The sequence below is a fragment of the uncultured Nocardioides sp. genome (genome assembly GCF_947489365.1).
In the GTDB taxonomy this organism is placed as follows: Bacteria; Actinomycetota; Actinomycetes; order Propionibacteriales; family Nocardioidaceae; genus Nocardioides.
In genome coordinates, this window is record NZ_CANLDB010000006.1 from 1 (window position 1) to 115,343 (window position 115,343).

The 115,343-nt window shown below is 74.4% G+C and carries 99 protein-coding genes, 1 pseudogene and 1 riboswitch (1 of these 101 running past the window's edge); of the genes and pseudogenes, 34 read left to right on the plus strand and 66 right to left on the minus strand.

Annotation, left to right across the window (positions count from 1 at the left end):
- Positions 1-604 precede the first annotated feature (604 nt).
- The 3 genes from Q0858_RS15985 to purF all read right to left on the minus strand — a co-directional run bounded on the left by Q0858_RS15985 (position 605) and on the right by purF (position 3,635).
- On the minus strand, positions 605-784 hold the full coding sequence (locus Q0858_RS15985; RefSeq protein WP_299056467.1) for a DUF3073 domain-containing protein: 180 nt from the start codon (positions 782-784) through the stop codon (positions 605-607).
- A 165-nt stretch (positions 785-949) separates the two neighbouring features.
- Positions 950-2,059, minus strand: coding sequence for a phosphoribosylformylglycinamidine cyclo-ligase (gene purM, locus Q0858_RS15990; protein WP_299056470.1), 1,110 nt, complete (start codon positions 2,057-2,059; stop codon positions 950-952).
- A gap of 10 nt (positions 2,060-2,069) precedes the next feature.
- Complete coding sequence (gene purF, locus Q0858_RS15995) at positions 2,070-3,635, minus strand: amidophosphoribosyltransferase (protein ID WP_299056472.1); 1,566 nt, start codon at positions 3,633-3,635, stop codon at positions 2,070-2,072.
- A gap of 104 nt (positions 3,636-3,739) precedes the next feature.
- Between purF and Q0858_RS16000 the strand changes: the two genes are divergently transcribed.
- The gene (locus Q0858_RS16000; protein WP_299056474.1) at positions 3,740-5,542 is read left to right on the plus strand and encodes a GAF domain-containing sensor histidine kinase; all 1,803 of its coding nucleotides are present in this window, start codon (positions 3,740-3,742) and stop codon (positions 5,540-5,542) included.
- Between the two features lie 19 nt (positions 5,543-5,561).
- Here Q0858_RS16000 and Q0858_RS16005 read toward each other — a convergent pair whose 3' ends face one another.
- Both Q0858_RS16005 and Q0858_RS16010 read right to left on the minus strand, forming a co-directional pair.
- Entirely contained in the window at positions 5,562-6,920 is a 1,359-nt protein-coding gene (locus tag Q0858_RS16005; RefSeq protein WP_299056476.1) for a dipeptidase, read from the minus strand.
- A gap of 56 nt (positions 6,921-6,976) precedes the next feature.
- Positions 6,977-7,360, minus strand: coding sequence for a sterol carrier family protein (locus tag Q0858_RS16010; RefSeq protein WP_299056477.1), 384 nt, complete (start codon positions 7,358-7,360; stop codon positions 6,977-6,979).
- Between the two features lie 32 nt (positions 7,361-7,392).
- Between Q0858_RS16010 and Q0858_RS16015 the strand changes: the two genes are divergently transcribed.
- Positions 7,393-8,250, plus strand: a complete 858-nt coding sequence (locus tag Q0858_RS16015; protein ID WP_299056479.1) for a DNA-formamidopyrimidine glycosylase family protein — start codon at positions 7,393-7,395, stop codon at positions 8,248-8,250.
- Here the strand turns inward: Q0858_RS16015 and Q0858_RS16020 are convergent.
- Together Q0858_RS16020 and Q0858_RS16025 are read right to left on the minus strand one after the other, a co-directional pair.
- Positions 8,247-9,275: a TerC family protein gene (locus Q0858_RS16020; RefSeq protein WP_299056481.1), complete on the minus strand. Its 1,029-nt coding sequence runs from the start codon at positions 9,273-9,275 to the stop codon at positions 8,247-8,249. The genes Q0858_RS16015 and Q0858_RS16020 overlap by 4 nt on opposite strands.
- Before the next feature lie 163 nt (positions 9,276-9,438).
- Positions 9,439-10,401, minus strand: coding sequence for a YafY family protein (locus Q0858_RS16025; protein WP_299056483.1), 963 nt, complete (start codon positions 10,399-10,401; stop codon positions 9,439-9,441).
- Positions 10,402-10,463: 62 nt separating this feature from the next.
- Between Q0858_RS16025 and Q0858_RS16030 the strand changes: the two genes are divergently transcribed.
- Entirely contained in the window at positions 10,464-11,489 is a 1,026-nt protein-coding gene (locus Q0858_RS16030) for an ATP-binding cassette domain-containing protein (RefSeq protein WP_299056485.1), read from the plus strand.
- The gene (locus Q0858_RS16035) at positions 11,486-12,307 is read left to right on the plus strand and encodes an ABC transporter permease (RefSeq protein WP_299056487.1); all 822 of its coding nucleotides are present in this window, start codon (positions 11,486-11,488) and stop codon (positions 12,305-12,307) included. The genes Q0858_RS16030 and Q0858_RS16035 overlap by 4 nt, the downstream gene beginning before the upstream one ends.
- A gap of 120 nt (positions 12,308-12,427) precedes the next feature.
- On the opposite strand, the gene Q0858_RS16040 is transcribed toward Q0858_RS16035, so the two are convergent.
- From Q0858_RS16040 to Q0858_RS16060, 5 genes are all read right to left on the minus strand, one after another.
- Positions 12,428-12,793 (minus strand): hypothetical protein, encoded by a 366-nt coding sequence (locus tag Q0858_RS16040; protein WP_299056490.1) that lies wholly within the window; start codon positions 12,791-12,793, stop codon positions 12,428-12,430.
- Complete coding sequence (locus tag Q0858_RS16045; protein ID WP_299056492.1) at positions 12,790-13,530, minus strand: alpha/beta hydrolase; 741 nt, start codon at positions 13,528-13,530, stop codon at positions 12,790-12,792. The genes Q0858_RS16040 and Q0858_RS16045 overlap by 4 nt, the downstream gene beginning before the upstream one ends.
- A 139-nt stretch (positions 13,531-13,669) precedes the next feature.
- Positions 13,670-15,136, minus strand: a complete 1,467-nt coding sequence (locus Q0858_RS16050; RefSeq protein ID WP_299056495.1) for a M1 family metallopeptidase — start codon at positions 15,134-15,136, stop codon at positions 13,670-13,672.
- Positions 15,137-15,216: 80 nt separating this feature from the next.
- Positions 15,217-15,624, minus strand: a complete 408-nt coding sequence (gene arfB / locus Q0858_RS16055; RefSeq protein WP_366916019.1) for an alternative ribosome rescue aminoacyl-tRNA hydrolase ArfB — start codon at positions 15,622-15,624, stop codon at positions 15,217-15,219.
- A 29-nt stretch (positions 15,625-15,653) separates the two neighbouring features.
- On the minus strand, positions 15,654-16,442 hold the full coding sequence (locus Q0858_RS16060) for a hypothetical protein (RefSeq protein ID WP_299056500.1): 789 nt from the start codon (positions 16,440-16,442) through the stop codon (positions 15,654-15,656).
- A gap of 83 nt (positions 16,443-16,525) precedes the next feature.
- On the opposite strand from Q0858_RS16060, the gene Q0858_RS16065 reads away from it, so the two are divergent.
- Positions 16,526-17,404 (plus strand): A/G-specific adenine glycosylase, encoded by an 879-nt coding sequence (locus Q0858_RS16065; protein ID WP_299056503.1) that lies wholly within the window; start codon positions 16,526-16,528, stop codon positions 17,402-17,404.
- A gap of 180 nt (positions 17,405-17,584) precedes the next feature.
- On the opposite strand, the gene Q0858_RS16070 is transcribed toward Q0858_RS16065, so the two are convergent.
- The 8 genes from Q0858_RS16070 to Q0858_RS16105 form a co-directional block, all read right to left on the minus strand.
- Positions 17,585-20,170, minus strand: coding sequence for an ATP-dependent Clp protease ATP-binding subunit (locus Q0858_RS16070; protein WP_299056505.1), 2,586 nt, complete (start codon positions 20,168-20,170; stop codon positions 17,585-17,587).
- Between the two features lie 194 nt (positions 20,171-20,364).
- On the minus strand, positions 20,365-20,706 hold the full coding sequence (locus tag Q0858_RS16075) for an Lsr2 family protein (RefSeq protein WP_299056507.1): 342 nt from the start codon (positions 20,704-20,706) through the stop codon (positions 20,365-20,367).
- A 168-nt stretch (positions 20,707-20,874) separates the two neighbouring features.
- Positions 20,875-21,687, minus strand: a complete 813-nt coding sequence (locus Q0858_RS16080) for a type III pantothenate kinase (RefSeq protein ID WP_299056509.1) — start codon at positions 21,685-21,687, stop codon at positions 20,875-20,877.
- Positions 21,684-22,643: a carboxylating nicotinate-nucleotide diphosphorylase gene (gene nadC, locus Q0858_RS16085; protein ID WP_299056512.1), complete on the minus strand. Its 960-nt coding sequence runs from the start codon at positions 22,641-22,643 to the stop codon at positions 21,684-21,686. Before nadC ends, Q0858_RS16080 begins: the two co-directional genes overlap by 4 nt.
- Before the next feature lie 5 nt (positions 22,644-22,648).
- Positions 22,649-24,409 carry an L-aspartate oxidase gene (locus Q0858_RS16090; protein ID WP_299056514.1) on the minus strand — a complete coding sequence of 587 codons (1,761 nt, stop codon included), beginning with the start codon at positions 24,407-24,409 and terminating at the stop codon, positions 22,649-22,651.
- Positions 24,410-24,419: 10 nt separating this feature from the next.
- Positions 24,420-24,851, minus strand: coding sequence for an aspartate 1-decarboxylase (gene panD / locus Q0858_RS16095; RefSeq protein ID WP_299056517.1), 432 nt, complete (start codon positions 24,849-24,851; stop codon positions 24,420-24,422).
- Positions 24,851-25,789: a pantoate--beta-alanine ligase gene (panC, locus tag Q0858_RS16100; RefSeq protein ID WP_299056519.1), complete on the minus strand. Its 939-nt coding sequence runs from the start codon at positions 25,787-25,789 to the stop codon at positions 24,851-24,853. The genes panD and panC overlap by 1 nt, the downstream gene beginning before the upstream one ends.
- Positions 25,786-26,727: a Rossmann-like and DUF2520 domain-containing protein gene (locus tag Q0858_RS16105; RefSeq protein WP_299056521.1), complete on the minus strand. Its 942-nt coding sequence runs from the start codon at positions 26,725-26,727 to the stop codon at positions 25,786-25,788. Before Q0858_RS16105 ends, panC begins: the two co-directional genes overlap by 4 nt.
- Positions 26,728-26,895: 168 nt before the next feature.
- Here Q0858_RS16105 and Q0858_RS16110 point away from each other — a divergent pair, with 168 nt between their 5' ends.
- Positions 26,896-27,645, plus strand: a complete 750-nt coding sequence (locus Q0858_RS16110) for a hypothetical protein (RefSeq protein ID WP_299056524.1) — start codon at positions 26,896-26,898, stop codon at positions 27,643-27,645.
- A 20-nt stretch (positions 27,646-27,665) separates the two neighbouring features.
- Positions 27,666-28,778, plus strand: a complete 1,113-nt coding sequence (locus Q0858_RS16115; protein ID WP_299056526.1) for a glycosyltransferase — start codon at positions 27,666-27,668, stop codon at positions 28,776-28,778.
- Positions 28,779-28,979: 201 nt separating this feature from the next.
- Here the strand turns inward: Q0858_RS16115 and Q0858_RS16120 are convergent, their stop codons facing one another.
- From Q0858_RS16120 to dacB, 12 genes are all read right to left on the minus strand, one after another.
- On the minus strand, positions 28,980-30,071 hold the full coding sequence (locus tag Q0858_RS16120; RefSeq protein WP_299056529.1) for a GNAT family N-acetyltransferase: 1,092 nt from the start codon (positions 30,069-30,071) through the stop codon (positions 28,980-28,982).
- Positions 30,072-30,115: 44 nt separating this feature from the next.
- Positions 30,116-30,820 carry a hypothetical protein gene (locus Q0858_RS16125; protein ID WP_299056532.1) on the minus strand — a complete coding sequence of 235 codons (705 nt, stop codon included), beginning with the start codon at positions 30,818-30,820 and terminating at the stop codon, positions 30,116-30,118.
- A gap of 9 nt (positions 30,821-30,829) precedes the next feature.
- Positions 30,830-31,285, minus strand: coding sequence for a DUF3180 domain-containing protein (locus Q0858_RS16130; protein ID WP_299056534.1), 456 nt, complete (start codon positions 31,283-31,285; stop codon positions 30,830-30,832).
- Positions 31,286-31,356: 71 nt separating this feature from the next.
- Positions 31,357-31,926: a 2-amino-4-hydroxy-6-hydroxymethyldihydropteridine diphosphokinase gene (gene folK / locus Q0858_RS16135; RefSeq protein WP_299056537.1), complete on the minus strand. Its 570-nt coding sequence runs from the start codon at positions 31,924-31,926 to the stop codon at positions 31,357-31,359.
- The gene (folB, locus tag Q0858_RS16140; protein WP_366916018.1) at positions 31,923-32,339 is read right to left on the minus strand and encodes a dihydroneopterin aldolase; all 417 of its coding nucleotides are present in this window, start codon (positions 32,337-32,339) and stop codon (positions 31,923-31,925) included. Before folB ends, folK begins: the two co-directional genes overlap by 4 nt.
- A gap of 8 nt (positions 32,340-32,347) precedes the next feature.
- Complete coding sequence (gene folP / locus Q0858_RS16145) at positions 32,348-33,190, minus strand: dihydropteroate synthase (RefSeq protein WP_299057038.1); 843 nt, start codon at positions 33,188-33,190, stop codon at positions 32,348-32,350.
- A gap of 38 nt (positions 33,191-33,228) precedes the next feature.
- Complete coding sequence (gene folE, locus Q0858_RS16150; protein WP_299056540.1) at positions 33,229-33,843, minus strand: GTP cyclohydrolase I FolE; 615 nt, start codon at positions 33,841-33,843, stop codon at positions 33,229-33,231.
- A 7-nt stretch (positions 33,844-33,850) separates the two neighbouring features.
- The gene (gene ftsH / locus Q0858_RS16155) at positions 33,851-35,914 is read right to left on the minus strand and encodes an ATP-dependent zinc metalloprotease FtsH (protein WP_299056542.1); all 2,064 of its coding nucleotides are present in this window, start codon (positions 35,912-35,914) and stop codon (positions 33,851-33,853) included.
- A gap of 160 nt (positions 35,915-36,074) precedes the next feature.
- The gene (hpt, locus tag Q0858_RS16160; RefSeq protein ID WP_299056545.1) at positions 36,075-36,629 is read right to left on the minus strand and encodes a hypoxanthine phosphoribosyltransferase; all 555 of its coding nucleotides are present in this window, start codon (positions 36,627-36,629) and stop codon (positions 36,075-36,077) included.
- Between the two features lie 11 nt (positions 36,630-36,640).
- Positions 36,641-37,693 (minus strand): tRNA lysidine(34) synthetase TilS, encoded by a 1,053-nt coding sequence (tilS, locus tag Q0858_RS16165; RefSeq protein ID WP_299056548.1) that lies wholly within the window; start codon positions 37,691-37,693, stop codon positions 36,641-36,643.
- Between the two features lie 10 nt (positions 37,694-37,703).
- Positions 37,704-38,765 (minus strand): zinc-dependent metalloprotease, encoded by a 1,062-nt coding sequence (locus tag Q0858_RS16170; protein ID WP_299056550.1) that lies wholly within the window; start codon positions 38,763-38,765, stop codon positions 37,704-37,706.
- Between the two features lie 923 nt (positions 38,766-39,688).
- The gene (dacB, locus tag Q0858_RS16175; protein ID WP_299056552.1) at positions 39,689-41,164 is read right to left on the minus strand and encodes a D-alanyl-D-alanine carboxypeptidase/D-alanyl-D-alanine-endopeptidase; all 1,476 of its coding nucleotides are present in this window, start codon (positions 41,162-41,164) and stop codon (positions 39,689-39,691) included.
- 122 nt (positions 41,165-41,286) lie between these two features.
- Between dacB and Q0858_RS16180 the strand changes: the two genes are divergently transcribed.
- On the plus strand, positions 41,287-41,790 hold the full coding sequence (locus tag Q0858_RS16180; protein ID WP_299057040.1) for an inorganic diphosphatase: 504 nt from the start codon (positions 41,287-41,289) through the stop codon (positions 41,788-41,790).
- 12 nt (positions 41,791-41,802) lie between these two features.
- On the opposite strand, the gene Q0858_RS16185 is transcribed toward Q0858_RS16180, so the two are convergent.
- The 6 genes from Q0858_RS16185 to Q0858_RS16210 form a co-directional block, all read right to left on the minus strand.
- Positions 41,803-42,477, minus strand: coding sequence for a methyltransferase domain-containing protein (locus tag Q0858_RS16185; protein ID WP_299056554.1), 675 nt, complete (start codon positions 42,475-42,477; stop codon positions 41,803-41,805).
- Positions 42,478-42,493: 16 nt separating this feature from the next.
- Positions 42,494-44,533, minus strand: a complete 2,040-nt coding sequence (locus Q0858_RS16190) for an acyl-CoA dehydrogenase (protein ID WP_299056557.1) — start codon at positions 44,531-44,533, stop codon at positions 42,494-42,496.
- Positions 44,534-44,633: 100 nt separating this feature from the next.
- Complete coding sequence (locus Q0858_RS16195) at positions 44,634-45,704, minus strand: phosphatase PAP2 family protein (protein WP_299056560.1); 1,071 nt, start codon at positions 45,702-45,704, stop codon at positions 44,634-44,636.
- A gap of 55 nt (positions 45,705-45,759) precedes the next feature.
- Complete coding sequence (locus Q0858_RS16200; RefSeq protein WP_299056563.1) at positions 45,760-46,788, minus strand: ABC transporter ATP-binding protein; 1,029 nt, start codon at positions 46,786-46,788, stop codon at positions 45,760-45,762.
- A 1-nt stretch (position 46,789) separates the two neighbouring features.
- Positions 46,790-48,448, minus strand: coding sequence for an ABC transporter permease subunit (locus Q0858_RS16205; RefSeq protein ID WP_299056566.1), 1,659 nt, complete (start codon positions 48,446-48,448; stop codon positions 46,790-46,792).
- A 10-nt stretch (positions 48,449-48,458) separates the two neighbouring features.
- Positions 48,459-49,541, minus strand: a complete 1,083-nt coding sequence (locus Q0858_RS16210; RefSeq protein WP_299056567.1) for a thiamine ABC transporter substrate-binding protein — start codon at positions 49,539-49,541, stop codon at positions 48,459-48,461.
- A riboswitch (TPP riboswitch) is annotated at positions 49,533-49,640 on the minus strand. Its footprint overlaps the gene before it by 9 nt.
- Positions 49,641-50,414: 774 nt before the next feature.
- Between Q0858_RS16210 and Q0858_RS16215 the strand changes: the two genes are divergently transcribed.
- The 3 genes from Q0858_RS16215 (at position 50,415) to Q0858_RS16225 (ending at position 52,793) form a co-directional block, all read left to right on the plus strand.
- Complete coding sequence (locus tag Q0858_RS16215; RefSeq protein WP_299056570.1) at positions 50,415-51,359, plus strand: alpha/beta hydrolase; 945 nt, start codon at positions 50,415-50,417, stop codon at positions 51,357-51,359.
- On the plus strand, positions 51,356-51,850 hold the full coding sequence (locus Q0858_RS16220; RefSeq protein WP_299056573.1) for a GNAT family N-acetyltransferase: 495 nt from the start codon (positions 51,356-51,358) through the stop codon (positions 51,848-51,850). The genes Q0858_RS16215 and Q0858_RS16220 overlap by 4 nt, the downstream gene beginning before the upstream one ends.
- 73 nt (positions 51,851-51,923) lie before the next feature.
- Complete coding sequence (locus Q0858_RS16225) at positions 51,924-52,793, plus strand: hypothetical protein (RefSeq protein WP_299056577.1); 870 nt, start codon at positions 51,924-51,926, stop codon at positions 52,791-52,793.
- A gap of 43 nt (positions 52,794-52,836) precedes the next feature.
- Here Q0858_RS16225 and Q0858_RS16230 read toward each other — a convergent pair whose 3' ends face one another.
- The 3 genes from Q0858_RS16230 to Q0858_RS16240 all read right to left on the minus strand — a co-directional run bounded on the left by Q0858_RS16230 (position 52,837) and on the right by Q0858_RS16240 (position 56,789).
- On the minus strand, positions 52,837-54,681 hold the full coding sequence (locus tag Q0858_RS16230; RefSeq protein ID WP_299056580.1) for a GAF domain-containing SpoIIE family protein phosphatase: 1,845 nt from the start codon (positions 54,679-54,681) through the stop codon (positions 52,837-52,839).
- A gap of 73 nt (positions 54,682-54,754) precedes the next feature.
- Entirely contained in the window at positions 54,755-56,260 is a 1,506-nt protein-coding gene (locus Q0858_RS16235) for a fused MFS/spermidine synthase (RefSeq protein WP_299056582.1), read from the minus strand.
- Positions 56,261-56,432: 172 nt separating this feature from the next.
- Positions 56,433-56,789 (minus strand): nuclear transport factor 2 family protein, encoded by a 357-nt coding sequence (locus Q0858_RS16240; RefSeq protein ID WP_299056585.1) that lies wholly within the window; start codon positions 56,787-56,789, stop codon positions 56,433-56,435.
- A 109-nt stretch (positions 56,790-56,898) separates the two neighbouring features.
- Here Q0858_RS16240 and Q0858_RS16245 point away from each other — a divergent pair, with 109 nt between their 5' ends.
- Positions 56,899-57,798: a LysR family transcriptional regulator gene (locus tag Q0858_RS16245; RefSeq protein ID WP_299056587.1), complete on the plus strand. Its 900-nt coding sequence runs from the start codon at positions 56,899-56,901 to the stop codon at positions 57,796-57,798.
- A 199-nt stretch (positions 57,799-57,997) separates the two neighbouring features.
- Here the strand turns inward: Q0858_RS16245 and Q0858_RS16250 are convergent, their stop codons facing one another.
- Together Q0858_RS16250 and Q0858_RS16255 are read right to left on the minus strand one after the other, a co-directional pair.
- Positions 57,998-59,047 (minus strand): alcohol dehydrogenase catalytic domain-containing protein, encoded by a 1,050-nt coding sequence (locus Q0858_RS16250; RefSeq protein ID WP_299056590.1) that lies wholly within the window; start codon positions 59,045-59,047, stop codon positions 57,998-58,000.
- Positions 59,047-59,520, minus strand: a complete 474-nt coding sequence (locus Q0858_RS16255; RefSeq protein ID WP_299056593.1) for a MarR family transcriptional regulator — start codon at positions 59,518-59,520, stop codon at positions 59,047-59,049. The genes Q0858_RS16250 and Q0858_RS16255 overlap by 1 nt, the downstream gene beginning before the upstream one ends.
- A gap of 78 nt (positions 59,521-59,598) precedes the next feature.
- Here Q0858_RS16255 and Q0858_RS16260 point away from each other — a divergent pair, with 78 nt between their 5' ends.
- Both Q0858_RS16260 and Q0858_RS16265 read left to right on the plus strand, forming a co-directional pair.
- Positions 59,599-60,453, plus strand: a complete 855-nt coding sequence (locus Q0858_RS16260; protein ID WP_299056596.1) for a class III extradiol ring-cleavage dioxygenase — start codon at positions 59,599-59,601, stop codon at positions 60,451-60,453.
- A gap of 34 nt (positions 60,454-60,487) precedes the next feature.
- Positions 60,488-61,546, plus strand: coding sequence for a zinc-binding dehydrogenase (locus Q0858_RS16265; protein ID WP_299056598.1), 1,059 nt, complete (start codon positions 60,488-60,490; stop codon positions 61,544-61,546).
- A 13-nt stretch (positions 61,547-61,559) separates the two neighbouring features.
- On the opposite strand, the gene Q0858_RS16270 is transcribed toward Q0858_RS16265, so the two are convergent.
- From Q0858_RS16270 to Q0858_RS16290, 5 genes are all read right to left on the minus strand, one after another.
- Positions 61,560-61,916 carry a hypothetical protein gene (locus tag Q0858_RS16270; RefSeq protein ID WP_299056600.1) on the minus strand — a complete coding sequence of 119 codons (357 nt, stop codon included), beginning with the start codon at positions 61,914-61,916 and terminating at the stop codon, positions 61,560-61,562.
- Between the two features lie 86 nt (positions 61,917-62,002).
- Positions 62,003-62,740, minus strand: coding sequence for an ethanolamine ammonia-lyase subunit EutC (eutC, locus tag Q0858_RS16275; RefSeq protein WP_299056602.1), 738 nt, complete (start codon positions 62,738-62,740; stop codon positions 62,003-62,005).
- Positions 62,737-64,155 (minus strand): ethanolamine ammonia-lyase subunit EutB, encoded by a 1,419-nt coding sequence (locus tag Q0858_RS16280; RefSeq protein ID WP_299056604.1) that lies wholly within the window; start codon positions 64,153-64,155, stop codon positions 62,737-62,739. Before Q0858_RS16280 ends, eutC begins: the two co-directional genes overlap by 4 nt.
- 40 nt (positions 64,156-64,195) lie before the next feature.
- The gene (gene eat, locus Q0858_RS16285; RefSeq protein WP_299056606.1) at positions 64,196-65,644 is read right to left on the minus strand and encodes an ethanolamine permease; all 1,449 of its coding nucleotides are present in this window, start codon (positions 65,642-65,644) and stop codon (positions 64,196-64,198) included.
- A gap of 111 nt (positions 65,645-65,755) precedes the next feature.
- The gene (locus tag Q0858_RS16290; RefSeq protein ID WP_299056608.1) at positions 65,756-66,793 is read right to left on the minus strand and encodes a glycosyl hydrolase family 18 protein; all 1,038 of its coding nucleotides are present in this window, start codon (positions 66,791-66,793) and stop codon (positions 65,756-65,758) included.
- Positions 66,794-66,899: 106 nt separating this feature from the next.
- On the opposite strand from Q0858_RS16290, the gene Q0858_RS16295 reads away from it, so the two are divergent.
- A complete protein-coding gene (locus Q0858_RS16295) occupies positions 66,900-67,961 on the plus strand; it encodes an FAD-dependent oxidoreductase (RefSeq protein ID WP_299056610.1) in 1,062 nt (353 codons plus the stop codon).
- Here the strand turns inward: Q0858_RS16295 and nhaA are convergent.
- Positions 67,927-69,180 carry a Na+/H+ antiporter NhaA gene (gene nhaA / locus Q0858_RS16300; RefSeq protein ID WP_299056612.1) on the minus strand — a complete coding sequence of 418 codons (1,254 nt, stop codon included), beginning with the start codon at positions 69,178-69,180 and terminating at the stop codon, positions 67,927-67,929. The two genes, Q0858_RS16295 and nhaA, sit on opposite strands and share 35 nt — an antisense overlap.
- A 196-nt stretch (positions 69,181-69,376) precedes the next feature.
- On the opposite strand from nhaA, the gene Q0858_RS16305 reads away from it, so the two are divergent.
- The 3 genes from Q0858_RS16305 to Q0858_RS16315 all read left to right on the plus strand — a co-directional run bounded on the left by Q0858_RS16305 (position 69,377) and on the right by Q0858_RS16315 (position 70,106).
- Positions 69,377-69,601 (plus strand): hypothetical protein, encoded by a 225-nt coding sequence (locus Q0858_RS16305; protein WP_299056615.1) that lies wholly within the window; start codon positions 69,377-69,379, stop codon positions 69,599-69,601.
- A gap of 67 nt (positions 69,602-69,668) precedes the next feature.
- Entirely contained in the window at positions 69,669-69,863 is a 195-nt protein-coding gene (locus Q0858_RS16310) for a tautomerase family protein (RefSeq protein WP_299056618.1), read from the plus strand.
- Between the two features lie 12 nt (positions 69,864-69,875).
- Positions 69,876-70,106 carry a tautomerase family protein gene (locus tag Q0858_RS16315; RefSeq protein WP_299057042.1) on the plus strand — a complete coding sequence of 77 codons (231 nt, stop codon included), beginning with the start codon at positions 69,876-69,878 and terminating at the stop codon, positions 70,104-70,106.
- A 345-nt stretch (positions 70,107-70,451) separates the two neighbouring features.
- Here Q0858_RS16315 and Q0858_RS16320 read toward each other — a convergent pair whose 3' ends face one another.
- From Q0858_RS16320 to Q0858_RS16335, 4 genes are all read right to left on the minus strand, one after another.
- Positions 70,452-71,486, minus strand: a complete 1,035-nt coding sequence (locus Q0858_RS16320; protein WP_366916020.1) for a zinc-binding dehydrogenase — start codon at positions 71,484-71,486, stop codon at positions 70,452-70,454.
- A gap of 29 nt (positions 71,487-71,515) precedes the next feature.
- Positions 71,516-73,060, minus strand: coding sequence for an NAD(P)/FAD-dependent oxidoreductase (locus Q0858_RS16325; RefSeq protein WP_299056622.1), 1,545 nt, complete (start codon positions 73,058-73,060; stop codon positions 71,516-71,518).
- A gap of 81 nt (positions 73,061-73,141) precedes the next feature.
- Positions 73,142-83,410: a calcium-binding protein gene (locus Q0858_RS16330; protein ID WP_299056624.1), complete on the minus strand. Its 10,269-nt coding sequence runs from the start codon at positions 83,408-83,410 to the stop codon at positions 73,142-73,144.
- A 65-nt stretch (positions 83,411-83,475) separates the two neighbouring features.
- A complete protein-coding gene (locus Q0858_RS16335) occupies positions 83,476-85,662 on the minus strand; it encodes a hypothetical protein (protein WP_299056625.1) in 2,187 nt (728 codons plus the stop codon).
- A gap of 256 nt (positions 85,663-85,918) precedes the next feature.
- Here Q0858_RS16335 and Q0858_RS16340 point away from each other — a divergent pair, with 256 nt between their 5' ends.
- From Q0858_RS16340 to Q0858_RS16365, 7 genes and pseudogenes are all read left to right on the plus strand, one after another.
- Positions 85,919-86,932 (plus strand): AraC family transcriptional regulator, encoded by a 1,014-nt coding sequence (locus Q0858_RS16340; protein ID WP_299056627.1) that lies wholly within the window; start codon positions 85,919-85,921, stop codon positions 86,930-86,932.
- Positions 86,933-87,157: 225 nt separating this feature from the next.
- Positions 87,158-87,553: pseudogene (locus tag Q0858_RS21545) on the plus strand (AraC family transcriptional regulator); the annotation flags it as partial.
- A 56-nt stretch (positions 87,554-87,609) separates the two neighbouring features.
- On the plus strand, positions 87,610-88,128 hold the full coding sequence (locus Q0858_RS16345; RefSeq protein WP_299056628.1) for a helix-turn-helix transcriptional regulator: 519 nt from the start codon (positions 87,610-87,612) through the stop codon (positions 88,126-88,128).
- Positions 88,129-88,209: 81 nt separating this feature from the next.
- Complete coding sequence (locus tag Q0858_RS16350) at positions 88,210-88,863, plus strand: TetR/AcrR family transcriptional regulator (RefSeq protein WP_299056629.1); 654 nt, start codon at positions 88,210-88,212, stop codon at positions 88,861-88,863.
- Positions 88,860-90,536: an MFS transporter gene (locus Q0858_RS16355; RefSeq protein WP_299056631.1), complete on the plus strand. Its 1,677-nt coding sequence runs from the start codon at positions 88,860-88,862 to the stop codon at positions 90,534-90,536. The genes Q0858_RS16350 and Q0858_RS16355 overlap by 4 nt, the downstream gene beginning before the upstream one ends.
- Positions 90,533-90,829, plus strand: a complete 297-nt coding sequence (locus Q0858_RS16360; RefSeq protein WP_299056633.1) for a Dabb family protein — start codon at positions 90,533-90,535, stop codon at positions 90,827-90,829. Before Q0858_RS16355 ends, Q0858_RS16360 begins: the two co-directional genes overlap by 4 nt.
- Positions 90,830-91,070: 241 nt before the next feature.
- Positions 91,071-92,171 carry an NAD(P)-dependent alcohol dehydrogenase gene (locus Q0858_RS16365; protein WP_299056635.1) on the plus strand — a complete coding sequence of 367 codons (1,101 nt, stop codon included), beginning with the start codon at positions 91,071-91,073 and terminating at the stop codon, positions 92,169-92,171.
- Positions 92,172-92,174: 3 nt separating this feature from the next.
- On the opposite strand, the gene Q0858_RS16370 is transcribed toward Q0858_RS16365, so the two are convergent.
- Complete coding sequence (locus Q0858_RS16370) at positions 92,175-93,626, minus strand: amidase family protein (RefSeq protein ID WP_299056637.1); 1,452 nt, start codon at positions 93,624-93,626, stop codon at positions 92,175-92,177.
- A 102-nt stretch (positions 93,627-93,728) separates the two neighbouring features.
- Here Q0858_RS16370 and Q0858_RS16375 point away from each other — a divergent pair, with 102 nt between their 5' ends.
- Positions 93,729-95,915 carry a molybdopterin-dependent oxidoreductase gene (locus tag Q0858_RS16375; protein ID WP_299056639.1) on the plus strand — a complete coding sequence of 729 codons (2,187 nt, stop codon included), beginning with the start codon at positions 93,729-93,731 and terminating at the stop codon, positions 95,913-95,915.
- 49 nt (positions 95,916-95,964) lie between these two features.
- Here the strand turns inward: Q0858_RS16375 and Q0858_RS16380 are convergent, their stop codons facing one another.
- Complete coding sequence (locus Q0858_RS16380; protein WP_299056641.1) at positions 95,965-96,960, minus strand: helix-turn-helix domain-containing protein; 996 nt, start codon at positions 96,958-96,960, stop codon at positions 95,965-95,967.
- Between the two features lie 129 nt (positions 96,961-97,089).
- Here Q0858_RS16380 and Q0858_RS16385 point away from each other — a divergent pair, with 129 nt between their 5' ends.
- Both Q0858_RS16385 and Q0858_RS16390 read left to right on the plus strand, forming a co-directional pair.
- A complete protein-coding gene (locus Q0858_RS16385; protein WP_299056644.1) occupies positions 97,090-98,799 on the plus strand; it encodes an AMP-binding protein in 1,710 nt (569 codons plus the stop codon).
- On the plus strand, positions 98,796-99,245 hold the full coding sequence (locus Q0858_RS16390; protein WP_299056646.1) for a YdeI/OmpD-associated family protein: 450 nt from the start codon (positions 98,796-98,798) through the stop codon (positions 99,243-99,245). Before Q0858_RS16385 ends, Q0858_RS16390 begins: the two co-directional genes overlap by 4 nt.
- On the opposite strand, the gene Q0858_RS16395 is transcribed toward Q0858_RS16390, so the two are convergent.
- Together Q0858_RS16395 and Q0858_RS16400 are read right to left on the minus strand one after the other, a co-directional pair.
- The gene (locus Q0858_RS16395) at positions 99,242-100,489 is read right to left on the minus strand and encodes an FAD-dependent oxidoreductase (protein WP_299056647.1); all 1,248 of its coding nucleotides are present in this window, start codon (positions 100,487-100,489) and stop codon (positions 99,242-99,244) included. The genes Q0858_RS16390 and Q0858_RS16395 overlap by 4 nt on opposite strands.
- A 1-nt stretch (position 100,490) precedes the next feature.
- Positions 100,491-101,078: a peroxidase-related enzyme gene (locus Q0858_RS16400; protein ID WP_299056648.1), complete on the minus strand. Its 588-nt coding sequence runs from the start codon at positions 101,076-101,078 to the stop codon at positions 100,491-100,493.
- A 169-nt stretch (positions 101,079-101,247) separates the two neighbouring features.
- Here Q0858_RS16400 and Q0858_RS16405 point away from each other — a divergent pair, with 169 nt between their 5' ends.
- The gene (locus Q0858_RS16405; RefSeq protein ID WP_299056650.1) at positions 101,248-102,006 is read left to right on the plus strand and encodes an SDR family oxidoreductase; all 759 of its coding nucleotides are present in this window, start codon (positions 101,248-101,250) and stop codon (positions 102,004-102,006) included.
- A gap of 11 nt (positions 102,007-102,017) precedes the next feature.
- Here the strand turns inward: Q0858_RS16405 and Q0858_RS16410 are convergent, their stop codons facing one another.
- The gene (locus Q0858_RS16410) at positions 102,018-102,428 is read right to left on the minus strand and encodes a nitroreductase/quinone reductase family protein (protein WP_299056651.1); all 411 of its coding nucleotides are present in this window, start codon (positions 102,426-102,428) and stop codon (positions 102,018-102,020) included.
- Positions 102,429-102,612: 184 nt separating this feature from the next.
- Between Q0858_RS16410 and Q0858_RS16415 the strand changes: the two genes are divergently transcribed.
- On the plus strand, positions 102,613-103,986 hold the full coding sequence (locus tag Q0858_RS16415) for an MFS transporter (RefSeq protein ID WP_299056652.1): 1,374 nt from the start codon (positions 102,613-102,615) through the stop codon (positions 103,984-103,986).
- Here Q0858_RS16415 and Q0858_RS16420 read toward each other — a convergent pair.
- Entirely contained in the window at positions 103,964-104,641 is a 678-nt protein-coding gene (locus tag Q0858_RS16420) for a VTT domain-containing protein (RefSeq protein ID WP_299056653.1), read from the minus strand. The genes Q0858_RS16415 and Q0858_RS16420 overlap by 23 nt on opposite strands.
- Positions 104,642-104,787: 146 nt before the next feature.
- Here Q0858_RS16420 and Q0858_RS16425 point away from each other — a divergent pair, with 146 nt between their 5' ends.
- Entirely contained in the window at positions 104,788-105,558 is a 771-nt protein-coding gene (locus Q0858_RS16425; RefSeq protein ID WP_299056655.1) for a hotdog domain-containing protein, read from the plus strand.
- A gap of 161 nt (positions 105,559-105,719) precedes the next feature.
- Here Q0858_RS16425 and Q0858_RS16430 read toward each other — a convergent pair whose 3' ends face one another.
- Together Q0858_RS16430 and Q0858_RS16435 are read right to left on the minus strand one after the other, a co-directional pair.
- The gene (locus Q0858_RS16430; protein WP_299056657.1) at positions 105,720-106,472 is read right to left on the minus strand and encodes a SurA N-terminal domain-containing protein; all 753 of its coding nucleotides are present in this window, start codon (positions 106,470-106,472) and stop codon (positions 105,720-105,722) included.
- Between the two features lie 35 nt (positions 106,473-106,507).
- Positions 106,508-106,954, minus strand: coding sequence for a MarR family winged helix-turn-helix transcriptional regulator (locus tag Q0858_RS16435; RefSeq protein WP_299056659.1), 447 nt, complete (start codon positions 106,952-106,954; stop codon positions 106,508-106,510).
- A gap of 69 nt (positions 106,955-107,023) precedes the next feature.
- Here Q0858_RS16435 and Q0858_RS16440 point away from each other — a divergent pair, with 69 nt between their 5' ends.
- Positions 107,024-107,389, plus strand: coding sequence for a VOC family protein (locus tag Q0858_RS16440; RefSeq protein WP_299056660.1), 366 nt, complete (start codon positions 107,024-107,026; stop codon positions 107,387-107,389).
- Positions 107,390-107,416: 27 nt separating this feature from the next.
- Here Q0858_RS16440 and Q0858_RS16445 read toward each other — a convergent pair whose 3' ends face one another.
- The 5 genes from Q0858_RS16445 to Q0858_RS16465 all read right to left on the minus strand — a co-directional run bounded on the left by Q0858_RS16445 (position 107,417) and on the right by Q0858_RS16465 (position 113,173).
- Positions 107,417-107,740, minus strand: coding sequence for a putative quinol monooxygenase (locus Q0858_RS16445; RefSeq protein ID WP_299056662.1), 324 nt, complete (start codon positions 107,738-107,740; stop codon positions 107,417-107,419).
- Between the two features lie 10 nt (positions 107,741-107,750).
- Positions 107,751-108,236 carry an SRPBCC family protein gene (locus Q0858_RS16450; protein WP_299056665.1) on the minus strand — a complete coding sequence of 162 codons (486 nt, stop codon included), beginning with the start codon at positions 108,234-108,236 and terminating at the stop codon, positions 107,751-107,753.
- Between the two features lie 53 nt (positions 108,237-108,289).
- Positions 108,290-110,407 (minus strand): galactose oxidase-like domain-containing protein, encoded by a 2,118-nt coding sequence (locus Q0858_RS16455; protein ID WP_299056667.1) that lies wholly within the window; start codon positions 110,405-110,407, stop codon positions 108,290-108,292.
- 93 nt (positions 110,408-110,500) lie between these two features.
- Positions 110,501-112,180: an AMP-binding protein gene (locus Q0858_RS16460; protein WP_299056669.1), complete on the minus strand. Its 1,680-nt coding sequence runs from the start codon at positions 112,178-112,180 to the stop codon at positions 110,501-110,503.
- A gap of 27 nt (positions 112,181-112,207) precedes the next feature.
- Positions 112,208-113,173: a cyclase family protein gene (locus tag Q0858_RS16465; RefSeq protein WP_299056672.1), complete on the minus strand. Its 966-nt coding sequence runs from the start codon at positions 113,171-113,173 to the stop codon at positions 112,208-112,210.
- 176 nt (positions 113,174-113,349) lie between these two features.
- Between Q0858_RS16465 and Q0858_RS16470 the strand changes: the two genes are divergently transcribed.
- Together Q0858_RS16470 and Q0858_RS16475 are read left to right on the plus strand one after the other, a co-directional pair.
- Positions 113,350-114,267 carry a TetR family transcriptional regulator gene (locus tag Q0858_RS16470; protein ID WP_299056675.1) on the plus strand — a complete coding sequence of 306 codons (918 nt, stop codon included), beginning with the start codon at positions 113,350-113,352 and terminating at the stop codon, positions 114,265-114,267.
- Positions 114,264-115,343: the 5' portion of an ABC-F family ATP-binding cassette domain-containing protein gene (locus Q0858_RS16475; protein ID WP_299056677.1), read on the plus strand. The gene runs 576 nt beyond the window's last position; only the first 1,080 of its 1,656 coding nucleotides appear in the window; its start codon is at positions 114,264-114,266; its stop codon lies off the right edge, out of view. The genes Q0858_RS16470 and Q0858_RS16475 overlap by 4 nt, the downstream gene beginning before the upstream one ends.

Below are 115,343 nucleotides of genomic sequence, written 5' to 3' on the forward strand. Positions count from 1 at the left end.
CGACCACCGGGGAGCCGTGGTCTCGACGACGCGCAGGCGCTGGCGCGCCTGTGCTGCTCGACCAGCTGAGGCCCGAGCCCGTCGTACACCTCACCGGATCTCGTGGCTCGGCCGCGGGCGGCCTCGCACCTCGATCTCCGGTGGGTGACCCACGGTCGTCGAGCGTCGTCGGGACCCGGTGACCCACGGTGGTCGAGCAGCACGCGAGCCCTGAGCGAGCGCGCGTCGTCGAGACCCGGTCGGACTTCTCCGCTTCGGTCTCGACAGCCTCGACCACCGGGGAGCCGTGGTCTCGACGACGCGCAGGCGCTGGCGCGCCTGTGCTGCTCGACCAGCTGAGGCCCGAGGCCGTCGTACACCTCACCGGATCTCGTGGCTCGGCCGCGGGCGGCCTCGCACCTCGATCTCCGGTGGGTGACCCACGGTCGTCGAGCGTCGTCGGGACCCGGTGACTGTCGCGACGAGCCCGACCACCCGGGATCGATGGTCTCGACGACGCGCAGGCGCTGGCGCGCCTGTGCTGCTCGACCAACTGAGGCCCGAGGCCGTCGCACGCCCTACCGGATCCGCACCCCGATCCCCGGAGGGAGGAGGTGCGGCAGGGTCACTCCCGGCGGTCGGACCAGTCGTCGCCGTCGTCGACGGGTGACTCGTCCCTGACGCTGACGTCGTCTTCCCCGCCGTGCAACTCGCGCGCCAACGCGCCGAAGTCCGTCTCGTGCGTACGGTACTTCAGGTCGCGTGCGACCTTCGTCTGCTTCGCCTTAGCTCGGCCGCGCCCCATAGGGTCGACCCCCTCGCACGTTGGCCGGGCATGGAGGCCCGGACTGTCCGGTCTGTGTCGTGACGCCCACGCTACCTGTTCGGCGAAGGATCTCGCACAGCGGCTCGGAGGTTTCGGGTGTCGTCTTCGCCTCAGTGCCCGGCCGGGCGCCGCGACAGTCCTGTCTCAGTCCCCGGGGTGCGATCCCACCAGGTGGACGGCGCCGCCGGCGATCTCGCCCGCCCCGTCGGCCGGGTGTGCTGCGGCGCGGACCTCGCCCGCGACCCAGGCGGGGACGTCGGCGGCCGCGAGGACCTCGAGGGCGCGGTCGGCGTCCGCGGCGTCCACGACGGCGACCATGCCGACGCCCTGGTTGAGGGTCTGCTCGACGTCCTCGAGGCGTACGCCGCCCAGCTCGCGCACCACGTCGAAGACGGGCGGCGGCGACCACGTGCCGCGGTCCAGGACGGCCTCGAGCTCGGCCGGCAGCACTCGCTGCAGGTTCGCGGCGAGCCCGCCGCCGGTGACGTGGGCCATCGCGTGGGTGCGGGTCTCGGCGGCCAGCTGCAGGCACGGCTTGGTGTAGATCCGGGTCGGGGTCAGCAGGGTCTCCCCCACCGCCTCGCCGAGCTCGTCGACGTGGCGGTCGAGACCCCAGCCCGCGTTCGCGAGGACGTGCCGCACCAGCGAGTAGCCGTTGGAGTGCAGGCCGCTGGAGGCCATCGCGACGACGACGTCACCCGCCCGGACCCGGCCGGGGCCGAGGAGCCGGTCCGCCTCGACGACGCCCGTCGCCGCGCCCGCGACGTCGTACTCGTCGGGCTCCATCAGGCCGGGGTGCTCCGCGGTCTCGCCGCCGACCAGCGCACAGCCGGCCTCGACGCACGCCTCGGCGATGCCCTTGACGATCGCCGCGACCCGCTCGGGCACGACGCGACCGGTGGCGATGTAGTCGGTCATGAACAACGGCTCGGCGCCGCAGACCACCAGGTCGTCGACGACCATGCCGACGAGGTCGAAGCCGATGGTGTCGTGGCGGTCCATCGCCTGGGCGATCGCGACCTTCGTCCCGACGCCGTCGGTCGACGTCGCCAGCAGCGGCCGGCGGTACGACAGCAGCGCGGAGGCGTCGAAGAGCCCCGCGAAGCCGCCGAGGCCACCGATCACCTCGGGGCGCCGGGCCTTCTCGACCCACCCCTTCATCAGGGCGACGGCCTTGTCGGCCGAGTCGATCGAGACGCCCGCGGCGGCGTACGTCGCGGAGTCGGTCGCGGGCCCGGTCGGGCTGTCGGTCACAGGTGGCTCCTCAGGGACGGCGGAGGGAGTCGGGGGCGCCGCCGCCGGCCGCGGAGGCGGCGAGGCCGTCCGGGGAGCGCGGGCCGGTCTCGAGCAGGTCCTTGCCGAGGTGCTCGGGCTCGGGCAGCGGGACGGGGTAGACGCCGTCGAAGCAGGCCCGGCACAGGTGGTCGTTCGGCACCGAGGTGGCGTCGACGAGGTCCTCGAGGTCGATGAAGCCGAGCGAGTCGGCGTCGATGGAGGTGCGGATCTCCTCGATCGTCAGCCCGGTCGCGATCAGCTCGGCCCGGGTCGCGAAGTCGATGCCGTAGAAGCAGGGCCACTTCACCGGGGGCGAGGAGATCCGGACGTGCACCTCGCGGGCCCCGGCCTCGCGCAGCATCCGCACGAGCGCGCGCTGGGTGTTGCCGCGCACGATCGAGTCGTCGACGACGACGAGGCGCTTGCCCTCGATGACGTCGCGCAGCGGGTTGAGCTTGAGGCGGATGCCGAGCTGGCGGATCGTCTGGCTCGGCTGGATGAAGGTGCGGCCGACGTAGGAGTTCTTGACCAGCCCCATGCCGTACGGGATGCCGGAGGCCTCGGCGTACCCGATGGCCGCGGGGGTGCCGGACTCCGGGACGGGGATGACGAGGTCGGCCTCGGCGGGGAACGCCTTCGCGAGCCGGCGTCCGATCTCGACGCGCACGCTGTGGACCCGCTGCCCGACCATCCGGGTGTCGGGGCGTGCGAGGTAGACGAACTCGAAGAGGCAGTGCTTCGGCGCAGCCTCGGCGAAGCGGTGGGAGCGCAGCCCGTCGACGTCGACGGCGACCATCTCGCCGGGCTCGACCTCGCGGATGAACGACGCCCCGACGATGTCGAGCGCCGCGGTCTCGGAGGCGATCACCCAGCCGCGCTCCAGCCGGCCGAGGACCAGCGGGCGGATGCCCTGGGGGTCGCGGGCGGCGTACAGGGTGTCCTCGGTCATCCAGACGAACGAGAAGGCGCCCTTGACCTGCGGGAGGATCTCGGCGGCCCGCTCCTCGACGGTGCGGCCGGGGTGGTCGGCGAGCAGCGCGGTCACGACGCTGGTGTCGTTCGTGGCCGTGGGGCCGCGGTCGACCCGCAGGTCGAGCTCGCCGTCCAGCAGGCTGCGGTCGGCCACCATCTGCACCAGCTCGGCGGTGTTCGTCAGGTTGCCGTTGTGGGCGAGGGCGATCGAGCCGTCCTCGGTGGGGTGGAACGTCGGCTGCGCGTTCAGCCACGTGCTGGCCCCGGTGGTGGAGTAGCGCGAGTGGCCGACGGCGACGTGACCCTTCAGCGCCTCGAGGGTGGCCTCGTCGAACACCTGCGAGACCAGGCCCATGTCCTTGTAGACCAGGATCTGGCGGCCGTTGCTGACCGCGATCCCGGCGGACTCCTGCCCGCGGTGCTGCAGGGCGTAGAGGCCGTAGTAGGTCAGCTTCGCGACGTCCTCCCCGGGAGCCCAGACGCCGAAGACCCCGCAGGCGTCCTGCGGGCCCAGGTCGTGGGGGTCCAGGTCGTGGTTGAGACGGCCGTCGCCGCCCTTGCGCACGCTGCTGGAGGAGGGCACGCGGCCAGTCTAGGGCCGGGGGTGACCCTTGGACGTCCACCCCGGGGTACCCCCCGTTGCACGTACCATCGGCCGGAAGTCTCATGGGGCAGGGGGTGTCCGGCGTGGATCAGTCGTCGTCCGACGTCACGACGTACCGCATCCATCGTGTGATGGCGGAGGCGTGGTCGCACACGGCCCTGAAGGACAGCCTGCAGGTCGTGGCCGACGGCGTCGTGGAGGTCGTCGGGTTCGGGGTCGCCGCGGTCAGCGTGCTGCACGACACCGGCGAGCTCGAGGTCGTCGCGCTCGCCGGGGACGACGACGCCCGTGACGAGCTGCTCGGCACCTTCAGCCCCCTCGCGGGGCTGATGGAGGAGCTCACCGTCGCCGAGCACTGGGGCCCGCGGCTGCGGTTCGTGCCCCACGAGCTGCTGGGCGAGAACGTCAGCACCATCGGGTGGGTCCCGGACTACGAGCCGGTCGACTCCCCCGACGCCTGGCACCCGATGGACCTGCTGATCGCGCTCATCACCGACGACGCGGGCCAGATCCGCGGGTCGATGTCCGTGGACCTGCCGGACGACGGGATGCGACCCGGCCCGGAGCGTCGCCGCCAGCTCGAGCTGTACGCCGAGCAGGCCGCCCGCGCGATCCTCACCGCCGTCGAGCGCGCCCGCCTCGGCGAGCGCGTGCGCCTCGCGGACACCGCCCGCAAGGTGGTGCGCGAGGCCGCCGCCGAGCTGAGCAGCGGGGCGCTCCTCGACGCGGCGCGCCAGGCCGTCGTCGACGGCTTCGACATCCAGGGCCTGTGGCTGCGGACGTTCGAGGAGCCGGCGGGCGAGCAGGGTCGGGTCCACTCCAGTGACGGCCTGGAGGTCGTCATCCCGCCGGTGATGGTCGCGATGGGCGAGCGGATCGCCCGGGCCTGCTGGGAGCACCAGCGGGGCCTCGTCGTCTCGACCCGGCGGGAGGACTGGCTGCTGGGCTCCGAGGACCACCAGCAGATCTGCGACTTCCTCACCTCCGTCGACGTCACCTCCACGCTGATCGTGCCGCTGGGCGCCGGGCAGGAGTGCCTGGGCGTGCTCGCGCTGACCCGCGACGACACCGACCCGGACTGGAGCGACGCCGAGATCACCGCGGCGCTCGAGATCGGCCACGACCTCGGGCGTGCGCTGCTCACCGCCCGGCTCTTCGAGCGCGAGCGCCGCCTCGTCGACGAGCTGCAGGCGCTGGACGCCTACAAGAGCCGCCTCATCGCCACCGTCTCCCACGAGCTGAAGACCCCGCTCAGCACCGTGATCGGGCACGTCGAGATCCTCGAGATGGACCCCGAGCTCACCACCCGCGGCCGGACGTCGGTCGGCGCCATCGGGCGCGGCGCGCACCGACTGCACAACCTGGTGAACAGCCTGCTGATGCTGGCGAAGGTCGGCGACCCGCACAACGTCATGGAGCCCGTGCCCGTCGACCTGGGCCGGGCGCTCAAGGAGGTCGCGGAGCTCCTCGCGATGCAGGCCGAGTCCCGGGGTCTGCGGCTCGACCTCGTGACGCAGCAGGAGGCCGTGGTCGCCCACGGCGACCCCTACGAGCTCGACCAGCTCGTGACGAACCTGGCCAGCAACGCGGTGAAGTACAGCGTCGACGGCGGGCGCGTCGAGCTCGGGGTCGAGGCCCACCCGGGCGCCGGCGTGCTGGAGCTGTGGGTCACCGACGAGGGCCTGGGCATCTCGGAGTCCGACCAGGAGCAGCTCTTCTCCGAGTTCTTCCGCTCCACCAACCCCCAGGCGCTGAAGCAGCCGGGGACCGGCCTGGGACTGACGATCGTCGCCCGCATCGTCGAGCGCCACCACGGCCGGATCGAGGTCACCTCCGCGCTGGGGGTGGGCACGACCTTCCGGGTCACGCTGCCGCTGGCCCCGTAGGCGGGTCGTCGCCAGCCCGTCAGCGCTGGGCCAGGCGGTCCAGCAGCAGCGCCTCGGCCAGCACGACGCGCTCGAAGTCGGCGAGGTGCAGGCCCTCGTTGGCGCCGTGGGCGCGGGTGTCGGGGTCCTCGACGCCCGTGACCAGCACGGAGGCGGCCGGGAAGGCCTCGAGGAACTCGGCGATGAACGGGATCGACCCGCCGACGCCGAGGTCCACCGGGCGGACGCCGTCCCACGCGTCGGCGAAGGCGTCGCGGGCGACGTCGTACGCCGGACCGGTGGCGTCGATCGCGGTCGCCTCGCCGCCGTCGAGGAAGGTGACCTCGACCTGTGCACCCCAGGGGGCGTGCGCGAGCAGGTGGGTGCGCAGCGCCTCGGTGGCGGACGCGACCGTGTCGCCGGGGGCGATCCGCATCGACAGGGTGGCCCGGGCGCTGGGGACGAGCGTGTTGGAGGCACCCTCCGCGCGGGGCGCGTCGAGGCCGATGACGCTGAGCGCGGGCTTGGTCCACAGCCGCGCCACGGCGCTGCCGGTGCCGACGAACGACACGCCGTCGGCGAGCCCGGACTCGGCGCGCAGGCGGTCCTCGGGGTAGTCGACGTCCGCGGCGGGACCGGAGACGAGCCCGGCGACGGCGAGGTCGCCCGCGTCGTCGTGGAGCGAGGCGACGAGGCGCGACAGCGCGATGAGCGCGTCGGGCACGAGCCCGCCCCACATGCCGGAGTGGACGCCGTGGGTCAGGGTGGTGACCTCGACGGAGACCCTCACCAGTCCGCGCAGGCTGGTCGTCAGCGCGGGGACGCCGACGTCCCAGTTGGTGGAGTCGGCGATGACGATGACGTCGGCGGCCAGGGTGTCGCGGTGCTCGGCGAGCAGCATCGGCAGCGTCGTGGAGCCGACCTCCTCCTCGCCCTCGACGAAGACGGTGACGCCGACGCCGAGCTCGTCGCCGAGGAGCCGCAGGGCGCCGAGGTGGGCGACGACGCCGGCCTTGTCGTCGGCCGCGCCGCGCCCGAACAGCCGCGGGCCGGCCGGGGAGTCGCGCTCGGTCGGCTCGAACGGCGGGGAGTCCCACAGGGCGTGGTCACCCTCGGGCTGGACGTCGTGGTGGGCGTAGAGCAGCACCGTCGGCGCGCCCTCGGGGGCGTGGATCCGGGCGATCACCGCGGGGGCGCCGCCCTCGGCGGCGGCGATCGAGACGTCGTCGACGCCCTCGGCGCGGAGCAGGTCCGCGACGGCCTCGGCGCTGCGTCGTACCTCACCCGCGCGGGCCGGGTCGGCGCTGACGGACTCGATGCGGACCAGGTCCTCCAGGTCGGCGCGCAGGCGCGGGAGGTGGTCGGCGAGACGGGTGCGGAGGTCGTCGACGGTAGGCATGTCTCCGAGGCTATGCCGAGGGTCGGACGCGGTGCGTTCGGGCCGACTCGGCGCTCTCAGGGCGTGCGTTCGGGCCGACTCGGCGTCAGCGGGAGGTACGGCGCCAGGTCGGTCCGCTCCCCCGACGCGGCGATGCGGTGGGTGGCGGTCGCGTCGGCCCAGGTCAGGCGCCCGCGGGCGAGGGCGATCCAGGTGGCCGCGTCGGTCTCGACGACGGCGCGGGGCGTGCCGCGGGTGTGCCGGCCGCCGGCCACGGCCTGGACCGCGCCGTACGGCGGCACGCGGACCTCGACGCTGTAGCCGGGCGCGACCTCGGCGAGCTCCTCGAGGTAGTGCTTGACCAGCAGCTTGAGGCTGGCGCGGGCCGGCTCCCCGGCGTCGAGGTCGGCCAGGGCGGCGGCGAGGGCCTCGGGCTCGGGACGGCGACGACGCGGCGGCATGGCCTCATCCTCTCGCGGGCACCATGGAGGTCGTGCCCGAGGGAGACAGCGTCTACAAGAACGCGCGGAAGCTCGACCGCGTGCTCGCCGGGCGCGTCCTGGAGCGGGGCGACCTGCGGGTGCCGCAGCTCGCGACGACCTCGCTCGCGGGCCGGACCGTGCTCGGCCACGACTCGCACGGCAAGCACCTCCTCACGCGCTTCTCCGGCGGGCTGACGCTGCACAGCCACCAGAAGATGGAGGGGACCTGGAAGACGACCGGGCCCGGCAAGCGGCTGCCGCGCCACTTCATGGACGACGTGCGGGTGCTGCTCGCCGCGGAGGGCGCGGGGACGGCGTACGGGCTGCGGCTCGCGGTCGTCGAGCTGGTCGAGACGGCGAAGGAGCACGAGGTGGTCGGTTACCTCGGCCCCGACCCGCTGCGGGAGGACTGGGACGCCGCCACCGCGGTCGCGAACTTCCGCGCCCAGCCGCAGCGGCAGCTCGCCCCGGCGATGCTCGACCAGCGGATCATGGCCGGCCTCGGCAACCTCTGGGCCAACGAGCTGGCCTTCCTGCTCGGCCACTCCCCGTGGACGCCGGTGGCCGACGTGGACGTCGACCGGATGGTCGCGCTGGCCGCGAAGGCGCTGCGGCACTCCGCGCTGGTCAAGGACGCCTACCAGGTGACGACGGGCGTGAACCGGCCCGGTCAGTCGCACTGGGTGATCGGACGGGGCGGCAAGCCGTGCCGCCGCTGCGGCACGGAGGTCAGGCAGGTCCAGGCCCTGGTGAACTCCCCCGACCACCGGCGGACGTCGTGGTGCCCGCACTGCCAGCCCGGCCCGGGGCCCGAGACGCGCGCGGAGGGCGGGAGCGTGCCGCTCCCGCCCTCCGACGCCCGCGCCTAGGTCCCGGCCGTCTCCAGCGGACACCGCCGGAACGCGGTGGTCACCTCGGCGTCCTCCTCGGCCGTCGCGACCCGGAACGGCGGGTCCTCGGGCTCGGGGGCCGCGACGCGGGCCTGGCCGCGGGTCCGCCACATGCTGGCGCCGATCGCGACGGCGAGGACGGTGGCGATCACCGCGAGCGAGATCGTCGTGGGGACCTTGTAGAGGTCGACCTGGAGGGCCATCTTGATCGCGACCCAGATCAGCACCACCGCGAGCCCGAGCTTGAGGTAGATGAAGCGGTGCATGAGGTCGGCGAGCAGGAAGTACATCGCCCGCAGGCCGAGCAGCGCGAAGGCGTTGGCGGTGAACACCAGGAACGGCTCGGAGGTCACCGCGAAGATCGCGGGGATCGAGTCGACCGCGAAGACCACGTCGGTCACCTCGACCAGCACGAGGACCAGCAGCAGCGGCGTCGCCAGGAGGGCACCGCGACGGCGGACGAGGAAGCGCTGGCCGTGGTAGGTGTCCGTCATCGGCACGGCGCGGCGGAACCAGCGCACGACCTTCGAGGTCGACGGGTCCATGTGGTCGTTGCGCGTGCGGATCATCTGCACGCCCGTGAACGCCAGGAACGCGGCGAAGACGTAGAGCACCGCGCTGAACAGGTCGATCACCGCGGACCCGGCGGCGATGAACCCGCCGCGGAGCACGAGCGCGCCGACGACGCCGAGGAACAGCACCCGGTGCTGCAGCTCCCGCGGGACGGCGAAGAACGTGAAGATGATCGCCCAGACGAAGACGTTGTCGACGGCAAGCGACTTCTCGATCAGGTAGCCGGCGAAGTACTGCTGGCCGAGCTCCGCGCCGTACGCGAACCAGATCCAGGCGCCGAACCCGACGCCGATGGCGACCCAGACCGCGGACCACGCGGCGGCCTCGCGGACGCCGATGACGTGGGCGCGACGGTGGGCGAACAGGTCGACGGCGAGCATCGCGACGATGCCGCCGAGGACGGCGAACCAGAGCCACAAGGGCACGTCCATGGGAACCTCCCGGTCGGTGATGACCGGAGGTCTCCCCCGGCTGCCCGAGCGACGGGCGGCCCGGCCACACCGGGCGCCGTGGGGCGCCGTACTGACGACGTGGCCGTGGGTGGGGTACTCCCCTCCACTGCCCCTCCAGGATGCCGAAGAGGTGGTGGACGCTTCAAGCAGATGTGGCGGAGGCCATGCGGTCCGCCGTACGACGCAGCGCCGGGGCGAGCTCGCCGGCGTCCTCGACCACGTAGTCGGCGTCGAGGGCGGCGAGCAGCATCGCCGGCCACGCGGGCCAGTCGCTGGCGATCACCAGGCGGCACTCGCCCTCGCCCAACGGCTCCACCTCGGCCTCGCCCCACACCATGCGCCGGACGTCCTCGGCGGGAGCGGCGACGCGGGCACGGACGGCGTACCGCATCGGCATGCGGCTGATGCCCTGACGCACGAAGGTGGTGGCGTCCTCGGCGGGCAGCTCCCGGGGCGCGAACCTCGCCCCGGTGGGGGCCGGCTCGCTGATCCGGTCGACGCGGAAGGAGCGCCAGTCGCGGCGGTCGCGGTCCCAGGCGACGAGGTACCAGCGGCGGCCCAGGGTGACGAGCCGGTGGGGCTCGGCGCGCCGACGGCTGGGCTCGTCGGCGCCGCGGGCGGTGTAGGCGAAGGTGAGCGTCTCGCCGTCGCGGGCGGCCTGCGCGAGCGTGGTGAGGACGGCCGCGTCGAGCACCGGGCCGGTGCCCGGTCCGGGCGCGGGGTCGGTCGCCGCCGCCAGCGCGTCGAGGCGGCGCCGCAGCCGGGGCGGCATCATCGCGACCACCTTGCTCAGCGCCTGGACCGACGTCTCCTCCAGCCCGCGGACCGCCCCCGCGGCCGACGTCCGCAGGCCCACCGCGATCGCCACGGCCTCCTCGTCCTCGAGCAGCAGCGGCGGCATCGACCCGCTGCCCGCCCGGAGCTGGTAGCCGCCGGCCACCCCGCGGGCAGCGTCGACGTCGTACCCGAGGTCGCGCAGGCGCTCGACGTCGCGGCGCAGCGTGCGGGGGCTGACCTCGAGACGCTCGGACAGCTCGGCGCCCGGCCAGTAGCGGTGGGTCTGCAGCAGGGAGAGCAGACGGAGCATCCGGGCGCTGGTCGACATGGTCCGAGATTACGTCCGAAAGAGGTCAGAAGCTGACCGCTTGTCTTCCTAGCGTGGTCGTCATGACGACGACACCAGTGATCCAGACCAGAGGCCTGACGAAGACCTTCCGGGCGGGCAGACGCACCGTCGAGGCCGTCCGCGGGCTCGACCTGAGCATCGCGCAGGGCGAGCTCGTCGCGCTCCTCGGCCCCAACGGCGCGGGCAAGTCGACGACCCTGCGGATGCTCACCACCCTGCTCCCGCCCACGTCGGGGACCGCGCACGTCGCCGGTCACGACGTCGTGGCCGAGCAGTACGCCGTCCGCCGGGCCATCGGGTACGTCGGCCAGGGCAACGGCGCCGGGCACCAGCAGCACGGCCGCGACGAGCTCGTCTCGCAGGCGCGGGCGCACGGGCTGTCCCGCGCCGACGCACGCCGGCGGGCCGAGGAGCTGATCGCCGACCTCGACCTCGGCGCGGTCGCCGACCGCAAGGCGCTGAGCCTGTCCGGCGGCCAACGGCGCCGGCTCGACATCGCGCTGGGGCTCGTGCACACCCCGCGGGTGCTGTTCCTCGACGAGCCGTCCACCGGCCTCGACCCGCAGAACCGGGCCAACCTGCAGGACCTGGTCCGACGGCTGCACCGCGACACCGGCAGCACGGTCGTCCTCACGACGCACTACCTGGAGGAGGCCGACGCCCTCGCCGAGCGCGTGGTCGTCGTCGACCACGGGCAGGTCATCGCCGACGACACGGCGTCCGCGCTTAAGTCCGGGCTCGGTGACCTCGTCGTCCTCGGGCTCGCGGACGGCGACGCCGCCGCGCGGGCCGCCGTCCGGGCGGAGCGGCTGCGGGGCCACGACGGGCAGCGCCCGGTGGTCACCGTGACCGGCGACGAGGTCGCGGTCCGCGTGGCCCACGGGCGGGAGTCGGCGCCGGGACTGGTCGCCGAGCTGGCCGCCGCCGGGGACGTCGTACGCCGCCTCGAGGTCGTCGGGCCGACCCTCGACGACGTCTTCCTGGACCTGACCGGGCGCAGCCTGCGCGAGAACCAGTCCACCCCCACCGGCACCCGGACCACCACCAGCGAGGAGATCGCCGCATGAGCACCCTGACCCCACCCGCCTCCCCGACCACCGGCGACGTCCCCGTCGGCGACGCGCCGTCCCGGACGAGCTGGCTCGCCGACACCCTCAACGTCGCCGTCCGCGAGCTGCGGCCGATGCTGCACGAGCCCGCGAACGTGCTGTTCGCGATGGTGCAGCCGCTGGTCTTCCTGGGGCTGTTCGCACCCCTGCTGCCCGACGTCCCGGGCGGCACCTCGGCGCTGCAGTGGTTCGTGCCCGGCATCGTGGTGATGACCGCGCTGATGGGCGCCTCGATGACCGGCGCGAACCTGTCGGAGGAGATGCTCACCGGCTCCCACGAGCGGCTCCTCGTCTCGCCGCTGCGACGGTCGTCGCTGATGGTCGGCCGGGCCGTGAAGGAGGTCGCGCCGGCGCTCGCGCAGACCGCGATCATCGTCGCGGTCGTCACGCCGTTCTCCTTCGACCTCCACCCGCTCGGCGTGCTCACCGGGGTCGCGATGCTCGCGCTGTTCGCGGTCGGGATCGGCTCGCTGTCGTTCGCGCTCGCCCTGGTCGCTGGCGGTGAGCAGTGGATCTTCTGGACCGTGCAGCAGACGTTCCTCTTCCCGGTGCTCCTGCTCGCCGGGGTGCTGCTCCCCCTCGAGGGCGCCCCGACCTGGCTGGCCGTGGCCGCCGACCTCAACCCCGTGACGTACGTCGTCGACGCCGAGCGGGCACTCTTCGCCGGCCAGTTCCCCGCCGCCGACGTCCTCGCCGGGTTCGCCGGCGCCGCCGCGGTCGCCGTCCTCGGCCTCCTCGTCGGTCTCCGCGCCATGCGGCGGTCCGGGACGCGCTGAGGCGCGAGTCCCAGGGGCCCCACCCGCCTCGGGTTTCACGGGTCAACCCGTGAAACCCGTGGCCCCTGGGACGCGTGGGACGAACGCGTGGGACGAACGCGTGGGACGACGCGCGACGGCTCAGCGCAGCGTCAGCCAGAGGCCGAGCGGGACGACGGCGACACCGAGGAGGAGCCAGGTCGACAGGGGGTTCTTGCCGTGGATGACCCGGGCGAGGGCGACGGCGATCACCGCGAAGACGCCGGCCATGACGTTCAGGCCGACCTGGGCGACCAGGGTGGGGCGGTCCAGGAAGATCGCCGCGAGGATGACGCCGCCGACGAGGTGCAGGAGCGTCGTCACCGCCAGGGCCGAGAGCACCCATTGGCGGACCCGGTTCAGGCTCTCGGCGTCCCGGCGCTGCTGGTCGAGGCTCGGCCGCGGCGCGTTCAGGTCCAGCAGGTGGCGCTGGCCCCTCTGCGTGCGACGCGGCATGGAGTCGTTCATCGACCCCATTCTCCCAGCAGGTCCAGGGTGCTCGACCACGCCGGGGAGGTGGGATCGATCACCACGAAGTGGTCGCCCTCCACCTCGAGCAGCTCCGCGTCGGCGCCGGCGGCGGTCGCGGCGTCGACGTAGTCCACGGACTGCGAGAACGGCACGTTGGCGTCGTCGCGCCCGTGGACGCATCGCACCGGGACGTCGAGCGGCAGCTGCCGGGTGGGGTCCCACTCGTCGTACGCCGGCCCGGGGGCCTCGCCGACGAAGGCCTCGACGGCTCCGCCGCCCAGGTTCTCGTCGTACGCCGTGGCGAGGTCGAGGACGCCGGCCTGCGAGACGACGTGGGTCACCGGGACGCGCACGTCGGACCAGCCCCGCGTCCCCGCGCGGCCCGCCGCCCACGTGGCGAGGTGGCCGCCGGCGGAGTGGCCGAGGGTGATGACCGTCGAGAGGTCGAGGCCGTCGACGTCCGCGAGGGCGTCGATGCCCGCGGCGACGTCGTCGAAGGTCGCCGGGGCTCCCCCGCCGCCGCCCGGTCCGCCGCCGACGCGGCGGTACTCGAGGTTCCAGGCCGTCCAGCCCTCCTCGGCCAGGCTGAGGGCGAGGGGCCGGCCCAGCGAGAGGTCGTACTCCGCCCGCCAGAAGCCGCCGTGGATGACCACGACCACCCCGCGGGACTCCCCGTCGGGCCGCGTCAGCTCCGCGAACTGGGAGGGGTCGTCGCCGTACGCGATGGTCTGCACGCCGTCTCCTTCGGTACGCGGGGCGCCGGCCGGGGCACCCGGTCCGGCGCAGCCGACGAGGGCCGCACCACCGAGGGCTCCGCCCAGGGACAACAGGTGACGACGGGTCAGCACACCACCCATCGAACCAGGCAGGTCGTCAGGAGGTCGGCCAGGCGGGCTTGTCGGCGTCCAGCACCCAGTCGGCGAAGAAGGCGTCGAGGTCCTCGCCGGACACGTCCTCGGCCAGCGAGCGCAGGTCGGCGGTGCCGTGGCTCCCCCCGCGGTAGGTGTCCTGCCAGGTGCGCAGCAGCGTGAAGAAGTCCTCGTCGCCGATCGCGAGCCGCAGCGCCTCCCAGAACTGCGCACCGCGGTTGTAGGCCTGGTAGCCGAACAGGTCGGCGGAGTCGGCCACGGCGCCCGGCGGGATCGTCCAGCGCGCGTCGCCGGACGGCACCCGGTCCCACGCGTCGAACCAGGTCTGCTCGGTGTCCCGGCCCGCGAGGTACGTCGGCGCCCAGGTCGCCATGCCCTCGTTGACGTAGAGGTCCTGGCCCCAGTCCGGCGGCGAGACGCTGTCACCCCACCACTGGTGGGTGGCCTCGTGGACGAACGTGTTGCCGTCGATCGAGGACGGGAAGAACGAGCGGTCCTGCGTCTCGAGGGCGTAGTTGACGTCCTTCGGCACCACGTCGACGACCGCGCCGGTGCTGACGCCCGGGTAGCGGCCGAAGACCTCCTCCAGCCCGCCGAGGACCTCCTCCCAGCGTCCGAGCTGCCGCTCGGTGGCCCGGCGGGCGTCCCCGGTGACCTGCGGGTCGACGAAGGACCACTCGCGGACGCTCCGGTCGCCGCCGAGGTCCACGCGCGAGGTGGTCACGTCGTACTGGCCGATCGAGATCATCGCCAGCTCGCTGGCCATCGGCCTGCGCTGCACCCAGCGCCACCAGGTGCGGTCGCCGTGCCGCTTGCGGTCCGTCAGGACGCCGTTGCTCGCGGCCTCGAGGCCGCGGGGCACGTCGACGTCGATCGTGTACGTCGCCTTGTCCGCCGGGGTGTTGTTGTTCGGGAACCCCGTCATCGAGCCGATCGGCTGGTTGAGGAACGTCGCGCCGTCGTCCGTCACGTTCCAGCCCTCGGCCGACCCGTCCTCGTCGACGTGGCGGGTGGGCACCCCGGCGTACGTCACGGTCGTCGTGAACCGGCCGTCGACCGGGGTCGCCGGGCGCACGACGAGCTTGTGCCGGATCCGCTCGGCGTCGTCCTGCGTGGTGAACCGGGCGGGCTCGCCGTCCACCGTCACCGACGACACCCGCATGCCGCCGCGCTCGAAGTCGAGGGAGAAGGACCGCAGCGGCGCACCCGTGGCGTCGGCGGTGATGCGGGCCCTCGCGTCGAGGGTGCTGCGCGCGAGGTCCTTCGCGGGCGTCCACCGGAGGTCCAGGTCGTAGCGCCGGACGTCGTACCCGCCGTTGCCGACGTGGGGGAACAGGCTGTCCCCCGCGGTCCGTGGCCCGTCGACCGGTCCCGGGACGTCGGCCGCGGCGGCCGAGCCGGTGGGGACGGCGACCGCGAGGCCGCCGGCCAGGGTCAGGGCGAGCGCGGGGACGACGTGGCGGAGCGACATGCAGGCCTCTCGACGGCGGTGTGGGCAACCTGTGACGCTAACCGCCGAGCCTGTGCCGAGCCTGTGGGCCCGCGGCCGGGTCAGTCCCAGCCCCCGCGGCGCCCGCGCTTGACGTCGGAGCGGCGCTGCTTGGAGGCGAGGCGGCGCTCGACGGAGCCCCGGGTCGGTCGCGTCCGGCGGCGGGGCCGGGGCGGCGCGGCGGCGGCGTCGCGCAGCAGGCCGGCCAGGCGCTCCCTCGCGGCGCGGCGGTTGGCCAGCTGGGTGCGGTGCTCGCTCGCCGCGACGGTGACCACGCCCCCGACGAGCCGGTCGTCGAGCCGCTCCAGCATCCGCGAACGCAGGTCGTCCGGCACGGACGGCGAGCCGGCGAGGTCGAAGGACAGCTCGACGCGGCTGTCGGCGGTGTTGACGCCCTGCCCGCCGGGGCCCGAGGACCGCGAGAAGCGCTCGGACAGCTCGGCGTCCGGCACGAGGATGCGGGCGGTCACCCGGAGCCCGGTCCCGCCGCCCGGGGTGCTCATCCGACCCGGTCGGGCTCCACCGCGCCGGACGGGTCCTCCGAGGCGTCCGGCGAGGGCTCCGGGGACCGGGTGACCTCGGGGGCCGCGGGGGCCTTGAGCTGGAACTGCACGCTGCTGGGCTCGCCGGCGAGCGCCGCCGCCTCGACGGTGTAGTAGCCGGGCAGGGCCCAGTCGGTCGCGGGGCCGCACTCGTCGTCCGAGCGACGCCCGGACCACGGCACGACGACCTTCGTGGTCTTGTCGTTGCGGACGACGACCTGGCTGACCGGCACCGCGTCCGCGCACTGGCGCGTCGTCCAGATCTCGTCGTCGCCGGAGGTGATCTTCATCGTCAGGCTCTCGGCCGAGACGTCCCAGTAGCAGGCCGGGGACTCGACGGTGGTCACGTCGAGCCCGATCAGGACCCTGCTGTTGGCCGCCGGACGCCACACCGCGGGCTCCACGACGACGTCGCCGGGCTCGCAGTCACCCTCCGGCTCGGCCGGTGGCTCCTTCGTGGGCTTCTCCGACGCGCTCGGCTCCTCGGACGGCTCGCCGTCGCCCGCCTCCTCGGTGGGCGCCTCGGTCGACCCGGCGCTCTCCGTCTCCTCCGCCTCGGGGGTCGGCTCCGCGCTCTGGCTGGTGTCGGTGCCCACCTGCGCCACCGTGTCGCCGCCGTCCCCGCCGGCGCCCAGCAGCCGGGCGATCCCGAACACGAGCACGAAGGCCAGCGAGAGGACGAGCAGCCGCCGGAACCAGTACACCCGGGCCGGGAGCGGGCCCCGGGGCGTGGTGAGCGAGCTCATGGCCGCCACGGTAGTCAGCCGGAGGCCCCGGATCGTGGTGCCACACCGGGACCCGGCGAGGTGCCCGACTAGCCTCGGGCGACGTGGAGGACACCCTGGCCCGCGTGGTCGAGCCGGTGCTGCGCTGGTACGACGAGCACGCCCGCGTGCTGCCCTGGCGCGAGCCCGACGCGTCGGCCTGGTCGGTGATGGTCTCGGAGTACATGCTCCAGCAGACCCCGGTGGTCCGGGTCCTCCCGGTGCACACCGCCTGGCTCGAGCGGTGGCCGACGCCCGCGGACCTCGCCGCCGTCCCGACCGGCGAGGCCGTCCGCGCCTGGGGACGGCTGGGCTACCCGCGACGCGCCCTGCGGCTGCACGCCGCGGCGGTCGCGATCACCGAGCGCCACGGCGGGGAGGTGCCCAGCGACCTCGACGCGCTGCGCGCCCTGCCGGGGGTCGGGGAGTACACCGCGGCCGCCGTCGCCACCTTCGCCTTCGGCCGGCGTCACGTCGTGCTCGACACCAACGTGCGGCGCGTGATCGGCCGCGTCGTCACCGGCGTCGAGGCGCCCCCGGCGTCCCTGGCCCGCGCCGAGCGCGAGCTCGCCGCGGACCTCCTGCCCGACGACGAGCCGACCGCGGCGACCTGGTCGGTGGCGGTGATGGAGCTGGGTGCGCTGGTCTGCACCGCACGGGCGCCGGCCTGCGGGGCCTGCCCCGTGGCGGACGTCTGCGCGTGGCGCGCCGCCGGCCACCCGTCGTACGACGGACCGCGGCGGCGGCAGGCCTGGGACGGCACCGACCGCCAGTGCCGCGGCCGGCTCATGGCGGTGCTGCGCGACGCCGACGGTCCCGTGCACCTCTCCGCCCTCGAGGCCGCCTGGCCCGAGTCCGTCCAGCGCGAGCGCTGCCTCGAGGGGCTGGTCGCCGACGGCCTCGCCGTCCGCACCTCGGCGTCCACCGTCGCGCTCCCCCACTGAGGGTCGAGTCGGCGTTTTCTCCCTGTCCGACGACGTCGAGTCGGCAGTTTCTCCCGGGATCACCGGGAGGAACCGCCGACTCGACGTCCCTGTTACGGGACAAACTGCCGAGTCGACGAAGGGCCCGCCACCCCGGGTGGGGTGACGGGCCCTGCGTCAGACGAGCGGAGGTCGGGGACCTCAGCCCTCGTCGGACTCCTTGCGGATGTCGACCGGACCGTCGGCGTCCTCGGCGACCGCCTCGGCGGGCTTGTCGAGCTCGACGCCCGCGGTCTCCAGCGGGGGCATGTCGGGCACGCCGCCCACCTTCTGGCCGTCGAAGGTGAAGGTGGCCGTCGGCCCCTCGCCCTCGACGTCCACCACGATGATCTGGCCGGGACCGACCTCACCGAACAGCATCTTCTCGGCGAGGGTGTCCTCGATCTCGCGCTGCACGGTGCGGCGCAGCGGCCTGGCACCGAGCACGGGGTCGTAGCCCCGCTTCGCCAGCAGGTCCTTGGCGGCCTGCGTGAGCTCGATCGACATGTCGCGGTCCTTCAGGCGCAGCTCGACCGAGGCGATCATGTTGTCCACCATCGCGACGATCTGCTCCTCGCTCAGCGGCGGGAACACGATGATCTCGTCGACACGGTTCAGGAACTCGGGCCGGAAGTGGTTCTTCAGCTCCTCCGACACCTTCGTCTTCATCCGGTCGTACGAGCCGGCCGCGTCACCGGTCTGGGCGAAACCGAGGTTCACGCCCTTCGCGATGTCCCGCGTACCGAGGTTCGTGGTCATGATGATGACGGTGTTCTTGAAGTCGACCACGCGACCCTGGGAGTCGGTCAGACGACCTTCCTCGAGGATCTGCAGAAGGCTGTTGAAGATGTCTGGGTGCGCCTTCTCGACCTCGTCGAACAGGACCACCGAGAACGGCTTGCGGCGCACCTTCTCGGTGAGCTGGCCGCCCTCCTCGTAACCGACGTAACCGGGGGGAGAACCGAACAGCCGCGAGACGGTGTGCTTCTCGCCGAACTCGCTCATGTCGAGCTGGATGAGCGCGTCCTCGTCACCGAACAGGAACTCCGCCAGCGTCTTCGACAGCCACGTCTTGCCGACGCCGGACGGGCCGGCGAAGATGAACGAGCCGCCGGGACGCTTGGGGTCCTTCAGGCCGGCGCGGGTACGACGGATCGCCCGCGAGAGGGCCCGGACGGCCTCCTCCTGGCCGATGACCCGCTTGTGGAGCTCGTCCTCCATCTTGAGCAGACGGGTGGACTCGGCCTCCGACAGCTTGACGATCGGGATGCCGGTCGCCAGGGCGAGGACCTCGGCGATGAGCTCCTCGTCGACCTCGGCCACGACGTCCATGTCGCCGGCGCGCCACTGCTTCTCGCGGTCCGACTTGGCCAGGATGAGCTGCTTCTCCTCGTCGCGCAGGCGCGCGGCGGCCTCGAAGTCCTGCCCGTCGATGGCGGTCTCCTTGCGCTCGCGCACCTCGGAGATCTTGTCGTCGAACTCCCGCAGGTCGTCCGGCGCGGTCATCCGGCGGATGCGGAGGCGGGAGCCGGCCTCGTCGATGAGGTCGATCGCCTTGTCCGGCAGGAACCGGTCGGAGATGTAGCGGTCGGCCAGGGTCGCCGCCGACACCAGGGCGTCGTCGGTGATGGTGACGCGGTGGTGCGCCTCGTACCGGTCGCGCAGGCCCTTGAGCATCTCGATCGTGTGGTGGATCGAGGGCTCGGCCACCTGGATCGGCTGGAAGCGGCGCTCCAGGGCGGCGTCCTTCTCGAGGTACTTGCGGTACTCGTCGAGGGTGGTCGCGCCGATGGTCTGCAGCTCGCCGCGGGCCAGCATCGGCTTCAGGATCGAGGCCGCGTCGATGGCGCCCTCGGCCGCGCCGGCGCCGACGAGGGTGTGGATCTCGTCGATGAACAGCACGATGTCGCCGCGGGTGCGGATCTCCTTGAGCACCTTCTTGAGGCGCTCCTCGAAGTCACCGCGGTAGCGCGACCCGGCGACCAGCGCGCCGAGGTCGAGCGTGTAGATGTGCTTGTCCTTCAGCGTCTCCGGCACGGCGCCGCGGACGATGTCCTGGGCCAGGCCCTCGACGATCGTCGTCTTGCCGACGCCCGGCTCACCGATCAGCACGGGGTTGTTCTTCGTGCGGCGCGACAGGATCTGCATCACGCGCTCGATCTCCTGCTCGCGCCCGATGACCGGGTCGAGCTTGCCCTCGCGGGCCGCCTGGGTGAGGTTGCGCCCGAACTGGTCAAGGACCAGCGAGGACGACGGCGCGTCGCCGCTGCCGGACTGCGAGCCGGTCGCGGCGCCGGCGCTCTCCTTGCCCTGGAAGCCGCTCAGCAGCTGGATGACCTGCTGGCGGACCCGGTTCAGGTCGGCACCGAGCTTCTGGAGGACCTGGGCGGCGACGCCCTCGCCCTCGCGGATGAGGCCGAGCAGGATGTGCTCGGTCCCGATGTAGGAGTGACCGAGCTGCAGCGCCTCGCGCAGGGACAGCTCGAGCACCTTCTTGGCGCGCGGGGTGAAGGGGATGTGGCCGCTGGGCGCCTGCTGGCCCTGGCCGATGATCTCCTCGACCTGGGCGCGCACGGCCTCCAGCGAGATGTCGAGGCTCTCGAGCGCCTTCGCCGCGACACCCTCGCCCTCGTGGATGAGGCCGAGCAGGATGTGCTCGGTCCCGATGTAGTTGTGGGAGAGCATGCGGGCTTCTTCCTGCGCCAGCACGACCACCCGACGGGCTCGGTCCGTGAACCGCTCGAACATGTAGTGCTCCTCCGTGCTTGGAGAGAAAAGTTCTGCGACGTCGTCGGTGAGGACAACGGGGATTGACAGCCTACGTGTTCCGTACCCACGAGCGGGGTCCGTGCGCTGACGGCGAACAGGCCCCCGACTGCGTGAGTCGGGGGCCTGGGCCGTGCGGGGCCGCCAACCGGCCCCGGGATCGGTCGGTACGGGTGTCAGTGCGCGGCGTCGTACGCCTCGCGGACCTCGGTGGAGACGCGGCCGCGGTCCGGCACGTCCATGCCGTTCTCGCGCGCCCACTCGCGGACGTCCTTCGCGCTGGGGCCGTCGTCGGCGGAGGCGCGACGGGAGGGGGAGGTCGACTTGCGGGCGCCGCGGGTGCTGCCGGACTTCCGCGCGTGACCGACGTACGGCGCGAGGGCGTCACGGAGCTCGGAGGCGTGGGTGTCGTTCAGGTCGATCTCGTACGACGTGCCGTCCAGACCGAAGGAGACGGTTTCGACGGCAACCGATTCGTCGATGTCGTCGACGAGGGTGATGCTGACTTTCTGGGCCATTGGGGGCAGATCCTTCCGAAAGGTTTGTGGGTGGTGCTCGACCCCATGTCGGAATGACTATGGCAGAAAGCGCTCAGGCGTGCACATCGGAATGCGGAGAACACCCATGCACCATTTCCGAGACAATTCCCTGGCTTCGGCAATCACTTCCGTGACGCCCACCCGAATTCACCCTTTCGGGCGTCTCCCGGTGTTGCGACGGTGCACCAGCTCGAGACCGCGCAGCGTCAACCACGGGTCGTGGTCGGTGACGCAGGAGCAGTCGTCGACGACGAGCGGGGCGAGGTGGCCGGTGGCCACCACCGTGGTGCGGGCGGGGTCGAGACCCTGCTCGGCGACGACCCGGGCGACCAGGCCCTCGACCTGGGCGGCGGCGCCGTACAGGACGCCGGACTGCAGCGCCTCCACGGTGTTGCGGCCGACAACCGTCGCGGGCCGGACCAGCTCGACCTCGCGCAGCTGCGCGGCGCGGTGGCGCAGGCCGTCGAGGGAGGTCCGCAGGCCGGGGGCGATGACGCCGCCGACGTAGGTGCCCTCGCCGGTGACGACCTCCAGGCACGTGGCGGTGCCGAGGTGGACGACGACGACCGGGGCGCCGTACCGGGTCAGGGCGGCGAGCGCGTCGGCGACGCGGTCGGCGCCGACCTCGCGGGGGTTGTCGGTGCGGACCGGGATGCCCGTGCGCACGCCGGGCTCGACCACCACGCACGGCACGTCGGCCAGGTGGGTGGCGAGCATCTCCCGCCACTCGGCGAGGATCGACGGCACCGCGGAGCCGACGACCACCCCGGTCACGCGTGACCGCTGCTCGGCGAGCAGCCCGGAGACCAGCACCCACCACTCGTCGGCGGTGCGCGCCTCGCTGCTGGTCAGGCGCCAGTGCCCGAGCACCTCGCCGTCCGCGAGGAGGCCGAGGTCGGTGCGGTCGTTGCCGATGTCTGCGCAGAGCACCGGGCCGTCGGCCGCGGCGACCTGGCTCACGCCGGGGCCCGGAGGTCCATGGCGATGTCGAGCACGGGCGCGGAGTGCGTGAGCGCCCCGACCGCGAGCAGGTCCACCCCCGTCTCGCCGACCGCGCGGGCAGCGGCGAGGTCGAGCCCGCCGGAGGCCTCGAGCCGGGCCGGGGCACGGCCGGCGCGGGCGGCCGCCTCACGGTTCAGCCGGACCGCCTCCGCCGTCGTGTCCACGTCCATGTTGTCGAGGAGCACGTCGGTGCAGTCGGTGCGCTCCACGAGGTCGACGAGCTGCTCGAGTGTGGTGACCTCGACCTGTACCGGGAGGTCGGGGTGGGCGGACCGGACCAGCGCGTAGGCGTCGACCACGCCGCCGGCGGCCAGCACGTGGTTGTCCTTCACCAGCCCCTGGTCGGACAGGTCGCGGCGGTGGTTGAGCCCGCCGCCGGCGCGGACGGCGTACTTGGCGAGCGAGCGGAGGTGCGGGACGGTCTTGCGTGTGTCGCGGACCCGGGCGCCGGTGCCGTCGAGGGCGGCGACCCACGCGGCGGTCGCGGTCGCGATCCCGGAGAGGTGACCGAGGTAGTTCAGCGCCGTCCGCTCGGCGGTGAGCAGCAGGGCGGTAGCGCCGGTGACGGTGAGGACGACGTCGCCGCGGACGACCGCCTCGCCGTCGGCGGCACCGCGGACGACCTCCACCTCGGCGCCGAGCACGTGACGGAACACCAGCTCCGCCACCGCGAGGCCCGCGAGCGTGCCGGGGGCACGGGCGACGAGGTCGGCGGTCTCGACCTGGTCGGCGGGGATGGTCGACCAGCTGGTGACGTCGACGCCGCCCGGGAGGTCCTCGGCGACGGCGGCGACCACGGAGGCGTGCACCGTCGCGGGGTCGAGCCCCGCGGCGGACAGCTCGTCGAGCAGGGCGGGCGGCAGGGCGTCGTACGACGGGGCGGCGATCGCGCGGACCGTCTCGGGCGGGGTCATCGGGCTCATGTCGGGGCGGCCGGGGTCGGCGCGGTCCGGGCGGCGACGGCGGCAGGGTCCGTGGGCACGGCGCGGACGACGTCGGTCTCGAGCACCCCGGCGGCGAGGGTGAGGTCGAGGTGGCCGGACCAGTGCTCGTCGTCGCGGTCGGGGTGGTCCTCGCGCCAGTGCGAGCCGCGGGTCTCCTCGCGGCGGGCGGCGGCCGTGAGCAGGCCCGTGGCGACGGTGAGCAGGTTCGTGGTCTCCCACGCGGCCATGTCCGGGGTGACGTCCGGGGCGGGGGCGTCGGCCGCGAGGTCGGCGAGGGCGTCGGCGCCGGCGGCCAGGCCGTCGGCGGTGCGCAGGACGCCGGCCCGCGCGGTCATCACGGCCTGGAGCTCCGCCCGGACACCGCCGTCGACGAGGCCCGGCTCCCGCGTCTCGGCGGCGGGGGTGCGCCAGGCCCCGAGCTCGCCGGGCAGCACCTGGGCGATGCGGCGGGAGAACACGAGCCCCTCGAGCAGGGAGTTGGAGGCGAGGCGGTTGGCGCCGTGCACGCCGGAGCAGGCGACCTCACCGGTCGCGTAGAGGCCGGGGACGCCGGTGCGCCCCCACAGGTCGACCGCCACGCCGCCCGAGGCGTAGTGGCAGGCGGGGGCGACGGGCAGCAGGTCGGTGACGGGGTCGATGCCGTGCTCGCGGGCGACCCGGGAGATGGTCGGGAAACGGCGCTCCCACGTCCCGGCGCCGAGGTGGCGGCCGTCGAGCCAGAGGTGGTCGTGGCCCTCCTCGAGCATCCGCCGGGTGATCGCCTTGGCGACCACGTCGCGCGGGGCCAGGTCGGCCAGGGGGTGCACCCCGGTCATGAGCCGCTGCCCGGCGTGGTCGACGAGGAACGCGCCCTCGCCGCGGACCGCCTCGGAGACCAGCGGCTGCTGGCCCAGCGCGCCCTCCCCGAGGTGCAGCATCGTGGGGTGGAACTGGACGAACTCCAGGTCCCGCAGCCGCGCCCCGGCCCGCAGAGCGAGCGCGGTGCCGTCGCCGGTGGCGACGGTGGGGTTCGTCGTCCGGGAGAAGACCTGGCCCAGCCCCCCGCTGGCGAGGACGACGGCCCGGCAGCGCACGGCGCCGACGCCGTCGCGCTGCCCCTCCCCCATCACGTGCAGGGTGACGCCGGCGACGCCGGTGCCGACCCGGCCGACCTCGCCGTCGAGGAGCAGGTCGAGGGCCAGGGCGTGCTCGACGACCTCGATCTCGGGGGCGGCGTGGACGGCGGCGATCAGCGCGCGGGAGATCTCGGCGCCGGTGGCGTCGCCGCCCGCGTGGGCGATCCGGTCGCGGTGGTGGCCGCCCTCGCGGGTCAGCGACAGCCCGCCGTCGGCGTCGTGGTCGAAGACGGTGCCGAGGGCGATGAGCTCCCGGACCGCGTCGGGTCCCTCGACGACGAGCGCGCGGACGGCGTCCACGTCGCAGCCTCCCGCCCCGGCGGTGAGGGTGTCCGCCTCGTGCTGCGCGGGGCTGTCCCCGGGGCCGAGGGCCGCGGCGATGCCGCCCTGTGCCCAGCGGGTCGAGCCGGCGTCGAGGACGTCCTTGGTGACCACCAGGACGCGTGGCCCCGGGGCGTCGTCCGGGCGGGGACCCAGCGCCGCGTGCAGCCGCAGCGCCGCGGTGAGGCCCGCGATCCCCGAGCCGACCACGACCACGTCGGCGTACGTCGTCCAGCCCGGCGCCGGGGCGCTGAGCCGCGCGGGGAGCCGGGCGGGCGGCCGTGCGGCGTCGGGGGTCACGGTCGGCAGGCTAGCGAGCGGCCGTCACGTCGCCGCGCACGAGCGGCGTCCCGGACCCGGTGCCGGGCAGCACCTCGGCCGGGTCGGAGCCGGTGCCGACGATGCGGTTCTCGGCGTCCACGAACACCACGTGGGGCTGGTGCTCGCGGGCCTCCGCGGTCTCCATGTGGCCGTAGGCGATGAGGATGACGAGGTCCCCGGGCTGCACGAGGCGGGCGGCGGCGCCGTTGATGCCGATCACGCCGGAGCCCCGCTCGCCCGCGATCGTGTAGGTCTCCAGGCGGGCGCCGTTGGTGATGTCGACGATGTGCACCTGCTCGCCGGGCAGGAGGTCGGCGGCGTCGAGGAGGTCCTCGTCGACGGTCACCGAGCCGACGTAGTGCAGGTCGGCCTGCGTGACCGTGGCGCGGTGGATCTTGCTGGTCATCATCGTGCGGAGCATCAGGGGGTCTCCTGCTCAGGGGTGGGCTGGCCGGTGGGGTGGTCGGTGGGGTCGTCCGTGCCGCCGAGGGTGAGCGGCAGGGTGTCGATGAGGCGGGTGGTCCCGACGCGGGCGGCGACGAGGAGCCGGGCGTCCCCGGCCCCCGGTGCGTCGGACAGGTCCGGGGCGACCAGGGCCAGGTAGTCGAGCTCGACGCCTGGCTCGGCGTCGAGCACGGCGAGGGCCGCGCGCCGGGCGGCGTCGGCGCCGTGGTGCCCGGCGTCCGCGGCGGCCCGCAGGGCGGTCGAGAGGGCGAGCGCAGCGGCGCGCTGGTCGGGGTCGAGGTAGCGGTTGCGCGAGCTGAGCGCGAGCCCGTCGGGCTCGCGGCGGGTGGGCACGGTGACGACGTCGACGCCGAGCGCCAGGTCGAGCGACATCCGCCGGACGAGCGTCTGCTGCTGGAAGTCCTTCTCCCCGAACACCGCGACGTCGGGGCGGACGAGGCCGAACAGCTTGGCCACGACGGTGAGGACGCCGGCGAAGTGGCCCGGCCGCGACGCGCCCTCGAGGACGTCGCCCAGCGGGCCGGGGTGCACGGTGACCTGCGGCCGTCCGCCGGGGTAGACCTCGTCGACCGCGGGGGCGAGGACGGCGTCGACGCCGTGGGCGGCGCAGGTCGCGAGGTCGGCGTCGAGGGTGCGGGGGTAGCGGTCGAGGTCCTCGCCCTCGCCGAACTGCAGCGGGTTGACGAAGACGGTCACGACCACGGTGCCGCGGGGGCCGGCCAGGGTGCGGGCGTGGTCCATGAGGTCGGCGTGGCCGTCGTGCAGCGCGCCCATGGTCGGCACGAGGACGACGGGCCCCTCGGCGCGGCGGGGTGCGAGGTGCTCCGCGAGCGCGGCGGCGGTGTCGAGCAGCAGCGGGTCGGTGGTCACCGTGGTGGTCGTCGTGGTGGTCACCGGGTCGCCCCCACGGGCGCGTCGCCCAGCAGCCGGCGCAGGCGGTCGGCGCGGGGGCCGGTGACCCGGCCGTCCGCCTCCGCGCGGACGAGGGTGGCGCGCGCCAGGGCGGCGTACGACGCCAGCGCCTGCGGGGCGTCCTCGGCGAGCCCGGCGAGGTGGCCGGCGACGGTGCCGGTGTCACCGCGGACGACGGGGCCGGTGAGCGCGGCGTCCCCGTGCTCCAGCGCGCCCTCGAGGGCGGCGCGCAGCAGCGGGCCGAGCAGGGCGGCCGGGTCGTCGACCCCGGCGGCGGCGAGGGTCTCGCGGGCCTCGGCGACGAGGGTGACGAGGTGGTTCGCGCCGTGGGCGAGTCCTGCGTGGTAGAGCGTGCGGTGCACCTCGTCGACGTACGTCGCGGTGGCGCCGAGCGCGGAGACGACCTGCGCGGCGAGAGCGCGCTCCCCCGGACCGGCGGTGACGCCGACGACGGACCCGCGCAGGCGCTCGCGGTCGACGGCGGTGCCGGTGAAGGTCATGGCGGGGTGCAGGGCCACGGGCCGGGCGCCGAGGGCGGTGGCCGCGTCGAGGACCGCCAGCCCGTGGCGCCCGGAGGTGTGGACGACGTACTGGCCCTCGCGGACGGAGCCGCCGGCCACCAGGACCTCGACCAGCCCGAGGAGGGCGTCGTCCGGCACGGCGAGCACCAGCACGTCGCAGGCCTCGGCGACGGCGGCGGGTGCCAGGACGGGCACCCCGGGCAGCAGGTCGCGCGCCCGGGCCTGGGAGGCGGCCGAGTCACCGGAGACGCCGACGACGTCGTGGCCCGCGGCGGCCAGCGCCGCGCCGAGGACGGCGCCGACACGGCCGGCGCCGACGAGGCCGACGCGGCGGACGGGGCCCCGGTCGGAGCGGGTCGTGGGCGCGGCGGGGCGCGCGGTGGAGCGGTGGTGCGTCATCAGGACCTCTCGCTGCAGTCCCTCCGACCACCCCCGACGGCGCCGGGGGCCGGGATGGGTACCGGACGAGCACTTGCGTGACGAGTGCGGTGCCAACCGTAGTGCGGCCCTCCGGGAGGGGGTAGGCGGATCCGGTGTGACGCTCGCGACTCCGTATCGTCGTCCGCGATGACGACCAGCCTGGGGATGCCGTCGTTGCCCCCGCCGAGCGAGCCCACCTGGAAGCAGGCGTGGGACACCGCGCTGTTCTCCGACGACGGCTGGCTGCGCCGGCAACCGGCCGTGCTGCGCCACCCGCGCGGGCCGCTGGTGGAGCTCGTCGCCCGCCACACCCCTGACGAGGTGGTGCTGCTCGGCGCGGCCGGCGCGCTGGCGCCCGACCTGGCCGCGGCCCTGCCGGGGACGTCGGTGCGCTTCGACCTGCCGGAGCGTTTCGGTGGGCTGGTGCTGGCCGTGGACTGGCTGTCCCACGTGCCCGCCCACGTGGTCCAGGTGGCCGAGGACGGCTACCCGGTCTTCGTCCACGTGGACCCGTTGTCGGGCCGCGAGCGGCTCGGCGGGCGGCTGAACGAGACGACGGTGCCGCAGAGCATCGGCCGCTGGCTCACCGACTGGTGGCCGGTCGCCGACCACGGGATCGGCGCCCGCGCCGAGGTCGGCACCGGACGGGACGCCGCCTGGCGCGACGTCGTACGACGGCTCGCCGGCGGCCGCGCACTCGCGGTCGACCCCGGACACGAGGCCGACTCCCGGCCGCGGCTGGGGTCGCTGCACTCCCCCGCACCGGCGCAGGTCGGCTCGCTGGTCCCCGACGGGCAGCGCGACCTCGCCGCCGGCGTCGCGTGGGACGCGGTGGCCGCCGCGGTGGGCGGCCGGGTCGTCCACGACGGCCCGCTGTCGCGGGTCGAGTCGGCCTGACCGGCCGCTAGCCTCGCCGGGTGCGCCTGCTCCCCCGCTCGATGCGCGTCCACCGCGCGCCCCTGGTGTCCGTCGTGGTGCCGGCGTACGGCGTCGAGGCGTGGCTGGGTGAGTGCCTGGACAGCCTGCTCGCCCAGGAGCACCGGGCGCTGGAGGTGGTCGTGGTCGACGACGGGTCGCCCGACCGCAGCGCTGCGATCGCGGAGGGCTACGCCGCCCGGGACGACCGGGTGCGGGTCGTCCGCCGACCCAACGGCGGCCTGGGCGCGGCCCGCAACACGGGCGTCGCGTCGGCGACGGGTGAGTACCTGGCCTTCGCCGACTCCGACGACGTCGTCCCGCCGGCGGCGTACGCGACGCTCGTGGCGGCGCTGGAGCGGAGCGGGTCGGACTTCGCGACGGGCTCGTGCGTGCGCTGGGAGTCCGACGGCCTGCACGAGCCGCCGTGGATGCGGCGGCTGCACACCCCGCCGCGGCGCGGCGCCACGGTCGCGGAGCACCCGGAGCTGCTCGGCGACGTCTTCGCGTGGAACAAGCTGTTCCGCCGCTCGTGGTGGGACGCGCAGGGCCTGTCCTGGCCGGAGGGCGTGCGCTACGAGGACCAGCCGACCACCACCCGGGCGTTCCTGGCCGGGCGCTTCGACGTGCTGGACGAGGTCGTCTACCACTGGCGGATCCGCGCCGAGGGCACGTCGATCACCCAGCAACGCTCCTCGCTGGCGGACCTACGGGACCGGGCAGCGACCAAGCTCGACTCGCTCGCCGCGGTGCGCGCCCACGGCGACCCGGACGTCGAGGCGGTCTTCGTCGACCGGGTGCTCGCGGGCGATCTCCACCGCTACTTCGTGGAGATCCCCGGCTGCGACGACGCCTGGTGGCACCTGCTGCGCGGGATGGTCGCCGACATCTGGACCGACCGGTCGCTGGTCGACTCCGGGCTGCCGCCCGTCCACCGCCTCGTCGGCTGGCTGGTCGAGCAGGACCGTCGCGAGGACGCCGCGGCGGTGATCCGGTGGTTCCTCGCCCTCGACGGCCCCGCCCCGCGCGCGGGCCGGCGGCTCGCCGTACCGCCCGAGGTCCTGGACCCGGCGTCGGTGCCGCCGTCCGCGCTCGCCGTACGCCCCCACGAGTAGCCGAGTCGGCCCCGGACGCACCCCCACAGCACGCCGAGTCGGCCCGAACGCCTCTGTCTCGGGCCGACTCGAGCGTCCTCAGGCTCACCTTCGGGCCGACTCGGCACCCTCCTGGCGCACGTTCGGGCCGACTCGGCGCCCCGACGGCGCACGTTCGGGCCGACTCGGCGCCCTCCCGGCGCACGTTCGGGCCGACTCGGCTCAGATCCGGACGTCGCGGTGCCAGGACTGGGTCCGGTACGTCGTCTCCCAGCCCATCGAGGTGTAGAGGCCGTCGGCGCCGGTCGGGGAGTCGGCGTCGACCTCGAGGCCGACCCGGTCGCGGCCGCGGCGGGCGGCGTCGGCGATGACGGTGCGGAGCAGGCCCTTCGCGACACCGCGGCCGCGGGCGTTCTCGAGGACGCCGATGTAGTCGACGTACGACGCGTTCGGGCCGTCGGCGTTCTCCACGATCGTGCCGACCAGGGCCCCCGCGGGGGTGCGCTCCTCGCCGTCGACGATCTCGGCGAGCCACCAGTGGTGCCAGCGGTGGCCGGGGTCCTCCCGCAGCCGGTGCAGGAACTCCCCGAAGCTCTCCTCCCGGGAGTTGAAGTGGTCGAGGAACGCGCTCTCGAGGACGTCGTGGACGGCGCGGAGGTCGTCCTCCTCCGGCATGTCGCTGCCCTCCCGGTCGACGAGGCGGACGACGACGCCGCCGTCCTCCCAGTGCGCCGGGTCCTCGACGAGGTCGCCCTCCTCGGCGGTGACCGGGCGGCTCATCTGCCACCAGGTGCGGGTGTGGCTGAAGCCGGCGGCGGCGAACCACCGGTGCTGCCGCTCGTCGTCCACGAACGCGCCGGCGTCGATCTGCTGGACCTCGAGCTCCCGCGCCTCCCCGAGCTTGCGGGCCTGCGCCTCCGCCCAGCCGAGCAGGACCTCGCTGCAGCGCTCCGCGTCGGCCTCGGCCAGGTCACGGGCGACCACGTGGTCGTAGATCATCCGGTTGACCGCCCGGTCCTGCGCGGAGCCCCAGGCGCGGACCGCGCCGGTGGGGTCACGCAGCACCAGGTTGGCGTGGGTGAGCTCGCTCGCGGGCGAGCAGCGCATCGCGACGTCGTCCTCGCCCGCGCCGGCGTAGCCGCGGGCCGCCTCCTCGTGCGCCCGCAGCAGCGCCACGAGCTCGTCGGTCAGCGCGGCCGACCCGGTGCCGGGGTCCTCGACGGTCCACCCGTCGGGCAGCGTCGGCCGCTCCGGGGTGACCTCGTCGAGGTCCTGGGCGAACCGGGTGTCCTCGGGCAGGTCGTCCGTCGTCACGCCGCACGATCATGCCGTACGGCGTCCCCGGCCGGGGTCGGGCCTCAGGCTCGGCGGCGGCCGCCGGGCTCGGAGCGCCACAGGAGCAGCTCGTGGCGCAGCCCGTCCCGCTCGACCTCGAGGGCGTTGATGCGGGTGTTCGCCTCGGCGAGGGACTCGGCGGCGCTGGCCCGCTCGGCGGAGAGCCGGCTCTCGAGCGAGTCGGCGCGGGTGGCCTGCTCGCGGGCGAGCAGCTCGGTGCCCTCGAGGCGGTCGCGGGTCACGTCGAGCTCGGCCTCGATGGCGGCGAGACGACGCTCGCGGCGGTCGAGGGCTGCCTCGTGGGCGTGCACGGTGGCGAGGTGCTCGGCGGCGGTGCTCTCCGCGTCGTCGAGGCGACGGCGCATCGAGGCGGTGAACGCGGTGCTCTCGGCGACACGCTCGTCGGTGATGCCGCGGTACTCCTTGGCCAGCCGGGCGCGCTCGGCGCCGGCCTCGCGGCGGGACAGCAGCAGCTCGAGGTGGGTGGAGCGGGTCGCGGCGGCGCCCAGGGCGAGCACCAGCAGGCCGGCGGCGACCGGCCAGGGGGTGGCGGTGTCCAGCACGACCACGGCGACGACGGCGCCCACGGCGACCAGGGTCGCGAGGACCAGCAGCACCACGGCCCCGACGAGCCGGCCGCTCCGGGGACGACGACGGGCCGCGGAGGCGGTGGCGGCGGTGGGAGCGGAGGAGGCGGGCTTCCTGGGGGCGGCGCTGGCGGTGGCCATGCCCGCAGGCTAGGCGTCCGGGTCCTCGGATCGGACGCGACACGCACGCTCGAGCAGCAGTCCTGCGACCACCACGGCCGCGGCGGCGACCGCGGCCGCCAGCGACCGCGCGAGGCGCTGGTCGGCCAGCTCGGTGCCGAGGCCGACCCACGACAGCGCGTACCCGGCGTACCCCCCGGCGACCAGGGCGCCGCCGACGGCGCAGGCACGGGCCATCACGAGCCGGTTCACGGCCCGGTGCGGCTCCAGGCGGCGGCCCGTCCGGTGCGCGTCGGTGAGCGTACGGCGGGTGGCCACGGCGGTCAGGGCGAGGATGCCGGCGACCACGCCGAGCACCAGGACCGACGCCCAGGGCACGAGGGGCGGGACGACGTCGAGCGCCGCGGACCCGGGGCGCACCAGCCAGCCGAGGAGCAGGCCCACGGCGACCGCCGAGGCGGGGGCGGCCGGCCCCAGCGGGCGCATGGCCCGCGGGTCGGGCCCGTCGGGGTCGTCCGGGCCGGGACCTCCGGGACCGGGGGCTCCCGGCGGGAGGCTCACTGCAGGTCGAGGACCAGGTCGTCGCGCTTGGTCACGCCGTGACGGTCGGCCTTGGCCAGCAGGTCGGCGATGGGCCCGGCGTCCGGGATGGTGGCGTCCGGCTCCAGGTCGTGCCAGGGCTGCAGCACGAACGCCCGCTGGTGCGCCTTGGGGTGCGGCAGGCGCAGCCAGTCCTCGTCGCTGCGCCGGTCGCCCACGACGACCAGGTCGACGTCGAGGGTCCGCGGGGCGTTCTTCACGTCGCTGCGCTCGCGGTCGAAGGTGTCCTCGATCGCCAGGGCGCGGTCCATGAGACGGGCGGCCGACAGGGTGGTGTCGAAGAGGACGACGGCGTTCAGGTACAGCTCGGAGCCCTCGGGGGCGTCGACGGGCTCGGTCTCGTAGACCGGCGAGACGTCGGTCAGCCAGACCTCGGGGGTGTCGGCGAGGGCCTCGACGGCGCCCTGCAGGCTCGCCAGGCGGTCACCCAGGTTCGAGCCCAGCGCGACCACGGCCCGGCGGATGGGGTGCATCTCGCCGGTCAGGGTGTCGGTGCTGATCATGTGCGGGTTGGGGGTCTCGGTCACGCGTCGGCCCTCTTCCGGGTGATCGTCAGGGCGACGTCGGAGAACGTCGCGTCGATGGGCGCGTCCGGCTTGTGCACCGTGACCCGCGTCCAGGCGACCGCTCCCGCTGCCAGGCAGAGGTCCGCGACGCGCTGGGCGACGGTCTCGATGAGGTCCACCGGATCGCTTTCGACGGCGGCCTTGACCGCCGCCACGAGAGTTCCGTAGTCCACGGTGTCGTGCAAGTCGTCGCTCGTCGCGGCGGGCACGGTGTCGAGCCCCAGCGCCAGGTCGAGCAGGAAACGCTGCCCGTCGCGCCGCTCGTGCTCGAGGACCCCGTGGTGGGCCCAGCACTCGATGCCCAGCACGGCCAGCTCGTCGACCACGCCGGAGGCGTGGACGGGAGCCGTGACGGGGACCGAGAGCGACGACACAGGCGGCATCATGCCCTGTCTCCGCCCGCCGCGCGCCAGCGGCGTACGACCGCGACCGCGTCCAGGCTGGCGCGGACGTCGTGGACCCGGAGCCCCCAGACCCCGGCGCACGCGGCGAGGGTGCTGACGGCGACGTTCGCCGCCTCCCGCTCCCCCACGTCCCGCGGCGTCGGCGGCTCGGTGGTGGTGTCGGCGAGCAGGGAGCCCAGGAACGACTTGCGGCTCGCCCCCACCAGCAGCGGGCGACCCAGCGCCTCCAGCGCGGGCAGGGCGGCCAGCAGGCTCCAGTTGTGGTCGCCGGTCTTCGCGAACCCGAGCCCGGGGTCGAGGACGACGCGGTCCTCGCCCACCCCGGCGGCGACCGCGGCGGCCAGCCGGTCGCCGAGCTCGGCGACGACGCCCGCGACGACGCCGCCGGGCCCGTCGTACGACGCGAAGCCGGTCATCTCGTGGCTGTGGGCGCGCCAGTGCATGGCGACGTAGACCAGGTCGGACGAGGCGCGGTGGGCGTCGGCCACGACGTCGAGGACGGCGGGGTCGGCCAGTCCGCCGGAGACGTCGTTGACCACCTGCGCGCCGGCGGCCACCGCGGCGGCCGCGACCTCGGCCCGCATCGTGTCGACGGAGACGGCGACGCCGTCCGCGACCAGGCCGGTCACCACCGGCAGCACCCGGTCGAGCTCCTCGGCCACGTCGGGGCGCCGCGCGCCGGGGCGGGTGGACTCCCCGCCGACGTCCACCAGGTCGGCGCCCTCGGCGGCGAGGCGCCGGCCGTGGGCCAGGGCCGCGTCGACGTCGGCCCAGCGTCCGCCGTCGGAGAAGGAGTCCGGCGTGACGTTCAGGACGCCCATCACCCGCGGCGTCCCCCGCGGGTCCAGGAGCGGGTGGCTCACCGGGCCCGGTGGATGAGCGCCATCGCCTCCGAGCGGGTGGCGGCGCTGTGCATGATGCCGCGGACGGCCGAGGTGACCGTGCGGGCGCCATGCTTGCGGACGCCGCGCATGGTCATGCACAGGTGCTCCGCCTCGACGACGACGATCGCGCCGCGGGCCTCGAGGACCTCCATGAGCGCGTCCGCGACCTGGGTCGTCAACCGCTCCTGGACCTGCAGGCGGCGGGCGTACATGTCGACGAGCCGGGCGAGCTTGGACAGCCCGGTGATCTTGCCGGACTCCGCCGGGATGTAGGCGACGTGCGCGACCCCGGTGAACGGGACCATGTGGTGCTCGCACAGCGACCACAGCTCGATGTCGCGGACCAGCACCATCTCGTCGTGGCCGAGGTCGAAGGTCGTGGCGAGCACCTCGGACGGCGTCTGGCGCATGCCGGCGGTCAGCTCGGCGTACGCGCGGGCGACGCGGGCGGGGGTCTCGCGCAGGCCCTCGCGGTCCGGGTCCTCGCCGATGGCGGCGAGGAGCTCCCGCACGGCGGCCTCGGCGCGCGGGTGGTCGACCGGCGGCACGCTGGCCGGGTCGACCGCGGGGGTGTGCACCGGGTCGGTCATCGTGCGCTCACCGGGCCCCGTCGACCCCGGGGTCGCCGTGGACGTCGCCGCCGGGTCCGGGCGGGCTGATGACGACCCCGCCCTCCGACTCGTCGGCGGGCTTGCCGAGCTCGACGCCGGGACCGGTGCCGTTGGCGGCGGCCTTGGCGCGGTCGCGGATCTCCTGCGGGATCTCCACCGGCGGGATCTGCGACGGGCGGCGCTGCGGGGAGCCGGTCCAGGCCGGGCGGGGGTCGACCCGGCGCAGCGGCTCGAAGACCGCGGCGATCTGCGCCTTGTCGAGGGTCTCCTTGTCGAGGAGCGCCAGGACGAGGGCGTCGAGGACGTCGCGGTTGCGCTCGAGGGCCTCGAAGGCCTCGTGGTGCGCCGTCACGAGGAGGTTCTTGACCTCCTCGTCGACCGCGGCGGCGGTCTGCTCGGAGTAGTCGCGGCTGTGGCCCATGTCGCGGCCCAGGAAGGGCTCGTTGTTGTCGGAGCCGAGCTTGACGGCGCCGAGGCGCTCGGTCATGCCGTACTGCGTGACCATCGCCCGGGCCAGGTTGGTGGCCTTGTCGATGTCGTTGCCGGCGCCGGAGGTGACGTCGTGGAAGATCAGCGCCTCCGCGGCCATCCCGCCGAGCATGTAAGCCAGCTTGTCGAGCATCTCGGAGCGGGTCTGGGAGTACTTGTCCTCGTCGGGCAGCACCATCGTGTAGCCCAGCGCGCGACCGCGCGGAAGGATCGTGACCTTGTGCACCGGGTCGGTGGTCGGCATCGCCGCCGCGACCAGGGCGTGGCCGCCCTCGTGGTAGGCGGTGATGAGCTTCTCCTTCTCGCTCATCAGCCGGGTCCGGCGCTGCGGGCCCGCGATCACGCGGTCGATGGCCTCGTCGAGGGACTCGTTGGTGATCCGCTTCGCGCTGTCGCGGGCGGTCAGCAGGGCGGCCTCGTTGAGGACGTTGGCGAGATCGGCGCCGGTGAAGCCCGGCGTACGGCGCGCCACGGAGAGCAGGTCGATGTCGTCGGCGATCGGCTTGCCGCGCGAGTGGACCTTGAGGATCTGGTGACGCCCGTTGAGGTCGGGGGCGTCGACCTGGATCTGCCGGTCGAAGCGGCCGGGACGCAGCAGCGCCGGGTCGAGGACGTCCGGGCGGTTCGTCGCCGCGATCAGGATGACCCCGCCGCGGACGTCGAAGCCGTCCATCTCGACCAGCAGCTGGTTCAGGGTCTGCTCGCGCTCGTCGTGACCGCCGCCCATGCCGGCACCGCGGTGGCGACCCACGGCGTCGATCTCGTCGATGAAGACGATGGCCGGGGCGTTCTCCTTGGCCTGCTCGAACAGGTCGCGCACCCGGCTGGCGCCGACGCCGACGAACATCTCGACGAAGTCCGAGCCGGAGATCGAGTAGAACGGGACGCCGGCCTCGCCGGCGACCGCGCGGGCCAGCAGCGTCTTGCCGGTGCCGGGCGGGCCGTAGAGCAGGACGCCCTTGGGGATCTTGGCGCCCACGGCCTGGAACTTCGCGGGCTCGGCCAGGAACTCCTTGATCTCGCCGAGCTCCTCGATGGCCTCCTCGCAGCCGGCGACGTCCGCGAACGTCGACTTCGGCATGTCCTTGGAGATCAGCTTCGCCTTGGACTTGGCGAACTGCATGACGCCGCGGCCGCCGCCCTGCATCTGGTTGAAGAAGAACAGGAACAGCGCCACGATCAGCAGGATCGGCAGCAGGGTCAGCAGCAGGGAGCCGAAGACGCTGGGCTGCGGGTTCTCCGAGGTGGAGGACTCGATCTCGCCGGCCTCGACCTGCTCGTCGATGGCGGCGATGATCCCGTCCTGCTGGCCGTCGACCCAGTAGGCGACGACCTCGTTGCCGCCGTCGCGGTCGACGTCGTCGTCGAGGGTGGCCTGGATCGCCTGGTCACCGTCGACCAGTGTGATCTCCTTGACCTGGCCGTCGGCGATGTACTGCTCCATGCGGGACGTCGAGATCTCGTCCTCGCCGCCGCCGGGGACCAGGAAGTTCAGGGCCAGGAGCACACCGGCCACCGCCAGCACGATCCACAGCCACGGACCCTTGAACGCTCGCTTCACGAAGTTCTTCTCGCCTTGTCAGTACTCAGGACGGGCCCGGGGACCGCACGTCTCGGATGAGGAGGTCGACGGTACCCGGCGCCGACGACACAGGCCCATCCTCTCAGGCGGCACTCAGGGTGCGACCCGGAGGCGGGACCGCTCCGGGGACCAGGAGCGCTCAGGACGAGTAGACGTGCGGCGCGAGGGTGCCGATGTCGCGCAGGTTGCGGTAGCGCTCGTTGTAGTCGAGGCCGTAGCCGACGACGAACTCGTTGGGGATGTCCCACCCGACGTACTTCGGCTCGACCGGCATGGCGAGCGCCTCGGGCTTGCGCAGGAGGGTGGCGATCTCGACGGAGGCGGGGCTGCGGCTCGAGAGGTTCGAGATCAGCCACGACAGGGTCAGCCCGGTGTCGATGATCTCGTCGACGACCAGCACGTGGCGCCCGGAGATGTCGGTGTCGAGGTCCTTGAGGATGCGGACGACGCCGCTCGACTTCGTGCCCGACCCGTAGGAGGAGACGGCCATGAAATCCATCTCGAGGTGGCGGTCCAGCGCCCGGGCGAGGTCGGCCATGACCATCACCGCACCCCGCAGCACCCCCACCAGCAGCAGGTCGCGGCCCTCGTAGTCGGCCTTGATCTGCTCCGCCATCTCGGCCAGCCGGCCCTGGATCTGCTCCTCGGTGAAGAGGACGTGCACCAGGTCGCCCTCTACGGCGCTCGTGTCCATGGACGACGAGGCTACGGCGTCGGCCCGTCGTCCGTCTGCGGGGTCGTGGGTGGGGTCGTGGGTGGGCTCGCCAGGTGGATCCTGCCGTCACGCCGCACGACCCTCAGCGGGCCGGGCAGGTCGGCCCAGCGCTGGCCGTGCCAGTCCGTGACGAGGGCCTCCACGCCGAGCACGTGGACGTGGGCCAGCTCGGCCGGGGGCGCCCCGGCGACGAGGGCGGCCCGGTGCAGCACCCGGCGGCGCAACGGGCCGGGGGCGGCGGCGAGGACGTCGACGTCGTACGCGTGCTCGTCGTCCTCGCCCCGGGCGGCTTCGGCGAGGAGGGCGTCGGCGAGGGCGTCGAGCAGCTCCATGTCGCCCCGGAGCTGCTCGCCGGTGCGGGCCAGCGTCTGCGCGACGCCCGGGCCGAGCTCGGCCTCGAGCACCGGCAGCACCGTGGCCCGCACCCGGGAGCGCAGGAAGCGGGGGTCGGTGTTGTGGGGGTCGTCCCACCAGGTGAGGTCGAGCGCACGGCAGGCGGCCTCGGTCTGCTCGCGGCCGACCTGGAGCAGCGGGCGCGCCACGAGCACCCCGTCGGCGTCGTACGACGGGCGCATGCCGGCGACGCTGCGTCCGCCACTGCCGCGGGTCAGGCCCATGAGGACGGTCTCGGCCTGGTCGTCGCGGGTGTGGCCCAGCAGGACGGCCTCGGCGCCGAGGTGGGTGGCGGCCTGGCCGAGGACGGCGTACCGGGCCTCGCGGGCGGCGGCCTCGGGGCCACGGCCGTCGGGGGTGACGCTGACGCGGGCGGTCATCGTCTCGTCGACGCCGAGGGCCGCGAGCTGCTCGATGACCCGGGCCGCGCGGGCCTCCGAGCCGTCCTGGAGCCCGTGGTCGACGGTGATCCCGACGACCCGGAGCGCCAGCCCGCCGGCCTCGGCGACGGTGGCGGCCGCCAGCGCGAGCGAGTCGGCGCCGCCGGAGCAGGCGACGAGGACCGTCGCACCGGGGGTGCGGGCGGCGAGCACCCGTCGTACGGCTCCACGGACGGCGGCGACCGCCCGCTCGTCGGGTCCCCTGCTCACGGGCGGACGCTCACAGGACGCGCGAGATCCACGCCTCGGGCGCGGCGAGATCGGCGCGGGTCGGGAGGTTCTCGGGGGACGCCCAGACGGCGTTGAACCGCTCCATGCCGACGCGGTCGACGACGCCACGGACGAAGGCGGCGCCGTCGCGGTACTGCGCCATCTTCGCGTCGAGCCCGAGCAGGCGGCGCAGCAGCCGGTCGAGGGTGCCGACGCCGCCGCGGCGGGCGTCGAAGCTCTTCCGGATCTTCCCGACGGTGGGGATGACGGCGGGGCCGACGCCGTCCATGACGACGTCGGCGTGCCCCTCGAGAAGGGACATGACGGCGGTGACGCGGTCGAGGACCTCCCGCTGCTCGGGGGTGCTGACCAGGTCGAGCAGGCCGGCGCCGGAGCCGCCGCCACGCAGGGAGTCCGAGAGCCGCTTGAGGCCGTCGCCGGTGACGAGCTCCTTGACCGTCGAGGAGTCCACGGTCTCGCCGAGGCTGCGGACGAGGTCGAACAGGTGGCCCCGCAGCCACGGCACGGCGGTGAACTGGACGCGGTGGGTCTCCTCGTGGAGGCACACCCAGAGGCGGAAGTCGGCCGGCTTCGCGCCGATCTCGCGCTCGACGTGGACGATGTTCGGGGCCACGAGCAGCAGGCGGCCGGCGGGCTCGTGGAAGGGGTCGTACTGGCCCAGCACCTTGCCGCCGAGGAAGCCCAGCATCACCCCGACCTCGGTGCCGGTGACCCGGGAGCCGACGGCGCGGGCGACCGGCCCGGGGGCGCCCTTCCGCTCGGTGAGGCGGTCGACGAGCGGCTCCATCACGGTGGCGAAGCCGTCGGCGGTGGCCTGCACCCAGCTGGCCCGGTCGACGACGAGGACCGGCGGGCCGGCGTCGTGGGTCTCCAGGCCGGTGAAGTCGGCGACGAGCCCGGTGCTGCGCGCGGCACCCGCCTTCAGCTCGGCGACCGCCGTCCGCGCGTCGGCGGCGTCGACCGTCGGCCCCTCCCCCGCGAGCCGCGACCCGACGCGGACGGCCAGCTCCCAGTCGACCATCCCCGGCGTCTGCGTCCCCTGTGCTGGCATGACCCCGAGCCTAGGGCGCGCCCGTTGGAGCCGAGTCGGCACGAGTGCGCACCCCAGGACCGCCGAGTCGGCACGTCTGCGCACCCCAGGACCGCCGAGTCGGCACGTCTGCGCACCCCACGACCGCCGAGTCGGCACGTCTGCGCACCCCACGACCCTCGAGTCCGCACGTCTGTGCACCGCGGGTGGCGCGGACGACGGTCTTGAGGCGGGCCTCAGTCTCACCGGGTCTCGACTCGACCCCTGCCGGCTGCGCAGACGTGCCGACTCGACCCCTCCCAGCTGCGCACACGTGCCGACTCGGGCTCTTCTGCCGGGTGTGTGGGTCGCGTGGTCCGATCACGGTCGGGAGCCGTGGTCACGGAGTGCGGCTCGTCCACAGCCGGCCGGGTCCGCCCCGGCACTCGCCTGACGAACTGTCGTCCCGGACCTTGCCGGACAGCAGGACCTCAGGGGACCAACCCTGCAGCTCGCCCGGTCACGGTGGACAACGCCTGGCGACCCCTCGACCACCGGCGCGCCACGCGCGTGGCGCCGCCACCCTCGACGCGAGGACCCTCCCGGGTCCAGTGCACGAACGCACACAGCTCGACACCCGGCGGCTCCCTCGCCGCCTCACACCGGCACCAGGCCGCGCACCGGCGCACCCACCGCCGAGGCGAACTGTGTCCCCTCGTGCAGCCTTCACCCGAGCCGACCCCGCACAACTGCGCAGACGTGCCGACTCGACCCCCCAGGGCTGCGCAGACGTGCCGACTCGACCCGTCAGGGCTGCGCAGACGTGCCGACTCGACCCGTCAGGGCTGCGCAGACGTGCCGACTCGACCCCTCCGGGCTGCGCAGACGTGCCGACTCGACCCCTCAGGACTGCGCAGACGTGCCGACTCGACCCCCCAGGGCTGCGCAGACGTGCCGACTGGGCGCTAGGGGCCGCAGGTGCAGGCGGCGAGGTTGGTGACGGCGCGCTCGATGGCGCGGATCGCGAAGGCCGTGCGGTCGAGGGGGATCCGGTCGGCGACGACGGAGTAGAGCAGGACGGTGCCGTCGGCGGCGGTGACCACTCCGGCGAGGCCGGAGACGCCGGTCAGGGTGCCGGTCTTGCCCCGGGCGGAGCCGAGGGCGACCGGGTCGACGGTGTCGAAGCGGAACTCCAGCGACCCGGTGAACCCGGCGACGGGCAGGCCGGTGAGGACGGCGCGGAGCCCGGGTCGGCCGGGGCGACCGGCGACGGCGAGGGTGTCGAGCAGGGCGGTGGCGGTGAGGCGGTTGTCGCGGGACAGGCCGCTGCCGTCGTTCAGCTCGCTGTCGGCGAGGTCGACGCCGAGGTCGCGCAGGGTGGCGGTGACCGCGCGGGCGCCGGCGGCGAAGGACCCCTCCCCCTCGACCCCGAGGCCGACCTGGTGGGCCAGGACCTCGGCGGCCTCGTTGTCGCTGGTCTCGACGAGGTGCTCGACGATCAGGCCGACGGGCGTGCCGACGACCCGCGCCACCTCCTCGGCGCCGTCGGGGGCGGGTCGGGACCGCACCGCGCCGGTCACGCGGACGCCGGCCTCCCGCAGCGCGCCCGCGAAGGCACGGGCCGCCTCGAGAGCGGGGTCGGAGGCGCGGACGCCGTCCGGGCGGACCCCGCGGTCGGCCCACAGCGCCGAGATCGGCGACACGACCCCGCTGGTGAGGTAGTCGTCCTCCCAGGTCGGGCTGGCCGCGGGCCCGGAGAACAGCGACGCGTCGTACGACAGCTCCACCCGCCGTACGCCGTCCGCGGCGAGCGCCTCGGCGGTCCGCTGCGCCAGCGTCCGCAGGTCCGCCCGCGGGGGGTCACCGACCTCCGCGTCCGGGTCGGGAACCCGCTCGAGCAGGGGGTCGCCGCCGCCGATGAGGGTCACGCGGCCACGCTGGGGGCTCACGACGCGGGTGGCGAAGCGCCGGTCGGGCCCCAGCACCTCCAGCGCGGCGGTGGAGGTCAGCAGCTTGGTGGTGGACGCCGGGACGGCGGCGTCGCGGGCGCCGGCGAGCACCGCGGGGCTGCCGTCGAGCGCGGCGACACCGGCCACGACGTGCGGCCCGAGGGCCGGGTCGGACAGCGGCCGCCGGAGCGCCCCGCGCACGGCGGCCGGGTCCAGGGTGCCCGCGCGCGGACCGGCGACCGGGTCGGCGACGGGCGCGGGCTCCCGCAGCGGCGGGAGGTCGAGGCCCGCCGGCGGCTCCACCCGGGCCGGCTCGGTCGCCGGGTCCGGGGGCTCGTCGGCGCGCAGCCGGTCCAGCAGCTCGTCGACGGGGCCGGGGCGCCACCAGAGCAGCCCGGCCACGAGCACGGCCACGACGAGCAGCGCGGTCGCCACCCACCAGCGGGCGGCTCCCGCCTCGTCGCGGCGGCGTCCGGACTGCTGGCTTCCCACGTCGCTCCTGAGGTCGGCTTCGGGGCGGGACTCATTGTGCGCGAGGATGGGGGCACTATGACCCGGGGGCCCGCGGGCTACGAGGGTCCCGACGGTTCGGTGACGCGGTAGGAGTGGACGTGCTGGAGTTCGACGTGCTCGTGGAGATCCCCAAGGGCGAGCGCAACAAGTACGAGGTCGACCACGAGTCGGGACGGCTCCGGCTGGACCGGATGCTGTTCACCTCGACGCAGTACCCGGCCGACTACGGCTACATCGAGAACACCCTCGGTCAGGACGGCGACCCGCTGGACGCCCTCGTCCTGCTGCAGGCGCCGACGTTCCCGGGCTGCCTCATCGCCTGCCGCGCGATCGGCATGTTCCGCATGACCGACGAGGCCGGCGGCGACGACAAGGTCCTCTGCGTGCCGGCGCACGACCCGCGCCACACGCACATGACCGACATCAGCGACGTCTCCGACTTCGACCGCCTGGAGATCCAGCACTTCTTCGAGGTCTATAAGGACCTCGAGCCCGGCAAGTCCGTCGAGGGCGCCAACTGGGTCGGCGTCGAGGAGGCCGAGCGCGAGGTCCGCGCGTCGTTCGAGCGGGCCAAGGGCACCAGCCACACCCAGCACCGGGCCTGATCGGCCGGGTCGTCAGCCCTTCGTCGCGCGGAAGTAGACGAGGGCGCCGGAGGTCCGGACGACCACGCGCCGCATCCCGCCGGCACGCAGCCAGCCGTGGAGCTCGGAGCGCGAGCACATCGGCCCGAGGATGCCCGACGCGCGGCCGATCCGGCGTCCGGCCTCGTAGCGCCAGCCGGTGTCGGTGAGGAACGCGCTGCCGACCAGCTCGCCACCGGGCCGCAGGACCCGGGTCATCTCGCCGACGGCCTCGCGGGGCGCCGGGAAGCAGTGCAGGCCGGTGAGGCTGACGACGCGGTCGTACGACGCGTCGTCGTCGGCGAGGTCCGCCACGTCGGTCTCGCGGAACGTGACCTGGTCGGTGACCCCGAGCCGGTCCGCGGCGCGGCGGGCCCGGTCGAGCATGGCGGGCGAGATGTCCGCGGCGACGTAGTCGAGGCCCTGCCCGGGTCGGACCCCGCGCAGCGCGATCCCGCCCCCGGAGGGCACGTCGAGCACCCGCGAGCCGGCGGGCAGCGACGACAGCGAGCCCACGGTCTCGTGGAGCAGCCGCTGGTCGCTGCCGAACCCGACGCGCCACATCGGTGCGCCCAGGGTCGGGTGGTTGACGCTGGCCTCGTAGACGGTCGCCCACAGGGGGTCGGTCTCCCACCCGCCGAGGACCTGCCCGACGACCGGAAGCCTCATGACGCGCCCCCGCCGCTCAGCGGGTCGGCTGCTCGTCGAGCAGCGCGGCGTCGAGCAGGTCGGGCGAGCGCAGCACGGCCTCGGGGACGCCGAACGCCTGCACCAGCGGGACGGCGACCGGGCGGACCCGGCGGCACAGGGTGCCGACCTCCTTGGTGATCTGCTTGCTGCGCTGCACCGAGAGCCGGCCGTGCTCGATGAACCACGCGCGGTCGGCCTCGATGCCGGCGAGGGCGTGCAGGTCGCACAGCAGCCGGAGCACGTCGCGCTCGGGACCCTCGGGCAGGCTGCGGACCTTCGCGACGAAGTCCTCCAGCACCAGCCGCTCGACGTGGGCGCGGGCGGCGGCGATGACGTGGTCCTGGACCCGGGAGAACACCGCGCCGGCGTTGTGGCCGGCGTCGATGCCGCGCTTGAGGCGGCGCGCGACGCCGGCGACGAGGTGCTCCTCGCGGAAGCGGTACATCGCGAGCTGGTAGTCGGCGTCGAACAGGTGGGCCTCGTCGGACCAGTCGTCCCCGCCGGGCAGGACGTCGCGGATCCGCTCCACCAGCTTGTGGACGGCGGTCCGCTCGATGACGGTCTCGACGGCCAGCTCGCCGACGAACCGGGCCATGTCGAGCTGGTTCATGTCCTCGAACTCGCTGGCGTAACCGGTGAGCAGGCCCTTGGCGACGAGCTGCAGCAGCACGTGGTTGTCGCCCTCGAAGGTGGTGAACACGTCGGTGTCGGCCTTGAGCGCCGCGAACCGGTTGGCGGAGAGGTAGCCCGCGCCGCCGCAGGCCTCGCGGCACTCCTGGATGGTCCGCGTCGCGTGCCAGGTCGCCAGCGCCTTCGTGCCGGCCGCGCGGGACTCGAGCTCGCGCTGGCGCTCCTCGGTCTCCGAGGACGGGTCGACGCCGGACATGAGGTGCAGCTCGCCGGCCAGCCGCTCCTGCGCGAAGTGCAACGCGTAGGTGCGGGCCAGCAGCGGCAGGAGGCGGCGCTGGTGCATGCCGTAGTCGAGGAGCAGCTGCTCGCGCTCGGGGTCGGAGGCCTCGAACTGGCGACGCAGGTCGGCGTACCGGATCGCGAGGGTCATCGCGACCTTCGAGGCGCCGATGCCGGCGCCGCCGACGGAGATCCGGCCCTGCACCAGCGTGCCGAGGGTGGTGAAGAAGCGGCGGTCGGGGTTCTCGATCTCCGAGGAGTAGGCGCCGTCGTCGGTGATGTGCGCGAACCGGTCGAGCAGCGCGGAGCGCGGCACCCGGACGCCGTCGAACCAGAGCCGGCCGTTGTCGACGCCGTTGAGGCCCATCTTGTGGCCGCAGTCCTCGATGCGGACGCCGGGCGCGGTCTCGCCGTCCACACGGATGGGGACGACGAGCGCGTGCACGCCCTGGTCCTCGCCGCCCACGTGGAGCTGGGCGAAGACGACGGCGAGCTCGCCGTGCGCGGCGGCGTTGCCGATGTAGTCCTTGCGGCCCAGGTCGCCGTCGGTGGTCACGACGATCTCGTCGGTGTCCGCGTCGTACGTCGCGTGGGTCCGCAGCGCCTGCACGTTCGAGCCGTGGCCCGACTCGCTCATCGCGAAGCAGCCCATCAGCTCGCCGGAGATCAGCGGGCGCAGGTAGGCGTCGTGGTGGTGCTTCGTGCCGAGGTGCAGGATCGCGCCGCCGAACAGCCCGAACTGCACGCCCGCCTTCACCAGCAGCGACAGGTCGCCGTACGCGAGGGTCTCGAAGGCCGCGATGGAGGCGCCGACGTCCTCACCGCCGCCGTACTCGGCGGGGAATCCCATGCCGGTCTGGCCCGACTCGGCCATCGTCAGCAGCAGGTCGCGGACCCGGTCGCGGTACTCGTCGACACCCAGCGTCTCGGCCTCGGTGAGGATCGAGGCGTGCTCGGCGAGGTTCTCGCGGACGAGGTCGCGGACCTCGGCGTAGCGGCCGTCGAGGACGGCGCGCAGGGCGGCGACGTCGAACGCGGGCCCGTCGGTCGCCGGGGCTCCCCGCTCGGTCCGGCCTGTCTGGTCGGCCTGGTCGAACGGCGTGGGCTGGACGGTGTCGGTGGCCATGGAGCAACGCTACTGCCGGGTGGGCCGGTCCGTCAGTGACCTGTAACTCAGAGTTACAAAAAGATTTACAGCCTGTGCGGACGGGGCTGTCGACGGAGTCCTAGGCGCTGCTGTCGGCAGGGGTGTCCACCGGGATCCGCGACGTGGTCGTCGTCGGGTGGCTCGAGCGGCCCTGCCGGTCGAACTTCTGCCCGCTCGCGAGTCCGCCGAGGTAGAACGAGATCAGCGCGATCATCACGCCGCCGATGTCGTCGGCGACGTAGTGCCAGCCGAAGTACAGGGTCGCGACGACGGTGATGCCGAAGTTGACCCAGAAGATCCAGTGCACGATCCGGCTGCGGACCGTGTACTGCGCCATCAGCGCCCAGAGCAGCGTGATGGCCGTGTGGAGGCTCGCGAAGCCAGCCACCGACTGGACGGCGTTCTCCACGTCGTTCCACAGGACCGTGGCTCTGCCGTCCGACAACGAGTCCATCAACGAGCTCGTGCCCGTGTCGAAGTTGTCGATGTCGCCGTACAGCCAGGAGTACTCGAAGCCCGGGCCGAGCGTCGGCAGGAGGTAGTACGACGCCGTGCCGAGCGTCCAGGCGAGCACCTGCGAGGTCGCGAACCAGTAGCCGAACGAGATGTTGCGCGACCAGATCAGCCAGGCGGTCAGCGCGAGCGGGACCAGCGGCAGGTACCAGAGGTAGATCGCCGAGAGGACCTGCGCGATCCACTCGTAGCCGAGGAAGGTGTGCAGGACGACGGCCGGCTCGTTGCCGAAGAACAGCAGCTGGTCGATCTGGTGCAGCTCGCGGTCGAACATGTAGTCCGTGCCGAGCACCTCGGGCAGGAACGACTTGAGGTTCCGGTACGAGACGTAGGTGACGTAGAAGCAGACGACGCCGAGGACGACGAGCACGAGGCGGTCGCGCGTCCAGTGGGTGCGCCACCGCTCCTTGACGATCGCCGGCATCTTGCGGGGGTCGAGGCGCGAGAGCCAGAGGGCCCGCGGTCCCATGTCGAGCAGCATCGCCCCGAGGATCAGCAGCGGGCCGCGCAGCCAGGCGGGGCCGAGGAAGCCGTCGGGGTCGACGAAGCTCCGGTCGAGGTGGTGCGCGGTGACGAGCGCCAGGCCCACCATGCCGACGGCGACGCCGACGAGCAGGGCGTAGGCACGGCGGTACACCCGGTGCAGTGTAGGGAACCCACCCCGGCTGCCCGCCAACCAGTTCAGGTGTCTCTCAGGTACGACGGTCCGCGGCCCGCTCAGTCGGGCCGTCCAGCGCCGCGAGACGCGCGGGGTCGACCACCAGCCGGACCGACGCGCCGGGGGCGGGCAGGTCGTCGGAGGCGCCGACGGCGTCGAGTCGGCCGAGGCCCTCGACCTCGACGACGAGCCGCGCCTGCTCGGGGGTCGCGGCCGCGGACACGACGGTGCCGCGCAGCCGGCCCTCACCGGTTCCGCGGACCACCCGCAGCGCGGAGCGACGCAGGGCGACCCCGTCGGCGTCCGCCAGGCCGCCAGCGGCGAGGACGGCGGAGGCGGGGCGCCCCGTCAGCACGCGGGCGTAGCCGAGGAACAGCGCCGCGTCGGCGTCGGCGGGGGCGCGCCACACGTCGGCCACCGGGCCGGTCTGGACGACGCGTCCCGCCCGCATCAGCGCCATCCGGTCGGCGACCGCGAAGGCCTCCTCGTGGTCGTGGGTGACCATCACCGCGGTCGTGCCGGCGTCCACGAGGATCCGGCGCAGGTCCCCGGCGAGGCGCTCGCGCAGCCCGGCGTCCAGCGCGGAGAGCGGCTCGTCGAGCAGCAGCAGCCGCGGTCGTACGGCGAGCGCCCGGGCCAGGGCGACCCGCTGCTGCTCGCCGCCGGACAGGGTCGACGGCAGCCGGTCGCCGTACCCGGCGAGGCCGACGAGCGTCAGCAGGTCGGCCACGCGGCCGGCCACCTCGGCGGCGGGCCGCTTCCGCAGGCGCAGCGGGTAGCCGACGTTGCGGGCGACGGACAGGTGCCCGAAGAGCTGGCCGTCCTGGAACATCAGCGCGAAGCCGCGGCGGTGGGTGGGGACGCCGGTGACGTCCTCGCCGTCGGCGACGACGCGACCGGCGTACGGCGGCTCGAGGCCGGCGACGGCGCGCAGGAGCGTCGACTTGCCGCAGCCCGAGGGGCCGAGCACGGCGAGCACCTCGCCGGTGGGCACCTCGAGGTCGACGGAGCGGACGGCGTCGACGCCGCCGTACGCCACCGAGAGGTCCTGGACGGCGAGCACGTCAGAACGCTCCCACGCTCGGCACGCGCAGCCGCTCGACGGCGAGGACGACGAGGGTGGTGACCGCGGCGAGGACGACGGAGGCGGCGAGCGCCATCGCGTAGTTGCCCTCGCCGGGGCGACCGATGAGCCGGAAGATCACGACGGGCACGGTCGGGGCGTCCTCGCGGAACAGGAACGAGGTGGCCCCGAACTCCCCCAGCGACACCGCGAAGGCGAACCCCGCGGCGGCGAGCAGGGGCTTCCAGACGACGGGGAGGTCGACGACGAGCAGGGTGCGGAAGGGCCCGGCGCCCAGGGAGGCGGCGGCCTGGCGCTGCCGGTCGTCGATCGAGGCGAGCACGGGCGCGAGGGTCCGCACCACCAGCGGCAGCGCGACCAGCGCCTGCGCCACGGGGACCAGCAGCGGCGAGGAGCGCAGGTCGAGCAGGCCGGAGTCGAGCGTGACGAGCAGGCCGAAGCCGAGCGTGACCGCCGAGACCCCGAGCGGCAGCATGAAGAACGCGTCGAGGCCCGAGCGCACGGTGCGCTCGACGCGGCCCCGGGACCGCTGGGTGACGACGACGGCGACCAGCAGCCCGAGCAGGACCGCCATCCAGGTGGCGTCGACGGCGGTGCGCAGCGAGACCGCCAGCGCCTCGGTGACCGGGACGGCGAGGGCGCCGGAGCTGCCGCGGGTCTGCAGGGCGACGTAGTTGTCGAGGCCGAACCCGTCGGGGGTCCGCAGGGACCCGACGACGAGGGTGAGGATCGGGGTGGCGGCCAGGACCAGCGCGACGCCGGTGACGACGAGGGCGGGCGCGTCGGAGCGTCGTACGGCGCGGGGCCGGGGCGCGACCCGCCGCGCGCGGGGGTCGGGCGTGGCCCGCAGCCGCTGCGCCAGCACGAGCAGGACGGCGACCACCACGAGCTGGAGGATCGACAGGGCGGCCGCGCCCTCGAGGTCGAGCAGGCTCGTGGTCAGCAGGTAGATCTCGGTCTCGACGGTGGCGTACCGCAGCCCGCCGAGGGTGAGCACGACCCCGAAGGCGGTCGCGCAGAACAGGAAGACCACGCTCGCCGCGGACACGACGGCGGGGCGCAGCGAGGGCAGGGTGACGGTCCACCACACCTGCCACGGGGTGGCCCCCAGCGCGGCGGCGGCCTCGGCGGGGCGGGGGTCCAGGGACTCCCAGGCGGCGCCGACCGCGCGGACCACCACGGCCAGGTTGAAGAAGACCAGGGCGAGGACGACGGCGAACGGGGTGCCGTCGAGCCCCAGGAAGCCCAGCGGCCCGGCCTCGCCCAGCAGCTCGCGGAACGCGACGCCCACCACGACCGTCGGCAGCACGAACGGCACCAGCAGCAGCGCCCGCAGCACCCGCGCCCCGGGCAGGGCGAGCCGGTGCAGCACCCACGCCGTCGGCAGCCCGAGCAGCAGCGAGCCGGCGGTGCCCGCGGCACTGGTGAGCAGCGTGAACGCCAGCACCCGCCCGGTGCGCTCCCGGGTGAGGACGTCGAGGGCGCCGGAGGGGTCGAAGCTCCCCTGCGGCCACAGCCCGCGTCCGACCATCCCGGCGACGGGCAGGACGAAGAAGACCGCCAGCACCGCCACCGGGACGACGGCGAGCGCGAGCACGCCCGCCGTACGGCGGACCGCCCCGCCGCGCACGCCGGTCATCGGGGCCGCGTCATCGGCTGGTGACGTCGCTCCACTGCGCGAGCAGGTCGGCCCGCTCGGCGGCGACGGCGTCCGGGTCGAGGGCGTACGGCGAGTCCGGCCGCTCGGCGTACGACGCCCAGTCGCGGGGAAGGTCGACGTCGTCGCGGACCGGGAAGACGTACATCGACGTCGGCAGCTCGGCCTGGACACGACTGCTGAGCAGCCAGTCGACGACCCGCTCGGCGCCGACGGGGTTCTCGGCGTTCTCGAGCACCCCGGCGTACTCGACCTGCTGGTAGCAGGTGTCCAGCAGCGCCGCGGTGGTCGTCGCGTCGCCGTCCTCGGTGAGCGTGAACGCCGGGGAGGAGTCGTAGGACACGACGATCGGCCGGTCCCCGCCACCGCCGCCCGCGGTGAAGTCGACCTGGTAGGCGTCGGACCAGCCGGGGACGATCTCGACGCCGTTGGCGACGAGGTCCTCCCAGTACGTCGGCCAGTCGTCGCCGTACTCGTCGACGGTGGCCAGCAGGAACGCCAGGCCGGGGCTCGAGGTGGGGGCGCCGGGGACGACGAGCAGGTCGCGGTACGCCGGGTCGGTGAGGTCGTCGAGGCTGGCCGGCGGCTCCTGGTCGCGCTCGGCGAACCACTGCTCGTCGACGTTGACGCAGACGTTGCCCTCGTCGACCGGCGCCAGCCGGTCCGCGCCGTCGGGCAGGACGAACTCGTCGGCGCCCGGCGGCAGCTCGGCGTCGTACGGCGCGAACACGTCCTCCTCGAGCGCGCGGGAGGCGAAGGTGTTGTCGACGCCGAACGCGACGTCCCCGATGGGGTCGTCCTGGGTCAGCACGAGGCGGTTGGTGAGGGACCCGGCGTCGCCGGAGGCGCGCTGGACGAGGTCGATGCCCGACTCGGCCTCGAAGTCGGCGACCAGCCGCTTCGGCAGCGCGTAGGAGTCGTGGGTGACGAGGACGACGCGGCCGGTGCCGTCGCCGCGCTGGGCGTCGGTGACCTCGCCCGGGTCGTCGTCCGCGGCGAGCAGCGTGCAGCCGCTCGCGAGGAGGCCGAGGGTGACGACGGAGGCCGTGGTGGTCAGGAGCGTGCGTGCGCGCACGGGGTGACTCCCTTCGCCGGTGTGAACCGGAGCAGGTTCGGAGGGTCTGCGGCTCGCCCGCACTCTCAGCACGTCACGCGTGCTCCCCTGTCTGGACCTCCAGCCTACGACCCGCCCGTCTCACCGGATCTCGTGGCTCGGTCGCTGCGCGACGCTCGCACCTCGATCACCGGGGGTGCGGACTCCAGCTGGTCGAGCAGCACGCGCGCGCAGCGAGCGCGCGTCGTCGAGACCCCATGACCCGACCGCAGGCCCCTCACCGGATCTCGAGGCTCGGTCGCTGCGCGACGCCCGCACCTCGATCACCGGGGTGCGGGCTCCAGCTGGTCGAGCAGCACGCGAGCGCAGCGAGCGCGCGTCGTCGAGACCCCATGACCCGACCGCAGGCCCCTCACCGGATCTCGAGGCTCGGTCGCTGCGCGACGCTCGCACCTCGATCACCGGGGTGCGGGCTCCAGCTGGTCGAGCAGCACGCGAGCGCAGCGAGCGCGCGTCGTCGAGACCCCGCAGGCCGACCGCCGTCCCCTCACCGGATCTCGAGGCTCGGTCGCCGCGCGACGCTCGCACCTCGATCACCGGCGGTGCGGACTCCAGCTGGTCGAGCAGCACGCGAGCGCAGCGAGCGCGCGTCGTCGAGACCCCGTGACCCGACCGCAGGCCCCTCACCGGATCTCGAGGCTCGGTCGCTGCGCGACGCTCGCACCTCGATCACCGGGGGTGGCTCGGTCGCTGCGCGACGCTCGCACCTCGATCACCGGGGTGGTCGGAGGTCGAGGCGCTCCGAGCCCTGGCGAGGAGCCACGAGACCCCGCGAGCCGGAGCCGACCGCACCTCCATCTCCGGGGGCGGCCGTGGCGGCCCTACAGTGACCCGGTGCCGACCACGCCCAGCCTCCGACACCAGCTGCTGGCGGAGGTGGTGCCGAGGCTCCGCAAGGCCGCCGAGGTCACCGACGAGCCGACCGAGCGGGCGCGGGTGCTGGCCCGCAAGGCGACGAAGCGGCCGGGGCTGCCGACGGTGGCCGTGCCCGGTTTCGCGCGACGGTTCTCCGTGGTCGAGGAGGAGGTCGAGGGCGCGACGACGACGTTCCCGGCGTACTCCTTCAGCCCCCGCGGCCTCGAGCCGGTCCGCACGATCCTCTACCTCCACGGCGGCGGCTACGTGCACGGGATCGACCCGTTCCAGGTCCGGTACGCCGCCCGGCTGGCCGCCGAGCTCGGCGCGCGGGTCGTGATGCCGGCCTACCCGACCACCCCGGAGCACACGTGGCGGGAGTCCCACGAGGCGCTCGTCGCGCTCGCGCAGCGGCTGCTGACCGGACGCGTGCCGGTGGCCCTGGTCGGTGACTCGGCCGGCGGTGGTCTCGCCCTCGCGCTGGCGCAGAGCCTGCGTGACCGCACGCCCGAGTCCGGCAGCGCGTCCCCGGACCGGCTCGTGCTGTTCTCACCCTGGGTCGACCTGACGCTCAGCGCCCCCGACACCGAGGCCGTGGCTGCGACCGACCCCTGGTTGTTCCCCGGCAAGGCGCGGGTGTGGGCGCGCTGGTGGGCCGGGTCGGACGCCGAGCTGTTCCGCAGCGAGGTCAGCCCCGGCCTCGGCGACCTCGACGGGCTGCCGCGCACGCTCATGGTCTGCGGCGGCCGCGACATGCTCGCCCCGGGCTGCCGCGCCCTGGCGGACCGGGCCGTGCACGCCGACTGGGACCTCACCTACGTCGAGCGCCCCGACCTCATCCACGTCTTCGGACTCCTGCCCGGCCTCCCCGAGGCCGGCCAGGCGATGCGGGCCGTCGTCCGCTTCCTCACGGTGCGGCGATGAGCGGCGGGACCGACCTGCCCGGCGGCCTCCCCGGTCGCCTCCCCGGTCGCCTCCGCGTCGACGTCCTCGCCTTCACCGACCTCGACGCGGCCACGGCGTACGCCGTCTGGCGGCTGCGGCAGGACGTGTTCGTCGTCGAGCAGGAGTGCGCGTACGCCGACCTCGACGGCCGCGACGACGAGCCCGGCACCCGCCACGTGCTGCTCCGCGACGGCGAGCCCGGGGCGGACGACCTGCTCGGCTACCTGCGGATCCTCGTCGAGCCCGACGGGGCGCTGCGGATCGGCCGCGTCCTGCTGCGCCGCGACGCCCGCGGTCGCGGCCTGGCGGGCCCCCTGATGACGGCGGCCCTCGACGAGGTGGGCGACCGTCCGTCGCGCCTCGACGCCCAGGCGCCGCTGGCCCGGTTCTACGCCGGCTACGGGTACGACGTCACCGGGCCGGAGTTCGTCGAGGACGGCATCCCGCACGTCCCGATGTCCCGCCCCTGAGCCCCGCCCCGGGGACCCGGCGGGTTCGCGCAAAACCCGGCGGCACCCCGCGTCCCGGTCCGACCATGGACCCGTGACACGTCCCCTCGCGCCCACCCTGCTCGGTCTCGCCCTCGCCGGTGGCCTGCTGGCCACCGTCCCCTCCCCCGCCGTCGCCACAGCCGCCGCGGACGGGCCCGCGCCGACCGTGACCCACCTCGCCGTCCACGCCGAGCAGCTGATCGCCACCGTCGAGGCCGACCCCGGCAGCACCGGCGTCGGCGCGGCTTCCGCCGAGGCCCCGACCGGCCGGGTCGTCTTCACGGTCGACGGCGTCCGCCTCGGCGCCGCCCGCCTGGAGGCGGACCCGGTGCCCGGGGTGGCCCACGCCGTCCTGCCGCGGCGGGTCCGCGCCACGGGGTCCCCGCTCACGATCGATGCGTCGTACGCCGGTGACGCGACCCACGCCTCCTCCCACGAGGCCTACCGGCGCACCGACCCGGTCGTCGAGGCCCGGGTCACCAGCACCGGACCCGTCGGGCCGCACGGCTGGTACCGCACGCCCACCGAGGTCACCTTCGCCTGCACCGACGGCTCCGCGCACGCGGTGTGCCCGGCCGCGGTGTCCAAGCGCGCCACGCAGGCGACGTCCGTCCTGCGGCGCACGGTCCGGGCCGAGGACGGCGGCACGGTCCGCGTCGAGGTCAGCGACCACCGCGTCGACCCGTGGGCGCCGCGACTGGCGGTCTCGCGGGTCGGGGAGGCGCCGTACCCGCGCACGGCCCGGCCGGTGCGCTGCACCGCGACGGACTCCCGCTCCGGCGTGGACGGCCGCTGCACCGTGGCGTACGGCGCGGTGCGACGCACCGACGGCGGTCGGCTCACGCGGTCGTGGGTCGCGACCGCCACCGACCGGGCCGGCAACGAGCGCACCCGCCGCGGGACCCTCTCCGTCCGCCGCTGACCTCTGACCACTGACCACTGACCGCGGGCCCGCGGGGCACGCCTCAGCCGTCGAGCCGGACGGCGAGCACCGCCACGTCGTCCTCGTGCCCGGTCGGCAGCATCGCGGCCAGCAGGTCGTCGACCATCCGGGGCAGGGGCCGGGAGGCGAGCGGCACCACCGCGTCGCAGAGGCGCTCGAGCCCGGCGTCGAGGCTCTCGCCGCGGCGCTCGACCAGGCCGTCGGTGAACAGCAGCAGGGTGCTGCCGGGGCGCAGGTCACGCTGCTGCTCCAACCGACGGCGGCCCTCGCCGCCGAGGCCGAGCATCAGGCCGCTGGCCGGCAGCAGCAGCGGGCTCCCGTCGGGCTCCACCAGCAGCGCCGGCGGGTGGCCGGCCGCGGCCCAGGTCAGCCGGGCACCCCCCTCGGGCCTCGAGCGCAGCCGGCAGACCAGTGCGGTCGCGCCGACGTCGAGCCGGAGCCGGTCGACGGCGAGGTCCACCTCGTCGAGCAGCGCGGCCGGGGAGGCGAAGGCGGTGACGCCGAGCCCGCGGACCATGCTGCGCAGCTGACCCATCGCGGCGGCCGCGGCCACGTCGTGGCCGGCCACGTCGCCGACGACGAGCATCGTGGTCCGCTCGCCGAGCGCGAACGCGTCGTACCAGTCGCCGCCCACGTGGGCCGCGTCGGTCGCGGGCGCGTAGCGGGCCTCGACGGTGGCACCGGGCGGGGTGACCGGCTCGCTCAGCATGCTGCGCTGCAGCTCCTCGGAGGTGCTGCGGTGACGCAGCAGGTCGCGACCGTGACCGAGGACGACGGAGGTGCGGCGACCGATGTCCAGGGCCGCGGCGGTCTCGACCTCCGACAGCGGCGGGCGGCCCCCGCCGCGGGCGAGGGTGATGGTGCCGTCGATGCGGCCCCGGCTCGCGAGGGGCACCACGACGACGGAGGTCGGGGCGAGCGTCGCGAGCGCGTCGTACGCCTCGTCGGAGCGCAGCGTCGCCCGGGCCACGGTGAGGACGTCGTCGGTCACGACGTACGGCGTGTTGGCGTCCAGGGAGGCGAGCGAGCCCGCGGTCTCGGTGCGGCCCAGGAGCCGGTGCCGGGCGAAGACCTCGGTCTCGCCGAGCATCGCGGGGTCGCGGTGCCACCAGCCGACGTCGCGCGGCGCCCCGTGCTCGTCGAGCAGGGTGACGACCGACCAGTCCGCGAGCGCGGGGACGGTCAGCCTCACGAGGCTGCGCACCGCGTCGTCGGGTTCCAGGGAGGCGGTCAGCGAGTCGCTGGCGGACGCGACCAGCGCGACGAGGGCCTCCTCGTGGTCGCGACCGACGGCGTGCAGCGCCTCCTGCGCCTCGTTGCGCTCTGCCTCCGCGGCGCCGCGCTCGAGCTCCGCGGCGACCGCACCCGCGAGGTCGCGGACCAGGTCGACGTCGTGGTCGACCCAGTCGCGGGGCTCCTCGTCGTGCACGCAGACGACGCCGACGGCCCGGCCGGCGGAGTCCACGAGCGGGACGCCGAGGTAGGAGCGCACCGACGGGCCCGAGCCGTCGCCGGCGAGGAGCCGGCGGGTCGCGGGGTCCTCCTCGGCGAGGTCGCGGATCACCAGCGGCCCGCCCCGCGCCGCGACCCGCGCGCAGACGGTGGCGGCGCGGTCCAGCGGTGGCGCGTCGACGAGGTCCGCGGCGAGGCCGTGGCCCCCGACCACGGTGGTGTGGGTGTCGACGAGGGACACGTGGGCCGAGGAGGTCCTGGCCACGTGGGCGGCGAGGGCGGTCAGCCGCGCGAGGACCGGGTTGCCGGTGCCGGCGGGCAGGAGCCGGCGCACCGCGGCGCGGCGCGCCGGGTCGTCGAGGTCGGCGTGGGTCTGCACGGGCGCGGACGACGAGGACGTCGTACGACGCTCCATGTCGGCGCCCCCCGGCCCTCGAGTCCTGCGGGCTCCGCGCCCAGGTCGCCCGTGATGATAAACGGCCCGCGGCTCAGCGTGTGGGGTACGGCGTGAGGAGCTGGTCGGTCGGGGCGAACTCGTCGGTCAGCAGGACGGCGTCGCCGGTCCACCGGTCGAGCTCGTCGCCGGTCGCGACCTCCCACCCGGTGTCCCGCTCCGCGAGGGACTCTGACCAGGCGTCGACGTCGAGCGGGGCGTCGGAGGCCAGGGCGACGAGGTTGCCGCCCTCCTCCCCCGCGAGCGCCGCGGGCGTGGCCGCGAGGGCCACCTCGTCGAACACCGTCCCGAGCGTGCGGACCTCCGCCCGCGCGAAGTCGAGCGAACCGTGGTCGATGAGGTTGGCGACGTACACGCCGTCGTCGGCGAGCGTGCGGCGGACGTCGCTCATCGCCTCGCGGGTGGTGAGGTGCCACGGGACGCTCACCCCGCCGAAGGCGTCGCCGACGACGACGTCGTGGGCGTCCGTGGGCTGCTCGCGCAGGCCGAGCCTCCCGTCCTCGACCCTCACCTCCACGCCCTCGGGGTCGAGGCCGAGCTGCTCGGCGTCGATGCGGACGACGCCGGGGTCGACCTCGGAGACGGTCGAGGTGGTGCCTGGACGGGTGGCGGCGAGGTAGCGCGGCACGCTCAGCGCGCCCGCGCCGAGGTGGTACGCCGACAGCGGCTCCCCGGCCGGCCGGAAGCTGTCGAGCACCGACGCGATGGCCTGCACGTAGGTGAAGTCGAGCGCCTCGGGATCCTCCTCCACCGAGGAGTTCCGCACGCCGTCGAGCACGAGCAGCGTCGCGTCCGGGTTCTCGGGGTCGGTCTGCAGGACGGCGCAGTGGTACGTCGTCTCGACGTCGCAGCCGCCCGGCGCCACGGGCAGCACGAGGCCGCCGGCCACGACGACCAGGGCCGGCACGACCACCCCGCGGGCGCGGTGGGTGCGCCACCCGACCCCCAGGGCGGCGAGGACGAGCAGGACGCCCAGGCCCACCAGGATCGAGCTCACGGGCACGGTGCTGACCAGCACGAACCCCGTCACGACGGTGCCGACGATCGCGCCGGCGGTGCCGATGCCGGAGAGCCGGCCGACGACGGTGCCGGTCTCGGCGAGGCTGCTCAGCCGCAGCTTCGTCACCATCGGCGTCACCGCCGACAGCAGCGCTCCGGGCACGAAGATCGTGGCCGCGGCCGCCGGGAGCAGCAGGGCGCCGTCCCCGGTCGCGCCCGTGGCCCGCACCGCGACGGGGGTGAGGGCGACCACCGCGCCCGAGATCGCCAGCAGCGGCGCCAGGGCGCGCCGCGGGTCGACGGTGTCGGCCGCCCGACCACCGGCCCAGGAGCCCGCCGCGATGGCGGTCAGCGCGATCCCGATGACGATCGTGTTGGTCTCCAGCGTGAGCCCGAGGTACGGCGCCAGCAGGCGCAGCGCGACGAGCTCGACGACGAGGACGGCCGCCGAGGACCCGAAGACGAGGCCGGCCGCGGACCACTCCCCCAGCCCGGCCGTCGGGGCGGTGTCGGCGGGCCCGTCGGCGGTGGGGGTGCTCACCGCCCGATCCTGACACCCGGACCGAATCCTCTGGATTCGTGCAAGGCCCTAGGTGGAGTGGACAACCGTTCGCATACTGGATCAGGCCGCCGCAGAGCGGCGGGCTGGGCCCGCCGGGACCAAGGTCCGCCCCCCGGTCGTGGTCCCGGCGGCAACCCGCACGACGGCGCGCTCAGCCGGCGGCGAGGATCCCCCGCGGGTCGAAGGCGACCCGGATGGCCGTGATGTGGCCGTCCTCGACGTGGGACCAGTTGGCCGTGGGCGCGGGGGCCGCGATCGTCGTGTGCAGGTCGAACCAGGTGATCACGTCCGGCCCGTCGACCAGGCGCCGGTGGACCTCGACCCGGTCGAGGACGGCGCCCATCCCGATCAGCCCGGAGACGCAGGCGTCCGCCCCGACCAGGCTCGCCAGCGGGCCGTCGAAGGTGACGTCCTCGGCGAGCAGCCCGCGCAGGGTCTCGGCGTCGCCCGCCTGCCAGGCGGCGAAGTAGGTCTCGGCGACCTCGGAGGGGGTGCGGTCGGCGGTCATGGTGCTCTCCTCGCTGCTCGGGGTCCCGGTGGACCTGACACCTCGAGTCTGCGCCCGGATGATCCGTCACACCAACAGATGATCCTGCTCCCACCTATCATCAACAGTGATGGAACGGACCCAGCTGCGCTACCTCGTCGCCGTCGCCGACGCCGGCTCGTTCACCGCCGCGGCCGAGCGGCTCCACGTCGCCCAGTCGGGCCTGTCCTCACAGGTGGCGAAGCTGGAGCGCGAGCTCGGGCTGCCCCTCCTCGAGCGCCTGCCGCGCGGGGTGGTGCCCACGACGGCAGGGCTGGGGGTGATCCGCGCCGCGCGCGACGCCCTCGGCGCCCTCGGGGCCGTGGCCGAGGCCGCGGCACGGCACACCGGCCTCCGGACGGGCCGCGTCGACCTGGGGACCGTGCGCGGCGGGGTCACCGCACTCGTGACCGCGCCGCTGTCCTCCCTCCGGGCGGAGCACCCCGGAGTGGCGGTCCGCGTGGTCGAGGGCGACTCGGGGGAGCTCACCGACGCGGTCCGGGCGGGACGCCTCGACCTGGCGCTCGTCGGCTGGTCGGGCCCGGACCCCGAGGGGGTGGCGACGACGACGTTCGTCGAGGAGGGCCTGGCCGTCGTGGTGCCGGCCGACCACCGGCTGGCCGGCGGCCGGGGCCGGGTGGGCCTGCGGAGCCTCCTCGGTGATCCCGTGCTGGCCCTCTCGACCGGGACGGGCGCCCGGGCCGCCCTCGATCGCGCGAGCGCGGCCGCGGGCACGCGGGTGGAGCTGGCCGTGGAGAGCGGCGAGCCCGCGACCCTCGTGGCGCTCGTCCGGCTCGGGCTGGGGGTCGCGGTGATGTCGGTGAGCACGGCGACCGCTCACGCGGGCGGACTCGTCGTCCGCCCCCTCGCGTCGGACGTCACCTCCCGCCTCGGCCTGGTGCACCGCGACCCGCTGTCCCCCGCCGCGGCCGACCTGCGGCGGCGGATGGTCGCGGCCGGAGCCCCTCCGGTCCCGGTGGGCGCTGTGTGAACCTGTGCGCCAGATCTGAGGTCGCTGGCAATGCCGCCCGCTCCCTGGTGCGGGGGCCACCGCGGGTCTCTACTGGACGACAGGACGCGCTTCGAGCGCCCGAGTGGGGCCGGCCCCGCGATCCGAGTCCGTGGTCGCCGGCCCCGTTGCCGGTTCGCCGGCCCGCCACCGACGGGTGGCGGGCCGGCGGCCGGGTCCGTCAGGGGCGCAGCACGGTGATGCCGACGCTGCGGCCCGGGGCGTCGAACGCCATCATCTCGGCCGGCCCGTGGGCCAGCCCCACCTCGCGGGTCACCAGCCGGGTCGGGTCGAGGGAGCCGTCGGCGACGGCCGCGAGGAGCCAGTCGTAGTCGGGCGCGGGCATCCCGTGGCTGCCGAGGACGACGAGCTCGCGCGCGACGACGAGGTCCATCGGCACCGTCGGCGTCGCGTCGTCGCCGAACAGCAGTCCCACCTGCACGTGACGGCCCCGCGGCCGCAGCGACAGCAGCGCGTCGCGCAGGATCGCGGCCGACCCGACGGCGTCGAGGGTGACCGCGGCCCCGCCCCCGGTGAGGTCGCGGACGGCGTCGACCAGGCCCCCGTCGCGGACGTCCTCCGCGGTGGGGTCGAGCGTGACCTCCGCACCGAGCTCGACGGCCAGGTCCCGTGACGCGGGGTCCGGGTCGATCGCCAGCACCCGCGCCCCGAGCGAGTACGCCACCATCACCGACGACAGCCCCACCCCGCCGCAGCCGTGGACGACGACCCAGTCGTCGAGACCGGGGCGGCCCAGGCGGCGGACGGCCCGCGCGGCCGTCGCGAACCGGCAGCCGAGGGCCGCGGCGGCGCTCATCGACACGGAGTCCGGGAGGCGCACGAGGTTGGCCTGCGCGGCGGGCACGGCGACCAGCTCGGCCCACGACCCGTCGCGGGTGAAGCCGGGCTGCTGCTGGTGGGGGCAGACGTGCAGGTGGCCGCGCAGGCACACGTCGCACCGGCCGCAGCCCAGCACGAACGGGACGGTGACCCGGTCCCCCACCGCCCAGCGCGAGACCTCGGGGCCGACCTCGGCCACGGTCCCGGCGTACTCGTGACCCGGGACCATCGGCAGCGGGACCGGGTCGCGGCCGCGCCACGCGTGGTGGTCGCTGCCGCACACGCCGGTGGCCTCGACGCGGACGAGGACGCCGTCGGCCGGGCAGGCCGGCTCGTGGATCTCGCCGAGGCGGGGCCGCTCGCCGTACGTGAAGTAGCGGACCGCGCGCATCACGGGCGCACCTCGATCGGGCCGCCGAGCCGGGCACCGACCCGCGACGCGACGCGGGTCAGCGCGGCGAGGTCCTCGGGGTCCTGGCCGTCCAGGACCAGCTCGCGGACGTGGGCCACGTGGTCCGGGGCGGTCGTGCGGACCAGCGCCAGGCCGTCGTCCGTGAGCACCGCGACGGTGCGGCGCCCCGGGCCGGGCACCCGCTCCCGCCGCACGAGACCCCGGCGCTCGAGCCGTGAGACCACGTGGGAGAGGCGGGACAGCGAGCCTGAGGCCAGGCCGGCGAGGTCGCTCATCCGCAGCGTGCCGTCGTCGGTCTCGGAGAGCATCGCGAGCACCGTGTACTCGAAGAAGGTCAGGCCGGCCCGCTCCCCCAGGTCGGCGTCGAGGGCGGCGGGCAGGCGCATCAGGGTGCCGACCAGCGCGAGCCAGGCCTCGCGCTCCTCGGGGTCGAGCCATCGGGGTGTCGTCACGGACCCATCCTCACTTGAAACGTCAAGCCCGCTCAACTATGGTTGTTGATACCTCAAGTTCACCGATCGGAGACCACCGTGTCCGTCCCCCTCGCCGCGTACGACGCGTTCATCCGCACCGACGCCCCGCGCACCCTCACCCAGCCGGCGTGGACCGAGGCCGACGGCGCCCTCCCCGCGCTCTTCCTCTCCCACGGCGCACCCCCGCTGTACGAGGACGCCCACTGGATCGACCAGCTGTTCTCGTGGTCCACCTCGATGCCGAAGCCGCGGGCCGTCCTCATCGTCAGCGCGCACTGGGAGTCCGCGCCGCTGGCGATCTCCTCGCCCGCCGCGGGCACGCCGCTGGTCTACGACTTCGGGGGCTTCCACCCCCGGTACTTCCAGTTCTCCTACTCGACCCCGGACGCCTCCTGGCTGGCCGAGCAGGTCACCGCGCTGCTGCCGGACACCGAGCCCGTCCACACCACCGGCCGCGGGCTCGACCACGGCGCGTGGGTGCCGCTGTCCGTGATGTACCCGGACGCCGACGTCCCCGTGATCCAGATGAGCATGCCCACCCACGACCCCGCCCGGCTCACCGACATCGGCCGCCGGCTCCGCACGCTGCGCGAGCAGGGCGTCCTCGTCGTCGGCTCGGGCTACGGCACCCACGGCCTGCCGTTCCTCACCCGCGAGATGTGGACCGGCGGGGTGGTCCCGGGCTGGTCGAGCGAGTTCGACGCCTGGACCGCCGAGGCGCTCGCCGACGCCGACTGGGACCGCCTCACCCGGTACGCCGAGGCCCCCGGGATGCCGTACGCCCACCCGACCGTGGAGCACTTCACCCCGATGTTCGTGACCCTCGGCGCCTCGTCGGGCCCCGCGGCGCCGACCACGGTGATCGACGACTACTCGTTCGGGCTGTCGAAGCGGTCCTTCCAGCTCGCCTGAGCGCGGCAGCGTCCCACCGCTGGGAGGATGGGCCATGAGCTCATCGACGCCGGACGCCCCGCCCGACTCGATGCGGGCGGTGGTGACCACCGGCCACGGCGACCTCGACGTCCTCGCGCTCCGACGGGTCCCCGTGCCGGCGCCCGGGCCGGGCGAGGTCCTGCTCCGCGTGCTGGCGGCGGGGTGCAACAACACCGACCTGTGGACCCGCGAGGGCGCGTACGGGACGACGACCCCGGCCGGCTGGAAGGGCGCCGTGGGCTTCCCGCGGATCCAGGGCGGTGACGTCTGCGGCCGGGTCGTCGCCGTCCACCCGGGCGAGCCCGACCACCTCGTCGGCCACCGCGTCCTCGTCGACCCCGCCCTGTACGACGGGCCCGGCCCCGACGCCCTCGTGGACGACGTCCTCGGCAGCGAGCGCGACGGCGGCTTCGCCGAGCACGTCGTCGTCCCCGCCGCGTGCGCCCACGACGTCGACGACTCCCCGCTCACCGACGAGGAGCTCGCCGCCCTCCCGATCGCCTACGGCACCGCCCTCGGGATGCTGGAGCGCGGCGCCGTGGCCGCCGGCCACACGGTGGTCGTCACCGGCGCGTCCGGCGGCGTCGGTCTGGCCGCCGTCCAGCTCGCGCACACCCGCGGCGCACGTGTCGTCGCCGTCTGCTCCGCGTCGAAGGCCGACGAGGTACGACGGGCCGGCGCCGACGTCGTCGTCGACCGGGCCGCGGGACCGGTCGCCACCGGGCTGCGCCGCGCCGCCCCCGACGGCGTCGACGTGGTGGTCGACGTCGTCGCCGGGCCGACCGTCGGCGACGCCCTCGACCAGGTGCGGCCCGGCGGACGCTGGGTCGTCGCCGGCGCCCTCGACGGCTGGCGGGTGAGCCTCGACGTCCGCACGCTCTACCTCGCGAACGTCGCCCTGGTCGGCTCCACGATGCACACCCGGAGGGTCTTCGACCTGCTGGTCGACCTCGCCCGTCGCGGCGGGGTCCGCCCCGTCGTGGCCCGCACCTTCGCGCTCGAGGACCTCGCGGACGCCGAGCGCGAGCTCGGCCGCCGGGTCCACGTGGGGAAGCTGGTCGTGCTGCCCTAGGGGCCGGGCCCCGTCACGGCGTCGGCCCCGACCAGTGCGCGTGGACCACGGCGACCTGCGGGTCCTCGGGCGCCCGCGCACCGCGCACGAGGGCGTCCAGGCCCGGCTCGCCGCGACGAGCGCAGTCGGCGGCGAGGGTGTCGAGCACCCGGCCGACCCCGACCGCCGGGTACGGCAGCTCCAGGTCGCGCACCAGGGCGCCGTACGTCGTGGTGCCGCCCGTGCGGGCCAGCGCGACCAGGTGCGCCCGCACCCGCGGCAGGCAGGCGTGGGCCTTCTCGCTGATCCTCAGGGCGAGGCCGGACGCGGCCGTGACCGTCTCCCCCACCGCGACCACCGGCTCGTCGTCGTTCGTCGTCGTCGTCTCCATGGGACGAGGCTGGCAGTCACGACCGGCACCCGTCGGCGGCCGTGCACAGGCGACCGCCGGACGACACGCTGTGGACGCAGACCGGCTCAGCCCGCGAGCTCGGTGCCCGAGCGGTCCTTCAGGTCGACCCCGGAGCGGCCGAGCTCGTCGGCGCCGACCACGAGCGCGGCGGCCACCCGCGCCGCGCTCTCGTACGTCAGCCCGTCCGGCGGGTGCACGTTGGAGATGCAGTTGCGCTCGGAGTCCGCGCGGCCCGGCCGCGGGTGCATCGTGAGGTAGACCCCGAGGCTGTCGGCCACCGACAGTCCCGGGCGCTCGCCGATCACCACGACGACGAACCGCGCGCCCAGCGCCTCGCCGACGTGGTCGCCCAGCGCGACCCGCGCCTGCGTCGCGAGCACCGGCGGGGCGATCCGGCGGCCGTCGAGAGCCTTCGCGAGTGCCCCGAGCAGTGCGGCCCCGTGGTCGGCCACCGCCCGCGAGGACAGGCCGTCGGCGAGCACGAGTGCGACGTCCGCCCCCTGCTCGCAGCCCGCGAGCGGCTCGAGCGAGGCCGGCTGCCGGCCGAGGTCGGGGCGGCGCAGGTAGTCGCCGCGGGTCTCGGCGCGACTGGTCAGCACGACCGGCTCGCCCAGGCCGAGCTCGGCGACCTGGGCGGAGACGGCCTCGACGTCCAGCGGCTCGTGGACGGCGTCGCGGGCCGCGGCGTGCGCGGTCGCGAACTCCAGCACCCGTCGGGTGGGCAGGGAGTTGCCGGCCCGGCCGAGCCCGATGCGGGCCTGCGTCGTACGACGCAGCGCGGCCCAGGGGTCCGGCGTGCTCACGGCCGGCCCCCCGACGCGATCCCCAGCAGCGGGGACGCCTCCAGGTCGACGGCGAGCACCCGGCCGTCCGCGTCGGCCATCCCGAGCCCCGCGAGCCACGCCTCGAACTCCGGCGCCGGCCGCAGGCCGAGCACCTGGCGGACGTACAGCGCGTCGTGGAACGACAGCGACTGGTAGCCGAGCATCACGTCGTCCGCGCCCGGCACCGCGATCACGAACGCCGCGCCGGCGACGCCGAGCAGCGTCAGCAGGACGTCCATGTCGTCGGAGTCGGCCTCGGCGTGGTTGGTGTAGCAGACGTCGACGCCCATCGGCAGGCCCAGCAGCTTGCCGCAGAAGTGGTCCTCGAGCCCGGCGCGGATGATCTGCTTGCCGTCGTAGAGGTACTCCGGGCCGATGAAGCCGACGACGGTGTTGATGAGCAGCGGCTCGAGCACGCGGGCGAGGCCGTAGGCGCGGGTCTCGAGGGTCTGCTGGTCGACGGGCTTCCCGCCGGTGCCGAGGTGCGCGTCCGCGGACAGCGCCGAGCCCTGGCCGGTCTCGAGGTAGAACACGTTGTCGCCGACGGTCCCCCGCTGCAGCGAGCGGCCGGCCTCGTTCGCCTCGAGCAGCATCGGCACGGTGACGCCGAACCCGCGGTTGGCGGCCTGGGTGCCGGCGATCGACTGGAAGACCAGGTCGACCGGCGCCCCCTGCTCGATCAGGTCGACGGTCGTCGTCACGTGGGACAGCACGCACGACTGCATGGGGATCTCGTAGCGCTGCCGCATGTCGTCGAGCAGGTGCAGGAGGTCCGCGGTGGTGCGCGGCGAGTCGGTGGCCGGGTTGATCCCGATCACCGCGTCCCCGCAGCCCATGAGCAGCCCGTCCAGGGTCGCGGCGGCGATGCCGGCGGCGTCGTCGGTGGGGTGGTTGGGCTGCAGTCGCGTCGCGATGCGGCCGGGCAGGCCGATCGTCGTCCGGAACCCGGCCCGGACCTCGGCGGCGCCCGCGACGAGGACGAGGTCCTGGTTGCGCATGATCTTCGAGACCGCGGCGACCATCTCGGGGGTCAGGCCTGGCGCCAGCGCGGCGTACGTCGACGCGGCGCCGGGGGTGGTCGCGACCTCGAGGAGGTGGTCGCGGAGGTCGCCGACCGTGAGGTGCGCGACGGGCGCGAACGCCTCGGCGTCGTGGCGCTCCAGGATCAGCCGCGTCACCTCGTCGTCCTCGGCGGGCACGACCTGCTCGTCGAGGAACGTCGTCAGCGGCAGGTCCGCCAGGACCCAGGCGGCGGCCGCCCGCTCGGCGTCGCTCTCCGCCGCGCAGCCGGCGAGCTGGTCGCCGGAGCGCAGCGGCGTCGCCCTCGCCATGACCTCGACGAGCCCGTCGAAGGCGTACGTCGTCCCCGCCACGCTCTGCCGTCTGATCGGCATGCTGACCCTCCCCGTCCCTGGCCCTGCTCCCGGCCGGGTCTCACCCCAGCTCGGACTCGGCCGCCGCGAGCGCGGCGAACTCCTCGTCGGGCGAGTTCGCCACCAGGCGGTGACGGCTGTAGAGCCCGAAGTAGAGCAGGAAGGCGGCGAACGTGGCCAGGCACCAGAGGGCGGCGACCGGGTCGACGAGGAAGGTCCCGACCACCGCGAGCACCGCGACGACGAGCGCGAAGCCGGTCGTGACGACGCCCCCGGGGGTGCGGTAGGGCCGCGGCATGTCGGGCTCGCGGAGGCGCAGCACGATGTGGCTGACCATCATCAGCACGTAGCTCAGCGCGGCGCCGAAGACGGCCATGTTGAGCAGCAGCGCCCCCTGGCCGGTCAGGGAGAGCAGGAAGCCGATGACGCCGGGCACGACCAGCGCCAGCACGGGCGCGCGGCGGCGGTTGGTCACCGACAGCGAGGTCGGCAGGTAGCCCGCCCGGGACAGCGCGAAGAGCTGGCGCGAGTAGGCGTAGATGATCGAGAAGAAGCTGGCGACCAGCCCGGCGAGGCCGATGTAGTTGACGACCGTCGCCGCGGTGCCGCCGCCGAGGGCCTCGACCAGCGGGTTGCCGGACGCCGACATCGCCTCGGCGCCGCCCGCGCCGGTCGCGAGCACGAGGGTCAGGGCGCAGGTGGCGAGCAGCACCACCATCGCGGCGATGATGCCGCGCGGGACGTTCTTCTCCGGCGACGCGGTCTCCTCCGCGGCGAGCGGGACGCCCTCGATCGCGAGGAAGAACCAGATCGCGAACGGGATGGCCGCCCAGACGCCGAGGTAGCCGAGCGGCAGGAACTCCGACGCACCGGCGGCGCCGGTGGGGGCGATGTCGAAGAGGTTGGCGGCGTCGAACTCCGCGAGGGCGGCGACGCCGAAGACGACCAGACCGAGCAGCGCCACCGAGGTGACGACGAACATCACCTTGAGCGCCTCGCCGACCCCGGCGAGGTGGACGCCGATGAACAGCAGGTACGCCGCGGCGTACACCCACCAGCCGTCGGTGATGCCGAAGAGCCCGAGCGACTCGACGTACGCGCCGATGAAGGTCGCGATGGCGGCGGGGGCGATCGCGTACTCGATGAGGATCGCGGTGCCCGTCGCGAACCCGCCCCACGGCCCGAGCGCGCGACGCGCGAACGTGTAGCCGCCGCCCGCGGCGGGCAGCGCGGACGACAGCTCCGCCATGCCGAGGACCAGCGCCAGGTACATCCCCGCGACGATCACCACCGCGATGAGCAGGCCGCCGAAGCCGCCCTCGGCGAGACCGAAGTTCCAGCCGGAGTAGTCACCGGAGATGACGTAGCTGACGCCGAGGCCCGCGAGCAGGATCCACCCCGCGGTGCCGGACTTGAGCTTCCGCTTCTCGAGGTAGTCGTCACCGGCGACGGTTCCGCCGGCGCCGGTCGGTGTCGGGGCCGACACGGGCTTCGGCTGCTGGTCGACCATGGTGTGCCTCCTGGGCTCGACCCGAGAGTGGGGGTGGTGCCTGACGCTAGACCTCTCGTGTTGCGCGCGCATTGCGTCGCGCGGTCGATCTCGGTGCGGGTGCGGCGGACCTCAGCCCAGCGGGTCCGCGGACCCGAGGCGCCAGACGGCGACGCCGTGCATCCCGAGCTCGGTGGCGAGGGCGACGCGAGCGTCGTACGAGCGGCGGTCGGACCACCAGATCTCCGTGCCGTTGCTGAGCTTCGCCGTCCACTCCTGGGCGTTGCCGTTCCACCGCGCGCGGGCGCCGTCCTTCGCCACCATGCGGCGGGCCTGCGCCACCGAGACGCTGCGGCCCGTGCCCTTCCTCGGCCAGGTGTAGCCGTAGCCCGCGATGCCGAGGTCCAGCTTCTGGATCGGCACGTAGCGCGAGGCCACGTCGACGGCGGTCCGCTGCCAGCGGACGGGGCCGATGGGGCCGGGGTCGGACCACGTCGGGCCGGAGTAGTCGTAGGTCATGAGGACGACGACGTCGACGAACCGGCCGAGGGCGGCGAGGTCGTACCCGTTGTCGGTGTAGCCCTTCGGTGAGCTCGACGCGGAGACGTCGATGGACAGCCTCCCGGCGCTACCGAGCGCGTCGTTCAGCGCGCTGGCCAGCGCGACGAGCCCCGCGGCGTCGTCCTTCCTCACCAGCTCGAGATCGATGTTGACGCCGCCCCAGCCACTCTCGGACGCGAGCCCGGCGACCTGCTGGGCGACCGCGGTGATCTTGTCGGGGTCCGACAGCAGGCGGTGGGCGGCCCGCGGGTCGAAGCCCTCGAGGTCGTTGCTGTAGTTGCTGAGCAGGAGCTCGGTGTCGAGGCCGAGGCCGGCGGCGCGCGAGCGCACCCGCTCCATGTCCGCGGCCGGCGGGTCGACGGCCGCGCCCGAGGGTCGCAGCCCGACCGCCGCGACGGTGACGGTGTCGAGCGCGTCGGCGTCGCGCGCGAGAACGGCTCCGGGGAGGCTCCCGACCGCGAAGCCGGTGACGACCGGCGGGGCTCCCCCTGCGCCGCTGCCGGCGGTGGTCGGGGCCGCGGCCGAGGCCGCCAGCACGGGTGAGGCGGCGAGGGCGACGGCAGCGGCGAGGGCGACCAGGCGGCGGCCGGAGGCGGGGAAGGTCAGCACCCGAGGACGGTAAGCCCGGACCGGCCCGATCCCCGCTGTGGATCGCGGACCGGTCCAGACCGGTCGCTCGCGGGACTAGCCGACCGGGCCCGGGTGTTCCACCGGCGTGCACACGTACGACGCCGTCGTGATCGGGGCCGGCCAGGCCGGGCTCTCGACGTCGTACCACCTGCGCCGGCTGGGTCTGGACCACGTCGTCCTCGACGCCGACGAGGCGCCCGGCGGCGCGTGGCAGCACCGGTGGGACTCCCTGACGATGCACGACGTCCACGGCGTCGCGGCCCTGCCGGGCACGGACCCGCCGGAGGGCCCGGGCCGCGCCAACGCCGTGGTGCCGTCGTACTTCGCGGACTACGAGCGGCGCTTCGCCCTGCCGGTCGTGCGGCCGGTCGCGGTCGACGCCGTCACCTCGGTCGGCGACCTGCTCGAGACCCGGGCCGGGACGACGACCTGGCGCTCGGCCGCCCTGGTCAACGCCACCGGGACCTGGACGCGGCCGTTCGTGCCGTCGTACCCGGGGATCGCGGACTTCCGCGGCCGCCAGCTGCACACGAGCGACTACACCGGTCCCGGGGCGATGACCGGCCGCCGGGTGGTGGTCGTGGGCGGCGGGGCCTCGGCGGTCCAGCTGCTCGGCGAGATCGCCCCCGTGGCCGCCGCGACGCTGTGGGTGACCCGACGCCCGCCGGTCTGGCGCGGCGACGAGTTCGACGCCGAGGCCGGGCGGGCGGCGGTGGCGCTCGTCGAGGAGCGGGTACGGCGGGGGCTCCCCCCGGCCAGCGTCGTCAGCGTCACGGGCCTCGCCCTGCGCGAGCAGGAGCGGGAGGCCGAGCGGCTCGGCGCCTACCGGCGCCGTCCGGTGTTCGACCGCGTCACCCCGGACGGGGTCGCGTGGGACGGCACGGGCGCTCGCTGGGACGCCGACGTGATCCTCTGGGCGACCGGGTTCCGGCCCGCGGTGGCGCACCTGGCGCCGCTCGGGCTGCGCTCGCCGAAGGGCGGTATCCGCCTCGACGGCACGACTGCCGTCGCGGACCCCCGGGTGCAGCTCGTGGGCTACGGCCCCTCGGCCAGCACCATCGGTGCCAACCGCGCGGGCCGGCTCGCGGCGGTCTCCGTGCGGGACCACCTGCTCACAGGCGTGCGTGACGCCGTGCGTCCAGCCTGAGCACCAGGGCCGCGAGGGTGGCCGCCACGAGCGACGCCGCCAGCACGGCGAGCTTCGCCGCGTCGGTGACGGCCGGGTCGGCGAACGACAGGTCCGTGATGAGGAGCGAGACGGTGAACCCGATCGCGGCGAGCAGGGCGACGGGGAGCAGGTCGCGCACCGACAGCCCGTCGTCGAGGCGCAGGCCCGGCAGCCGGACGGCGACCGCGGCGCCGCCCAGGATGCCGAGCAGCTTGCCCCCGAGCAGGCCGGCGGCGATCGCCAGCGTCAGGGGGTCGGTCACGGCCGAGCGGACGTCGCTGACCACGACGCCGGCGGAGAAGAAGGCGAAGACCGGGAGCGCCAGGGCGCCCGACAGCGGCCGGTTGAGGCCCTCCAGCCGGTGCACGCGCGAGGTGGCCTCGCCGGCGCGGGGCGTGGCGGGGACCGCCAGGCCGAGGAGGACGCCCGCGATGGTCGCGTGCACGCCGGACTCGTGCATCAGGACCCAGGCCACCACCGAGAGGGGCAGCAGCAGGGCGGTGCGGGCCACCCGGGCGCGGGCCGCCCAGGCGAACAGACCGACGGTCGCGAGCGACAGCGCGAGCCATCCGAAGGCAAGATCCTCGGTGTAGAAGACCGCGATGATCGTCACCGCGAGCAGGTCGTCGACGACCGCGAGGGTGAGCAGGAAGAGCCGGAGGGCGCCCGGCAGCCCGCGGCCGAACACGGCGAGGACGGCGAGCGCGAAGGCGATGTCGGTGGCCGTCGGGATGGCCCACCCGGACAGCAGGTCGCGCTCGCCGACGGCGAGGACGACCGCGACGTACGCCAGGGCGGGCAGCGCCATGCCGCCGATCGCGGCGATCACCGGGACGGCCGCGGCCCGGGGGTCGCGGAGGGAGCCGACGCGCAGCTCGTGCTTGAGCTCGAGCCCGACGACGAAGAAGAAGATCGCCAGCGCGCCGTCCGCGGCCCAGGTCGAGAGGCTCAGGTCGAGGTTGAGCGCCGCCGGGCCGACGACCGTGCCGGCGAGCGCGACGTACGCCTCGCCCCAGGGGGAGTTGGCCCAGACCAGCGCGGCCACGGCGGCGCCGATCAGCAGCAGGCCCCCGGTGGTCTCCCGGGAGAGCGCCGCCAGCAGCGACGCACGTCGGCTCGAGCGGCCAGGGCGGCTGTCGTGCCGGTGGCGGGGGCTCTGGCGCTCGGGGGTGGAGCGGGCGTGGATGTCTGCAGTCACGAGGAACCTCGTCTGTCCGGAGAAGGCGGGGACGTGGGCGCGCTGCGCCACGTCGCCGACCAGACTTCCCGGCACTCCAGGTTGAATTTTAACGGACCGGGACCCTCCCTGTCACAACCCGGACGTCGCCCACCCGGACGTGGGCGATCTCGCGAAAGCCCTCGTGTGCACCCTGCAATCACCTAGGGTGCCGGGCATGGCTCCCGCTCGCACCGAGGCCCAGCGCCACGACGTCACCGCGGACTGGTGGCTGGACCTGGTGCTGGCCGTCCTGCTGCTGGGCGCCAGCCTGAGCTGGTCGACGCACCTCCTCTCCAGGCCGTCGCCCCTCGACCTCGGGCTCTGCCTGGCGTTCCTGCTCGCCGGTGCGGTGTTCGCCTGCCAGGCCACGGTCTCGTTGACCGAGCGCGCCCGGCACTGACCCCTCGGGGGCCCGGGGTCCGGGGCTACCCTGCGGACGACCCGACCCGCTGCTGCCAGGAGACGCCGTGCCGACCTACCACTGCACCTCCGAGCGCGGCACGATCCCGCCGGAGGCGAGGGCCGCGGTCGCCGCGGCCATCACCGAGATCCACCACGAGGTCGCCCGCGCCCCGCGCTACTTCGTGCAGGTGGTCTTCACCGACCTCGAGCCCGGCTCGATCTACCTCGCCGGCCACCCCGTCGAGGCCGGGCACGTGTGAATCCGCGCCGACATCCGCGCCGGGCGCTCCGACGACCAGAAGCAGGAGATGCTGCGCCGCCTCACCACCGAGGTCGGCGGGATCCTGGGCGTCGCACCGGAGAGCGTGTGGGTCTACCTCAGCGACATCCCGGGGCCCAGCGTCGCGGAGTACGGCCGCTCCCTCCCCGAGCCGGGGCAGGAGGACGCCTGGTTCGCCTCGCTGCCCGCCGAGCTCCAGGAGCGGCTGGCGCCGATCCGCTGAGCGGCGCGCTCGCGTCGTCCCAGGGGCCTCACGCGCCTCAGGTTTCACGGGTTGGCTGGTGAAACTCCGACTGGGCCGACGAAGTTTCGTCCTCCCGAACGGGGTTTCGTACGCCCGGCGCTGCTCGGTGCCGCCCGGCCAGGGCGCCGGTCGCCCCGAGCCCGGCGCCGCACGGCGCGTCGTACCAACCGCCCCACACGCCCCACCGACCTCAGGTTTCGCCAGCCGGCTGGTGAAACCCCGACCGGGCTGACGAAGCTTCGTCAGCCAGGACGGAACATCGTCAGCCCGGTCCGGCCGGACGCTGCCGGTTGAGGGCCGGCTCGGGGCCGGCTCAGGGCCGGCTCAGGGCTGGACGAGGATGCGGACGGGGCTGCCCTCGCGGTCCTTGAGGATGCGGATGCCCTCGGCGACGTCCTCGAGGGGCACGATCCCGCTGATCGAGCGGGACAGGTCGAGGCGGCCGGTGGAGACCAGCCGGGCGAGGACGCCGACGTCGGCGACGTCGTACCCGAGGTGGCCGCGGACCTGCTTGCGGCTGAGGTTGAACAGCATGCTCATGCCCAGGCCGAGGTCCTCGCCGCTCATGCCGACGCCGACGAGGCGGCCGCCGTTGCCCAGCGAGGCCAGGGCCTGCTCGAAGGTCACCGCGATGCCCACGGCGTCGAAGGCCGCGTCGAGGCCGACGCCGCCGGTGATCTCGAGGATCTTCGCGGCGAGGTCGGGGTCGCGGGAGTCGAGCGCGAGGTCGGCGCCGAGGTCGAGGGCCCGCTGACGGACGGTCTCGTCGAGGTCGACCGCCACGATGGGCGTGGCGCCCATGAGCCGGGCGAGCTGGACGACGTGGGTGCCGACGCCGCCGGCGCCCCAGACCCCGACGGACTCCCCCACCCGCAGGTCCGCGGTGTGCACCACGGCGCCGTACGGCGTGGAGACGGCGTCGGCGAGGATCGCGGCCTGCTCCATCGAGACGTTGTCGGGGATGCGGGTCAGGCCGGGGGCCTGGGCGACCGTGTACTGCGCCCACGCGCCGTCGTAGGCGAAGGCCATGAGCTGCAGCGCGGTGCAGCGGCCGTACTCGGCGCGCTGGCAGAAGACGCACTGCTGGCACGGGCGACCGGCGGCGGGGACCACCCGGTCGCCGACGGACCAGCCGACGACGCCCTCGCCGAGCGCGGCGATCGTGCCGGACGCCTCGTGGCCCTGCGTGATCACCTGCGGCCCCATCGCGGGGAAGGTGCCGTCGAGCAGCGACAGGTCGGAGTGGCAGATGCCGCAGAACGCGACCTCGATCAGCACCTCGCCCGGACCCGGGCTCGGGACGGGCACGTCGGTCACCTCGAAGGTGAGGGTCGCGGTGTCGAGGCGCTGGGCGCGCATGGTGGTCGGGATGGTGTCGGGGAGCGTCATCAGACGGCCACCTTCTCGTCGTCGGCGTGGCGGGAGCCCGGCGCGGCCGGCAGGTCGGCGTACGCCGTGGTGCGCAGGTCGCGGCGCAGGTTCGCGCGCATCGTGGTGAGGGAGTCGAGGACGTAGTTCTGCCGCACCCGCCACGGGCCCGAGTCGCCCTGGCGCGGGAACGCGTCGATGGAGCGCTGGACGTACCCGGCGGCGAGGTCGAGCAGCGGGCGCTCGGCGAGGTCGCGGTCGGGCGCCGGCTCGACGGCGGCGACGTCGTGGCGGCCCATCCAGGACAGGACCTTGCACACGAGGCGGTGCGAGAGGTCGGCGCGCAGCGTCCAGGAGGCGTTGGTGTAGCCGATGCACACCGCGAAGTTCGGGACGCCGGTCATCATCGCGCCCTGCCACACGAACTGCTCCGACAGCGGCACCCGCTCGCCGTTCACGTGCGGCTCGATGCCGCCGAACGCGAGGAGCTGCAGCCCGGTCGCGGTGACCACGACGTCGGCCTCCAGCACGCGGCCCGAGCTGAGCCGGACGCCGGTGGGCACGAAGGAGTCGATCGTGTCGGTGACCACCTCGGCGTCCCCGGCCTTGATGGCCTTGAACAGGTCCGCGCTCGGCACGGCGCACAGCCGCTGGTCCCACGGGTCGTACGACGGGGTGAAGTGGTCGGCGACCATCTTCTCGTCGCCGAGGATCTTCGTCGTCATCGACAGCAGGAGCTTCCGCGCCTGGCCCGGGTAGCGGCGGCAGAACTGGTAGAACGCCGTCCCGAACGCGATGTTCTTCGTCCGGACCAGCCGGTGCGCCAGGTCGGCCGGGAGGTGCTCGCGCAGCCAGTCGGCCTTCGTGTCGCGGCTCGGCACCGCGCTGATCCAGGTGGGGCTGCGCTGCAGCATCGTGACGTGCTCGGCCCGGCCCACGCCGGTGGTCTCGTCGTCGGCGACCATCGACGGCACCAGGGTCACCGCGGTCGCGCCGGAGCCGATCACCACGACCCGCTTCCCCGCGTAGTCCAGGTCGTCGGGCCAGAACTGCGGGTGGACCACGGTGCCGGCGAAGTCGTCGAGACCCGGCAGCGCGGGGGTGTAGGTCTCGTCGTAGTCGTAGTAGCCCGCGCAGGAGTACAGGAACCCGCAGGTCATCTCCACCTCGGCGCCGTCGCGCTCGAGCGTCAGGTGCCAGCGGGCCTCGGCGGTGACGAAGTCCGCGGCCACGACCTTCGTCCCGTAGCGGATGTGCTCGTCGATCCCGAACTCCGCCGCCGTCTGGCGGATGTAGCGCAGGATCGTCGGCCCGTCGGCGATCGACTTCGGCTCACGCCACGGCTTGAACTCGTAGCCGAGGGTGAACATGTCGGAGTCCGACCGGATCCCGGGGTAGCTGAACAGGTCCCAGGTCCCGCCCATGGCCTCGCGGGACTCGAGGATCAGGTAGTCACGGTCGGCGACCTCGGTCTGCAGCCGGTAGCCGGCCCCGATGCCGGACAACCCGGCGCCGACCACGACCACGTCGACGTGCTCCGGCAGGGGCGTACGCGTCTCGCTCATGCCTCCATCCTGCCGACGGAGCGACCCGCGTTCTTGATCCTGCACGACACAGATTTGATCCTGTACGACAGGCCCGCCGCCTCAGCCGGTCTCGCAGACGAAGCTCCCCGTGTTCGGGTACGTCGTCAGCCGCTCGTTGCCGGGGATCGCCAGCTCCGTGGGGCCGACCGAGCCGCCCGCGAGGGCGAGCTGCTGCAGCGCGGAGACCATCGAGGACCCACCGGTGTTCGACACCCTGCCGGGGCCGTAGCCCGACGAGCAGACCTTGTAGTAGTTGATCCTCGACCTCCAGTCGATCAACCGGTCGCCCTGGACCCGACGGGTCGAGCCCTCGTCGCCCTGGTCCGCCTGGAGCGCGTCCGGGCCGGACCCGCCGTACAGGACGTCGCGGCCGTTGAGGGTGCGCCGCCTCCGGTCCGTGTCCTCGGTCGGGGCCGCGACCTGCCGCAGCCGCGAGTCGCTCGTACGACGCTTGACGTCCAGCAGGTCGCTGCCCGACCCGCCGAAGACCCGGTCGTGCCCGGTCCCGCCCCACAGGGCGTCCGTCCCGTCGCCGCCGAACACGACGTCGTCGCCCACGCCGGCGTTGAGGGTGTCGTTGCCGGCACCGGCGTGGAGCGAGTCGACGCCGTCGGCGCCGAGAAGCAGGTCGTCGCCGCCCAGGGTCGACTGGCTCAGCGTCACCACGCGCACGAGCGTGCCGCGCGGGCGGACCCGCTCGCGGATGAAGCCCGACGAGTCCGAGACCGTGAGGTCGACCGCGCCCAGGCTCTCCGCCGGCGTCGGGACGTCGACGCCCTGGTCGCCGACCAGCGCGTCCTCGCCGACGCCGCCGTCGAGCACGTCGCCCGGGACGGGTGCGCCCCGGTAGGTCTGCAGCGGCCGGATGGTGCGGGTGTTGTCGAACTGGCCGTACAGGTCGTCGTCCCCGCTCCCGCCGAGCAGCGCGTCGCTGCCGGCCCAGACGCCCGGGGTGGGGTCGGCCATCGCGACCCGGCGCACCACGTGGACCCCGGACGCGCCGCCCGCGAGGGTCCGGTTCGGACCGTCCCGCGTCACCCGGCCGTTGTCCCCGAGCAGGACGTCCCGCTCGGCCCCGCCGTCCAGGGTGTCGTTGCCGTCGACCAGGGCGGCGGCCGAGGAGTCGGTCGCCCCCGACGGAGCCGTGAGCAGCCGGTCGACCAGCGAGGAGCCGGAGACCGCGATGACCGCGCCCGTGGTGGTCGAGCCACCGCCGAGGAGGTCGTCCTCGCCGCCGCCGCCGCTCAGGCCGTCGGCCCCGGCGCCGCCCTCGACGTAGTCGTCCTCGTCCCCGCCGGACGCCGTGTCGTCACCGGCCTGGCCGAACACCAGGTCCCGGCCGTCGTCACCGGCGAGGTCGTCGTCGCCACCCACGTCCGTGGGCACGCCCTGCGTGGCCGTGGCCAGGTCGAACAGCAGCACCGTGCGCAGCGCGGTGCCGTCGGCCCGCGTCCCGCCGGTCGCCTCGATCCGGGCGTTGTCACCGGCCACGACGTCGTCACCGGTGCCCCCGACCGCGTCGTCGGCGTCGTCCAGCACGCCGGTGGCCGACCGGTCGGGCGTGATCTCGCCGTCGGACGACGAGCTGCCGCCGACCAGGACGTCGTCCTCGGTGCCGCCGTCCAGGCCGTCGGCGCCGGGGCCGCCCTCGAGGGCGTCGACGCCCTCCTCGCCGGTCAGGTCGTCGTCCCCGGCCTGGCCGAACGCCAGGTCGGTCCCGGCGCCGCCGGAGAGCCGGTCGCCGCCGTACGTCGGCGCGGACGGGGCCGCCCCCGCCGCCGGGGCGTCGTGCAGCACCACGTACGGCGAGCCGCCGTGGACCGGCGTGCCGTTGTCGCCGAGCAGCAGGTCGTCGCCCGCGTCTCCGGACAGGTCGTCCCGGGCGTCCGCGTCGTACGACCCCGCGATCCAGGAGCCGCCGACGACCTCGTCGTCACCCTCGCCGCCACGGACCGTGTCGCCGCCGGCGCCGCCCTCGACGCCGTCGTCGCCGTCCCCGGCCTCGACGGTGTCGTCACCGCTCTGGGCCAGGACGAGGTCGTCCTCGCCGCCGGCGCGCATCACGTCGTCACCGCTGGTGGACCCCGACGGGGCCGAGGAGGTGGGCTCGTCGAAGAGCACGACCTCCACCTCGGGGCGCAGCCGGTCCCAGCGCTCGCGCCCGTCGCCGGTCGCCTCGAGGCGGGCGTTGTCGCCGACCAGCACGTCGGCGCCGTCCTCGCCGTCGACGCCCTCGTCGCCGACGACCGTGTCGTCGCCGTCGGGGGTGCCCGCGGCGGTCCGCGTCGTGGTGACCGCGCCGGTCGTGGAGGACCCACCGGTGAGGAGGTCCTCGCCGTCGTCACCCTGGACCCGGTCCGAGCCCGGACCGCCCTCGACCACGTCCGTGCCGGGGCCGCCGTACGCCGCGTCGTCGCCGGCCTGGGTGAGGACCCAGTCGTCGCCGTAGCCGCCGTACGCCGCGTCGTCGTCCGAGCCGGGGGTCCCCAGCAGCACCAGGCCGCGGTCGGGGATCGCCGAGCCGTCGGTCTCGGTGTCGGAGAAACGGGCGTTGCCGCCCACCACCACGTCGTCCTCGCCGTCGCCGAGCACCTCGTCGTCGCCGTCGGCCTCGTCCGCCGTGTCGCCACCGCCCGCGAGCAGGTCGCGTCCGGACCCGCCGCGCAGGACGTCGTCGTCGGCGTCGCCGTACAGCTCGTCGTCGCCGCCGTCGCCCGCGACCAGGTCGTCGCCCTCGTCGCCCGTGACCAGGTCCAGGCCCTCGCCGCCGCGCACGAGGTCGTTGCCGGCCCCGCCGCGCACCACGCGGTCGTCGCCCGCGCCGGCGTCGACGTAGTCCGCGCCGAGCCCGCCGTACAGGCCCGGGTCGGCCTCCTCGCCCCCGAGGAGGCAGTCGCCGTTGCCGCCGGCGCCGGTCATGCCGGCCAGGGGGATGCTGCCGGTGTCGCCGACGACCTCCCGGGTGCGGTCCTCGATCGCGCCGCTGCCGTCCAGGTCGGCCCGGCCCTCGAGGAACACGACGCCGTCGATCACCCCGGAGTACGCGCCCCCGGCGGGGTCCTGCAGCAGGCCGCCGGTGACCAGCAGGCCCTCGAGCTGGCCGTCGTCGGTGCCGGAGAGGTCGCCGTCCAGGTCGATCCCGCCGCTGATGACGCCGGTCGTCGGGGCGCACCTGACGTCGCGCCCGCTGCGGTCCGCGTCGTCCGCGACCTCGGGCACACCGTCGCCGTCACCGGTGAGGGTGTCGAGACCGGCCTCGCCGAGGAGCAGGTCCGCCCCGCCGCCGCCGGTGATGCCGTCGTCGCCGTCGCCACCGCGCACCAGGTCGTCGTCGGCGTCGCCGAGCAGCGTGTCGTCCGCCCCCGCGCCGTACAGGCGGTCCCGGCCGGGTCCGCCGCGGACCTCGTCCTCGCCCTGCTCCTCGGCGAGGACCTCGGGCCCGTCGCCGTGCAGCACGTCGTCGCCGCCGCGGCCGCAGACGAGGTCGTCCGCCGCGCCGCCCGAGAGGGTGTCGTCGCTCGCGCCGCCGAGCACGTAGTCGCGGGCACCGCCCCCGGTCACGTCGTCCCGGTCGTCCCCGGCCTCCGCGGTGCCTTCCGTGGCGCACTGGGTGCGCACGGAGCTCTCCTGCGGCAGCACGGTCGTGTCGAGGTCGTTCACCGCGACGCGTCGGGCGATGCCCTCGTCGTCGGCGTCGACGACCACGTCCATGGTGCTCTCATACGTCACCGGGAGCGTGTAGCCGCCACCGACGACGACGTCGGAGCCGTCACCGCCCGTGACGGTGTCCGAGCCGGCGTCGCCGACGACGGTGTCGCCGGTGTCGAGGAGTGGGGCGATGTCGGCGACCCTCACGGAGCCGAACAGGCCGTCGGGCGACGAGCCGACCCCGCCGTCGAGGACGTCGTCGCCCTCGCCGCCGCGGACCTCGTCGGCCCCGGCGCCGCCGTTGACCCGGTCGTCCTCGGTGCCGCCGCTGAGCGAGTCGCGGCCCTGGCCGCCGTCGAGGCGGTCGGTGCCGCTGTCGCCGGTGACCGTGTCGCGCCCGGCACCGGTGGCGATCGCGTCGTTGCCGGCGCCGCCGGTGACCGAGTCGTCGCCGTCCCCGGTCTCGATCGAGTCCGCGGCGTCGCCGCCGGTGATCACGGCCGGGGAGGTGAACCGGGGCGCGACGTAGTCCTCGGCGCTGGTGTCGGGCAGGCTCGGCTCGTTAGTCCGCGGGTCGGTGGACAGCGGGGCCACGGGGTACATCCGGACCGTGTCGGCCCCGTCGTCACCCTCGGCCTTGACGATGGTGTCGCTCGCCACCGCGAAGTTCTGCACCAGGTTGAAGGCGCTCACCTGCAGCACGACGCCACCCGTCGCCGGGTCGGCGCTGCCGAGCTGCCGCACGATGTACTTCTCCGCGCGGGTCTCCCGGTAGCCCCCGCGGGCGCCCTGACCGAAGGCACCCATGGTCAGGTGCAGCACCGCCGGCGCGTCGTCCGGGTTCCCCGGGGTGGGGGCACCCTCCACCTTCGCGAGCACCGGGTCCTCGGTCGTGCAGTTCGACTCGAAGAGCGTGAGGCGTGGGCTCCGGACGATGTCGAAGGACTTCGAGAAGGTGTAGAAGACCAGGTCGAGCGAGAAGTAGAACTGCAGGAAGAACGCGATCCCGCTGGACACGTCGAAGGCGCACTGCGGCCCGTTGGCGGTGCCGGCGAACTCGTCGGAGTAGATCTTGCCGTCGCCGTTCGGGTCGTAGGCGTTGAGCGCGAGGTCGAGCGTCACGCCGCCCCGGATGCCGGCCTCGGCGAACCCGATGCTGACGGCGGCCCCGGCGGAGATGGTGAAGGACAGGGAGATCTCCGGGACGTCGACGCCGTTCTCGAGGTCGTCGATGTAGAACCCGTCGCTGAACAGCGACACGTCGTCGCCCGTGAGGGCGTCGAAACCGGAGATGTCGCCGGGGTTGTCGAGGCCCTCGACCGCGCGGGACAGCCCGCGGGTGTCGAACCCGAAGCCGAACCGGCCGTCGAGACCCGCCGTGCCGCTGATCTGGGCGCTCACCGGGACGGGCCCGACGGCGAAGGGACCGAAGTTCTTGACGACGGTCTTCGACACCCCGACGTGGCCGAGGTCGACGTACAGCATCGTGGCGTCGCCCGAGTCGAGCAGCACGTCGAAGACCTGGCTGGTGTCCTGGAGCAGCGGCAGCGAGACGCTCGGCAGGCTCAGGTACGGCGACCTGGTCGAGGTCTTCTCGATCGTCGTGCCCTTGGCGTCCTTCGGCGGGATCTTGTCCGTCGCGGCCTGCTTGAACTTGGTGATCGCGCCGGGCTTGCACTTGCCCGAGGAGCCGTCGCCGTCGGTGTCGCGGTCCGACTTCACGCCGTCCTTGACCACCGTCTCGGTGCACTTCGTGCCCACCCCGAGCTTGCTCGGGGGCACGACGAAGCCGCCGAGCGCGCCGGCACCGATGGGCCGCAGGTCGGCCGCGCCGACCGTCGGCTGGCCGGCGACCAGGTTCTGCAGCTGGAGCAGGTTGAGGACGAGGTTGATGGGGGTCTTCTGCTGCTGCAGGAGCGTCAGCAGCGTGACGGGTCCCTTGCCGACGACCTCGGACAGCTCGGTGACGACCGGGATCGGGCGCGTCAGGGTGTCCACCACCGGGTTGAGCGGCGCCAGCCACTTCTTGGCCTTGTCGAAGCCGGGCAGGATCGCGTTGTTGAGGGTGGTGACGTCGATCCGGAGCTGCCCGAACTGCAGCGGCTGGGTGTAGGCGCCCCCGGTCCAGGCCAGGTCGATGGTGCCGAGGACGTCGAAGAAGTCGACCTGGGAGGCGAAGGACTCGAAGTAGACCGAGACGTTGCCGGTGCCGGTCGCCTCGGTGTCGAGCGCGACGTCCCCGTCGTGGATGGCGGGCAGGTAGACCGGGCCGGAGGCCTGACCCGAGCCCGGCGCGACCGTCACCGTGGCGTCGAGCGCGGTGTCGGGGCCACCGGGCCGGTCCAGCAGGACCGCGGGCAGCTTGCCGACGAAGGCGTCGATGCACCTCGCGCCCGCCGCCTGGCTGGCGGGGAAGGCGGCGGTCTTGGACGGGTCGCCGTCCGGCAGGCTCGCCTGCCAGCTGTCGGTGCCGCTGAGGCGCTTCCAGGCGTGGCAGGGGTTGGTCGCGGCGTCGTACCCGGCCAGGGCGGCGTCGACGTCGACCGTGAGCAGCTCCTTCGCGGGGTCGCCACCGGCGAGGTCCACGAACGACCCCTTGCCGCGGGCCACGCCGACCGTGAGGTCCAGGGTCCAGGTGGTCGTCGCCGGGACGGTCATGTCGGTCTCGACCGACGCGCCGGCCGGGCCGACGTGGAACGGGACCCGCTGCGCGGCCGGCTTGCTGCCGGTCAGGGTGAGCGGGACGGAGATGGTCTGGACGCTCGCGACCGTCTTGGCAGCGCACGAGGGCGTGGTGGTCCCGCAGGCCAGCGTCACGTCCACGCCGGTGGCGGTCACGTCGGTGGCCCGCGTCGCGTCGAGGGCGCCCTGGAGCGCCGTCTCGAGCGAGGCGGCGGTGTCGGTCTCCTTGACCGACGCCGTGGCGGAGGCCAGGCGACGACGTGCGTCGTTGACGTACGCCGTGACGTCGGCCGGCACGTCGGCGCCGGCGTCGAGGTCGGTGCCGACCAGCGGCAGGCTGAGCGGCGCGCCGCCCCCGACGTCGGTCTGGTCGCCGTCGAGCTCGGCGGCGAGGGTGTCGCTGAGGGCGCCCAGGCCGTCGGTGAGGAACCGGTAGGCGATCGGCTGCGCCGAGACCGCCCCGCCCGAGCCCCCGGAGGTCTCGTCGGCGCCGAGGGCGACCTGGACGCCGTCCAGCGCCGTCCCGGCGGAGTCCTCGAGCGGCAGCTCGAGGCAGGCGGCCACCGGGGCACCGTCGGTCCGGGCGGGACCGCAGGTCTGCGCGTCGCCCGCGACCTGGCGCGTCGTGCCGACGCTGGCGGGGAACGCCGCCAGGTCGACCCAGTCGCCCTCGCCACCGTCGGTGTCGGTCAGCGACTCGACGCCGAGACCGACCTCGACGTCGCCGGCCGCGCCGGTCGACACGAGGGCCGACCCGACGTCCGCACGGCGCTCGGCCAGCCGCCGCCGGAGGCTGTCGGCCGTGGCGTCGAAGCCGGCGATGCGCTCGGTGACACCGGTGTCGCCGCGGACCTGCGAGGAGGCGTCGGCGAGGTCGACGCCGACCACGAACCGGGCGGCCGACTCGGTCGCGACGGGGAGGGTCTGCACCTGGGGCACGCCGGCGCCGTCGACGGCGGCCACCACGCGGACCTCGCTGTCGCCGGAGGCGACGCGGAGCGGGGCCTCCCGGGTGCCGGAGGCGGCCAGGGAGGCGCCGAGCACGAGCCGGTCGGTCGAGCCGTCCTGCTCGAGCGAGATCTCGAAGCCCTGGTCATCGGTGGTGTAGCCGCCGGCGACCGAGGTGCCGAGCAACGAGTCGAGCGCGACCGAGAAGTCCTGCAGGGTGCCGACCGGGCGGTAGCCGGGGTCCCCGACCTCGGCGGTGGCGGCCTCCTGGAGGCCGACGACGGCGGCGCCGAGCCCGTCGCGGGCAGCGCTGATCTCACCCGGCAGCACGTCGACGAGCGGGAACGTGCGGTCCGCGCCCAGCGCGGGGTCCGGGTTGGTGAAGGTGCTGTAGACGGCGGCGAGGTCCTCGATGAGGACGTCGCGCAGGGCGTCGGGGTCGCCGTTGACCACGTAGCCGTGGCCCTCCGCGACGGCGCCGTCGGCCGCGAGCGGGCCGGTGTCGCAGCGCAGCGTGGTCGCGTCGACGACGACGAAGGTCGTGCAGACCGTGCTGGTCGACCCGTCGACGCCGAGGTCGTAGAGCTGGCGGGTGACGGAGCGGTCCGTCTCGGGCGCGGCGAGGTCGACGCCGAACTGGGCAACGAAGTCGGCGGTCGGGTCCGTGATGACGCCGTCGCCGGTGCCCGGGCCCATGGTCGACTGGCGCGAGGGCACCAGGTCGAGCAGGCGCAGGTCGTCGTACCGACCGGCGGTCTCGACGCGAGGCAGCGCGCCGGGTCGCAGGTCCGACCAGTCGGCGGCGACGGTGCCCTGCGCGTCGAGGGGGCGGGTCAGCGCGCCGTCGGACAGCTCCTGCTCGGACGCCTGCACCAGGAGGTCGGCGGAGGCGCTCAGCCCGCGCTCGACCGTCGTGGTGGCGGCCTGGTCGGCCTCCGCGGTCAGCAGGCTGTCGAGCGTGACGGCGCCGGTGACCTGCTTCGTGCTGGGGACGGTCACCGGGTCGGTGGTGTCGACGCTCACGGCGGCCGCGGGCCCCTGGGTGTCGACGGCGTAGTCGGTCACGTCGACGTCGACCTGGAGGAAGCCGATCCGGGCGACCATGGCGGCGTCCTGGGCGAGGTCGGCGCTGACCGAGCCGACGCGGTAGAGCTCGCCGTCCGTGCCGGGCTTGAGGTAGAAGACGGGCTGCGGGGGCAGCGGCTCGCCGGGCTCGGGGTCCTCGGTGGGCCCGGTCATGCCGATCCCGAAGTCCGCGTGGAACTCCCGGTCGGCGGAGGAGACCTCCGCCTGGCCCGGTCCCGGGTCGCCCGAGCCGGTCTGGCCGGTCTGCGGGCACGTGCGGGGGGCGACGTCGGCCTGCGCCTGGCACAGGCCGGACAGGCCGGTCAGGGGCGCGAGGCCGCCGTTGCCGCCGGTCGGGACCGTGACGGCCTCGGAGTCGTCGCTCTGCTGGCGCACGCGCACCTCGAAGGTGCCCTCCTCGCGGTCGTAGTCCAGGCCGCCGTCCAGGCCGAGGTCCGCCACGGACTCGCCCAGGTCCTGGATCGAGGCGACGGTGGTGCGGGCGAACTGGCGGGTGCCGTCGGTGGTGGTGAAGCCGACGCGCAGCTGCGGGAACCCGTCGCCGCCGGAGACGGCGACGTTGGCCGTCGGCTCCCGGCCCACGGTGCCGGACTGGTCGGTCGCGTCGCCCGCGGGCTCGACCGTCACGCCCTCGTCCAGGCCCTCCCACACGATGCCCTCGCCGTCGGCGAGGTCCTCGCTCTTGACCTCGACGCCCGAGGTCGTGGCCTGGCAGTACTGGACCTGGCCGGGTCGCGGTGCGCCCGTGGGCGGGGAGGTGTCCGCGGCGCCGCAGACGATGGCGGCGGTGGCCTGCTCGGTCAGCAGGTCGAGCAGGCGCGTCCCGGGCGAGTACAGGTCGGAGACCGACAGGTCGAGCAGCGGGAACTCCTGGTCCGCGGTCGACTCGGCGGCCTTCACCGCGCCGGCGTACTGGGTCAGGCCGGTGAGGGCCTGGAGGCGCGTCAGGGAGGTCAGGTCCTCGAGCGCGGCGGAGCGGGTCGGCTCCGCCGGGACCTCGGCGTACGGGCCGGGGGCGTCGGCGGCGCGCCGGCCGACGACGACCGAGCCGGTCGCGTCGTCGTCGAGGTCGGAGTCGAGGTCGATCCGCATCGCGACGTCGTCGGCACCGGGCGGGGTGGTGGTGGTGAACAGCTCGGCGGGGTCGCTGAACTCGAGGTCCTCGGTGGTGATCAGGCCGCGGCCGTTGGGGTCGCGCAGCCGCAGGTCGGTCGTGGTGTCGACGCGCGCGGTGCCCGAGGCGTCGACCTCGATGAAGGTGTCGACCGCGGTGAACGGGGCGATGTCGACGGTCTCGGCCTCGCCGCCCCCGCCGGTCGAGCGCGTCCAGAGCCGGGTCGTGAGGTCGGAGGAGCCGACGACGGAGAACCGGCGGCGGCCGACCTCGTCGGGGTCGTAGCGGAAGCGGAGCGTGCCGGTGAGGCGACCGGCGAGCTCGCCGTCGATCTCGGCGGCGCCGAGCTCGAGACCGTCCTTCTCGTAGGTCAGCGCGGCGGGCACCGCGGCGCCCAGGTCGATCGCGAGCGTCCAGTCCCGGCTGTCGGCCGGCGCGTCGTCGGGCGAGGCCACCTCCTCGACCGTCAGGGGGCCGTCGCCGTCGAAGGCGTCGTCGAGGGAGTCGAGGGTGGTGCCGGAGTCGCTCGAGAGCACCGTGGCGACCTCGGACCCGATGGCCGAGTCGAGCCGCAGCACGTCCCGGACCGAGAGCTCGGTCAGCGGCAGGTCCGCGGAGAGCGCCGGCTGCTCCGCGGACCTCGCCAAGGCGTCGCCGAGGCGGATCAGGCCGAGCCGGACGTCGGAGACGCCCGCCGGCAGCGCGGCCGCCGCCACGCCCGGCGAGGCGGCCGCGGCGGGGCCTCCGGGACACATCGAGACGACGAGCGCGCCGGTGACGACGGCGACGGTCGCGGCGGTCGTGCGACGGGCCGCCGCACGACGGGCCGGGGTGAGGGTGAGCGAGCGCACGAGGAGCCCTTCCGAGGAGGAGTGGGGAAGGAGTGGGACGGGGGTGGGCCGGCCGGGAGCCGGTCTCAGCGGACCCGGACGGTGTTCGACGTCGCCGTCGCGGTGGAACGGGTCGCGCCGACCCGGACCACGTACGCCGTCCGCTTCGAGCCGTTGCGGTCGCCGACGGCGGCGAAGGAGGCCACACCGTCGCCGTCGAGCCGGCGGGAGCGGACCGCGCGGCGGGTGTCGCCGTCGACGCGGAACAGGACCGCGCGGGCGCCGGCCGCCGCGCGCCCGACCGCCACCGACAGCCGGTCGGCGGCGCGGCCGCCGCCGGCGACGCCGGTGAGGCGGGCCCGCACGGGGGCGCCGAACCGGACCGTGCAGGTCAGGGACCGGCGGTCCGTGCCGTCGCTGACCTCGGCGGTGACGCGGGCGGTCCCGACGCGGGATCCCAGGAACGTGTACGTCGCGGTGCCCCGTGCGTTGGTGGTCCGGGTGACCCGCGCCTCGCCGACACCGGACCGGGCGGGACCGAACCGGAAGAAGCGCACCTCGTAGCCCTGGACGGGGTTGCCCTCCTGGTCGAGGACCCGGACGGTCGTGCTGACGGTCGAGCCCACCGCGGCCGAGGACGACGGGGTGGAGCGGAGGGTGAACGTCGAGGCCTCGAAGTCGAGCTCGTAGTACGACGCCGTGGTCGTGTCGACCGCGTCCGCGGTCCCGCCCACCGTGCCGCCGGCGGTGTCGGTGTAGGTGGTCGTCGGCGCGTCGGCCCACGTCCCGGTGAGGTCGAGGCTGCCGGCCTCGAAGCCCGCGACCCAGATGTCGCCGTCGCGGTCGAGGTCGGAGACGGCGAAGTCGTCGCTGTAGTCGTAGCCGTCGAAGCCGATGTCGTCGATGTAGGTGAGGTCCACGCCCTGGCCGTCGACCGGGTTGCCGAACTGGTCGAGGGTGAGGACGTCGTAGTAGGTGCGGTTGCCGGCGAGCGAGGGCGCCACCGGGCCGTCCTGCTCGGCGCGCGGGGTGAGGCTCAGGCGGGTCCGCCCGTTCAGGGGGTCCGCGGTGCTCCACCGGGTCTCGCTCACCTGGGAGGTCTCCCCCGCGGTGGCGGTGAGGGTCGCGTCCACGAGGCCGTCGTCGTCGAAGCCCTCGTCGCGACCGATGCCGATGAGGACGGGGGCCTCGCCGGACGCGTCGGTCAGGACGGTCGCCTCCGTCCCGAGGTCGACGAGGTCGCCCGCGGGGGTCCCCTCGACCGAGGGGCGCGCCTCGCCGCTGGTGAGGAACCCGTGGTCGAGCGACAGGGTCACCCGCTGGCCCTCGACGGGGTCCGGGTCGCTGTCCGCGTCGGCGCCGAAGGTGTCGTCGGGGGCGGTCACGGTCACGGTGCCGCCGAGCGCCCGGCCCGGGGTGCCGTCGCCGAGGTCGGTGAGGCTCAGCTCGGTCCCGGCCGGCAGCGCGTCACGCACCAGGTCGACGTCGAGGCCGGTGGGGTCGGTCGCGGGGGTGCTCGCGGTGAGGCGGCCGCCGAGCTCGGTGCCCTGGGGGTCCTCGGCGGGGTCGCGGACGACGGCGGCGAAGGCGCCGCCACGGGTGGTGGTCACCTGGCGGGAGGCGACCGGGGCGGTGGCGGGGGCGACCGGGGCGAGCCCGGCGTCGGGCTGGGCGTCGCTGCCGGCGGTGCCGGCGGCCCAGGCGAGGTCGACGACGCGTCCGCCGAGGGCGGTGCCGTCCTCGAGGAGGAGCGTGCCGGTGACCCGGCGGTCGGCACCGGCCGGCGTACGGAGGGGGTCGGCGTCGGTGAACGACAGCGCGGCCTGGCCGGCCTTCACGGTGAGCACCGGGGTGGCCGGCACGCCGCCGTTCCCGCTGGGCCGGGCGAGGAGGCGGGCGGTCAGGACGTAGGTGCCGGGTCCGGCGGTGGTCGGGAGCGGCACGGCGAAGGCCCCGTCCTCGCCGACGACCTCGTCGGTGACCACGTCGGTCCCGGTCGCGGGGACCCGCACCGGGGCGCCCGCGCCGAAGGGGGTGACCCGCCAGGAGTAGCGGAGGTCCTGGGTGTCGCTCACGCCGGCGGAGCCGGCGTCGGTCACCCGGACGACGACGTCGCCGGGGGCGAACTCGTCGAGGTCGAAGGCGGCACCGTCGGCCGAGGTCGCGTCCAGCGAGGGTGCCGCGGCGGGGGCGCTCGCGGCGCTGGTGGCGGGTAGGCCCGGCAGGGTGACCAGCGAGGCGGCGGTGACCGCCGAGACGGCGATTCCGCGCATGACGAAGCCCATGGATGTCCCTCCCGAGACCGACAGGCGGGGTCCGTCCCTCGCCGTCACCGGCGTTGTGTCTGGAACCTCGACCGGTGCCGAGAGGACGTCGCCGCGGGAAACCTAGCGTCAGCATTCCGTGTCACCCGGATCTTGCGGTGATCTTGTTGAGGACTTAACCGTATGCATGATGCAAGGGTTTCTGATCCGTCTCCGCCGCACCCGCTTCTTGATCCAGGACGACACCTGGTTGATCCTGTGCGACGTGCCCGTGATCCGCTCCGCCGGCCTCCGCGGCTTCCGTGAGGTCGTCGGCGAGCTCGGCGGCGACGCCGACGACCTGGCCCGGCGCGCCCGCCTCGACCCGGCCGCCCTCGACACCGACGAGGACCTCGTCGACGACGTCGCGGTCGCGACCGTGCTGGAGCTGGCCGCGGCCGACCTGGCGCGCCCGGACCTCGGCCTCATGGTCGCCGAGCGGCAGGACCTGTCGGTGCTCGGCGCCCTCGCCCTCGCCGTCGAGAGCTCCGAGACCGTCGCGGACGCGGTGGCCTGCACGTCGCGCTACCTCTTCGTCCATGCCCCGGCCATGCGGATCTCCGTCGTCCCCGACCCGGAGGGGGTGGCCGGCGTGGACGGGCTCCGCTACGACCTCACCGAGCCCGGGATCGTGCCGCTGCCCCAGGGCGCCACGCTCAGCCTCGGCACGCTGCACCGGATCATCCGCTCCCTGGCGGGCGGCTCCTACGGGCTGCGCAGCGTCGACCTGCCGCACCCGCCGGTGGCGCCGCGGTCGACGTACGAGGACTTCTTCGGCGCCCGGGTCCGCTTCGACCGGCCCGTCGGGCTGCTCCGCCTGCCCAGCAGCCTCGGCTCCCTGCGGCTCGCCGGCCGCGACGAGACCGTACGGCGGGTGGCGCTGGACTACCTGGCCCGCCAGGTCCCCGCGCGGAGCGACCTCGTCACCCCGCGCGTCCGCGGTGCGGTGCAGCAGCTGCTCGCCACCACCGTCCCGGAGGTCGGCACGGTCGCGCGGCTGCTCGACGTCCACCCCCGGACGCTGCAGCGGCGCCTGGCCGACGAGGACACGAGCTTCACCGCGGTCCTGGACGACGTACGGCGGCACGAGGCACACCGCTACCTCACCACCACCGACCTCCCGCTGGCGCAGGTCGCGCGCCTCGTCGGGGTCGCCGAGCAGGCGGTGCTGACCCGCCTCGCGCGGCGGTGGTGGGGCAGCACCCCGGGAGCCCTGCGCCGGGAGGCGCACCCACGCTGACGTGCTCGGGCGCGGACTGCGTTTCCCGGACGACCCGGGGACCACGGTGGATATCCCCGACGAGGCGACGCGCCTAGCCTCGGAGGGTCCGGCCGGGTCCTCCCCCCCCACCCGGCCGGACATCATCCGCGGATCCGCGATCTGCTGGTCGGACCCCCTGCGGCGGTGGGACCATGCACACGTCTCCGGCGCCAGGCCCGGGCCGCCCCGTGGAAGGTCCGCGTCATGAGCACCCCTCTGCTGCGCCACGGTCGGTTGCACACCGCGGACCCCGAGGAGGCGCGTCGCCGCGTCGGCGAGGTCTACTGCGCGCACACGCTCGGGATCCCGCCCGGCTCGGGACGTCTGGACGTCGTCCACAACACGGGGCGGATCGGCGACATCGGCGTCCACTACCTGCGCTACGGCGAGGAGGTCCGGATCACCCCCGACCTCCTCATCGACTTCTACCTGGTCCAGGTACCGCTGCGGGGCCGCGCCCGGGTCGTGGTGGACGAGGAGGTCGTGGCGTCCGACCGCAGTCGGGGCGCGCTGCTCTCCCCCACCCGGTCGGTCGACATGGTCTGGTCCGCCGACTGCGAGCAGCTGCTGGTCCACCTCCCCCGCGGGCTCGTCGAGTCGGCCGCGCACCCGCCGTCCGACGACGGCACGCTCGCCCCTGTCTGGTTCTCGCCCGCATGGAGCTGGACTCACCGGCGATGCGCGGCTGGCTGCGTCTCGTGCACCTGGTGGTGGACGAGCTGGAGCTCGGCGACGGCCTGCTCACCTCGCCGCTCGCGGCCGAGAGCCTCCAGCAGTCCCTCGTCCTCGGACTGCTGGCCGCCCAGCCCAACGACAGCGCGCTGGAACCCGTCGGGTCCGGGCAGCTCGTGCCGTCGTTGGCGGTCCGGGCCACCCGTGAGCTGATCGAGGCGCACCCCGAGCACCCGTGGACCCTCGGCGAGCTCGCCGGACACGCCGGGTGCAGCCCCCGCACCCTGCAGGTGGCCTTCCGCCGGGAGCGCGGCACCAGCCCGATGGGCGAGCTGCGGCGGGTGCGGATGGCCCGCGCCCACGCCGATCTCCTCGCCGGCGACCCGCTCACCACCCGGGTCTCCGACGTGGCCGCCCGGTGGGGGTTCTTCCACCTCGGGCGCTTCGCCGCCGCCCACCGGGCGGCGTACGGCATGACCCCCTCCCAGGCCGTCGCCCGTTGACTTCCGCTTCCCTGACCTCGTCCTCTACTCTCGTCGGAGAGAACGAAACCGTTTCGTTCCATCGAGTGACAGGGGTCACAGGTGAGCCCGAGCGACGCCGCGACCGAGACCCGCACCCGTCCACGGGTCGTCGGCGAGCGTGAGCGGGAGATCCTCGAGGCCGCCCTCGACGTCCTGGCCGACGTGGGCTACGACCGGCTCACGATGGACGCCGTCGCCACCGCGGCGCGTGCGTCGAAGGCGACCCTCTACCGGCGGTGGGCCGCCAAGCCCGAGCTCGTCATCGAGGCCCTGCTCTCCACCAAGCCGATGCCCGAGCCCGTCGACTCCGGCACCCTGCGCGGCGACCTGCTCGCGATGTTCTGCGCCACCGGCGGGTTGACCGACGCCCGCCAGACCGCGGTCATGAGCAGCGTCATCACCGCGATCGGTCGTGACCCCGAGTTCGCGGCCGCGTTCCGGCGCGACTTCATCGGTCCGCGGGCCGAGCAGGTCGTCCTCGTCTTCCGCCGCGCCCAGCACCGCGGCGAGGTCCACCCGGACGTCGACGTCGACCTGATCGCCACCGCGCTGCCCGGGATCGTCCTGCACCGCCGCTTCTTCCTCGGCGAGGTCCCCGATGAGGCGCTCGTCGTCCAGGTCGTCGACCACCTCGTGCTGCCCGCCGCGACCCACGGCCCCCTGCTCCCGCACTCCCCTGCCGACACCACCACAGACATGAAGGACGCCCCATGACCGACATCGCCTCGTCGCAGCCCTCCGCGGCCGACGACGTCCCAGCCAGCCCCGCCGGGACGGTCGACACCGACGGGAAGGACCTGCACCTGGGCTGGGCCCTGGTGCTGATCTCGCTCGCCCAGCTGATGGTCGTGCTCGACGGCACCATCACGAACATCGCCCTGCCGTTCATCGGCTCCGACCTCGGCATCGACCAGGCGAACCTGTCCTGGATCGTCACCGGCTACGCGCTCGCCTTCGGTGGGCTGCTGCTCCTCGGCGGTCGCCTCGGCGACCTGTACGGGCGCCGCCGCATCTTCGCGACCGGCCTCGTCGTGTTCGCGATCGCCTCGCTGCTCGGCGGGTTCGCCCAGAACGAGGCCATGCTGCTCGGCTCCCGGGCGCTGCAGGGCCTCGGCGCCGCGATGGCCGCCCCGGCCGCGCTCGCCCTGATCACGACGACCTTCCCGGCCGGCCCGGCCCGCAACCGGGCCTTCGCCGTGTACGCCGCCATGTCCGGCGCCGGCGCCGCCGTCGGCCTCATCCTCGGCGGCTACCTCACCGGGCTCGACAGCATCGTCGGCGTGGACCTCTCGGGCTGGCGCCTCACCTTCCTCATCAACACCCCGATCGGCCTGGCCGCGGCGTTCCTCGCGCCCCGCTTCCTGCGCGAGTCCGAGGCCCGCCCCGGTCAGATGGACGTCCCCGGCGCCGTCACCGGCACCCTCGGCCTGGTCGGCCTCGTCTACGGCCTGACCCGCGCAGGTGACGAGCGGTACGGCTGGGGCGACACCTGGACCCTGGTCAGCCTCGCGGCCGGCATCGCACTGCTCGCGCTGTTCGTCGTGATCGAGTCGCGCACCGAGCACGCCCTGCTGCCGATCCGGATCTTCCGCAACCGCACCCGGGCCGCCAGCTTCGCGGCGATGCTCGTCGCCCCCGCGGCGATGTTCGCGATGTTCTACTTCCTCAGCCTGTTCATCCAGCAGGTCGTGGGCTACTCCTCGCTGCGCACCGGGTTCGCGTTCCTGCCCTTCTCGGTCGGCATCGTGATCGGCGCCGGGCTGTCCTCGAACCTCGTCAACCGCATCGACCCCCGCTACATCGCCGGGGTCGGCACCCTGCTGGCGTCGTTCGCGCTGTTCATGTTCTCCCGCCTCGACGTCGCCGACTCCCCCCGCGAGGTGCTGAGCGCGCTCGCCGCCGGGGACGCCGCCGGCGCGGGCATCAACTACTGGGCGCACCTGCTGCCCTGGATCGTGCTGATGGCCGTCGGGATGGGCATGACCTTCGTTCCGCTCACCCTCACCGCCGTGCACCACGTGCGGGCCGAGGACTCCGGCATCGGCTCCGGCGTCCTCAACACGATGCAGCAGATCGGCGGGGCCCTGGGCCTGGCCGCCCTCAGCACCGTGGCGCTCGCCTACACCAACGGCCGCGAGGACACCGTCCGCGGACCGCTCGAGGCCGGCCTCGGCCAGGGCGGGATCGACCCGTCGGCCGTCGTGCCCGGCACGAACCTCACCTTCCTGGACGCGGCGACCTTCCAGGCGTCGTTCACCGAGGGCGCGACCCACGCGTTCCTCATCGGCGCCGGGATGATGCTGATCGCCTCGGCGGTCGTGTGGATCTTCCTCACCGTCAAGCACGACGAGCTCGCCACCGACGGCCCGCCGGTGCACGCCGGATGATCCGCCACACGGTCGCCTTCCGGCTCGTGCACCCGTTCGGCTCGCCGGAGGAGACGGAGTTCCTCGACGCCGGACGCCGCACCCTCGCGGCGATCCCCGGGGTCGAGGACTTCGTCGTGTCGCGACAGGTGAGCGCCAAGAGCGACCACACGTTCCAGTTCGCGATGTCCTTCGCCGACACCGCGGCGTACGACGCCTACGACGGTCACCCCGACCACCAGGGCTTCGTGCGGACGCGCTGGCTGACCGAGGTCGCGGCGTTCGACGAGCTCGACCTGGTGGCGCTGGACTGAGCGCGTGGCTCGGTCACCGGTCGCCGGAGCGACGCAGGAGCGCAGGGACCACGAGACCCGGCGAGTGGCCTGAGTGACCGATCGGTGTCGCTGAGAGACACCGATCGGTCACCCAGTCGTGGCTACTCGCGTCGGGGGTGGGCGGGTGGTGGTCTGGTCTCGTGGACGTGGCCGGTGGGGGTGGTGGTCTCCACGGCCCTAGGTTGGGGCCCCGCGCACCCCCGAGACCCGAGGAGAAGCCATGAGGATCACCGCCGCCGTCGCCCCCGCCGAGGGTGAGCCGCTCGCGATGCAGGAGCTCGAGCTCGACGACCCGCGCCCCGGCGAGGTGCGGGTGAGGATGGTCGCGAGCGGCATCTGCCACACCGACGCGATCGTGCGCGACCAGTGGTACCCGGTCCCGCTCCCCGCCGTGCTCGGGCACGAGGGCGCCGGGGTCGTCGAGGCCGTCGGGGACGGCGTGAGCCGCGTCGGCGTCGGGGACCACGTCGTCCTGAGCTTCGCCAGCTGCGGCGAGTGCGACCTGTGCCTGACCGGCCACCCGGCGTACTGCGCGACGTTCTACGACCTCAACTTCTCCGGACGCCGGCCCGACGGCTCGGCGGCCTACACGGCCGACGGCGGGGACGACGTCTCCTCCCACTTCTTCGGCCAGTCGTCGTTCGCCACGCACGCGAACGTCTACGAGCGCTGCCTGGTGAAGGTGCCCGAGTCGGCACCGCTCGACCTGCTCGCCCCGCTGGGCTGCGGCATCCAGACCGGGGCGGGCGCGATCCTCAACCGGCTCGACCCGCCCGCGGGCTCGAGCGTCGTCGTGTTCGGCGCCGGCGCGGTCGGCATGGCCGCGCTGCTGGCGGCCGTGGTCGCCGAGGCCGGGACCGTCGTCGCGGTGGACCCCGTCGCCTCCCGCCGCGACCTCGCCCTCGAGCTCGGCGCCACCCACGCGGTCGACCCGCACGACGGCGACCCCGTGGAGCGGATCCGTGAGATCACCGGCGGCGGGGCCGACTACGCGCTGGACACCACCGGCGTCCCCGCGGTCTTCCGGCAGCTCTCGGACTGCCTCGGCACCCTCGGCCACGGCGCCATGGTGGGCGCGACCACCCCGGGCACCGAGGGCACCGTCGACATCGGCACCACCCTGCTGTCGGGCCAGACGCTGCACATGGTCATCGAGGGCGACGCGGTCCCGCAGACCTTCATCCCGCGGCTGATCGGCCTGTACGAGCAGGGCCGCTTCCCGTTCGACCGCCTCGTCAAGCACTACGCGTTCGACGACATCAACACCGGGTTCGCCGACAGCGAGTCGGGCGAGGTGCTCAAGCCGGTCGTCCGGTACTAGCCGTCAGACGGGCGGCGCCGGCAGCGTCCCCAGCACGTCCTCGACCGCGAGGCCGAGGGCGAGCAAGTCCGTGTCGCTGCCGAGCGCACCCTCGAGCGACAGCCCGACGGGCAGGCCGGACGGCGCGAGACCGGCCGGCAGGGACAGCCCCGGCGTGCCCGCGGACGACGCCGGCATGCAGTTCCGGACGGTGGTGGCGAAGGTGTCCACCGGCTCGCCGCCGTCGACCGACGTCGTCCCGGAGCCGTTCTCGCGATCGATGACCGCGGGCGGCACGGGCGAGGTCGGGAAGACGAGCGCCGCGAGGTCGAGGTCGGCGAGGGTGCCGGCGATCAGGCGCTGCAGCGCAGGCCGTCGCACGTCGACCGCGTCGGCGTGGCCCGCGTGCTCGTCGCCGGTCACGACGCCCATCAGGCCGCGGACGTCGGGGCTCGCGACCCCGGTGACGACCTCCTCGAGGGTAACCTCGGCGCCGCTGGCGGCGAGGTAGGCCGGGACGTCGGTGAGCGGGTCGTGCAGCGCGACGGGGAAGACCACGGCGCCGGCGAGCACGAGCAGGTCGGGCAGGTCGACGTCCACCAGCACGGCGCCGGCGCCGGCGAGCCGGTCGAGCGCCGTCCGCGCCGTGTCCTCGACCTCGGCCGCGAGGCCCTCCCACAGCTGGGCGACGACACCGAGACGCTGCCCGGCCAGCGACACCGGCTCGGGGACACCGGCACCGGTGACGACCGCGTCGAGCAGGGCCACGTCGCGGACGGTGCGGCCGGTCGGGCAGACGGTGTCGAGCATCGCGCTGATCGGAAGCACCCCGTCGAGGGGCCAGCGGCGCTCGCCGCCGTCCCCGACGGACGGACGCAGGCCGACGACCCCGGTGAACGCGGGCGGGATCCGGCCGGAGCCACCGGTGTCGGTGCTGAGGCCGAGCGGGGCGACGCGGGCGGCGACGCCGATCGCCGTACCGCCGGACGAGCCGCCGGGGATGCGCGTGCGGTCCCACGGGTTCTCGGCGACCCCGGCGAACGGCGTGGCGTTGGTCGTGGTGATGCCGAAGGCCAGCTCGTGGAGGTTCGTCTTGGCGAGGACGACGGCGCCCGCGGCCCGCAGCCGCGCCACGACCTCGGCGTCCGCGGCGGGCCGGTGGTGCTCCAGGGCCGGCGTTCCACCGGTCGTCGGGAGGCCGGCGACGTCGATGTTGTCCTTGACCAGCACCGGCAGCCCGGCGAGCGCACCGAGCGGCTCACCCGCCGCCCGCGCGGCGTCGGAGTCCGCAGCCGCCGCGAGCGCCCCGTCCCGGTCGAGGGTGATCACGGGGTGCAGGTCCGCGAGGGCCTCGGCACGCTCGAGCGCGGCGGTCACGAGGGCGACCGAGGTCGCGCGGCCCTCCGCGAGCGCCGCGAGCGCCTGCGTCGCGGTCAGGTCGCGCAGGGCAGCGGCGGTAGCGGCGGCGTCGTCCACGGCCGCGATCCTGGCACGGATCGTCGAGTACAGGTCGTTGCACCACCGGACAGCGCGGGGGCCGGGCGAGTTGGCTGGTCACACCCTGACCGAGGAGCCACGATGACCGAGCTGATCGACCCGCCGACCGCGACCGAGACGACGGAGCTGAAGGTCCTGGGCGCGTGCCCGCAGGACTGCCCCGACACCTGCGCGATGGTCGTCACCGTGCAGGACGGCGTCGCCGTGGACGTCGCCGGCAGCAAGGAGATGCCGTTCACCGACGGCGGCCTGTGCGTGAAGGTCGACAACTACCTCGACCGCGTCTACCACCCCGACCGACTCCTGCACCCGATGCGGCGCAGCGGGCCGAAGGGCTCGGGCGAGTTCGAGCAGATCACCTGGGACGAGGCGATCGACGAGATCGCGACGCGCTTCCAGCAGACGATCGCCGAGCACGGCGCCGAGGCGATCATGCCGGTGAGCTACCTCGGCACCCAGGGCATCCTCAACGGCCTGAACGTCGGCGACCCGTTCTTCAACAACCTCGGCGCGACCGTCGCGGAGCGCACCTACTGCGACGCGGGATCGTGCACGGCGTACGCCATGACGATCGGCGACACCGCCGGCGTCGACCCCGAGTCGATGGTGCACTCGAAGTTCATCCTCATCTGGGCCGCCAACATCCAGAGCACCAACCTGCACCTGTGGCCCTACATCCGCGAGGCCATGAAGCGCGGCGCGAAGGTCGTCGTCGTCGACCCGGTCCGCACGCGGACGGCGAAGGCCGCCACGCAGCACATCCCGATCCGGCCGGGCACGGACGGCGCCCTGGCGCTGGCGATGATGCACGTGATCATCGCCGAGGGCCTCACCGACGACGAGTACGTCGCCGCGCACACCGTCGGCTACGACGAGCTCGTCGAGCGGGTGCAGCAGTACACCCCCGAGTGGGCGTCGGCCGAGACCGGCATCGACGTCGAGACCATCCGGACCCTGGCCCGCGAGTACGCCACCAGCCAGCCCTCGGTCATCCGCATCGGCGTCGCCGTCGAGCGCCACGCCGGCGGCGGTCAGACGGTCCGCACGCTGTCGTGCCTGCCCGCCCTCGTGGGCGCGTGGCGCAACCCGGGCGGTGGCATCCTGCAGCTGCCGCTGTGGGCGTTCCCCGTCAACTGGGGCGCGATGATGCACCCGGAGCTGATCACGCCCGGCACGCGCGTGGTGAACCAGTTCCTGCTCGGCCAGGCGCTCACCGGCGCCATGCAGCTCGACCCGCCCCTGAAGGCGCTGATGGTCTACAACTCCAACCCCGTCGTCGTCTGTCCCGACCAGGACGAGCTCATCGAGGGACTGTCGCGCGAGGACCTCTTCACGGTGGTGAGCGACCACTTCCTCACCGACACCGCGCGGTACGCCGACATCGTGCTGCCCGCGACGACACAGCTGGAGCAGGAGGACATCATGTTCTCCTGGGGGCACCTGTTCGTCACGTACAACAACCCCTCGATCGAGCCGCGCGGCGAGGCCGTGCCGAACACCGAGCTGTTCCGCCGCCTGGCCGCGGCGATGGGCATGGACGACCCGGTGTTCCGGCGTACCGACACCGAGATGATCGCCGAGGCCTTCGACTGGACGGCGCCCGCGATGGAGGGCATCACCGTCGAGGGGCTGAAGGAGAAGGGCTGGGCGCGGCTCAACCTCCCCGGCCCGGACGAGTACGCCCCGCACCGCGACGGCAACTTCCGGACGCCGTCGGGCAAGACCGAGTTCCTCTCGTCGGCCGCGGCGGCCGGCAACTTCGTCGTCCCGCTGTTCCGGCAGGGCTCGAACGACCACCAGCCGGGCCAGGAGGTCGACCCGCTCCCCCACTACATCGCGCCGCGGGAGTCGAGCGCCGCGGACGCCGAGCTGGCCGCCCGCTACCCGCTCAACCTGATCTCGCCGAAGGCCCACGCCTTCATCAACTCCAGCTACGGCAACATCGAGCGGCACCAGAAGGTGCAGAAGCCGGCGACGCTGATCATGAACCCAGCCGACGCGGAGTCCCGCGGCATCGAGTCCGGGGACGTCGTCCGCGCCTTCAACGACCGCGGCAGCGTGACGCTGCTGGCGAAGGTGGACGACGCGACGATCTCGGGCGTCACGGTCTGCCACCTCGGGCACTGGCGCACCGACAGCCTCGGGGTGTCGACGCTGTCGTCGCTCAACCCGACGCGGTTCGCGGACCTCGGCAACGCCCCGACGTTCTCGGACACGCTGATCCAGGTCGAGCGGGTCTCCTCCCCGGAGGACCCCACGACCGCCTGAGCCCCCCGCCGGTCCGGGTCCGGCGACGCAGGCGCAGAGTCACCCCAGCTCAGCGCCGCGGCCGGACCCGGGCTCGGGGGTCGCCCGAGAGGGCGCACTGCTGGGCGCGGTACTCCCGCGGGCTCAGCCCGTACGCCGCGCGGAACGCACGGCCGAACACCGCGAGGTCGAGGAACCCCCAGTTGCGGGCGATCTCGCGCAGCGACCGGTCGCGGGTCAGGCTCGCGCGGATCTCGCGCCGGGCACCCTCCAGCCGCCGGGTCCGGACCGTCTGCGCGACCGTGAGGTCGCGCTCGAGGAACAGCCGGTGCAGCTGGCGGGTGGAGATGGCGACGGCCTGGGCGATCCGGTCCGGGGTGAGACCCGGGTCGCCGAGGTGGGCGTCGATGTAGTCGTCGACCTCGCGCAGCAGCCGGTCGGAGCCCGGCCGCAGCGGCGTGGACGGCAGGGCCTCGAGGGCCACCGACAGGATCTCGCCGACCTGGTCGGCCATCGCGGTCGCGGCACCCTCGGCCATCGTCGGCTGCTCGGTGACCAGGCCGCTCAGGAGGTCGGAGACCACCCGGGACATGCCGTGCTGCGCCGCGAAGACCCGCGCGGTGAGCTCACGGGTGTGGGACTCGCTGAGACGGAAGCTGGACCGCGGCCAGGTGAGGACGGCGAGCTCCCAGTGCCGCGAGGACCGCGCGGAGCGGAGCTGCCACTCGAACGGGCGGGAAGTCTCGTAGACGACGAAGTCACCGGGCTCCAGCACGGCCGTGCGGCCGTCCTGCTCGACCACCGCCCGCCCCGACCGCACCAGCCCCACCTGGAACAGCGCGTCGTGGTCGCGGCTGATGAGCGTCTGGCTGCGGCTGATGCGCTGGTCGACCGAGGTGACCGTCGACAGCTGCAGGTGGCCCAGCAGGCAGCTCTCCACCGCACCGTGCAGCCCGTCGGCGGCATCGGCGACGTCGAGGCTGACGAAGTGCTCGCGGAGCAGGTCCCGCCAGGCCCGCCGGTCGGGCGCCTGCGTGTGGGTGCGGGGCGCGGTGCTCGACAGCATCGGCTCGGTCCTCCCTCCGGCGGCTGCTCGAGAGTACGACGGTCCGCGGCCGGAGGGCACCCCTCGCGGGAGGGCGAGCCTCCCGGCGCGCCCCTTCCTCCGACCAGGGCGGCGAGGGAGGATCCCGCCATGACCTCCCGCAACGCCGCGCTGCTCGCGTCCCGCGACCGCCTCTTCGACCTGCGCACCGACCACGACACCGCCGTCGCGGAGTTCACGTGGCCCGACGTGGGGACCTCGTTCAACTTCGTCCACGACTGGTTCGACGGCTTCGCCCGCGGCAACGACGCGCCCGGCCTCGTCGTCGTGGAGGCGGACGGCGCGCGGGCGTCGTACTCGTTCGACGAGCTGGTCGTCCGCTCGGAGGCGGTCGCGGCCCACCTGCGGGAGCGGGGCCTCGGGCGCGGTGACGCCGTGGTGGTGATGCTCGGCAACCAGGTCGAGCTCTGGGTGAGCATGCTCGCGATCATCCGGCTCGGGGCGGTGATCATGCCGACCACGACCGCGGTCGGCACCTCCGACCTCGTCGACCGCCTCGAGCGCGGCGGCGCCCGGGCCGTGATCGCCAACGCCGCCGACGTCGCCAAGTTCGAGGGCGTCCCCGGCGACCACGCCCGGTACGTCGTCGACGCCGGCACCCCACCGGAGGGCTGGGGGTCCCTGGCCGACCTCCCCACCGACCACCCGCCCGTCGAGCACCCGGGCAACGCGAGCAGCGACCGGATGCTCCTCTACTTCACCTCCGGCACCACCAGCCGCCCGAAGCTGGTCGAGCACACCCACGTCTCCTACCCGGTGGGCCACCTGTCGACGATGTACTGGCTCGGGCTGCAGCCCGGCGACGTGCACCTCAACATCTCCTCCCCCGGCTGGGCCAAGCACGCGTGGTCGAACTTCTTCGCGCCCTGGCTCGCCGAGGCCACGGTGCTGGTGCTGAACCAGGCGCGCTTCGACCCGGCCGCGCTCATCGCCCGGCTGCGCACCGAGGGCGTGACCACGTTCTGCGCTCCCCCGACCGTGTGGCGGATGCTCATCAACGCCGACCTGGCCGACCGCCCCGCGACCGTGCGGGAGGCGATCGCCGCCGGCGAGCCGCTCAACCCGGAGGTCATCAGCCAGGTGCAGAGGCACTGGGGGCTGACCATCCGCGACGGCTTCGGGCAGACCGAGACGACCGCGAGCGTTGCGAACACCCCGGGCCAGGAGGTCGTCCCCGGCTCCATGGGACGGCCACTGCCGGGCGTCCCCGTCGTGCTTCTGGACCCCGTGGCCGGCACCGTCGTCGAGGGGGTCGGCGAGGGCGAGATCTGCCTGGACCTGTCGACCCGCCCGCTGTCGCTGATGACCGGCTACCAGGGCGACCCGGCCCGCAACGACGAGGCGATGGCCGGCGGTCTCTACCACACCGGCGACGTCGCCTCGCGCGACGAGAGGGGCTACATCACGTACGTCGGCCGCACCGACGACGTCTTCAAGGCCTCCGACTACAAGATCAGCCCGTTCGAGCTCGAGTCGGTGCTCATCGAGCACCCCGCCGTCGCCGAGGCGGCCGTCGTCCCCGCCCCCGACGCGGTGCGGGCCGCGATCCCCAAGGCGTACGTCGCGCTGGTCGCGGGACACGAGCCCGACGCCGTGACCGCCCGCTCGATCCTCGCCCACGCCCGCGAGCACCTGGCGCCGTACCTGCGGGTGCGGCGGCTGGAGTTCTTCGAGCTGCCGAAGACCATCTCCGGCAAGATCCGCCGGGTCGAGCTGCGCGCCCGCGAGGAGGGCGTCGTCGACGCCCGGCCGCCGGGCGAGTTCCGCGACGACGACTTCGACCTGCGGGGCGGAGCGTGAGCAGCGAGGCGCAGACGTTCACGACGACGCTGGAGGCCACCGGCGGCAACAACGTCGGCATCGTCGTCCCCGACGAGGTCCTCGAGGCCCTGGGGCGCGGCAAGCGGGTGCCGGTGCGGGCCACCGTCGACGGCCACACGTGGACGACGACCACCGGGTCGAGGGGCGGGCGGGTGCTCGTGTCGTTCAACGCGGCGACCCGCGCGGCGACCGGTCGTGGCGCCGGCGACGAGGTCGAGGTGCACCTCGCGGTGGACGACGAGCCCCGGACCGTCGAGGTGCCCGAGGCCCTCGCCGCTGCGCTCGACGCGCGTCCTGGGGCGCGGGAGGCGTTCGACGCGCTGTCGCCGAGCAAGCGGAAGGCCCACGCGCAGGCCGTGGCGTCCGCCAAGACCGAGGCGACGAGCGAGCGCCGCATCGCGGCGGTGCTCGACTCGCTCGGCTAGCGGCGGGCCCACCCGGGCACCCGCTCGGGGCGCGGACCGACCCCGATGAGGGTGGCGGGGATGCGGGCGAGCGCCGGCACACGACGCAGCAGGCGGGCGGCGGCGGGCGGGAGCCCGTCGCCGCGCCCCTCGACGGCCGGCACGATCACCCGACGGTGCAGCACGCGCTGCAGCGTCTGGATCGCGACGGTGGGCATCCGGCGGCGACGCTCGACGGCGCGGACGGCGTCCTCCGGCCAGAGGCCACCGGCGAAGGCCCCGGTGCGCAGCGGCGCCGCGAGGAGCCGGGCGGCCGCGATCGCGTCCTGGACCGCGAGGTTGACCCCGACGCCGCCCACCGGCGACATGGCGTGGGCGGCGTCGCCCAGGCACAGCACGCCCGGCGCGGACCACCGCCGCAGCCGGTCGAGGCGCACGTCGAGGACCTTCACCTCGTCGAACGACGCCACCGCCGCGAGGTCGTCGGCGACCTCGGGCACGATCGCAGCGATCCGTCGGCGGAAGGCGTCGATCCCCTCCGCCCGCAGCGCGGCGTCGCGGCCCTTCCGGTCGAGGTACGCCGCCTGCAGGTAGCCGCGGCGCGGGATGCCGATGAGGACGCCGGCACGGGTCAGCCGCGGCACGAGGGACTCCGCGACCCGGTGCGTGGTGGGGACGCGGAACCACCAGACGTCGAAGCCGACCTCGAAGGAGCGGACCGCGAGCCCGGACGCCTCCCGCACCACGGACCAGCGGCCGTCGCAGGCGACGACGAGGTCGGCGGTGAGCGTCCCGGGGCCGGACGGCGCGTCGTACGCGACCCCGGTGACGCGGCCTCCCGGACTCCCGCCCTCGCGGACGAGCCCGGTCACGGCGTGCTCACGCCGGAGGTCGAAGGTCGGCTCCGCCGCGGCGGCGTCCGCGAGCAGGTCGAGGAGGTCCCACTGCGGGACCATCGCGACGTACGGGTGGGGCTCGCGGAGCCGGCCGAAGTCGGCGACGGTGACGTCCCCGGACGGTGTCGGCACCGACACCGACCGCAGCCGCGTCTGCGGCAGCGCGTCGAAGGCCTCGAACAGCCCGAGGTCGTCGAGCGCGGTGAGCGTCGAGGGGTGCACGGTGTCGCCGCGGAAGTCGCGCAGGAAGTCGGCGTGCTTCTCCAGCACCGTGACCTCGACGCCCGCGCGGGCGAGCAGCAGGGCGAGGACGAGCCCCGCCGGGCCGCCCCCGACGACCGCGCAGGTGGTCCGGTCGGACGTGTCCACGTCAGGACCTCGGCGTCCGGCCCATCAGGTAGAACTCGGGGTTCGGCCGGATGTTCGCGACGTTCGCGAGCCGGTTCGACATCCCGAAGAACCCGGCGATGGCGGCGACGTCCCACACGTCGGCCTCGGTGAACCCGTGGCCGGCGAGGGCCTCGAAGTCGGCCTCCCCCACGTCGTACGAGGCCGTGGTGACCTTGACGGCGAAGTCGAGCATCGCGCGCTGCCGCTCGGTGACGTCGGCCTTGCGGTGGTTGACCGCGACCTGGTCGGCGACCAGCGGGTCCTTCGCCCGGATCCGGAGGATCGCGCCGTGGGCGACGACGCAGTACTGGCAGCGGTTGAGGTTCGACGTGGCCACGACGATCATCTCCCGCTCGGCCTTCGACAGGTTGCCCTCGGACTCCATGAGCGCGTCGTGGTAGGCGACGAACGCCCGGAACTCCGCGGGCCGGTGCGCCAGGGCGAGGAACACGTTCGGGACGAAGCCCGACTTCTCCTGGACCGCGAGGATCGTGTCGCGGACGTCGGTCGGGACGTCGGCGAGGTCCGGGACGGGGAAGCGGCTGACGCTCGGGTCGCGGTCGGTCATGACGTCTCCTCGCGGTGGGGTGTGCCTGTCCGGGCACCCTAGTGAGGGGCGACCCACCCCGACATCCTGCGACGGCGTGACGTCGGGCCGCGCTCACGGACCTGTCCGGGAGCCGACGCCCACTCCTACGGTGTGGCCACGCATCTCCCAGCGCAGTGAGGAGCAGGTCATGGGTCGTCTGCAGGACAAGGTCGTCATCGTCACCGGGGGCGAGTCGGGCATCGGCCTGGCCAGCGCCCGGCTGTTCGTCGCCGAGGGCGCCTCGGTGCACCTCGTCGGCATCGAGGAGGGCCTGCTGGGCGAGGCCGTCGCCTCCCTGGGCGAGGACCACGCCTCCGCCACGACCGCGGACGTCACCGACGAGGCCGCGGTCGAGCGGGCCGTCGACGCCTGCCTGGAGCGGTGGGGCCACCTCGACGTCGTCTTCTCCAACGCGGGCATCAGCGGCCAGATCGCGCCGGTGGCCGAGCAGGGGTCCGACGGCTTCGCCCGGGTGCTCGCCGTCCACGTCCTCGGCGCCTTCCACGTCGTCAAGCACACCGCTCCGCGGATCGCCGACGGCGGCTCGATCATCATCACCTCGAGCATCGCGGGGCTGATCGGCTTCCCGACGCTGTCGCCGTACGTCGCCGCGAAGCACGCGCAGGTCGGCCTCATGCGCACGGTGGCCAAGGAGCTCGCGCCCCGCCGCGTCCGCGTCAACACGTTGCACCCGGGACCCACCTCGACGCCGTTCCAGGACGACATCGAGCTGCGCTTCACCGGCGAGGAGCTGGAGGCCGCCAACAAGTTCTTCGACGACCTCATCCCGCTGGGCCGCCACTCGACGGTCGACGAGATCGCCCGCGCCGCGCTCTACCTGGCCAGCGACGACTCCGCGATGGTCACCTCGGTGACCTTCTCGATCGACGGCGGCCTCGCGGGCTGAGCACGCCGGGCTCAGCGGCGCCGCAGGGCCAGGACCGGGATGACGCGGTCGGTCTTCTCCTCGTAGGACCGGAAGCCGTCGCTCATCTCCTTGAAGCGCTCCCAGGCGGCGTCCCGGTCGGCGCCGGTCAGCTCGGTGACGTGCACGGCGACGGTCCCGTCGTCCGGGGTCTCGATCTCGACGTCCGGGTGGGCGAGGAGGTTGTGGTACCAGTCCGGGTTGTCCGGCGCGCCCGCCTTCGAGGCCGCGATGAGCCACGTGTCCGCGCCGTCGCGCACCGGGACCAGCGGGGTGACCCGCTCGGTGCCCGACCGCGCGCCGACGTGGTGGACGAGGACCAGCGAACGACCGAAGCCCGCCGTCGTGACGGTGCCGCCGTTCTCCCTGAACTCCGCGATGACCTGGCTGTTGAAGTCGCTCACGGGGCCCACTGTGCCCGGCGGACCGGCCGACGCGCCACGATCCGGCTGGCGGGGTGACAGGGCGGGCCGATCCCCCGGTCGTCCGACGCGACGGCCGGGAGGCCCTCCTGAGTTGCGCGACGGCGGCCCCACCCTTCAATCTCGATCGGGTTAGTCCAGTTTCGTCGAGCCCGCAGGAGCACCCGTGACCGTCCGCGCCGTCCCGACCGACGGGTCCCCCGCCCCGGACGCACCCCAGGACGGGCCGGACCCCCGCCGGGTCGCCGCGGCGTCCTCGGTCGGCGCCGTCATCGAGTGGTACGACTTCTTCCTCTACGGCACCGCCGCCGGCCTGGTCTTCGACCGCCTCTACTTCAACGGCCTGGACGGGCCGGCCGCCCAGTTCGCGGCGTTCGGCACCTTCGCGGTCGGCTTCGTCGCCCGGCCCGTCGGCGGGCTGATCTTCGGCCACTTCGGCGACCGGCTGGGCCGCAAGAAGATGCTGATCTGGACCCTGCTGATCATGGGCCTCGGCACGACCGCGGTCGGCCTGCTCCCGACGTACGACCAGATCGGGGTGTGGGCCCCGATCCTGCTCGTCGTCCTGCGGATCGCCCAGGGCATCGGCATCGGCGGCGAGTACGGCGGCGCCGTGCTGCTCGCGGTCGAGTTCGCCCCGACCGAGAAGCGCGGCTTCTTCGGCAGCTTCGCCCACATCGGCGTCCCCGGCGGGCTGTTCCTGGCCTCGGGAGCGTTCACGGTCGCCAGCCAGCTGCCCGACGAGCAGTTCCTCGCCTGGGGCTGGCGGGTCTGCTTCCTCCTGTCGATCGTGCTGCTCGCGGTCGGCGCGTGGATCCGGCTCAGCATCGCCGAGACCCCGTCGTTCCAGCAGGTGCAGGAGAAGAAGCACGTCAGCGCCACCCCCGTGCTCGACGTGATCCGCTCGCAGCCGCGCCACCTGCTGCTCGGCATGGGCACCCGCTTCATCGAGGGCTTCACCTTCAACCTCTTCTCGGTGTTCTTCCTCGCCCATGCCGTCAACGTGGTCGGCGTCGACCGCTCGACCGTGCTCGGCGCGGTGATGGCCGGTGCCGCGCTCGGCGTCGTCCTCGTCCTGGTGTCCGGCGCCCTGTCCGACCGCTTCGGGCGCCGTCCCGTCTTCGCCGTCGGGGCCGTGACCGGCCTGCTCTTCGCCGTCCCCGCGACCCAGCTCGTCGCCGGCGGGACGACGCTCGGGATCTTCGCGGTGATGGTCGGCGGCCTCGGCGTCGTGTACGGCGTCGTCTACGGTCCGCTCGCCGCCTTCTGGAGCGAGCTGTTCGACACCCGCTACCGCTACTCGGCCCTGTCGTTCCTCTACCAGATGTCCGGCATCGTGGCCTCGGGCCTGACCCCGCTCATCGCGGTGTGGCTCGTGCAGCGGGCGGACGGCGGGCTCGGCCTCGTCGCGGCGTACGCCGTGGGGGTCGCGGTCCTGAGCCTGGTCTGCGCGAGGCTGCTCCCGGAGACCCGCGGTCGTGACCTGGCGGTCGACGACGTCGCCCCCGGGCTGCCCGTCACTCCGGCGACGGGGCGCTGAGACCCGCCCGCCGGCGCCGGACGAGCCAGACGACCAGCAGCAGGGCGACGACCACGCCCGTGGTCAGCGCGGCGTAGCGCTGGAAGACGTCGATGAGGGCCACGGCCTGCTCCCCGACGGCGTACCCGAGCGTGATCACGACGGCGGCCGCGAGGGTCACGCCCAGCAGGTTGAGCGCGAGGAAGACCCCGAGCCGCATCCCGCCCGCCCCGGCGACGGCGTAGATCAGCTGGGGCGGCACCGGGATGGCCTTGGCGAGCACGACGCCCACCGGACCGAGCCGCTGCATCGCGCGGTGGGTGCGGTCGATGCGCTGGGCGCTCCGGGCGTCGTTCCCGCGGCTCAGCCGCTCGAGCGCCCGGTCGCCCCAGCGGCGGCCGGCGAGCCAGTAGAGCCAGTCGGTGGCGAGCCAGAGCGGGACCGCGGCCGCGACGGCCAGCAGCCAGGGCACGTCCCCGGTCCGCACCTCCACCCCCAGGGCCACCTCGGCGACGGTCGAGCCGCTCAGGAGCGTCAGCAGGAGGGGCCGGGTGGCGATGAGCAGCGGGATCAGCGGCAGCATCGCCAGGCCGTAGAGGGTCCGCAGCCCGATGCCCGCGAGCAGGAGCTTGTCGAGGCGCCCCCACGTCGGGCCGTCGTCGGGGGGCGCGGTCACCGCTCCATCGTGTCCGACCCCTGGCTAGCCGGGACCCCTCGGCCGGTCGAGGGAACTCCGTCCGACCCCGTCCGTCGGCGACCACGGACGTCTGCGGTGGACGGCCTGCTCGCGGCCCGTCCCCGGCGCTCCGCGACGATGGGGCCATGAGCCACGCCCCGCTGCCCCTCATCGCCGGCGGACCCGAGGACCTGTTCCGCCTCGAGCCCGTGACGTACGCCGGCGACCGCCTGACCGGCTCGATGCTCGCCGGGCCGTGGCTCGCGGCGGACGACGGAGAGGTCCCCGCCGGCGCGGTCGGCGTCCTGCTGGACGACGTGCTCGGCTACGCCCTGATCGGTTCCCGGCCGGAGGGTCGCTGGTCGGTGAGCGCGGAGATCACCGTGGACGTGCTCGGGCCGCTGCCGACCGAGGGCCGCCTCCACGCCGAGGCCGACCTCGTGCACGTCGGCACCCTCGGCGCGTTCGCGACCGGACGGCTCACCGACGACGACGGCCGCCTGGTCGCCGTCGGGACCCAGCGCGGCCGGTTCGTGCCGATGGCCGGCGACCCCGGGTCGCCGTCGTACACCCCGGTGGCGGGCAGCACCGACGTGGTGCGCTGGCTGAGCAGCACGTACGCCGCTTCGGGGCCGTTCGTCGTCCCCGACCTGATGGCGAACCCGCTCGGCAACGTGCACGGCGGGATGTCGCTGTGCCTGTCGGACCTCGTCGCCCGCGGCGCCGTGGCCGACCACCTGACCACGGCGTCGCTGCACATCACCTACACCCGCGCGATCCCGGTCGGCGCGACGCTGGCCTACACCACCGAGGTCCGCCACGCGGGCCGCGGCCTCGCGGTCGTCGACGTCACCGGGAGCGTGGACAGCCGGCCCGCCACCGTCGCCCGGGTGGTGCTGCACCCGCGCACGGGGTGAGACGTCGCGCCCTTCCCAGGACGGGGCTGGTCGCGCATGATGCGGGCATGGCGACCAGGGGCAAGTGGGGCTACGGCTACGGCATCGGCGGCACGGCGTTCCTGGTGATCGTGGTGCTGCTCGCGATCTGGATCATCGCCTGAGCCCGACCCGGCGAGGGATCAGACGTTGATCTGGATGTCCGCGTCCTCGCGGAGCGCCTGCGCCAGCGTCTGCGCGACCTGCGCCTGCTCGTTGGCCACCGTCTGCTCGACGAGCTGACGACGGACCTGCGCGAAGGGCGGGACCTCCTGGGCCTGCTCCGAGCCCTCGCCCAGCTGGGAGTTGAGGGTCTCCTGCTGCTGCTTCGCCTGCTGGTAGGTCGCACGCAGCTCCTGCTCGGTGGGCTCGAACGGGCCCTCCTCGTCGTCCACGAGGGCCTCGATCTGCAGCTGCGTGCCGACCTGGGAGCGGACGTCGGCCTCCGAGAGGCCCTGCTCCTCGACGGCGTCGACGAACTCGCGGACCGAGGCGACCTGGTTCTGCTCGGCGAGGTCCGCCAGCTCGGCCTGCACCTGCTGCGGCGTCACCGTGAGGTCGCGGGCCTCGGCCTCCTGGCGCAGCAGCTCGGCGTCGACCAGCGCGTTCGCCGTCTGCTCCCGCACCGCCTCGACGTCGGGGGTCTGCCCGCTGGCCTGCGACTGCTGCAGCTGGCCCTCGTACGCCGCGACGAAGCGCTCCTTGCTGATCTCCTCGCCGTTGACCTCGGCGACGACCTCGGGGATGTCCCCCGCGTCCGTCGCCGACGACCCGCCCTCGCTCGAGCTGTCGCTCGACGACGCGTCGTCCTCCGAGCCGCCACAGGCGGTCAGGGTCAGCAGGGCGGCGGCCAGGACATGACCGAGGACGAGCGGGGTACGGCGGGGCTTCCTCATCGTCCCGACCGTACGGCGGCTTCCTGAGGCGGCGTTCAGGAACCCCCGGCCAGCGCGTCGCGGCACCGGCCGAGCAGCGCGAGCAGGCGCTCGGTCTCGTCGGCGTCGAGGTCACCGGTCATGCCCACGGCGACCGCACGCACGGCGGCGGCGGCGTCGCCCAGCGCCACCCGGCCGCGCGCGGTGAGGTCGGTCCCCCGCTCGCGTCGTGGACCCGGCACCTCGGAGCGCTCGAGGAGTCCGTGCCGCTCCAGTCCCTGGAGCATGACGTTCATCGCCTGCCGCGACACGAACACCTGCCGGGCGAGCTCGGAACCCGTGGCACCCGGGGACGCCGACAGCGTCTGCAGGCAGGCGTACTGGGCCACGCTCAGCCCCAGCGGCCGCAGCGCCTCGTCCATGCGCTGGTGCAGCACCGCCTGCGTCTCCTTGACCAGGCGTCCGAGCCGCTCGGCCGGCGTCACGAGTCCCCCGCTTGTCATGTCAACAGTTTGTCACTACTGTTCTGAGTGTCACAACCTTGACACTAGAACTCGTCCCAGGAGCTCCTCATGACCATCGGCGGACCCGACTTCGTCTCCTTCCAGGTGCGCGACCTCGACGCGTCGGCGCGGTTCTACGCCGACGTCGTCGGCATGACCCGCATCCCCGTGCCGAACCCCCACGCCGCCGCGTTCTCGGACGGCACGACGACCTTCGCCGTCCGGACGCCGGTCGAGGGCATGGACCTCGACGCCGGCGACCTCGGCCGCGGCGTCGGGGTCTGGTTCCGCGACCCCGACGCCGCCGGCCTCCACACGCGTCTGGCCGACGCCGGCGTGCCGATCACGGTCGCGCCGGTCGACGGGCCCTTCGGCTTCACCTTCGCGTTCGCAGACCCCGACGGCTACACCGTCACGGTCCACGAGCGGGCCTGAGGTCCGAGGACCCGTCCGCCTGACGACTCAGAACTCCGACATCTCGTCCCAGCCGTCGCGGTCGGGGAGGTCGACGTAGAGGATCTCGGGCCGCTCGGCGACGTACTGCTTGGCGGGGTCCTCGACCAGGTTGCGCTGGAAGTGCTCGGAGGCGACGTGGGCCTCACCGGCGGCCTTGTCGTCGAACGCCTCGATCGTCAGCACGGTGTCCGGGTCGTCGACGCTGCGGTAGTGCTCGAACCACTTGTTGCCCGGCTCGCCGCGCGTGGCCTCGAGGAACGGGCGGGCGGCGGCGAGGTAGTCGTCGGCCGTGCCCGGCTTCAGCTTCTTCTTGACGGTGATGTAGATCAACGGGTGCTCCTCATCGTGGGTGGGGCTCCAGCATGGCGGCGACGTGGCGCAGCGACGCCTCGAGGTGCCCGGTGGGGAACATCGGGAAGTCCAGGTACTCCCGCGGACCGGGCCCGACGGCGGACCAGTCGTAGGTGAGGGTGACCCGGGTGCCGTCCGCACCCTCCGGCACCAGGTCGTAGCGCCACCACCAGCCGCCGAACACGAGGCCGCCGACCTCGGGGTCGTGGTAGCCCGTGCGCCAGGCCACCGCGCGGTCGGGCTCGAGGACGAGGACCTCGTTGGCGGTCTCGTACTCGCCGTCGGGGTGGTCGGCGTGGACCATCCGCATCCGGAACACCTGGCCGACCCGGGTGAGCGGCGCGGGGTCGACCGCGGCACCCACCCACCCGGTGCCGTCGACGCCGGCGTGGCGGCGGGGGTCGGTCAGGAGGGCGAAGACGGCCCCGGCGGTCGCGGGCACCACCCTCGTGGCGCTGACGTGCTCGTCGCTCATGCCGGGTCGACCCGCGCCCCGGCCGGGACTCATCGCCCCGCGAGCGTCGTCGGTCAGTCGGCGTACACCCCGACCTCCCGCAGCGAGTAGCCGTACGGCGTCCCGCGTGCGAGTCCCTGGATCCGCACGTACCGGGCCGGCCGGCTCCGGAACGTGGTGCGACGGGTCCGCGGGGCGTCCGCCGTCACCGTCCGGGCGGTCCGCCAGCGGCGTCCGTCGACGGAGGTCCGGACCTGGTAGCGGGCGGCGTACGCGGTCTCCCAGACGGTCCGCACGGCGCCCACCGACCGCGTCGCGCCGAGGTCCACCTGCCACCACTCGTCCTCGGAGACGGCGGACGCCCACCGGGTGTCCGTGCTGCCGTCGACCGCGCTCCCCGGCTCGTACACCTCCCTCGGGTCGGACCCCTCGGCCGGCTGGGTGCTCGACGCGGTGGCCGGCCGGTGCAGGGCGAGGTCCTCCGGCGCGGTGGCGATCCCGCCGGGCGGCGTCACCTGCACCGTGCTCGCGACCGACGGCACGCCGCGGTCGTCGACGGCGAACAGCAGGTAGTAGCCGGGCGGGGCGACGCGGGTGCTCGCGGGAGCGCGGACGGTGAGCGTCCGTCCCGACCGCGCGAAGGACAGCGGGACGTAGCGCTGGCCCGCATCGACACTGTGGGTGGGGGCGCCGAGGCGGACGAGGCCGACCTTCCGGATGCTCCCGGCGGACGGCGAGGTCGCCGTGAAGGTCGTGGCGACCCGGACGGAGCCCGGGACCCCCGACACCCGCGGGCGGGCCGCGAGGCGGCCGCTGCCGTCGCGGCGGTAGAGGTACGGCGGGGTGAACGTCTCGAGGTTCTTCTCCAGGTAGCCGGCGGTGACGCAGGGCGCGCAGACCCCGCCGCCCCCGGTCAGGACCCTGCCGTCGGGCAGCAGCGAGGCGGTGGAGTGGTACTGCCGTGCCCGGGCGGCGGAGGCCAGCATCGTCCAGCGGCCGGTGGCGGGGTCCCAGCGCTCCGCGGCGAGGACCGGGTCGCGCAGGTCGACGAGACCGCCGTACGCACGGGTGCGCTGGCCGCCGGTGGCGAGCACGGAGCCGTCCGCGAGCACGGTGAGGTTGTGCTGCTTGCGCCGGAAGGCCATCGGGCCCGTCGGGGTCACCGCGGTCCCGCCCTCCTCGTCGTCGCGGACGACGACGGCGGTGTCGGTCGGCGCCTCCTCGACGGGGCTGCCGCCGGACACCAGGGTCCGGCCGGGGGTGAAGGTGGCGAAACTGCCGTAGGACCGGTCCCGGCCGTCGCGGCCGCCCGCGACCTCGAGCGCGCCGTCCCCGGCGGTCGACATGACGTCGAGCCGGGGTCCGGGGCCGACCATGCCCACGCGGCCGTCGAGCCGCGGCACGAGGAAGGGGTAGAGCCGCTCGTCGTAGCTCTCGAAGCCGGTGAGGCCGCGGAGCGTGCTGGCGCCGGGGTCGTACACCTCGGCCAGGCCGGGGCCGCCGGCGACGACGAGCGCCGCGCCGGTGGCGAGCGTCGCGACCGAGGGGTACCAGCGGTCGGCCAGCATGTCCGGGCCGCGAGACCACTCCCGCGTGCGCCAGTCGAAGACGTGGGTCCGGCGGATGCCCTCCAGGGCGGCGTTCTTGTTGCCGCCGACGACGAGGACGTCGCCGTCCGGCAGCTGGGCGTAGCCGGCGCAGAAGATGTTGTGGCCCTCGACGTCGACCCGCTCGTAGGTGTCGTCGCGCGGGTCCCACACCATCGCGCGGGTGAAGGTCTGGCCGTCGGACGACTCCGTCGGCCCGTCGCCGACCGAGTCCCACATCAGGACCGCGCCGTCGGGCAGGACGGCCTGGAACACCGGGACGACGGGGGTGTCGAGGACCGGGCCCCACGACCCGGACCGCGCCGGGTCCGGGGCGACCCCGGGGGCGGAGCGCCCGGCCTCCGGGTACCGGCCGGCGGCCCGCATCCGCGCCCGGTTCGCGAGCGTGCGCCGCTCGACCTCGGTGACGGACCGGCCCGCCAGGTCGAGGCGCGCGTGCTCGGCCCCGTCCTCGGTTCCCTCGTCGGTCCCGTGTCCCTCGTGCGCGACGGCCGGGCCCGCGAGGAGCGCCGGCAGCAGCGCGAGGAGGACGACCAGGCGCCCTCGTCGTCGTCCGGACGTGGTCGTGTGCGTCGTGCGCCCCATGCGCGGCCCCGCTCGTCGGGCCGGCACCCCCATGACGCCGGCCGAGACCAGCAGCACACCCCCGGCACCGGGCCGGGCACCAGGGGTGAATCCTCAAGCCTCGCCGGGCTGCTCCCGCAGCTCGCGACGCAGGATCTTGCCCGTCACGGTCTTCGGGAGCTCGTCGATCACCACGACGGACCGCGGGTACTTGTACGCCGCCATCCGCTCCTTGCAGTGCGCGATGAGCTCCTCAGGCGTGACCTCGGCGCCGGGGACGAGGCTGACGAACGCCTTGACCGTCTCGCCGCGCTTCTCGTCGGCGACCCCCACGACCGCGGACTCGCGGACGGCGTCGTGCTCGGCCAGGACGTCCTCGACCTCGCGGGGCCACACCTTGTAGCCGGACGCGTTGATCATGTCCTTCTTGCGGTCGACGATGTAGATCCAACCGTCGGTGTCCATGAAGCCGACGTCGCCGGACTTCAGCGCCCCGCCCGGCAGGTTGGCCGCGGTCTCCTCGGGCTTGCGCCAGTAGCCGGCGACGACCTGGGGGCCGTCGGCGACGATCTCACCGACCTCGCCGAGCGGGAGGTCCTCGCCGTCCTCGCCCTGGATCCGGACGACGGTGCTCCAGATCGGCACCCCGACCGACAGCGCGCCCGACGTCGGGTCGACCGGCGAGGCCGTGCCGCGCGGGGTCAGGGTCATCGGGCTGGTGGTCTCGGTCAGCCCGTAGGCGTTGTGCACCTGCAGGCCCGTCGCCTCGCGGAACCGGCGCTCCGCCGTCGGCGAGATCGCGGCGCCGCCGGAGTAGACCGTGGCAAACGAGGAGAAGTGGTCCTTCGTGAACCGGGGCGAGCCGAGCAGGGCGTTGAGCGCGGTGATCGCCCCGATCGTGTACGCCGGCCGGTGCTCGAGCATCGCGTCGAGGACGACGTCGGTCTCGAAGCGGTAGGCCAGCACCAGCGGCATCGGCGCGGCGAAGCTGACCGCGACGTGGCCGATGAGCCCGGTGATGTGGAACAGCGGGGCGATCCCGAGCATCGACCCGCCCGCCTCGAACCGCGCCCAGTCCCGGTAGGTCTGCGCCGTGAACACCACGTTGCCGTGGGTGTTCATCGCGCCCTTCGGCACCCCCGTCGTGCCCGAGGTGTACGTCAGGAACGCGACATCGTCCGGGGCGAACGACACCGGCGGCGGCACCTGGCCGCGATGCTCGTCGATCAGCTCCGCCAGGTCGGTCGTCCCCTCGTGGCGGCGACGCTCCACGCCGGCGAACAGCCGCTCGTCGTCCCGGGTCTGGTGGTCGAGGGGGCTGGTGGTGAGCACCAGCCCGACCTCGCTGCCCCCGCTGTCGCCCTGGCCGGCGACGACGTCGCGGGCGACCTCGTCGTACAGCGACTCGAGGCAGACCAGGACCGTCGCGCCGGAGTCCGCCAGGAGGTAGGTCAGCTCGCGGGACCGGCTCATCGGGTTGATGGAGACCATCACCCCGCCGGCCTTCCACGTCGCGACCATGCAGACGACGAACTGCGGCACGTTCTGCAGGTACACCGCGAGCCGGTCCCCGGCGCCGAACCCCCGGGCGAGCAGCGCGCTCGCCAGGGCGTCGCTGGACTCGTCCAGCTCGCGCCGCGTCATCGACCCGTCGAAGTAGTGCAGCGCGACGCCGTCCGGGTCGGCCGCCAGGCCGCTCCGGAACAGCGAGAGCCCGTCGGGGTGCTCCGGTGCGAGGTCCGCCGGCAGGTCGCCGTACAGGCCGAGCCAGGGCCGCTCGTCGTACACGCTCACGGCGTTCCTCCCAGTCCTCGCTCGGGCCTACTTGATGGCGATCGGGTTGACGGGCGAGCCGCTGCCCTTCGCGACCTTCAGCGGGGCGGCGGCGTAGAAGAACTCGTAGCGGGAGTCCTCGGCGCAGTCCGCGGCGAGCTCCTCCAGGTCGACGATCTCGGTGAGCGTGACGCCGAGGTTGCGCATCAGGGCGTTGTGCAGCACGAGCGCGACGCCGTTGTTCGGGTCGAAGGTGATCTCGTTGGCGATCGTGTCCGTGACCAGGTTCGGGATCTCCATGTCGGCGAACCACTGGACGAGCTCGGGGCTGTAGACCAGGCCGGGCTCGCAGAAGCCCTCGTAGAACTTGTCGCCGAGCTCGAAGAAGCGCTGCAGGTAGTTCGTGCGGATGACGAGGATGTCGCGCTTGCGGATCTCGTGGCCCTGCGCGGCGGCGCAGGCCATGAGGTCCTCGTGGGTGAACGGCTCGGCGGAGTCGAGGTAGGTCTTGCCGCGGAAGCGGGCCATGTCCAGCAGGACGGCGCGACCGACGATCCCCTTCTCGGCGATGGGCTGCACGCTGGCCTTGTCGAGGCCGCCGATGGTGGTGCGGGCGTCGTATCCGTTCCAGATCTTGCCGCCGTACCAGACGTGGCCGAGGGCGTCGTACTGCGTGGAGCCCTGGAGGAAGGCGTTGATCTTGTCGTCGGCGTAGTGCAGGCCGCCGGGGAACGCCGCGCCCTTGCCCCCCTCGTCCCAGTCGCTCTCGTCGAGGATCTGCGTGCGCTCGGCGGGCGAGCGGCCGGGCCAGACCGGGTCGCCCTTCGGGTCGCCGATGAGCCGCTGGATGGTGAAGACCTTGCCGGCGCTGATGAGCGACGCGGCCGCGACGACCTGCTCGGGGCCGAGGTAGTTCAGGGCGCCGACCTCGTCGTCGTCACCCCACTTGCCCCAGTTACTGGGCGCGTCGGCGAGCAGGTCGGTGAGGTCGGGGGCGGTCTTTTCCTCGGTCATCGTGGCCTCCTGGGGCATGCACGGATCACCGAGCGTCCACTCGGTGTGACTATGACCCGCGTCACCCTTCCGGGCGCACATGCCGGTGTCAAGGCTCGCCGTCCACCCACCGAGGACACGCCGGTGTTCAGTAATCCTGAACGCCCTTCTCCTTTCCCGTCGTAGGATCGACGGTCGTGGCGGAGCACGAGGAGCGGACGGCGCACCGCCTCGCCCTGGGGCGCGCCGTGCGGCGCCTCCGGACCGGGCGCGGCGTCACGGTGCGCGGGCTCGCCACCTCGCTCGGCGTCAGCCCGGCCACGGTGAGCGCGATCGAGAACGGCCGGACGGGGGTGTCCAGCGCGCGCCTCACGGCGCTGGCGGCGGCCCTCGACGTCGGCGTCCAGCGCCTCCTGGTCCCCGACGCCGAGGACGCCGCTCCCCCGTCGTCGCCGCCCGCTACTCCCTCGTCGCCGGAGGCCGTGGTCCCCGACTGGCGGGCCTACGAGCCCCTGGTGCTCGGTCCGGCACTGGGAGGCGCCCTGTCGTCGTTCCTGGAGTTCGGCTACCACGGCGCGACCATGCGGACCATCGCCGAGCGAGCCGGGCTGTCGGTCCCCGGGCTCTACCACCACCACGCCAGCAAGCAGGAGCTGCTCGTCGCGATCCTGGACCTGACGATGACCGACCTCGTCGCCCGCATGCTCTCCGCCCGCGCCGAGGGGGCGGAGCCCGTCACGCGGTTCGCGCTGCTGGTGGAGTGCCTCGCGCTGTTCCACACCCACCGCCGCGACCTCGGGTTCGTCGGCTACAGCGAGATGCGCAGCCTGGAGCCCGCGGCCCACGCGCGGGTCGCCGGCGTACGCCGCGACGTGCAGCGCCTCGTGGACGTCGAGGTGGAGGCCGCCGTCGACCTCGGGGCCTTCGCGACCGACCGGCCCCACGAGGCGGCACGGGCCGTGGTCACGATGACGACGGCGATGCCGCAGTGGTTCTCACCCGACGGCCCGGCGAGCGCCGAGGAGGTCGCCGCGCAGTACGTGCGGTTCGCCCTCGACCTGGTGCGCCACCGGCCGACGGCCTCCCCCGGACCGGTCCCTACGATCGAGCGGTGAGCCCTCACCTCGTCGCCTCCGGCCTCGCGGGCGGCCACGGGCACCGCACCCTCTTCGAGGGCCTCGACCTGAGCGTCGCCCCGGGTGACGTGGTCGGGGTGGTCGGCGCCAACGGGGCCGGCAAGAGCACCCTGCTGCGGATCCTCGCCGGCGACCTCGCTCCCCTCGACGGCGCGGTCTCGACGGCGCCGGGCGACGCCTTCGTGGGCTGGCTGCCGCAGGAGCACGAGCGGGTGGAGGGCGAGACGGTCGCGGCGTACGTCGCCCGTCGTACCGGCTGCAGCGCGGCGACCGAGGCCATGGAGCGCCTCGCCGAGGCGCTCGGCGACCCGGACGCCCCCTCGTCGGCGGCCGACGACTACGCCCGCGCGCTCGACCACTGGCTCGCGAGCGGCGCCCCCGACCTCGACGAGCGGCTCCCGGTGGTGATGGCCGACCTCGGCCTCGACGTCGGGCCCGACGCGCTCATGACCGCGCTCTCCGGCGGCCAGGCGGCACGGGCCGCGCTGGCCTCCCTGCTGCTGAGCCGCTTCGACCTGGTCCTCCTCGACGAGCCGACCAACGACCTCGACCTCGCCGGCCTGGACCGGCTCGAGTCGTTCGTCGAGGGGCTCCGCGCGGGTGTCGTCCTCGTCTCCCACGACCGGGAGTTCCTCTCCCGGGTGGTGACCCGCGTGGTCGAGCTCGACCTCGCCCAGCACCAGGTGGCGGTGTACGACGGCGGGTACGACGCGTTCCTGGAGGAGCGCGCGGTCGCCCGTCGGCACGCCCGCGAGGAGTACGAGGAGTTCGCGGACAAGAAGGCCGACCTCGTCCGCCGCGCGAGGGTGCAGCGGGAGTGGAGCAGCCAGGGCGTCCGGAACGCGATGAAGAAGTCGCCCGACAACGACAAGATCCGCCGCCGCGCCCAGTCGGAGTCGTCCGAGAAGCAGGGGCAGAAGGTCCGGCAGATGGAGTCGCGGATCGCGCGCCTGGAGGAGGTCGAGGAGCCCCGCAAGGAGTGGGCGCTCCAGTTCTCCGTCGCCCGCGCCCCGCGCTCCAGCTCGGTGGTCGCGACCCTCGATGCCGTGACGGCC

Coding starts and splice junctions, on each gene's coding strand:
- nadC (WP_299056512.1), bottom strand. CDS start 22,643: ATGACCCCGCCCGAGACGGTCCGCGCGATCGCCGCCCCGTCGTACGAC.
- Q0858_RS16105 (WP_299056521.1), bottom strand. CDS start 26,727: ATGACGCACCACCGCTCCACCGCGCGCCCCGCCGCGCCCACGACCCGC.
- Q0858_RS16280 (WP_299056604.1), bottom strand. CDS start 64,155: ATGCCGATCAGACGGCAGAGCGTGGCGGGGACGACGTACGCCTTCGAC.
- Q0858_RS16050 (WP_299056495.1), bottom strand. CDS start 15,136: ATGTCGCTCCGCCACGTCGTCCCCGCGCTCGCCCTGACCCTGGCCGGC.
- Q0858_RS16455 (WP_299056667.1), bottom strand. CDS start 110,407: ATGGGGCGCACGACGCACACGACCACGTCCGGACGACGACGAGGGCGC.
- eat (WP_299056606.1), bottom strand. CDS start 65,644: ATGGTCGACCAGCAGCCGAAGCCCGTGTCGGCCCCGACACCGACCGGC.
- Q0858_RS16040 (WP_299056490.1), bottom strand. CDS start 12,793: ATGAACGACTCCATGCCGCGTCGCACGCAGAGGGGCCAGCGCCACCTG.
- Q0858_RS16405 (WP_299056650.1), top strand. CDS start 101,248: ATGGGTCGTCTGCAGGACAAGGTCGTCATCGTCACCGGGGGCGAGTCG.
- Q0858_RS16335 (WP_299056625.1), bottom strand. CDS start 85,662: ATGCGCGGAATCGCCGTCTCGGCGGTCACCGCCGCCTCGCTGGTCACC.
- Q0858_RS16230 (WP_299056580.1), bottom strand. CDS start 54,681: ATGGAGCGTCGTACGACGTCCTCGTCGTCCGCGCCCGTGCAGACCCAC.
- Q0858_RS16025 (WP_299056483.1), bottom strand. CDS start 10,401: ATGTCGACCAGCGCCCGGATGCTCCGTCTGCTCTCCCTGCTGCAGACC.
- Q0858_RS16130 (WP_299056534.1), bottom strand. CDS start 31,285: ATGCGCCCGCTGGGGCCGGCCGCCCCCGCCTCGGCGGTCGCCGTGGGC.
- Q0858_RS16425 (WP_299056655.1), top strand. CDS start 104,788: ATGAGCCACGCCCCGCTGCCCCTCATCGCCGGCGGACCCGAGGACCTG.
- Q0858_RS16325 (WP_299056622.1), bottom strand. CDS start 73,060: ATGAGCGAGACGCGTACGCCCCTGCCGGAGCACGTCGACGTGGTCGTG.
- Q0858_RS16075 (WP_299056507.1), bottom strand. CDS start 20,706: ATGGCCCAGAAAGTCAGCATCACCCTCGTCGACGACATCGACGAATCG.
- panD (WP_299056517.1), bottom strand. CDS start 24,851: ATGCTCCGCACGATGATGACCAGCAAGATCCACCGCGCCACGGTCACG.
- Q0858_RS16035 (WP_299056487.1), top strand. CDS start 11,486: ATGAGCACCCTGACCCCACCCGCCTCCCCGACCACCGGCGACGTCCCC.
- Q0858_RS16030 (WP_299056485.1), top strand. CDS start 10,464: ATGACGACGACACCAGTGATCCAGACCAGAGGCCTGACGAAGACCTTC.
- Q0858_RS16125 (WP_299056532.1), bottom strand. CDS start 30,820: ATGGCCACCGCCAGCGCCGCCCCCAGGAAGCCCGCCTCCTCCGCTCCC.
- Q0858_RS16465 (WP_299056672.1), bottom strand. CDS start 113,173: ATGACCGAGGAAAAGACCGCCCCCGACCTCACCGACCTGCTCGCCGAC.
- Q0858_RS15985 (WP_299056467.1), bottom strand. CDS start 784: ATGGGGCGCGGCCGAGCTAAGGCGAAGCAGACGAAGGTCGCACGCGAC.
- Q0858_RS16020 (WP_299056481.1), bottom strand. CDS start 9,275: ATGGACGTGCCCTTGTGGCTCTGGTTCGCCGTCCTCGGCGGCATCGTC.
- Q0858_RS16270 (WP_299056600.1), bottom strand. CDS start 61,916: ATGGAGACGACGACGACGAACGACGACGAGCCGGTGGTCGCGGTGGGG.
- Q0858_RS16435 (WP_299056659.1), bottom strand. CDS start 106,954: ATGACAAGCGGGGGACTCGTGACGCCGGCCGAGCGGCTCGGACGCCTG.
- Q0858_RS16385 (WP_299056644.1), top strand. CDS start 97,090: ATGACCTCCCGCAACGCCGCGCTGCTCGCGTCCCGCGACCGCCTCTTC.
- Q0858_RS16220 (WP_299056573.1), top strand. CDS start 51,356: ATGAGCGGCGGGACCGACCTGCCCGGCGGCCTCCCCGGTCGCCTCCCC.
- Q0858_RS16110 (WP_299056524.1), top strand. CDS start 26,896: ATGACGACCAGCCTGGGGATGCCGTCGTTGCCCCCGCCGAGCGAGCCC.
- Q0858_RS16265 (WP_299056598.1), top strand. CDS start 60,488: ATGAGCTCATCGACGCCGGACGCCCCGCCCGACTCGATGCGGGCGGTG.
- Q0858_RS16400 (WP_299056648.1), bottom strand. CDS start 101,078: ATGACCGACCGCGACCCGAGCGTCAGCCGCTTCCCCGTCCCGGACCTC.
- Q0858_RS16250 (WP_299056590.1), bottom strand. CDS start 59,047: ATGCGCGCGGTCCGCTACTTCACGTACGGCGAGCGGCCCCGCCTCGGC.
- Q0858_RS16345 (WP_299056628.1), top strand. CDS start 87,610: ATGGAGCTGGACTCACCGGCGATGCGCGGCTGGCTGCGTCTCGTGCAC.
- Q0858_RS16450 (WP_299056665.1), bottom strand. CDS start 108,236: ATGAGCGACGAGCACGTCAGCGCCACGAGGGTGGTGCCCGCGACCGCC.
- Q0858_RS16355 (WP_299056631.1), top strand. CDS start 88,860: ATGACCGACATCGCCTCGTCGCAGCCCTCCGCGGCCGACGACGTCCCA.
- Q0858_RS16070 (WP_299056505.1), bottom strand. CDS start 20,170: ATGTTCGAGCGGTTCACGGACCGAGCCCGTCGGGTGGTCGTGCTGGCG.
- Q0858_RS16205 (WP_299056566.1), bottom strand. CDS start 48,448: ATGACCGGCGTGCGCGGCGGGGCGGTCCGCCGTACGGCGGGCGTGCTC.
- Q0858_RS16170 (WP_299056550.1), bottom strand. CDS start 38,765: ATGCCAGCACAGGGGACGCAGACGCCGGGGATGGTCGACTGGGAGCTG.
- Q0858_RS16305 (WP_299056615.1), top strand. CDS start 69,377: ATGGCTCCCGCTCGCACCGAGGCCCAGCGCCACGACGTCACCGCGGAC.
- folE (WP_299056540.1), bottom strand. CDS start 33,843: ATGACCGACCCGGTGCACACCCCCGCGGTCGACCCGGCCAGCGTGCCG.
- Q0858_RS16240 (WP_299056585.1), bottom strand. CDS start 56,789: ATGACCGCCGACCGCACCCCCTCCGAGGTCGCCGAGACCTACTTCGCC.
- Q0858_RS16375 (WP_299056639.1), top strand. CDS start 93,729: ATGACCGAGCTGATCGACCCGCCGACCGCGACCGAGACGACGGAGCTG.
- Q0858_RS16185 (WP_299056554.1), bottom strand. CDS start 42,477: ATGAGGCTTCCGGTCGTCGGGCAGGTCCTCGGCGGGTGGGAGACCGAC.
- Q0858_RS16365 (WP_299056635.1), top strand. CDS start 91,071: ATGAGGATCACCGCCGCCGTCGCCCCCGCCGAGGGTGAGCCGCTCGCG.
- Q0858_RS16380 (WP_299056641.1), bottom strand. CDS start 96,960: ATGCTGTCGAGCACCGCGCCCCGCACCCACACGCAGGCGCCCGACCGG.
- Q0858_RS16320 (WP_366916020.1), bottom strand. CDS start 71,486: ATGCGCGCCCAGCGCCTCGACACCGCGACCCTCACCTTCGAGGTGACC.
- Q0858_RS16245 (WP_299056587.1), top strand. CDS start 56,899: ATGGAACGGACCCAGCTGCGCTACCTCGTCGCCGTCGCCGACGCCGGC.
- Q0858_RS16010 (WP_299056477.1), bottom strand. CDS start 7,360: ATGCCGCCGCGTCGTCGCCGTCCCGAGCCCGAGGCCCTCGCCGCCGCC.
- Q0858_RS16005 (WP_299056476.1), bottom strand. CDS start 6,920: ATGCCTACCGTCGACGACCTCCGCACCCGTCTCGCCGACCACCTCCCG.
- Q0858_RS16440 (WP_299056660.1), top strand. CDS start 107,024: ATGACCATCGGCGGACCCGACTTCGTCTCCTTCCAGGTGCGCGACCTC.
- Q0858_RS16060 (WP_299056500.1), bottom strand. CDS start 16,442: ATGAGCTCGCTCACCACGCCCCGGGGCCCGCTCCCGGCCCGGGTGTAC.
- folP (WP_299057038.1), bottom strand. CDS start 33,190: ATGGGCGTCCTGAACGTCACGCCGGACTCCTTCTCCGACGGCGGACGC.
- Q0858_RS16430 (WP_299056657.1), bottom strand. CDS start 106,472: ATGAGGAAGCCCCGCCGTACCCCGCTCGTCCTCGGTCATGTCCTGGCC.
- Q0858_RS16360 (WP_299056633.1), top strand. CDS start 90,533: ATGATCCGCCACACGGTCGCCTTCCGGCTCGTGCACCCGTTCGGCTCG.
- hpt (WP_299056545.1), bottom strand. CDS start 36,629: ATGGACACGAGCGCCGTAGAGGGCGACCTGGTGCACGTCCTCTTCACC.
- Q0858_RS16190 (WP_299056557.1), bottom strand. CDS start 44,533: ATGGCCACCGACACCGTCCAGCCCACGCCGTTCGACCAGGCCGACCAG.